95 protein-coding genes and 3 pseudogenes (1 of these 98 cut by a window edge) are annotated in these 115343 nt (G+C 71.6%); 56 read left to right on the top strand and 42 right to left on the bottom strand.

Features of this window, described 5'->3' with window-relative positions; all coding sequences use genetic code 11:
* Window positions 1-1234: the 3' portion of a pyruvate dehydrogenase gene (locus ACZ592_RS16000; RefSeq protein WP_471582148.1), read on the top strand. It extends 509 nt beyond the left edge of the window; 1234 of the gene's 1743 nt are visible here — the last part of the coding sequence; its start codon lies beyond the left edge, outside the window; its stop codon occupies window positions 1232-1234.
* A 36-nt stretch (window positions 1235-1270) separates the two neighbouring features.
* On the opposite strand, the gene ACZ592_RS15995 is transcribed toward ACZ592_RS16000, so the two are convergent.
* Window positions 1271-4318 carry an alpha-mannosidase gene (locus tag ACZ592_RS15995; protein WP_471582147.1) on the bottom strand — a complete coding sequence of 1016 codons (3048 nt, stop codon included), beginning with the start codon at window positions 4316-4318 and terminating at the stop codon, window positions 1271-1273.
* Between the two features lie 212 nt (window positions 4319-4530).
* Here ACZ592_RS15995 and ACZ592_RS15990 point away from each other — a divergent pair, with 212 nt between their 5' ends.
* Window positions 4531-5007 carry an ATP-binding protein gene (locus tag ACZ592_RS15990; RefSeq protein ID WP_471582146.1) on the top strand — a complete coding sequence of 159 codons (477 nt, stop codon included), beginning with the start codon at window positions 4531-4533 and terminating at the stop codon, window positions 5005-5007.
* 42 nt (window positions 5008-5049) lie between these two features.
* Here ACZ592_RS15990 and ACZ592_RS15985 read toward each other — a convergent pair whose 3' ends face one another.
* Window positions 5050-6123: a DUF2637 domain-containing protein gene (locus ACZ592_RS15985; protein ID WP_471582145.1), complete on the bottom strand. Its 1074-nt coding sequence runs from the start codon at window positions 6121-6123 to the stop codon at window positions 5050-5052.
* A gap of 254 nt (window positions 6124-6377) precedes the next feature.
* Window positions 6378-7241 carry a (2Fe-2S)-binding protein gene (locus ACZ592_RS15980; RefSeq protein ID WP_471582144.1) on the bottom strand — a complete coding sequence of 288 codons (864 nt, stop codon included), beginning with the start codon at window positions 7239-7241 and terminating at the stop codon, window positions 6378-6380.
* Window positions 7242-7376: 135 nt separating this feature from the next.
* On the opposite strand from ACZ592_RS15980, the gene ACZ592_RS15975 reads away from it, so the two are divergent.
* Window positions 7377-8102, top strand: a complete 726-nt coding sequence (locus ACZ592_RS15975) for a GntR family transcriptional regulator (protein WP_471582143.1) — start codon at window positions 7377-7379, stop codon at window positions 8100-8102.
* Window positions 8103-8133: 31 nt separating this feature from the next.
* Here ACZ592_RS15975 and ACZ592_RS15970 read toward each other — a convergent pair whose 3' ends face one another.
* On the bottom strand, window positions 8134-8895 hold the full coding sequence (locus ACZ592_RS15970; RefSeq protein ID WP_471582142.1) for a hypothetical protein: 762 nt from the start codon (window positions 8893-8895) through the stop codon (window positions 8134-8136).
* A 186-nt stretch (window positions 8896-9081) separates the two neighbouring features.
* The gene (locus ACZ592_RS15965) at window positions 9082-10758 is read right to left on the bottom strand and encodes a PucR family transcriptional regulator (RefSeq protein WP_471582141.1); all 1677 of its coding nucleotides are present in this window, start codon (window positions 10756-10758) and stop codon (window positions 9082-9084) included.
* 338 nt (window positions 10759-11096) lie between these two features.
* Here ACZ592_RS15965 and ACZ592_RS15960 point away from each other — a divergent pair, with 338 nt between their 5' ends.
* From ACZ592_RS15960 to ACZ592_RS15940, 5 genes are all read left to right on the top strand, one after another.
* Window positions 11097-11987, top strand: a complete 891-nt coding sequence (locus tag ACZ592_RS15960) for an FAD binding domain-containing protein (RefSeq protein WP_471582140.1) — start codon at window positions 11097-11099, stop codon at window positions 11985-11987.
* Entirely contained in the window at window positions 11987-12610 is a 624-nt protein-coding gene (locus ACZ592_RS15955) for a (2Fe-2S)-binding protein (protein ID WP_471582139.1), read from the top strand. Before ACZ592_RS15960 ends, ACZ592_RS15955 begins: the two co-directional genes overlap by 1 nt.
* 2 nt (window positions 12611-12612) lie before the next feature.
* Window positions 12613-15003, top strand: coding sequence for a xanthine dehydrogenase family protein molybdopterin-binding subunit (locus ACZ592_RS15950; protein WP_471582138.1), 2391 nt, complete (start codon window positions 12613-12615; stop codon window positions 15001-15003).
* Window positions 15004-15242: 239 nt separating this feature from the next.
* Window positions 15243-16700: an NCS2 family permease gene (locus tag ACZ592_RS15945; RefSeq protein WP_471582137.1), complete on the top strand. Its 1458-nt coding sequence runs from the start codon at window positions 15243-15245 to the stop codon at window positions 16698-16700.
* A gap of 44 nt (window positions 16701-16744) precedes the next feature.
* Window positions 16745-17905, top strand: a complete 1161-nt coding sequence (locus tag ACZ592_RS15940) for an XdhC family protein (RefSeq protein ID WP_471582136.1) — start codon at window positions 16745-16747, stop codon at window positions 17903-17905.
* A gap of 82 nt (window positions 17906-17987) precedes the next feature.
* Here ACZ592_RS15940 and ACZ592_RS15935 read toward each other — a convergent pair whose 3' ends face one another.
* The 8 genes from ACZ592_RS15935 to ACZ592_RS15900 all read right to left on the bottom strand — a co-directional run bounded on the left by ACZ592_RS15935 (window position 17988) and on the right by ACZ592_RS15900 (window position 25189).
* Window positions 17988-18452 (bottom strand): SRPBCC family protein, encoded by a 465-nt coding sequence (locus ACZ592_RS15935; protein WP_471582135.1) that lies wholly within the window; start codon window positions 18450-18452, stop codon window positions 17988-17990.
* 56 nt (window positions 18453-18508) lie between these two features.
* Window positions 18509-19318 (bottom strand): polysaccharide deacetylase family protein, encoded by an 810-nt coding sequence (locus ACZ592_RS15930; RefSeq protein WP_471582134.1) that lies wholly within the window; start codon window positions 19316-19318, stop codon window positions 18509-18511.
* Window positions 19319-19422: 104 nt separating this feature from the next.
* A complete protein-coding gene (locus tag ACZ592_RS15925; protein ID WP_471582133.1) occupies window positions 19423-19974 on the bottom strand; it encodes a hypothetical protein in 552 nt (183 codons plus the stop codon).
* A gap of 39 nt (window positions 19975-20013) precedes the next feature.
* Complete coding sequence (locus tag ACZ592_RS15920; protein ID WP_471582132.1) at window positions 20014-20442, bottom strand: hypothetical protein; 429 nt, start codon at window positions 20440-20442, stop codon at window positions 20014-20016.
* 25 nt (window positions 20443-20467) lie between these two features.
* A complete protein-coding gene (locus ACZ592_RS15915; RefSeq protein ID WP_471582131.1) occupies window positions 20468-21274 on the bottom strand; it encodes a hypothetical protein in 807 nt (268 codons plus the stop codon).
* 49 nt (window positions 21275-21323) lie between these two features.
* A complete protein-coding gene (locus ACZ592_RS15910) occupies window positions 21324-21989 on the bottom strand; it encodes a hypothetical protein (RefSeq protein ID WP_471582130.1) in 666 nt (221 codons plus the stop codon).
* Between the two features lie 62 nt (window positions 21990-22051).
* Window positions 22052-23629 carry a phenylacetate--CoA ligase family protein gene (locus ACZ592_RS15905; protein WP_471582129.1) on the bottom strand — a complete coding sequence of 526 codons (1578 nt, stop codon included), beginning with the start codon at window positions 23627-23629 and terminating at the stop codon, window positions 22052-22054.
* Window positions 23630-23638: 9 nt separating this feature from the next.
* Window positions 23639-25189 carry a pyridoxal phosphate-dependent decarboxylase family protein gene (locus ACZ592_RS15900; RefSeq protein WP_471582128.1) on the bottom strand — a complete coding sequence of 517 codons (1551 nt, stop codon included), beginning with the start codon at window positions 25187-25189 and terminating at the stop codon, window positions 23639-23641.
* 1169 nt (window positions 25190-26358) lie between these two features.
* Between ACZ592_RS15900 and ACZ592_RS15895 the strand changes: the two genes are divergently transcribed.
* From ACZ592_RS15895 to ACZ592_RS15870, 6 genes are all read left to right on the top strand, one after another.
* Window positions 26359-29895, top strand: a complete 3537-nt coding sequence (locus ACZ592_RS15895) for a hypothetical protein (RefSeq protein ID WP_471582127.1) — start codon at window positions 26359-26361, stop codon at window positions 29893-29895.
* A 101-nt stretch (window positions 29896-29996) separates the two neighbouring features.
* Window positions 29997-31037 (top strand): hydroxyacid dehydrogenase, encoded by a 1041-nt coding sequence (locus ACZ592_RS15890; RefSeq protein WP_471582126.1) that lies wholly within the window; start codon window positions 29997-29999, stop codon window positions 31035-31037.
* A gap of 128 nt (window positions 31038-31165) precedes the next feature.
* Entirely contained in the window at window positions 31166-32026 is an 861-nt protein-coding gene (locus tag ACZ592_RS15885; RefSeq protein ID WP_471582125.1) for an ABC transporter ATP-binding protein, read from the top strand.
* Window positions 32023-33003: an ABC transporter substrate-binding protein gene (locus ACZ592_RS15880; RefSeq protein WP_471582124.1), complete on the top strand. Its 981-nt coding sequence runs from the start codon at window positions 32023-32025 to the stop codon at window positions 33001-33003. Before ACZ592_RS15885 ends, ACZ592_RS15880 begins: the two co-directional genes overlap by 4 nt.
* Window positions 33004-33007: 4 nt before the next feature.
* Complete coding sequence (locus tag ACZ592_RS15875; RefSeq protein ID WP_471582123.1) at window positions 33008-35077, top strand: iron ABC transporter permease; 2070 nt, start codon at window positions 33008-33010, stop codon at window positions 35075-35077.
* A 409-nt stretch (window positions 35078-35486) separates the two neighbouring features.
* Window positions 35487-36989 (top strand): SulP family inorganic anion transporter, encoded by a 1503-nt coding sequence (locus ACZ592_RS15870; protein WP_471582122.1) that lies wholly within the window; start codon window positions 35487-35489, stop codon window positions 36987-36989.
* A 183-nt stretch (window positions 36990-37172) separates the two neighbouring features.
* Here ACZ592_RS15870 and ACZ592_RS15865 read toward each other — a convergent pair.
* The 5 genes and pseudogenes from ACZ592_RS15865 to ACZ592_RS15845 form a co-directional block, all read right to left on the bottom strand.
* Window positions 37173-37271: pseudogene (locus ACZ592_RS15865) on the bottom strand (NAD-dependent epimerase/dehydratase family protein); the annotation flags it as partial.
* 275 nt (window positions 37272-37546) lie between these two features.
* Window positions 37547-38122: a VanZ family protein gene (locus tag ACZ592_RS15860; RefSeq protein WP_471582121.1), complete on the bottom strand. Its 576-nt coding sequence runs from the start codon at window positions 38120-38122 to the stop codon at window positions 37547-37549.
* Between the two features lie 32 nt (window positions 38123-38154).
* Window positions 38155-38547, bottom strand: coding sequence for a DUF2267 domain-containing protein (locus ACZ592_RS15855; protein ID WP_471582120.1), 393 nt, complete (start codon window positions 38545-38547; stop codon window positions 38155-38157).
* A gap of 87 nt (window positions 38548-38634) precedes the next feature.
* A complete protein-coding gene (locus ACZ592_RS15850) occupies window positions 38635-39129 on the bottom strand; it encodes a hemerythrin domain-containing protein (protein WP_471582119.1) in 495 nt (164 codons plus the stop codon).
* A 123-nt stretch (window positions 39130-39252) separates the two neighbouring features.
* Window positions 39253-40191, bottom strand: coding sequence for a YihY/virulence factor BrkB family protein (locus tag ACZ592_RS15845; protein ID WP_471582118.1), 939 nt, complete (start codon window positions 40189-40191; stop codon window positions 39253-39255).
* A gap of 405 nt (window positions 40192-40596) precedes the next feature.
* On the opposite strand from ACZ592_RS15845, the gene ACZ592_RS15840 reads away from it, so the two are divergent.
* The 8 genes from ACZ592_RS15840 to ACZ592_RS15805 all read left to right on the top strand — a co-directional run bounded on the left by ACZ592_RS15840 (window position 40597) and on the right by ACZ592_RS15805 (window position 46952).
* Window positions 40597-41763 (top strand): amidohydrolase family protein, encoded by a 1167-nt coding sequence (locus ACZ592_RS15840; RefSeq protein ID WP_471582117.1) that lies wholly within the window; start codon window positions 40597-40599, stop codon window positions 41761-41763.
* Window positions 41764-41846: 83 nt separating this feature from the next.
* A complete protein-coding gene (locus ACZ592_RS15835) occupies window positions 41847-42281 on the top strand; it encodes an STAS domain-containing protein (RefSeq protein WP_471582116.1) in 435 nt (144 codons plus the stop codon).
* 13 nt (window positions 42282-42294) lie between these two features.
* Entirely contained in the window at window positions 42295-42744 is a 450-nt protein-coding gene (locus ACZ592_RS15830) for an ATP-binding protein (protein WP_471582115.1), read from the top strand.
* Between the two features lie 224 nt (window positions 42745-42968).
* A complete protein-coding gene (locus tag ACZ592_RS15825) occupies window positions 42969-44654 on the top strand; it encodes a PP2C family protein-serine/threonine phosphatase (RefSeq protein ID WP_471582114.1) in 1686 nt (561 codons plus the stop codon).
* The gene (locus ACZ592_RS15820; RefSeq protein ID WP_471582113.1) at window positions 44651-45628 is read left to right on the top strand and encodes a cobalamin B12-binding domain-containing protein; all 978 of its coding nucleotides are present in this window, start codon (window positions 44651-44653) and stop codon (window positions 45626-45628) included. Before ACZ592_RS15825 ends, ACZ592_RS15820 begins: the two co-directional genes overlap by 4 nt.
* The gene (locus tag ACZ592_RS15815; protein WP_471582112.1) at window positions 45625-46029 is read left to right on the top strand and encodes an STAS domain-containing protein; all 405 of its coding nucleotides are present in this window, start codon (window positions 45625-45627) and stop codon (window positions 46027-46029) included. The genes ACZ592_RS15820 and ACZ592_RS15815 overlap by 4 nt, the downstream gene beginning before the upstream one ends.
* Window positions 46030-46119: 90 nt before the next feature.
* On the top strand, window positions 46120-46704 hold the full coding sequence (locus tag ACZ592_RS15810; protein WP_471582111.1) for a DUF2975 domain-containing protein: 585 nt from the start codon (window positions 46120-46122) through the stop codon (window positions 46702-46704).
* Entirely contained in the window at window positions 46704-46952 is a 249-nt protein-coding gene (locus tag ACZ592_RS15805) for a helix-turn-helix domain-containing protein (protein WP_471582110.1), read from the top strand. Before ACZ592_RS15810 ends, ACZ592_RS15805 begins: the two co-directional genes overlap by 1 nt.
* 28 nt (window positions 46953-46980) lie before the next feature.
* Here ACZ592_RS15805 and ACZ592_RS15800 read toward each other — a convergent pair whose 3' ends face one another.
* Together ACZ592_RS15800 and ACZ592_RS15795 are read right to left on the bottom strand one after the other, a co-directional pair.
* Window positions 46981-47523: a GtrA domain-containing protein gene (locus tag ACZ592_RS15800; RefSeq protein WP_471582109.1), complete on the bottom strand. Its 543-nt coding sequence runs from the start codon at window positions 47521-47523 to the stop codon at window positions 46981-46983.
* Between the two features lie 223 nt (window positions 47524-47746).
* Entirely contained in the window at window positions 47747-48037 is a 291-nt protein-coding gene (locus tag ACZ592_RS15795) for a DUF3040 domain-containing protein (RefSeq protein WP_471582108.1), read from the bottom strand.
* A 269-nt stretch (window positions 48038-48306) separates the two neighbouring features.
* Here ACZ592_RS15795 and ACZ592_RS15790 point away from each other — a divergent pair, with 269 nt between their 5' ends.
* Together ACZ592_RS15790 and ACZ592_RS15785 are read left to right on the top strand one after the other, a co-directional pair.
* A complete protein-coding gene (locus tag ACZ592_RS15790) occupies window positions 48307-49344 on the top strand; it encodes a HAMP domain-containing sensor histidine kinase (RefSeq protein WP_471582107.1) in 1038 nt (345 codons plus the stop codon).
* Between the two features lie 2 nt (window positions 49345-49346).
* Window positions 49347-50006, top strand: coding sequence for a response regulator (locus ACZ592_RS15785; protein ID WP_471582106.1), 660 nt, complete (start codon window positions 49347-49349; stop codon window positions 50004-50006).
* 18 nt (window positions 50007-50024) lie between these two features.
* Here the strand turns inward: ACZ592_RS15785 and ACZ592_RS15780 are convergent, their stop codons facing one another.
* Both ACZ592_RS15780 and ACZ592_RS15775 read right to left on the bottom strand, forming a co-directional pair.
* Window positions 50025-51113 carry a PucR family transcriptional regulator gene (locus ACZ592_RS15780; protein WP_471582105.1) on the bottom strand — a complete coding sequence of 363 codons (1089 nt, stop codon included), beginning with the start codon at window positions 51111-51113 and terminating at the stop codon, window positions 50025-50027.
* Window positions 51114-51193: 80 nt separating this feature from the next.
* A complete protein-coding gene (locus tag ACZ592_RS15775; RefSeq protein ID WP_471582104.1) occupies window positions 51194-52423 on the bottom strand; it encodes a cation:proton antiporter in 1230 nt (409 codons plus the stop codon).
* A gap of 775 nt (window positions 52424-53198) precedes the next feature.
* On the opposite strand from ACZ592_RS15775, the gene ACZ592_RS15770 reads away from it, so the two are divergent.
* A complete protein-coding gene (locus tag ACZ592_RS15770; protein ID WP_471582103.1) occupies window positions 53199-53795 on the top strand; it encodes a hypothetical protein in 597 nt (198 codons plus the stop codon).
* Between the two features lie 66 nt (window positions 53796-53861).
* On the opposite strand, the gene ACZ592_RS15765 is transcribed toward ACZ592_RS15770, so the two are convergent.
* From ACZ592_RS15765 to ACZ592_RS15750, 4 genes are all read right to left on the bottom strand, one after another.
* Window positions 53862-54512, bottom strand: a complete 651-nt coding sequence (locus ACZ592_RS15765) for a fasciclin domain-containing protein (protein WP_471582102.1) — start codon at window positions 54510-54512, stop codon at window positions 53862-53864.
* Window positions 54513-54639: 127 nt separating this feature from the next.
* Window positions 54640-55512, bottom strand: a complete 873-nt coding sequence (locus ACZ592_RS15760; RefSeq protein ID WP_471582101.1) for an anti-sigma factor — start codon at window positions 55510-55512, stop codon at window positions 54640-54642.
* Entirely contained in the window at window positions 55509-56093 is a 585-nt protein-coding gene (gene sigK / locus ACZ592_RS15755) for an ECF RNA polymerase sigma factor SigK (RefSeq protein WP_471582100.1), read from the bottom strand. The genes ACZ592_RS15760 and sigK overlap by 4 nt, the downstream gene beginning before the upstream one ends.
* A gap of 246 nt (window positions 56094-56339) precedes the next feature.
* Complete coding sequence (locus tag ACZ592_RS15750; RefSeq protein WP_471582099.1) at window positions 56340-58025, bottom strand: sulfite oxidase; 1686 nt, start codon at window positions 58023-58025, stop codon at window positions 56340-56342.
* Window positions 58026-58821: 796 nt separating this feature from the next.
* On the opposite strand from ACZ592_RS15750, the gene ACZ592_RS15745 reads away from it, so the two are divergent.
* Both ACZ592_RS15745 and ACZ592_RS15740 read left to right on the top strand, forming a co-directional pair.
* Window positions 58822-59631, top strand: a complete 810-nt coding sequence (locus ACZ592_RS15745) for a hypothetical protein (protein WP_471582098.1) — start codon at window positions 58822-58824, stop codon at window positions 59629-59631.
* A gap of 9 nt (window positions 59632-59640) precedes the next feature.
* Window positions 59641-60351, top strand: a complete 711-nt coding sequence (locus ACZ592_RS15740) for a class F sortase (protein WP_471582097.1) — start codon at window positions 59641-59643, stop codon at window positions 60349-60351.
* A 9-nt stretch (window positions 60352-60360) separates the two neighbouring features.
* Here the strand turns inward: ACZ592_RS15740 and ACZ592_RS15735 are convergent, their stop codons facing one another.
* Window positions 60361-60630 carry a hypothetical protein gene (locus ACZ592_RS15735; protein ID WP_471582096.1) on the bottom strand — a complete coding sequence of 90 codons (270 nt, stop codon included), beginning with the start codon at window positions 60628-60630 and terminating at the stop codon, window positions 60361-60363.
* Between the two features lie 148 nt (window positions 60631-60778).
* Between ACZ592_RS15735 and ACZ592_RS15730 the strand changes: the two genes are divergently transcribed.
* Together ACZ592_RS15730 and ACZ592_RS15725 are read left to right on the top strand one after the other, a co-directional pair.
* Entirely contained in the window at window positions 60779-61735 is a 957-nt protein-coding gene (locus ACZ592_RS15730) for an alpha/beta fold hydrolase (RefSeq protein WP_471582095.1), read from the top strand.
* 403 nt (window positions 61736-62138) lie between these two features.
* The gene (locus ACZ592_RS15725) at window positions 62139-62720 is read left to right on the top strand and encodes a dihydrofolate reductase family protein (protein ID WP_471582094.1); all 582 of its coding nucleotides are present in this window, start codon (window positions 62139-62141) and stop codon (window positions 62718-62720) included.
* A gap of 34 nt (window positions 62721-62754) precedes the next feature.
* On the opposite strand, the gene ACZ592_RS15720 is transcribed toward ACZ592_RS15725, so the two are convergent.
* Both ACZ592_RS15720 and ACZ592_RS15715 read right to left on the bottom strand, forming a co-directional pair.
* A complete protein-coding gene (locus ACZ592_RS15720; protein WP_471582093.1) occupies window positions 62755-63456 on the bottom strand; it encodes a DUF2470 domain-containing protein in 702 nt (233 codons plus the stop codon).
* A 134-nt stretch (window positions 63457-63590) separates the two neighbouring features.
* Window positions 63591-64355 carry a polysaccharide deacetylase family protein gene (locus tag ACZ592_RS15715; RefSeq protein WP_471582092.1) on the bottom strand — a complete coding sequence of 255 codons (765 nt, stop codon included), beginning with the start codon at window positions 64353-64355 and terminating at the stop codon, window positions 63591-63593.
* A 286-nt stretch (window positions 64356-64641) separates the two neighbouring features.
* Between ACZ592_RS15715 and ACZ592_RS15710 the strand changes: the two genes are divergently transcribed.
* The 6 genes from ACZ592_RS15710 (at window position 64642) to ACZ592_RS15685 (ending at window position 73136) form a co-directional block, all read left to right on the top strand.
* Window positions 64642-65715: a hypothetical protein gene (locus ACZ592_RS15710; RefSeq protein ID WP_471582091.1), complete on the top strand. Its 1074-nt coding sequence runs from the start codon at window positions 64642-64644 to the stop codon at window positions 65713-65715.
* Window positions 65712-66860, top strand: a complete 1149-nt coding sequence (locus ACZ592_RS15705; protein WP_471582090.1) for a hypothetical protein — start codon at window positions 65712-65714, stop codon at window positions 66858-66860. Before ACZ592_RS15710 ends, ACZ592_RS15705 begins: the two co-directional genes overlap by 4 nt.
* Before the next feature lie 587 nt (window positions 66861-67447).
* Window positions 67448-67834, top strand: a complete 387-nt coding sequence (locus tag ACZ592_RS15700; protein WP_471582089.1) for a hypothetical protein — start codon at window positions 67448-67450, stop codon at window positions 67832-67834.
* Window positions 67831-69987, top strand: a complete 2157-nt coding sequence (locus ACZ592_RS15695; RefSeq protein ID WP_471582088.1) for a bifunctional polysaccharide deacetylase/glycosyltransferase family 2 protein — start codon at window positions 67831-67833, stop codon at window positions 69985-69987. Before ACZ592_RS15700 ends, ACZ592_RS15695 begins: the two co-directional genes overlap by 4 nt.
* Window positions 69984-71228, top strand: coding sequence for an LCP family protein (locus ACZ592_RS15690; RefSeq protein ID WP_471582087.1), 1245 nt, complete (start codon window positions 69984-69986; stop codon window positions 71226-71228). Before ACZ592_RS15695 ends, ACZ592_RS15690 begins: the two co-directional genes overlap by 4 nt.
* Window positions 71229-71510: 282 nt before the next feature.
* On the top strand, window positions 71511-73136 hold the full coding sequence (locus tag ACZ592_RS15685; protein ID WP_471582086.1) for a class I adenylate-forming enzyme family protein: 1626 nt from the start codon (window positions 71511-71513) through the stop codon (window positions 73134-73136).
* A 103-nt stretch (window positions 73137-73239) separates the two neighbouring features.
* Here the strand turns inward: ACZ592_RS15685 and ACZ592_RS15680 are convergent, their stop codons facing one another.
* A complete protein-coding gene (locus ACZ592_RS15680; RefSeq protein ID WP_471582458.1) occupies window positions 73240-76845 on the bottom strand; it encodes a helix-turn-helix transcriptional regulator in 3606 nt (1201 codons plus the stop codon).
* A 708-nt stretch (window positions 76846-77553) separates the two neighbouring features.
* Here ACZ592_RS15680 and ACZ592_RS15675 point away from each other — a divergent pair.
* On the top strand, window positions 77554-79158 hold the full coding sequence (locus tag ACZ592_RS15675) for a S8 family peptidase (protein ID WP_471582085.1): 1605 nt from the start codon (window positions 77554-77556) through the stop codon (window positions 79156-79158).
* A gap of 171 nt (window positions 79159-79329) precedes the next feature.
* Here the strand turns inward: ACZ592_RS15675 and ACZ592_RS15670 are convergent.
* Window positions 79330-79515 (bottom strand): annotated as a pseudogene (locus ACZ592_RS15670) (CorA family divalent cation transporter); the annotation flags it as partial.
* Between the two features lie 542 nt (window positions 79516-80057).
* Window positions 80058-80831 carry an HNH endonuclease gene (locus ACZ592_RS15665; RefSeq protein ID WP_471582084.1) on the bottom strand — a complete coding sequence of 258 codons (774 nt, stop codon included), beginning with the start codon at window positions 80829-80831 and terminating at the stop codon, window positions 80058-80060.
* A gap of 1534 nt (window positions 80832-82365) precedes the next feature.
* Here ACZ592_RS15665 and ACZ592_RS15660 point away from each other — a divergent pair.
* A complete protein-coding gene (locus tag ACZ592_RS15660; RefSeq protein ID WP_471582083.1) occupies window positions 82366-83298 on the top strand; it encodes a hypothetical protein in 933 nt (310 codons plus the stop codon).
* A 105-nt stretch (window positions 83299-83403) separates the two neighbouring features.
* Window positions 83404-84014, top strand: a pseudogene (locus ACZ592_RS15655) (ISKra4 family transposase); the annotation flags it as partial.
* A 174-nt stretch (window positions 84015-84188) separates the two neighbouring features.
* On the opposite strand, the gene ACZ592_RS15650 reads toward ACZ592_RS15655, so the two are convergent.
* Entirely contained in the window at window positions 84189-85349 is a 1161-nt protein-coding gene (locus tag ACZ592_RS15650; RefSeq protein ID WP_471582082.1) for a magnesium and cobalt transport protein CorA, read from the bottom strand.
* Window positions 85350-85616: 267 nt separating this feature from the next.
* Between ACZ592_RS15650 and ACZ592_RS15645 the strand changes: the two genes are divergently transcribed.
* On the top strand, window positions 85617-86804 hold the full coding sequence (locus ACZ592_RS15645; protein WP_471582081.1) for a winged helix DNA-binding domain-containing protein: 1188 nt from the start codon (window positions 85617-85619) through the stop codon (window positions 86802-86804).
* A 214-nt stretch (window positions 86805-87018) separates the two neighbouring features.
* Here the strand turns inward: ACZ592_RS15645 and ACZ592_RS15640 are convergent, their stop codons facing one another.
* Window positions 87019-87855 (bottom strand): helix-turn-helix transcriptional regulator, encoded by an 837-nt coding sequence (locus tag ACZ592_RS15640; RefSeq protein ID WP_471582080.1) that lies wholly within the window; start codon window positions 87853-87855, stop codon window positions 87019-87021.
* Between the two features lie 151 nt (window positions 87856-88006).
* On the opposite strand from ACZ592_RS15640, the gene ACZ592_RS15635 reads away from it, so the two are divergent.
* Together ACZ592_RS15635 and ACZ592_RS15630 are read left to right on the top strand one after the other, a co-directional pair.
* A complete protein-coding gene (locus tag ACZ592_RS15635) occupies window positions 88007-89692 on the top strand; it encodes an AMP-binding protein (protein ID WP_471582079.1) in 1686 nt (561 codons plus the stop codon).
* Window positions 89689-91296, top strand: a complete 1608-nt coding sequence (locus ACZ592_RS15630) for an AMP-binding protein (protein ID WP_471582078.1) — start codon at window positions 89689-89691, stop codon at window positions 91294-91296. Before ACZ592_RS15635 ends, ACZ592_RS15630 begins: the two co-directional genes overlap by 4 nt.
* On the opposite strand, the gene ACZ592_RS15625 is transcribed toward ACZ592_RS15630, so the two are convergent.
* Window positions 91274-91918 carry a GNAT family N-acetyltransferase gene (locus ACZ592_RS15625; protein ID WP_471582457.1) on the bottom strand — a complete coding sequence of 215 codons (645 nt, stop codon included), beginning with the start codon at window positions 91916-91918 and terminating at the stop codon, window positions 91274-91276. The two genes, ACZ592_RS15630 and ACZ592_RS15625, sit on opposite strands and share 23 nt — an antisense overlap.
* 230 nt (window positions 91919-92148) lie before the next feature.
* Here ACZ592_RS15625 and ACZ592_RS15620 point away from each other — a divergent pair, with 230 nt between their 5' ends.
* Entirely contained in the window at window positions 92149-93324 is a 1176-nt protein-coding gene (locus tag ACZ592_RS15620) for an MFS transporter (RefSeq protein WP_471582456.1), read from the top strand.
* A gap of 57 nt (window positions 93325-93381) precedes the next feature.
* On the opposite strand, the gene ACZ592_RS15615 is transcribed toward ACZ592_RS15620, so the two are convergent.
* Window positions 93382-94338: a hypothetical protein gene (locus ACZ592_RS15615; RefSeq protein WP_471582077.1), complete on the bottom strand. Its 957-nt coding sequence runs from the start codon at window positions 94336-94338 to the stop codon at window positions 93382-93384.
* A gap of 346 nt (window positions 94339-94684) precedes the next feature.
* On the opposite strand from ACZ592_RS15615, the gene gcl reads away from it, so the two are divergent.
* Window positions 94685-96472, top strand: coding sequence for a glyoxylate carboligase (gcl, locus tag ACZ592_RS15610; protein WP_471582076.1), 1788 nt, complete (start codon window positions 94685-94687; stop codon window positions 96470-96472).
* A gap of 529 nt (window positions 96473-97001) precedes the next feature.
* Entirely contained in the window at window positions 97002-97139 is a 138-nt protein-coding gene (locus ACZ592_RS15605) for a hypothetical protein (RefSeq protein WP_471582075.1), read from the top strand.
* Between the two features lie 396 nt (window positions 97140-97535).
* Here ACZ592_RS15605 and ACZ592_RS15600 read toward each other — a convergent pair whose 3' ends face one another.
* From ACZ592_RS15600 to ACZ592_RS15590, 3 genes are all read right to left on the bottom strand, one after another.
* The gene (locus ACZ592_RS15600; RefSeq protein ID WP_471582074.1) at window positions 97536-98993 is read right to left on the bottom strand and encodes a catalase; all 1458 of its coding nucleotides are present in this window, start codon (window positions 98991-98993) and stop codon (window positions 97536-97538) included.
* A gap of 236 nt (window positions 98994-99229) precedes the next feature.
* Window positions 99230-100120, bottom strand: coding sequence for a 2-hydroxy-3-oxopropionate reductase (locus tag ACZ592_RS15595; protein WP_471582073.1), 891 nt, complete (start codon window positions 100118-100120; stop codon window positions 99230-99232).
* 44 nt (window positions 100121-100164) lie between these two features.
* Window positions 100165-101004 carry a TIM barrel protein gene (locus tag ACZ592_RS15590; RefSeq protein WP_471582072.1) on the bottom strand — a complete coding sequence of 280 codons (840 nt, stop codon included), beginning with the start codon at window positions 101002-101004 and terminating at the stop codon, window positions 100165-100167.
* Window positions 101005-101130: 126 nt separating this feature from the next.
* On the opposite strand from ACZ592_RS15590, the gene ACZ592_RS15585 reads away from it, so the two are divergent.
* The 8 genes from ACZ592_RS15585 to ACZ592_RS15550 all read left to right on the top strand — a co-directional run bounded on the left by ACZ592_RS15585 (window position 101131) and on the right by ACZ592_RS15550 (window position 108514).
* Complete coding sequence (locus ACZ592_RS15585; protein ID WP_471582071.1) at window positions 101131-101427, top strand: YkoF family thiamine-binding protein; 297 nt, start codon at window positions 101131-101133, stop codon at window positions 101425-101427.
* Window positions 101424-101801 (top strand): helix-turn-helix domain-containing protein, encoded by a 378-nt coding sequence (locus tag ACZ592_RS15580; RefSeq protein WP_471582070.1) that lies wholly within the window; start codon window positions 101424-101426, stop codon window positions 101799-101801. Before ACZ592_RS15585 ends, ACZ592_RS15580 begins: the two co-directional genes overlap by 4 nt.
* Before the next feature lie 194 nt (window positions 101802-101995).
* Window positions 101996-102508, top strand: coding sequence for a 2-oxo-4-hydroxy-4-carboxy-5-ureidoimidazoline decarboxylase (uraD, locus tag ACZ592_RS15575; protein ID WP_471582069.1), 513 nt, complete (start codon window positions 101996-101998; stop codon window positions 102506-102508).
* Complete coding sequence (uraH, locus tag ACZ592_RS15570) at window positions 102505-102921, top strand: hydroxyisourate hydrolase (protein ID WP_471582068.1); 417 nt, start codon at window positions 102505-102507, stop codon at window positions 102919-102921. The genes uraD and uraH overlap by 4 nt, the downstream gene beginning before the upstream one ends.
* 5 nt (window positions 102922-102926) lie before the next feature.
* A complete protein-coding gene (gene pucL / locus ACZ592_RS15565; RefSeq protein ID WP_471582067.1) occupies window positions 102927-103859 on the top strand; it encodes a factor-independent urate hydroxylase in 933 nt (310 codons plus the stop codon).
* A 64-nt stretch (window positions 103860-103923) separates the two neighbouring features.
* Window positions 103924-105336 (top strand): nucleobase:cation symporter-2 family protein, encoded by a 1413-nt coding sequence (locus ACZ592_RS15560; protein WP_471582066.1) that lies wholly within the window; start codon window positions 103924-103926, stop codon window positions 105334-105336.
* 42 nt (window positions 105337-105378) lie between these two features.
* Window positions 105379-106779, top strand: a complete 1401-nt coding sequence (locus tag ACZ592_RS15555) for an 8-oxoguanine deaminase (protein WP_471582065.1) — start codon at window positions 105379-105381, stop codon at window positions 106777-106779.
* A gap of 385 nt (window positions 106780-107164) precedes the next feature.
* Window positions 107165-108514, top strand: coding sequence for a nucleobase:cation symporter-2 family protein (locus tag ACZ592_RS15550; RefSeq protein WP_471582455.1), 1350 nt, complete (start codon window positions 107165-107167; stop codon window positions 108512-108514).
* Window positions 108515-108630: 116 nt separating this feature from the next.
* Here the strand turns inward: ACZ592_RS15550 and ACZ592_RS15545 are convergent, their stop codons facing one another.
* Window positions 108631-109581: a scabin-related ADP-ribosyltransferase gene (locus ACZ592_RS15545; protein WP_471582064.1), complete on the bottom strand. Its 951-nt coding sequence runs from the start codon at window positions 109579-109581 to the stop codon at window positions 108631-108633.
* Between the two features lie 276 nt (window positions 109582-109857).
* Here ACZ592_RS15545 and ACZ592_RS15540 point away from each other — a divergent pair, with 276 nt between their 5' ends.
* The 4 genes from ACZ592_RS15540 to ACZ592_RS15525 all read left to right on the top strand — a co-directional run bounded on the left by ACZ592_RS15540 (window position 109858) and on the right by ACZ592_RS15525 (window position 113720).
* Entirely contained in the window at window positions 109858-111258 is a 1401-nt protein-coding gene (locus tag ACZ592_RS15540; protein ID WP_471582063.1) for a nucleobase:cation symporter-2 family protein, read from the top strand.
* Window positions 111259-111311: 53 nt separating this feature from the next.
* Complete coding sequence (locus ACZ592_RS15535; protein ID WP_471582062.1) at window positions 111312-111761, top strand: RDD family protein; 450 nt, start codon at window positions 111312-111314, stop codon at window positions 111759-111761.
* 163 nt (window positions 111762-111924) lie between these two features.
* Window positions 111925-112353, top strand: a complete 429-nt coding sequence (locus ACZ592_RS15530) for an SgcJ/EcaC family oxidoreductase (protein ID WP_471582061.1) — start codon at window positions 111925-111927, stop codon at window positions 112351-112353.
* A gap of 146 nt (window positions 112354-112499) precedes the next feature.
* Window positions 112500-113720 carry an MFS transporter gene (locus ACZ592_RS15525; RefSeq protein WP_471582060.1) on the top strand — a complete coding sequence of 407 codons (1221 nt, stop codon included), beginning with the start codon at window positions 112500-112502 and terminating at the stop codon, window positions 113718-113720.
* Window positions 113721-113748: 28 nt separating this feature from the next.
* Here ACZ592_RS15525 and ACZ592_RS15520 read toward each other — a convergent pair whose 3' ends face one another.
* The gene (locus tag ACZ592_RS15520; RefSeq protein ID WP_471582059.1) at window positions 113749-114156 is read right to left on the bottom strand and encodes a nuclear transport factor 2 family protein; all 408 of its coding nucleotides are present in this window, start codon (window positions 114154-114156) and stop codon (window positions 113749-113751) included.
* Between the two features lie 86 nt (window positions 114157-114242).
* A complete protein-coding gene (locus tag ACZ592_RS15515; protein ID WP_471582058.1) occupies window positions 114243-115160 on the bottom strand; it encodes a hypothetical protein in 918 nt (305 codons plus the stop codon).
* Between the last annotated feature and the right edge of the window lie 183 nt (window positions 115161-115343).

Raw genomic sequence — 115343 nt, 5'->3', positions numbered from 1 at the left:
GGAGAAGGCCGCCGAGACCGCCCTCGTCACCTCCCGGCCCTCCGTACGGCCGGGCGACGCGGAGATCGAGCAGCTCGCCGCGATGATCGACGAGGCGGACCGGATCACCCTCTTCTGCGGCAGCGGCACGGCGGGCGCGCACGCCGAGGTGATGGAGTTCGCCGAGAAGATCAAGTCCCCGGTGGGCCACGCCCTGCGCGGCAAGGAGTGGATCCAGTACGACAACCCGTACGACGTGGGCATGAGCGGCCTGCTGGGCTACGGCGCGGCGTACGAGGCCACGCACGAGTGCGACCTGCTGATCCTGCTCGGCACGGACTTCCCGTACAACGCCTTCCTGCCCGACGACGTCAAGATCGCGCAGGTCGACGTGCGCCCCGAACACCTCGGCCGGCGCTCGAAGCTGGACCTCGCGGTCTGGGGCGACGTGCGCGAGACCCTGCGCTGTCTGACCCCGCGCGTCTCGCCGAAGTCGAACCGCAAGTTCCTCGACAAGATGCTGAAGAAGCACGCGGACGCCCTGGAGGGCGTCGTCAAGGCGTACACCCGCAAGGTCGAGAAGCACGTCCCGATCCACCCCGAGTACGTCGCCTCGGTGCTCGACGACCTCGCCGCGGACGACGCGGTGTTCACCGTCGACACCGGCATGTGCAACGTGTGGGCGGCCCGCTACCTCACCCCGAACGGCAAGCGCCGCATCATCGGCTCGTTCAGCCACGGCTCGATGGCGAACGCCCTGCCGCAGGCGATCGGCGCCCAGTTCGTCGACCGCGAGCGGCAGGTCGTCTCGATGTCGGGCGACGGCGGCTTCTCGATGCTGATGGGCGACTTCCTCACCCTCGTCCAGCACGACCTGCCGGTGAAGGTCGTGCTGTTCAACAACTCCTCGCTGGGCATGGTGGAGCTGGAGATGCTGGTGGCCGGGCTGCCGAACTACGGCACGGCGAACCACAACCCGGACTTCGCCGCCGTCGCCCGCGCCGCCGGGGCCTACGGCGTGCGCGTGGAGAAGCCCAAGCAGCTCGCGGGCGCCCTCAAGGACGCCTTCGCGCACAAGGGCCCCGCCCTCGTCGACATCGTCACCGACCCGAACGCCCTCTCCATCCCGCCCAAGATCAGCTCGGAGATGGTGACCGGCTTCGCCCTCTCCGCCAGCAAGATCGTCCTGGACGGCGGGGTGGGCCGGATGGTGCAGATGGCCCGGTCGAACCTGCGGAACGTGCCGAGGCCGTGACACCGACCCCGGCACCCGTTCGGTCCCCCGCTCCGGTCAGGCGGGCCGCAGCCGCAGCGTGAGGATCTGGAACGGCCGCAGCGCGAGGGCGAGCCCCGCCTCGCTCGTGCTCGCCTCGTGCAGCGGCCGTTCCAGCAGGTCCGCCACCTCCGCGCGGGCCACAGGGAACGACGTGCCGAGCGTGGCCGCCGCCCGGCCGCCGCGCGATTCGTAGAGTCGTACGACGACGTCACCGCTGTGGTCGTCGGCGAGCTTGACCGACTCCACGGTGACCGCCGGGTGGTCGACGCTCACCAGTGACGGCAGGACGGGCGCGTCGGCGACCCGCAGCGGCAGGTTGAGCGAGAGCCCTTCCGCGACCGCGTCGCCGATCTCCGCCCCCGGCAGCAGGGAGTACGTGAAGCGGTGCGTGCCCTGGTCCGTCTCCGGGTCGGGGCTGTGCGGGGCGCGCAGCAGGGTCAGGCGCACGGTCGTGCCGAGCGTGCCGTCGTGCTCCGTGCGCGTCACGTCGTGGCCGTACGTGGAGTCGTTGAGGAGTGCGACGCCGTACCCCTCCTCGGCCACCCGCAGCCAGCGGTGCGCACAGATCTCGTAACGGGCCGCGTCCCACCCGGTGTTGGCGTGCGTGGGCCGGTGCACATGGCCGAACTGGATCTCGGCGGCGGACCGTTCGGCGTGCACGTCCAGCGGGAAGGCGGCCTTGAGGACCTTCTCCGACTCGCGCCAGTCGACGTCCGTGACGATGTCCAGGCGCCGGCTGCCCGCCGCCAGGCGGATCTCCTGCGTGATCCGGGACTTCCCGAAGGCCCGCACCACCCGCACCGCTACCCGCAGCGGCCCGTCCTCGACGAGCTCGACGGACTCGGCGTCGGTGAGGTCGGTGTGCCGGTGCCGGTAGTGCCGGTCGAGGTCCCAGGCGTCGTAGTGCGTGGGGTGGTCGGGGTGCAGCTGGAGGAGGTTGGCGGGGCCCGCGAGGGCTTCGCGGCCCGCGTCCAGGTCCCGTACGGCGGACAGCAGCCCGGCGCTGTCGACGGTCACGCTCAGGTGCTCGTTGGTGAGCAGGATCGTGTCGCCGGTGGTGTGCGCGACCGCGCCTCCCCCGGCGCCGCCCGGTGAGGCGTCCAGGCTCCGCGTGCCGAGCGCGGGGACGTCCACGCGCGCCAGGGTGCCGTCCTCCTGCTCGACGACCTCGCTGCGGGCGTACGGCGAGGCGTTCAGCACCGCGGGGCCGCCCGCGCCGAGGGAGCGGACCGCGGACGCGGTGACCTCGTCGAGCTCGGCCAGGACCCGCTCGTACGTCTCGCGGGCCTCCCGGTGCACCCAGGCGATCGACGAGCCCGGCAGGATGTCGTGGAACTGGTGCAGCAGGACCGTCTTCCACAGCCGGTCGAGCGTGTCGTAGGGGTAGACGTACGCGGGGTCGCGCACCGCCGCGGCCGTGCACCACAACTCCGCCTCGCGCAAGGCATGTTCACTGCGACGATTGCCACGCTTGGTCGCCGCCTGGGTCGTGTACGTAGCACGGTGGAGCTCCAGGTACAGCTCCCCGGACCAGACAGGTGCCTGCGCGCCGTACTCCTCCTCGGCCGCCGCGAAGAAGGCGGACGGGCGCTCGATCTCGACGCGCGGCGAGCCCTCCAGGGAGCGCAGTCGCCGGGCCCGCTCCATCATCTCGCGGGTGGGCCCGCCCCCGCCGTCGCCCCAGCCGAACGGCACCAGGGAGCGGGAGGCGCGGCCCTTGTCGGCGAAGTTCCGCTCCGCGTGGGCCAGTTCGGCGCCGTGGAACTGCGAGTTGTAGGTGTCCACGGGCGGGAAGTGGGTGAAGACCCGGGTGCCGTCGATGCCCTCCCACCAGAAGGTGTGGTGCGGCATCTTGTTGGTCTGGTTCCAGCTCAGCTTCTGCGTGAGGAACCAGCGGATGCCCGCGAGCTTCGCCAGCTGCGGGAAGGCGGCGGTGTATCCGAAGGAGTCCGGCAGCCAGATCTCCTCCGTCTCGACACCGAGCTCCTCGCGGAAGAACCGCCTGCCGTGCGTGATCTGCCGCGCGAGCGCCTCGCCGCCCGGCATGTTGGCGTCCGACTCGACCCACATCGACCCGACCGGGGCCCACGTGCCGTCCGCCACCGCCTTCTTGATGCGCTCCCAGATGTGCGGCTGGTGCTCCTTGACCCAGGCGTACTGCTGGGCCTGCGAACAGGCGAAGACCAGCTCCGGATACTCCTCGGCCAGCGCCGTCACATTGGCAAAGGTCCGCGAAGCCTTGCGCACCGTCTCGCGCAGGGGCCACAGCCATGCCGAGTCGATGTGCGCGTGACCGGCCGCCGACACGCGGTGGGCGCTCGCGTGCGCGGGCTTGGCCAGCACGTCGGCGAGTTCCGCGCGCGCCGCGGCCGCCGTGCCGGACACGTCGTGCAGATCGAGGGTGTCGAGCATGTCCTCCAGGGCCCGCAGGATCTCGTGGCGACGCGGACGGTCGGCGTCCAGTTCGCGCATCAGCTCGGAGAGGACCTCGATGTCGAGGGTCAGCTGCCACACGTCCTCGTCGAGTACGGCGAGATCGGCAGACACGAATCGGTAGATCGGGCTATTGCCTGCGGTCAGTACGTCGCCGAGGGGGGTCGGCACGAAGTCGTGCAGGACGGCGGGATTGGCCGCCGCCTCCAGGAGCAGGTGCACCGGTTCGCCGCCCGCGGCGGGGGAGGCCACCGGAATATGCCGATTGCGCGGGTGAACTCCCTTGAGGGGAACGCCCGCCGCGTCGTAGACCAGACCCTCCGCCTGGAAGCCGGGACCCTCACCGGTGAACCCCGGATCGATCACCACCTCGACCCGGCTGCCCCGCCACTCCTCGGGCACCTGCCCTTGAATCCGGAACCAGCTGGTCGACCAGGGATTTCCCCACTCCGTGCCGGTCTCGAAGGGCTCGTACGCCGCTTCGAGCGCGGTCCCGACGGGCACCGGCTCGCCCGGCGCGTGCCAGACGGAGAGGGTCAGCGGCGTGCGCCGCGCGTACTGGGCGGGGCGGATGAACTGGCGCAGCGCCCGTTCCAGGCGGCCTTCCACCAGCAGTCTGTCGTCGTGCACTCGGGCTCCTAGGAACGTTCGGCGGTGGGGTCCACCGCTTCACTTCCCCCCATCCCCGCGGCGCACCCCCGTCATTGGTTGACGATTCGACAGGCGTGCCTCCACGGGCCCGGGGCATGCATTCCGTGAAGTTGTTCGAGCAAGGAGGCACAGACATCGCTTTGTGGGCGGGGGTCATGACGAGCCAGTCACGAGGGGGCGGCCCCGGGGGAATGGGGGCCACCTCGCCGAACGTACGGGACGAGAGGACCGGCGCGGCGCCGGACGGGCCCGACACGGGCCGGCTCGCGCGCAAGCTGGGCAGAGCGGATCTGCGGGCGGTGTCCGACGTCAGGAGGGCCCTGCGGGAACTCCTGCGGCACTGGGGGAAGCCGGGACGCGCCGAGACCGCCGAACTCCTCACCAGCGAACTGGTCACCAACGCACTGGTGCACACCGATCACGAGGCCTTCGTCACGGCGGTGGTGGGCCCGCGCGGTCTGCGCGTCGAGGTCAGGGACTTCGTCGCGGGCCGGCCCGAGCCGCGCGTACCGAACGCCGACGACGGTACGAACGGGCGGGGCCTGGTCCTCGTGCAGTCCCTCGCGGACGCGTGGGGCGTACGGGCGCACGGGGTGGGGAAGGCGGTGTGGTTCGAGCTGGACGACGGCGGCACGGCGTGTGCCCTGCCGCCGCCGCCCGACGTGTGACGTCGGGTCACCTCGCAGACGTGTGGCCGGTTCCCGGCGCGGTCAGCCGAACTGCTGTTCCAGGTCCTTGAGCTTCTGCTCCAGCGAGTCGAGCCGGGGCAGTGCCTGGGTGTCGTCCTCGGCCGTCAGGTCGACGGTGACGGGGGCGACCGGCGGGGAGCCGTCAGGGCCGTTCTTCACGGCCTGGAGGGAGGGACGGGAGCGTACCGGCAGCTGCTCCTGCGCCGCTATAGCAGGGTCCGCGCCGACCTGCGCGGACCCGGCGGCCGGTGCGACGGCCTGCATGTCCACCTGGCGGCCGCCACCGCGGCCCTGCCAGTTCCGGTGTCCCCGGCTGAGCGCCTTGAGCTGCGCCCGCTCCAGCTTCTCCTGCTCGCGCCTGCGCAGCCGGGTGCGTTCCTTCTCACGGCGGTCCTCCCTGACCTCCTCGACGGCCTCGTCCAGGGAACGCACGCCTTCGAGAAGCATCAGCGACCAGGCACCGTAGGTCTCCCTGGGCGCCCGCAACCACCGCACGATACGGATCTGCGGCAGCGGCCTGGGCACCAGGCCCTGCTCGCGCAGCGCCGCCCGGCGTGTCTGCTTCAGCGCGCGGTCGAAGAGCACCGCCGCCGAGAGCGACATCCCGGAGAAGAACTGCGGAGCGCCCGCGTGTCCCAGCCCCCGTGGCGCGTGCACCCAGTTGAACCAGGCGGCGGCACCCGCGAACGTCCACACGAGGAGGCGCGAGCCGAGGGCCGCGTCGCCGTGGCTGGCCTCGCGCACGGCGAGGACGGAGCAGAACATCGCCGCACCGTCGAGGCCGAACGGGACCAGGTACTCCCAGCCGCCGGAGAGGCTGAGGTTCTGCCGGCCGAAGCCGACCAGGCCGTGGAAGGAGAGGGCGGCGGCGACCGCCGCGCAGCAGAACAGCAGTACGTAGGAGGCGGTGCCGTAGACGGCTTCCTTGCGTCTGCGGCGCTCCTCGCTGCGCTCCCACGAGTCGTCGCCCGCGGCTCCCTTCGCCTTGTCGTGGCCTCGCTTGCCGCGCGCGAGCACCGCCACCGCCACCAGCATGCCCAGGAGCAGGACGCCGCCGGGGAGCAGCCAGTCCAGCGATATGTCGGTCAGTCTCATCTGGGGTCCCTTGCATCGCGGTAGGGCGTATCGGGCGCCATATTGACCCAATTCCGATGACCCTCAGGGGGTTTCGGGGCAAGAGAACGCCAAGAGGGGTGCAAGGGGGCACGCACGGCGTACTTTTGCTCGAACTCGCGGCGGGACGTTGGTTGTTGAGTTCGATTAAACGTGCGCGAAAGAGTGGTTCGGGCGAACGGGGGCCCGGGGCGGCCCGGTTGAAGGCCCGCACGGCGCGTGCGGGCGTCCGGGACTCAGCTCGCCGCGGCGGTCTCGCTCAGCCGCGCGACGCGCTCCGCGTCGCAGGTGCGCGGGCAGGTGACGCAGGGGTCGTCGGGGCGCAACGTGTAGAACATGCAGCAGCTCGCCCGGTCGCGGGTCGGCAGCTTCTCGCCGCCGGGACCCGTCAGCTCCCGGAAGCCCGCCGTGCCGACGTACGGCTTGGTGGCGCCGGGCAGCAGCCGCTCCAGCTCCGTCATCGCGCGCTGCTCCTCGCCCAGGAGGTGCGCCACGTACCAGAGGCCCTCGACGATCTCGTCGGTGGCGACGCTCCACAGGGCGCGCGAGCGGCGCCGCATCCGGGGCCCGAAGCCGTCCAGGAGCGGCCCGAGGTGCTCGGCGACCGAGGCGCGCACCTCCGCGCGCAGCGCCTCCTCGTCCGGCACGACGCGGGCGCCGGGCAGGGTCGCTGCCGGGTCGCCGGGGAGGCAGGCGAACCCGTCCGGGCGTACCGCCAGACGGCCCAGCGTGCGCTGGAAGGACACGTTGGCGACCGGGAAGCGGGGGACACGGCGGTGCAGGAACCACGGGACCGTGATGAGCAGGGTGGCCGGCCAGGCGTAGCGGTGCAGCCCGAAGCTGGCCACCACGTCGGGGCGTGCCTGGACGGCGTAGTCCTTCAGCACCTGCGCGTTGTCCCAGGCGAGAAACGCTTCGAGGTCGGCCCCGCCCTCCGCGAGCCGGGCGGCGGTGACCCAGCCGCCGCCCTGTGGGGCCTGTTCCTCGGGGCCGAGCTCGGTGACGCGCAGTCCCGTGTACACCTCGTGGAGGCGGGCATAGGAGTCCGCTACGGCACTGGGGGCGCCCTGGGCGGGTGCGGCCAAGGTGGGGACGGACATGCGAGGACCACCGAATCGCGATCGATAGCAGGTTAGCCTTACCTTACCCGACGTGATCGAGGTTTCAACTCGGGTCCTGTCCGCCTATGGTGCCTCTCGTACCTTTCATCGGCAGGCAGCAGCAGGGCGGACGTCGTGGAGCAGACCGGAGCGCGCGCGGGCGACCCCCTCGCCGGGGCGCCGCGCGTCCGGGTGCCGGAGCAGGCGGGGGCGGAGCACCGCACCCCGCACCGCACCGTCCGGCGCAGCTCCGTGCGCGGACAGATACTCGACGCGCTGCGCGCCGCCCTCGTCGGCGGCGAGCTCACGCCCGGCGAGGTGTACTCGGCGCCGGCCCTCGGCGAGCGCTTCGGCGTCTCCGCGACGCCCGTGCGCGAGGCGATGCAGCAGCTGGCCGTCGAGGGCGCCGTGGAGGTCGTCCCCAACCGAGGCTTCCGGGTCACCGAGCGCAGCACCCGCGAGCTGGCCGAGCTGGCCGAGGTGCGGGCCCTGATCGAGGTGCCGGTGATGCTGCGGCTCGCCCGAACGGTGCCCGCGGAGAGCTGGGCCGGGCTGCGGCCGCTGGCCGAGGCGACCGCGACGGCGGCGGCGGGCGGTGACCTCGCCCACTACGCCGAGTCGGACCGGGCCTTCCACGGCGCGCTGCTCGCGCTCTCCGGCAACCGGCAGCTGGTGCAGATCGCCGACGACCTGCACCGCCGCTCGCAGTGGCCCCTGGTGAGCGGCCCCGTCGCGAGCCGCCGGGCCGACCTGCTGGCGGACGCGGCCGAGCACATGACCCTCATCGACGCACTGATCGCCCAGGACCTGGGCGTGGTCGCGTCGCTGGTGGGGGAGCACTTCACGGGCTCCGGGGGCTGAGCGCCCCGGAGCCCGTGGCGTTCGGCACGTCCTAGACCGCGGCGGCCGGCGGCGTCAGGTGCTGGGCCAGCCAGGACGGTACGCCGCCCAGGAGGCGGAAGAGGCGGGTGGCCTCGGCGCGCAGCCGGGTGGCCTCGGGCTCGGGCTCCGCCTCCGCCAGCGCGGCGAGCGCGGGGGCCGTGCCGACCAGGTAGCCGAGCTCCTCGCGGATGCGCAGGGACTCGGTGAAACCGTGCCGGGCCTCGGCTAACTCCCCGTCCCGCAGGGCGAGTCCGGCGAGGTGGCGCCAGGTGAAGGAGAGCAGCAGCGAGTCGGAGTGCGCCGTGGCGCCCGCGTGCGCCCTGCGGTACGCGGCCTTCGCGGACTGCGGCGAGTCCGCGATGTGCTCCGCGATCAGGCCCCTGCGGAAGTCGAGCAGCGGCCGGCCGGGAGCGTTCGGGGCGAGCAGCGCCGCCGCCCTGCCGAGCGCCGTACGCGCCTCGTCGGCCCGGTCCCGTACGTTCAACACCGTAGAGGCGTACGCCAGTTGGCCCCGCTCGCAGGCCGCCGCGCCCCGGTCGTCGTCGTCCTCGGCGAGCGCCTCCGCGGTCCGCAGCCCGTCCTCGGCCTCGCCCCAGCCGTCCCCGGTGAACAGGCACCGCTCGACCAGGAGCGCCGTCCTTTGAAGTGCCGCCGCCGCCCCGGCCCGTGAGGCGAGCAGCGCCGCAGCGTCGGTCCAGCAGCCGCGCGAGCGCAGCCGCCATACCGCGGTCTGGAGTGGATCGTGCTCTGCAGTCGTTCCGGTACCAGACATGGCGGTATGCGCCACGTTGCCCTCCCCGAGCACACCATTGAGCTGTTGAGTCGTGGGCGAATCTCAGCATGGATCGCGGCGCCGGGCCAAGAGGCTGGGTGAAAGAATTCACAAAGGGCGGGCAAGGAAGACGGCGCGAGCCGGCCGGCGGCACCCCGCCCCCGGTCGGCCCCGTGGTGGATTCCCTCAGCTCATGCGCAGCGCGAGGAAGAAATCGAGCTTGTCCTCCAGGCGCGAGAGGTCACGACCCGTCAACTGCTCGATACGGCCCACCCGGTAGCGCAGCGTGTTGACGTGGAGGTGCAGCCGCGAGGCGCAGCGCGTCCAGGAACCGTCGCAGTCGAGGAACGCCTCCAGCGTCGGGATGAGCTCGGCGCGGTGGCGCTGGTCGTACTCCCGCAGCGGGTCCAGGAGCCGCGCGGTGAACGCCCGGCGCACGTCGTCCGGCACGAACGGCAGCAGCAGGACGTGCGAGGCCAGCTCCTGGTGTCCCGCCGCGCAGACCCGGCCGGGGCGGGCGGCGGCGACCCGGCGGGCGTGCCGGGCCTCCTCCAGCGCGCCGCGCAGGCCCTCCGCCGAGTGCACGGAGGCGCTGACGCCGAGGGTGAGCCGCCCGTCGTCCGAGAGGCCCGCCGAGAGCGGGTCGTGGACGGAGGCGAGCAGCGAGTCGGCGAGCAGGCCCGTCTCCGAGCCGTCGTGCTCGCTGGAGACGGCGGGCAGCGGCACGAGCGCGATCGCCTCGTCGCCGGTGTGCGCGACCGCGATCCGGTCGGAGGGCTCGGGGCCCGCCGACAGCGGGTCGACGAGGATCTCCTCCAGGAGCGACTGGGCGACGGGGCCGCCGTCGATGTCCCCGCCCTCCCACTCCACGCGGGCCACCACGACCTGCCAGTGCGGGGCCGCGCCCAGACCGGGCAGCAGCACCGGGGCCGCGACCCGCAGCCTGGCCGCGATCTCCGCGGGGGCCGCGCCGGTCTGCACCAGTTCGAGGACCTCCTGGGCGAGACGGCGGCGCACCGTGCGGGCCGCGTCGCGCCGGTCGCGCTCGACCGCGATCAGCTGGGTCACGCCCTGCAGCAGGTCGAGGCGCTCCTCGGGCCAGTCGCCCGCGTCCGCCTCCACGGCGAGCACCCAGTCGGAGAGCACGGACTCGCGCACGTCGCGCGAGGCGCCGGCCGCTCCGCGCCCACTGGTCCGAACGGGGAACAGCGAGTACGTGACCGCGTCCACCGTCACCCGGTGCGGCCCGCGCCGCCCGGTGCGGACGGCCGCGAGATGCTCCCCGGCCAGCCGCGCGCACAGGGACGCGGGCAGGCTGTTCCCGGCGGCGCTCGACCCGGCGATCACCCGCCCGGCGGGCGAGAGCACCCAGGCCCGCAGGTCCAGGTCGGTGCCGAGGAGGTCGAGGACGACGTCGGGGCCGCCGCCCGCGGGGCCCGACGTCATCAGGCGGCGGTGCCGGTCGACCACGGCCGCCAGGTCCCCTGCGCGCTCGCCGGAGACCTGGCGCACGACGTGCTCGGTGATCGTGGCGAAGGCCACCGACTCGTTGACCGCGAAGAGCGGCAGGCGGTGGCGTGCGCAGGCCTCGACGATGTCGTCGGGAATGTCCCCGAGCTCGGCCTCCCCGGCGGCCAGGGCCGCGACCCCGGCGCTCGCGAGGAGCCGTACGAAGGGTTCCGTGTCCGAGGCGTCGCGGCGCCAGGCGAGACCGGTGAGGACCAGCTCGCCGCCCGCCAGGTAACGGCTGGGGTCCCGCAGGTCCGTGGTCATCACACCGCGCACGGTGCGGTCCAGCTCGTCCTCGCCGCCGAGCAGCCGCAGGCCCAGCGCGTCGGTGTCCAGGAGTGCGCGCAGCCGCATGGGGTCGTCGCCGCCGATCTGTCTCGAATGGTGTGTACAAACATGTGCGCTCTGTAGCGCCGGGGCCCTGTTCCGCCGGGAGTCCGGGGTTTCCGGGGGGAAGCCGCGAGGTTACTGGGGCCCGTTCTTCATACGAATCTACAAGACGCGCGCCTTGGCCAGCCAACTCCTTCATGGTTTCGGTGACTGACCCCATCGGACGAGCGAGCGGTGTACTTGGCCCACTCCGCGTTAACAGCACATGAACGAGCAGTCGAGGGACCAATGGCCCGAGTGGCTTAAACGGAATCCCCTGGTCCCTTGAAGCGAACGACCCTCGATACGAAGAAGAGAGCCTCATGGACTTCCTTCGCCCCGCCAGCTGGGAGGAGGCGCTCGCCGCCAAGGCCGAGCACCCCACGGCTGTGCCGATTGCGGGTGGCACCGACGTGATGGTCGAGATCAACTTCGACCACCGGCGTCCCGAGTACCTGCTTGACCTCAACCGCGTCGTCGAGCTGCGGGAGTGGGAGGTGGGCGAGGAGACGGTCCGGCTCGGTGCCTCGGTCCCGTACACCCAGATCATGGAGGAGCTGCGCACGGAGCTCCCCGGTCTCGCGCTCGCCTCGCACACGGTCGCCTCCCCGCAGATCCGCAACCGCGGCGGCGTCGGCGGCAACCTGGGCACGGCCTCCCCGGCCGGCGACGCCCACCCGGCCCTGCTCGCCGCCGATTGCGAGGTCGAGGTGGAGTCTGTGCGGGGCTCCCGCCTGATCCCGATCGACGCGTTCTACACCGGTGTGAAGCGCAACGCCCTCGCCGAGGACGAGCTGATCAAGTCCGTCCACATCAAGAAGGCGGACGGCCCGCAGCAGTACTCCAAGGTCGGCACCCGCAACGCCATGGTCATCGCGGTGTGCGCCTTCGGTATCGCGCTGCACCCCGAGACCCGCACCGTGCGCACCGGCATCGGCTCCGCCGCCCCGACGCCCATCCGGGCGAAGGCGGCCGAGGAGTTCCTGAACGCGGCGCTCGAAGAGGGCGGCTTCTGGGAGAGCGGGAAGATCATCACCCCCTCGATCGCCAAGCAGTTCGCGGAGCTCGCCTCGGGCGCCGCCAACCCGATCGACGACGTGCGCGGCACCGCGAGCTACCGCCGCCACGCCGTCGGGATCATGGCCCGCCGCACGCTCGGCTGGACCTGGGAGTCGTACCGCGGCAACGGCCGCAGCACTGAGGGAGTCGCATAATGCGCGTGAACTTCACGGTCAACGGCCGTCAGCAGGAAGCGGACGACGTGTGGGAGGGCGAGTCCCTTCTCTACGTGCTGCGCGAGCGCATGGGCCTGCCGGGCTCCAAGAACGCCTGCGAGCAGGGTGAGTGCGGTTCCTGCACCGTCCGCCTCGACGGCGTGCCGGTCTGTTCGTGTCTGGTCGCGGCCGGCCAGGTGGAGGGCCGCGACGTCACCACCGTCGAGGGCCTCGCCGACTACGCCAAGCACCGGGAGGACGCCCACCCCGGCGGCGGCTGCGCCTCCGGCGCGTGCGGCACCTCGCTCCAGGAAGCCCAGCAGTGGCAGGCGCGTCCGGCCGGCGGGGCCACGGACTCACAGACGGGCGAGGGCGGCGAACTCTCCCCGATCCAGCAGGCGTTCATCGACGCGGGCGCCGTCCAGTGCGGCTTCTGCACCCCCGGTCTGCTCGTCGCGGCCGACGAGATGCTGGAGCGCAACCCGCAGCCGTCCGACGCGGACATCCGCGAGGCGCTCTCCGGCAACCTCTGCCGCTGCACCGGCTACGAGAAGATCCTGGACGCGGTGCGGCTTGCGGCGGCCCGCCAGGATCGTCAGGGACTCCAGAAGGGTGCGGTCTGACCATGGGATCCACACGTACGACCGGCGTACCCACCAAGATCACCCAGGGTTCGCAGACCAAGGGCGGCATCGGCGAGTCGACGCTGCGGCCCGACGGCACCCTGAAGGTCACCGGCGAGTTCGCGTACTCCTCGGACATGTGGCACGAGGACATGCTGTGGGGCCAGACGCTGCGCTCCACCGTCGCGCACGCCGAGATCGTCTCCATCGACACCTCGGAGGCGCTCGCGCAGTCCGGCGTCTACGCCGTCCTGACCTACGACGACCTCCCGGCCGAGATGAAGCACTACGGCCTGGAGATCCAGGACACCCCGGTGCTCGCGCACAAGAAGGTCCGCCACCACGGTGAGCCGGTGGCCATCGTCGCCGCCGACCACCCGGAGACCGCGCGCCGCGCCGCCGCCAAGATCAAGATCGAGTACCGGGAACTGCCGGTCATCACCGACGAGGCGTCGGCGACCGCTCCCGACGCCGTCCTGGTCCACGAGGGCCGCGACGACCACCACATCGGCCACGTGCCGCACCCGAACATCGTGCACCGCCAGCCGATCGTGCGCGGCGACGCCGACGAGGCGGCCAAGAAGGCCGACTTCATCGTCAAGGGCGAGTACACCTTCGGCATGCAGGACCAGGCCTTCCTCGGCCCGGAGTCCGGCCTCGCGGTGCCCTCCGAGGACGGCGGCGTCGAGCTGTACGTCGCCACCCAGTGGCTGCACTCGGACCTCGGCCAGATCGCCCCCGTCCTCGGCCTGCCCGAGGACAAGGTGCGCATGACGCTCTCCGGCGTCGGCGGCGCCTTCGGCGGCCGCGAGGACATCTCGATGCAGATCCACGCCTGCCTCCTGGCGCTGCGCACCGGCAAGCCGGTCAAGATCGTCTACAACCGGTTCGAGTCCTTCTTCGGCCACGTGCACCGCCACCCGGCGAAGCTCTACTACGAGCACGGCGCCACCAAGGACGGCAAGCTCACCCACATGAAGTGCAAGATCGTCCTGGACGGCGGCGCGTACGCGTCGGCCTCCCCGGCGGTCGTGGGCAACGCCTCGTCCCTGTCGGTCGGCCCCTACGTGATCGACGACGTCGACATCGAGGCCATCGCCCTCTACTCGAACAACCCGCCCTGCGGCGCCATGCGCGGCTTCGGCGCCGTCCAGGCCTGCTTCGCCTACGAGGCCCAGATGGACAAGCTCGCCGACGAGGTGGGCATGGACCGGGTCGAGTTCCGGCAGCTCAACGCCATGGAGCAGGGCACGATCATGCCGACGGGCCAGCCCGTCGACTCGCCGGCCCCGGTCGCCGAGATCCTGCGGCGCATCAAGGCCCGCCCGCTGCCGCCCGAGCGCCAGTGGGAGTCGAGCGAGGGCGCCGACGTGCGCCAGCTGCCCGGCGGCCTCTCCAACACCACGCACGGCGAGGGCGTCGTCCGCGGTGTGGGCTACGCGGTCGGCATCAAGAACGTCGGCTTCTCCGAGGGCTTCGACGACTACTCCACCGCCAAGGTGCGCATGGAGGTCATCAACGGCGAGCCCGTGGCGACCGTGCACACGGCGATGGCCGAGGTCGGCCAGGGCGGTGTCACGGTGCACGCGCAGATCGCACGCACCGAGCTGGGCGTCACGCAGGTGACCATCCACCCGGCCGACACGCAGGTCGGCAGCGCGGGCTCGACGTCCGCGTCGCGCCAGACGTACGTCACCGGCGGCGCCGTGAAGAACTCCTGCGAGCTGGTCCGGGAGAAGGTCCTGGAGATCGGCCGCCGCAAGTTCGGCACCTACCACCCCGCGTGGGCCACCGCCGAGCTGCTGCTCGAGGGCGGCAAGGTCGTCACCGACGGCGGCGAGGTCCTCGGTGACCTGGTCGACGTCCTGGAGGGCGAGGCCGTGGAGATCGAGGCCGAGTGGCGCCACCGCCCCACCGAGGCCTTCGACCTCCGTACCGGCCAGGGCTTCGGCCACGTCCAGTACTCCTTCGCCGCGCACCGCGCGGTCGTGGAGGTCGACACCGAACTGGGCCTGGTCAAGGTCATCGAACTGGCCTGCGCCCAGGACGTCGGCAAGGCGCTCAACCCGCTGTCCGTGATCGGCCAGATCCAGGGTGGCACCACCCAGGGACTGGGCGTCGCGGTCATGGAGGAGATCATCGTCGACCCGAAGACCGCGAAGGTCAGGAACCCCTCCTTCACGGACTACCTGATCCCCACCATCCTCGACACGCCGACCATCCCGGTCGACGTGCTCGAACTCGCCGACGAGCACGCCCCGTACGGGCTCCGCGGCATCGGCGAGGCCCCGACCTTGTCGTCCACCCCCGCGGTCCTCGCGGCCATCAGGAACGCGACGGGTCTCGCGCTCGACAGGACGCCGGTCCGCCCCGAGCACCTGACCGGTACGTGATCCCTCACTGAGGGACCCGATCCCCCCCGCTCGGGGATCAGCACATGCTCTCCGGGCGGTGCGCGCCCACCAGGAACGTCACACTTCCGCCGCGCACACCGCCCGGAGCCCAGCTCCCCCTCTCCTCGAATGAGGGAGAGGTCGTTCGTCTCGGGCCGTCCCCCGGGTCGTGCAGCCAACGCACCATCCCAAATCCCGCAACTCCGCGGGTGCCCCTGTGAACCTTGGGAGTAGGCACCATGACCCAGTCGTCAGTGGAGCCGAAGACCACCGCAGAGGACGCGGGCCCCGGCTCGCGCGTCCCGGCCGGCAGGTCTTGGCTCGATCGGTACTTCCACATATCCCGGCGAGGATCGACGGTCGCGCGTGAGGTGCGCGGCGGTATCACCACCTTCATGGCGATGGCGTACATCGTCCTGCTCAACCCCCTGATCCTGTCCGGCAAGGACGTGGCGGGGGACATGATGGGCCAGAAGGCCCTGATCACCGCGACGGCGCTCGCCGCGGCGGTCACCACGCTCCTGATGGGCTTCGTCGGCAAGGTGCCGCTGGCCCTGGCCGCCGGACTCTCCGTGTCCGGTGTGATCTCCTCGCAGGTCGCACCCCAGATGACCTGGCCGCAGGCCATGGGCATGTGCGTGATGTACGGCGTGGTGATCATGCTCCTGGTGGTCACCGGGCTGCGCGAGATGATCATGAACGCGATTCCGCTCGCCCTCAAGCACGGCATCACCATGGGCATCGGGCTGTTCATCGCCATCATCGGCCTGGTCAAGGGCGGCTTCGTGCACCCCGGCAAGGCCACCGTGCTCAGTCTCGGCCCCACCGGTGAACTTCAGGGCTGGCCCGTCCTGATCTTCGCCTGCACCCTGCTCCTCATCTTCATGCTCCAGGCGCGCAACACCCCCGGCGCGATCCTGATCGGCATCATCACCGGCACCGTCGTGGCCGTCGTCCTGAACGCCCTCGACGTGATCGACCCCAAGCAGTGGGCGAACGGCGCCCCCGAACTGCATGGCAGCGCGGTCTCCTCACCGGACTTCTCGCTCATCGGCGACGTCGAGTTCGGCGGCTGGGGCGAGGTCGGCGCGATGACGGTCGGCATGATCGTCTTCACCCTCGTGCTGGCCGGCTTCTTCGACGCGATGGCCACCATCATCGGCGTCGGCACCGAGGCCAACCTCGCCGACGAGAAGGGCCGCATGCCCGGCCTGTCCAAGGCCCTCTTCATCGACGGCGCGGGCGGTGCCATCGGCGGCGTGGCGGGCGGCTCCGGCCAGACCGTCTTCGTCGAGTCCGCGACCGGCGTCGGCGAGGGTGCCCGCACGGGTCTCGCCTCGGTCGTCACCGGCCTGTTCTTCGCGGGCTGCCTCTTCTTCACGCCGCTCACCGCGATCGTGCCGCAGGAGGTCGCCTCCGCCGCGCTCGTCGTCATCGGAGCGATGATGATGATGAACGCCCGGCACGTCGACTGGGCCGACCGCGCCACCGCCATCCCGGTCTTCCTGACCGTGGTGCTCATGCCCTTCACGTACACCATCACCACCGGTGTCGCGGCGGGTGTCATCTCCTGGGTCGCCATCAAGATCGCCCAGGGCAAGGCCCGCGAGATCGGGGCCTTCATGTGGGGCCTGACGGTGATCTTCATCGTCTACTTCGCCCTCAACCCCATCGAAGGATGGCTGGGCGTCCACTGACGCCCGGGCCCTCCGCACATCCCGAGACCTTTCAGGAGGCCGACATGCTGGACATCGCCGACGAGCTGCACCGGTGGGTCGAGCAAGGACGTGACTTCGCCGTCGCCACCGTGGTGGCGGTCGGCGGGAGCGCGCCCCGGCAGCCGGGCGCCGCGCTCGCCGTCGACAGCGAGGGCATGGCGATCGGCTCGGTCTCGGGCGGGTGTGTGGAGGGCGCCGTCTACGAACTGTGCCAACAGGCACTCCAGGACGGCGAGACCGTCCTCGAACGCTTCGGCTACAGCGACGACGACGCCTTCGCCGTGGGTCTGACCTGCGGCGGCATCATCGACATCCTCGTCACCCCGGTCCGCGGCGACGCCGCGGCCAGGACGGTGTTCGCCGCCGCCCTGGCCGCCGCCTCACAGGGGGAGGCGGCGGCCGTCGCCCGCGTCACCTCCGGTCCCGCCGAGCTCCTCGGCCGCGCCCTGCTGGTCCGTGCCTCGGACCAGGACGGCGCGTACGAGGGCGGGTTCGGCGGCCACCCCGAGCTGGACCGCACGGTGGCGGGGGAGGCCCGCGCCCTGCTCGACGCGGGCCGCACCGCGACCGTGGAGATCGGTGCGGACGGCTCCCGGTGCGGCCGGCCGCTCGAGGTCCTCGTCGAGTCCAGCGTCCCGCCGCCCCGGATGATCGTGTTCGGCGCGATCGACTTCGCCTCGGCGCTGGTCCGCGTGGGCAAGTTCCTCGGCTACCACGTGACGGTGTGCGACGCCCGCCCCGTCTTCGCCACGCGCGTGCGCTTCCCGGACGCCGACGAGATCGTCGTCGAGTGGCCGCACCGCTACCTGGAGCGCACCGACGTCGACGCCCGCACCGTGCTGTGCGTCCTGACGCACGACGCCAAGTTCGACGTGCCGCTGCTGCACCTGGCGCTGCGGCTGCCCGTCGCCTACGTCGGCGCGATGGGTTCGCGCCGCACCCACAACGACCGCAACGCCCGGCTGCGCGAGGTCGGCGTCACCGATCTCGAACTGGCGCGCCTGCGCTCGCCCATCGGCCTCGACCTCGGCGCGCGCACGCCCGAGGAGACCGCCCTGTCGATCGCCGCGGAGATCGTCGCGGGCCGGCGCGGCGGCAGCGGGGTGTCCCTCACCGGAGCGCACACCCCCATCCACCACGACGGCGCGCGGCAGCCCGCGGGACGCATCGGTTCGGTCGCCTGAGCGGTGCTCGCGTGACACCGGTACGAGCCCGTCCGAGCTCTGCCGCAGCTCTTCCGTACCCCTCCCGCGCCCTTCGCGCGGTTCAGCGCGGAGGGCTCTCGCCCGGTACCGGTCCGGCCGCGACGAGCCGGTCCGCCGCGCGGCCGAACATCCCCCGGGCCACGGCCGACAGGGCCCCGTCGCCCAGTGCGGGCAGCCACCGTACGCGCAGGTCCTCGCGCCAGACGAGGTGACAGCCAAACCGGCCGGGGAACACCTCGATCTCCGCCCAGCCCGTCACGAACGTCCCCCGCTTCTCCAGCCGGCACCGCCCCGGCGCGGAGCCGTCCGGCGGACACCAGTCGACGACCTCCATCACGTCGTCGAAGCCGAGGGGCCCCAGCGCGCTGCGGGCGACGAAGACCGTGCCCGCGTGCGTGGGCGGGGGCGTGCGGACGGTGACACGGGTGAGGGGGACGACCTCGCCGTGCCGCTCCCACGCGGTCAGACGGCGCCACGCCTCGGCGGCGGGCAGGGGGATGTCCCGGGTGAGCTGGAAGATGGCCACACCTCAGAGCCTGCCAGGCGGAACGGATCGCCGCAGGGTGCGCGGGAAGTCAGGGCCTAGCGGTAGACCTTGCCGGGCTCGGCCTTGCCCGGGGCGAGCAGCTGGGGGACCGTCACGAAGACGTAGCCGCGCTTCTTCAGGCCGTCGATGACGCCGGGCACGGCCGGCACGGTGCCCTTGTAGATGTCGTGCAGCAGGATGATCCCGTCCCGCTTCGTCTGGTCCAGGACGCGCTTCTGGATCAGCTTGGAGTCGTTCGTCGTGTAGTCCTTGGCCGTGACGGTCCACAGGACCTCCGAGAGGCCGAGCTCCTTGGAGAGCTTGTTGACGTCGTCGTTGGTGCGGCCCTGCGGCGGGCGCATCAGCGTCGGCTTCTTGCCTATGAGCTTCTCTATCGCCGCGTTGGGGCGCTCCAGCTCCTTGCGCGCCTCGTCGGCGTCGATCTTCGTGAGGATCTTGTGCGACCAGGTGTGGCTGGCCACCTCGTGTCCCTCGTCGTCCATCTGCTTCACGAGCTCGGGGTACTTCTCGATGTGGTTCTTGCCGAGCGTGAAGAAGGTGGCGGGGACTCTCTCCTTCTTGAGGATCTTCAGGAGGCGGGGTGTGTTCTCGCTGGGCCCCGCGTCGAAGGTCAGCGCCACGCACTTGGCCCTGCGGCAGTCGACGGTGCCGAACTTGCCCTGGTGGGCGGCGCTCGCGTTCGCGCCGTCCTTGCGGACGGAGCTCGGCGACGCGGTGTGGAGCTGGGTGCATCCGGTCGTGGCGAGGGCGAGGGCCGCCCCGGCCGCGAGAACGGAGGTGGTGCGACGCAACCTTTTGTTCGAACGCGTCATCTTGCTGGTCGAAGGCATGTTCCAGGCGGGCATGCGACCACTATACATAGGATGTATACACCCCATGCATAGTGGTCCTCATGTGCCGAGTGCCAGGTGGGACCGGGGTCAGCCCGTCAGTGCCGGGCCGGGGACCGTCAGACCGGGATCACCCGGATCGACGGGTGGACCGCCGTGTTCAGGTACAGCTTCTCCTTCTTGTTCTCCTGCTCCAGCTCCATCACGAGCCGGTACCGGTACAGGCCGGGCTTGGCGGTGCTCATGATCGTGCCGGCCCAGTAGTAGTAGACCGGGGTGTACTTGTCGCGCATGCGGTCCGGCATCCCGTAGATCTTCAGCTCGTTGAAGATCCTGCGCTCCGCCACGTCCTCCTCGTCACCCAGTTCGGTGTCGAGGAACACGATGTTGTTGATCTTCGGCATGGGCGGCCAGGTCCCGTCCAGACGCCTCTCCATGTCGATGGGCCGCACGATCCAGTTCAGGACCTGCCCCTGCTTGCACACCGTCTCCAGAGACGACGTGCCCTGCCCCTTGCCGCCGATGCTGTTGTCCATCATGTACATCGCGTCGCTCAGCGAGCCCGTCTCCGTCGCCCGCTCCATGTTGATGAGCGTGACGATGTTGAGCTGGACCGAGTTCAGCTGACCGGGGTTCTGCTTCTCCACGCCACTGCGCGTGCTGGTGCTCACCGTGCCTCCTTCGCGTACGCCGTCATGACTGCCCGGTCCCTAGCCGACGAGGGACGACGACAGGGTGGTGACGATCGGCTCGTCCCTCGTGCCGAGCTTGAACTTGATCTGGTACGTGAAGGGGCCGCCGTCGCTCCGCTTGACGGTGCCGGTCCAGTACGCGACGTCGGTGCCGGGGTAGACCTTCCGCTCCGGCTCGCAGATCGCACTGTCGATCACGATGTCCTCGATGCTGACGAACGCCTCGCACTCCAGCGCCAGACAGTTCCACAGCAGCTGGTCGCCGGGCTTGGCCGTGGTCTGCAGCTCCTCGGTGCCGAACCCCGCGGACCCGCCCGCCTTGTTCGTGTCGTACATGTACAGGTGGCCCTGCATGTTGCCGGCCGCGAGCGCGCCCACGCAGTCCACGACGGCCGTGATGGAGATCGGCCGCTTCACGGCGGCTTCCCGCCTCGGTTTGGTGGTCATGTGTTCCTCCTCGTGCGGGGGTGGCTCAGGCGCCGGGGCGCGCGGCCGTGGGGATGGGCAGCTGGCCGACGCCCGCCTTGGTGAAGGCGTTGCGCCGCGGCTCCGAGGTGATCTTCAGGGCCGACGCGCAGGTCAGGTTCACCGGATCCCAGCGGAGTTCGCCGTTCGTCTGCACCAGCTTGTGCAGCTGGATGCGCATCATGTACGAGTACGTGCCGGGCCTTGACGTGTCGACCGTGGCCGACCAGTACCAGCCGTCGGTCACCATGTCCGGGGAGCCGTACTCCGCCGGGTACATGATCTTCGCGTCCACCGCCTCGCCGTAGATGTCGGTGATCAGCGGGGCCGGATAGCTGGCCGCGGCCGTGGCGTCGTCGGTGACGATCTGACCCGTGACGTCCACGATCTTCTGGCCGGACATCCGGCCGCGGGTGCGCCGCGTGGTCTTGACCCGGGTGCCGACGCTGCGCCGGATGCGGTTGAGCTCGGCCGCCGCGTCCGCGCTCGGCACCGTGGACTTGGCCGCCAGCTCCTGCAGTTCGGAGAGGGCCTGCTCGTCGGACTGCCGCGCCCGCTCGGCCTCGTAGCCGCGCGGAACGGTCGGCGGGATGGAACCGAGGCTGTACGGCAGCCAGTTGAGCACCTGCTCGCTGGCCTGCGAGCCGTCGCGCCAGTACGAGCCGTGGATCGAGGTGACCAGCTCGCCGGTCCCCTGGTTCTCGGAGCCGTGCAGCTTCATGTTGTCGAACAGATAGGTGTTGCCTTCGAGCGTGCTGGACGCCAGCGCGTTCCCGACGTCCACGAGCACGATGATCGCCAACTGTTGGGGCATGTCTCCGCCTTCGTCGTCGTTCCAGGCCTTGCCGTCGTCGTGCCGGCCGTCACTGACACATCAGCGCGGGTGAATCAACGGTCATGATGCTGTTGTCGCCCTCGTACATCTGGAGTTCGATGCGGTACTGGTAGGGCACGCCCGGCGTCATCCAGTGCGGCACCACGCCGCTCCACACGTCGAGGTCGAGCTTCGCGCTGTCCTTCTCCTCCTCCTGGCCGTGGGAAGAGGCGGTCTGGCCGTGCCCGCCTTCTCCGTACCCGCCCTGGCCGTAGCCGCCCTGTCCGTACCCGCCTTGTCCGTAGCCGCTCTGGGCCGTCGCGCCCTGCTGGAGGTGGGTGGCCGTGCCCGTCTGCTGCTTCCCGCTCGTCTGCTGCGTCCCGCTCGTCTGGTGCGATCCGGACGTCTGCTGCGATCCGGACGGGGACGCGCCCGACCGGGGAGCCCCGTTGCCCCGCGCGCCTGAGCCGTTGTGCTCGCCCGCAGGTTCGAACGAGATGTTCCTGATCTCCACCGGCGTCTGCAGGTCCACGGCGAGCGCGGTCCAGGACACGACCTGGCCCGGCTTGACGACCGTGACGAGGTTCGCCGTGCCCTGGTGGGCGCTGCCGTACGAGCCGTCGTCGACCATGCAGAGGTTGCCTTCGTGCAGTGACTTGATCGACAGCGCGCCGATGACGTCCACGACGGCGATGATGTTCACCTGGGATTTCATGCTGCTCCTGTTCATTCCGCTCCCTGTTCTCGCACTGGGTGGTTGCGCGCGGTGCCCCTCACCTAGCCGCGGTCCCTGACCAGCGGGACCTTTCCGACGGCGGTCCGCTCGATCTCCGCGGACAGCCTGGGCACGAACTTGAGCTGGAGGGTGTAGCCGGTCCGCTCGATCGACGCGGCGTTGGCCTCTCCGTGGTTGAACAGCGAAAGGGCGCGCGGCAGGGCGTTCACGAACACCTGCTGCAGGCCGTAGGGGCCGAGCATCGAGTCGGCGCGGTACGTCAGGCCGAGCACGTCGTCGACGGCCGCGTACAGCGTGATGGTCCGCCCCTCGCGGTGGTTGACGAACTGGACGTCGTGCGCCACCGCGTCCAGGTCCACCACCTCGGCCGCCTTCAGCTCCTCGCGCAGCGCGTCGTAGGCCCGCGCCGCCGAGTACTGACTGTCGTTGAGGTGGAGCACGTCCCCGGTGCGGCCCGCGAACTCGAACTGCCGGGTCTTCAGGCCGGGTCCGTCCGTGCGCGGCCGGTGGATCATCCGGTCGCCCAGCTTCAGGCGCAGCAGCGGCGTCTCGTGGGCGTGCAGCCGGGTGACGACGAGCTCGCCCTCCTCGCCCTCGGGGACCTGCCTGCCCTCCTCGTCGACGATCTCGATGAAGTGCAGGCCGGGCACCGCGGACAGGTACGGCGACGCGGCGTCCAGCTGCAGCCCGAGCGTCTCCGCCTGGGTGGCGGCGAAGTAGCTGAGGATCGCGAGGTTGGGGAACAGCGCCTGAAGCTCCACCCGCTTGCGCTGCGGCAGCACACCGCTGCCGTACAGGGCGACCCGGAAGCTGTCGCGGTACTCCTGGCGCATGCCCGCGGCGAGGTCGGCGAGGATCGCGATGCCCGCCGAGATCCCCATCAGCGCCTTGGGGCCCCGATAGGAGAACATGTGCTCGAGGACCGGGGCGGTGACGGGCCCCGCGCCGACGTAGTTGACGCCCGGCACGTGCTGCAGGACGCCGCCGACCATGGTGCCGCTGCTCCACATCTGGTAGTCGGCCAGCGTGGTGAACAGCCACTTGGGGTCCGCGCCCGCGAGGTGCCCGGCGAGCTGGTACGCCCCCATGAAGCGGCCCGCGATCTCGTACGTGTCCTTCAACTCCCGCAAGGAGTACACGACTTCCAGCGGTCGGCCGCCACTCGTGCCGCCGCTCGCCACGATCTCGAACTCGCCGCGGGTGAGGGGTACGACCATGCCGGGCCGTGAGTCCATGAAGAAGTCGCGCTGGACGTCCTTGTCCGACAGCGGAATGTGCTGCCACTCCTCGTACGTCCGCGGGGCGTGCGTGATGCCGGCGCCGCGCAGCCGCTCCCGCCACAGCGGGTTGAGCAGCGTGGTGTTCACCATCTGCTGGAGGCGGCGCAGTACGACCGCGTCCTGGACCTCGTGCGTGATCTCGCTGTACAGGGTCTGGCAGACCCGCTCGCACTCGCGCAGCTTGCTCGCGAACGAGGGGAGTACGGTGACGGCTTCGACGGACTCCGGCTGCCACTCCCACTCCGGGATGAGCCAGTGGGCGAGCTCGCGGGCGCCGCCGGGAGCCGGCGCGGGCGGTGGAACATGCGTTGCCTGTGGAGCGTGAGATGTACTCAACATCCGTCCCCTCTACGCTTTTTCTGTTCCCTCATCGCTGTGGAGCAGGTCCTGCGCTGTCCTTCTGATTTCGGAGAGCAGCATCCTGAAGTGCTCGCCGGTGATCTGATGGTTCATCATGACCACTCGCAGTGCGGCCACACCGTCGATGTTCACCTTCGAGATGAAGAAGTTTCCCTCGAATTTGATTCGATTTCTGATGGCGATCTGCAGATGGTGCACGTCCTTCTTCCCGACTTTCCTCCCGAGTTTCTTCTCGAGGTCGGCGGGGTGGTACCGGAAGCACAGAATGTTCGCTTCCGGCCGGTGCAGGGTCTCGAATTCAGGATCGGCCCGCACGGCGTCATGGGCTTCCTGCGTCAGCTGGCAGAGATACTCGATCTTCTCCGCGAAAAGCGCCTTGCCATAAATGGCCCACAGCGCCCACAACGTCATGATCATCGGGCGCTTCGTGCACTCGAAGTTCTTTCCTCCGCTGTCCAGTGCGGTGTAGATGTCCGGCTCCTCGTCGAACACGTAGCTGGCCTTCTGCCGGAATGCCGAGAGGGCTGAATCCTTGTTCCGGTAGAAGAGCATCGTGCAGGGCGACGGGACGAACATCATCTTGTGCGCGTCCCAGGTCAGGGAGTCCGCCTTCTCGATGCCCCGCAGCCGGTCGCGGAGCGCGTCCGACACCAGCAGGCTCGCGCCGTGCGCGCCGTCGACGTGCAGCCAGAGGTCCTTCTCCCTGGCCACTTCGGCGAGTTCGTCGATCGGGTCGAAGGCGCCCACCGATGTACTGCCCGCCGAGGCGACGATGCAGAACACCTTCAGGTTCTGCCGCTCGGCCGCCTCCAGGGTGGCGCGCACCTCGCCCGCGCAGATCTGCTGCTGCCGGTTCAGCGGCAGCCGGACGAGCTGGGCGTCGCCGATGCCGAGCACGCCGGCCGCGCGCGCCACGCTGTAGTGGACGTCCGCGCCCACGGCGATGGCGGGCCTGGGCTGGCCGCGCACCGCGGAACCCCCCTGCGACCAGTACCCCGGCAGCTTCTCGTTCCTGGCCGCGAGCAGGGCGGTCAGGTTGGCGAGCGAGCCGCCCGAGGTAGTGATCATGGTGAAGCGTCCGGGGTCCCAGCCGATGAAGCGGTTCAGCTCGTCGGCCATGATCCGCTCCACGACGCTGGGCAGCTGGCCCGCCTCGTAGAACGACGCCGGCTGGTTGACGACGGAGCTCACGAAGTCGATGACACCCGCGAGCGGCACGACGCCGGAGAACTGCCGCCCCATGTAGCCGGGGGAGTGCACCTGGATGCCGGTCCTGATGTACAGGTCGATGATGCCCGCGAGCCGCTCCTCGTCGAAGGCGGTGACGCTCTCGCGCTCCGTCGTCATCAGCGCCTTCGCGGCCTGCGACAACTTCGCGGGGTCGATCAGTTCGAGACCTCTGATCGAGATGTCCGACAGGTGCTTCTCCAGCTTCGCGAGGGCTGTTTCCGAGTTCTCCCGGAACTGCTGCGGATCAAATGCTTCGAGCAGTAAGGCACTCCGTTCCGATCCAGGATCACTCGCTTGAGATTCCGTCACTAGGGTCCCCCCTTGGAAAGCCCCCGTGTAACCCGACATGGATGTTCCGGCGCGCGCAGGAACGGACAGAGGCAGGTTTTCTTTGAGCGCCGAAGCAGGCCTGCCGTCCGGCCGGTCAAACGGGACGGCAATGCCCTACCGGCGGCGCGCGATCGGCGCCGGCCGCACGGATTTCCCCTCGAATACTTCTACGCAGCAGTCATCTCCCCGGCATGGTCAGTGCCTTCCCCCACAGCGACAACCGTAGGCGGTGGTCTTTCAGCGAGAAATCGAAACTCCGGGGTCTGTCCGAAAGAAGGCGCGGGCCATCTGAGGGTGCGTCACTCACCATGAGTAACATCCGCAACTGGAGATGTCGGGTGCTCCAGAATCACGCCTCCCTTTTCAGACACCATGCCGACGGCATGTGCACGGAGGAAAGGGGGACGGGGCAGGACCGGCGGCGGACTCCGCGCGGCGCAAGGGGTTTCCTGCCATTCTCGGGCCCGCCGGCGCGGTGCCGTTGCCCGGCCCGGCAAGGCGCCCGGATCGGGGCGGAGATTCCCCGTTCTCTCACGGCGTTCCGGCCATCGGGGCCGGTCACGGTGGCCCGGGGACGGTCGCACATATCGAACGGACATCGTGCGCGACCCGTCGTGTTCGCCGGGACGGCCACCGTTCCTCCGGTGGCCGGTGGCCCGGCTGCCGATCGAGCAAGGGCGCCCGATCCCTCAGTGGGTGCGGGCCCACCATCCGACGAGTACGAGCAGGAGGGGCCCCGTCGTGTCGGCCGCGCTGAACGCCGTACGGCGCCCCACCTCTCTCCACAGCGAAGGCTCACCCTGCGCGGAGTGCTCCCTTCGCGGGGAGGGCCTCCGTGCCTCCGGGCGCTCCTCACCGCACCAGCCGTTCTCGCCGTCACAACCCATCGCGAACCTCCACGACTCCAGGGCGCCGTGCCCTTGACCGCACCCCGTGTGCGATCGGTGGCATCACCTTGAGGCCACCCGGCACCAGCGCCCCGCACTCCCGGGCGAACCGGGCGCACGGCGAACTATCCTGCTGGTCAACGCCCTCGCGGACCGCCGCCCGGAACGCCCGCTCCGGGCGGAACGGGCAGTGCGGGCAGCGCGGGCAGCGGCGGCAGCGGTGGCCGGGGACGCGGGCGACGCGGGGGAGGGCAAGGGCCGATGGGGGCGGTACGGCGGGAGCTCTGGCGCCATCTGCACGGTCTGCGCACCCGTGCCGGGGCCGCCCGGCGGGCGAAGGGTCTGCCCGCCTCGCAGGCGACGGTGGAGCGGGAGCTCAGGAACACCGGGTGGCCGGGCACCGGGGACTTCTCCCGGAAGCGGATCAGCGAGTGGGTTCCCAAGGAGCCTTCGAGCCTGCCGACTTTCCAGACGCGCAGCGACGATCAGGTGGTCGCGCTCGCCCGTCTCTGGGCCGCATGGGCAGGAGAACCCGCACCCGGTCGCGTACTGCGCGACATGCTGGACGCACTGCGCGACGAGTCCGCACGCGAGCGCGCGGGGCAGGCCACCGGGCGGGCGCCCGCGTGGCGTCCGACGATCCGCGACTTCACGCCCTGGCAACTGGAGGTGGGCGAGGCGCTGTTGCCGGAGCGGACAGGATTCGCCGAGGCGCCCCACCTCGCCCCCTCCCTCACTCCCTATCTCGTCCGCGCCCACGACCGGGCGCTGCGCGAGTACCTCAAGGGCGCGGCGGCCGGGGGACCTTCGGTCCTCGGTGTGCTGACGGGTGACTCGTCGACGGGAAAGACGCGGGCCCTGTACGAAGCGGTCCTGGACGTGGCGCCGGATCACAGGTTCCTGCGCCCGTCGACCGCCCGCGCCCTGCGCACCCTGCTCACCGACGGCGAGGTGGACGAGGGATGCGTGCTGTGGCTGAACGAACTCCAGCGGATCCTCCACGACAGTGAAGGCGACGACGTCGCACAGGAGTTGACGACCGTTCTGCGGGAGCGACCCGGCATCGTCGCCGTCGCCGCGCTCTGGAGAGACCCCTACTGGGCTGAGTTCACCACTTCCGGACTCCCCGGCGACCCGACACGGCACACGCGGCCCCTGCTCGTCGGCGCCCACGCCCGGCAGTTCGGCGTGCCGCGTCGGCTGACGCCCGAGGAGAGCGGTCGATGGCGGCGGCTCGCCGACGAGCACGGTGATGTGCGCCTCTCCTCCGCCGGGCACGCGGGCGCGGCCGACGGCGAGATCGTCCAGCACCTGACCGGCGGCCCCGAACTCCTGTCCGCCTGGCTGGGCGGCCCGGGCGGCCACTTCACCCCGCGCGAGCACGCCCTGATCACCGTGGCCCTCGACGCCCGCCGCCTCGGCCACCAGGCACCGCTGCCCGGCCCCCTCCTCGCGGCGGCGGCCGACGGCGCCCTCGCACCGCACGACCGGGCACCCCGTGCCGACTGGGCGGGGGCCGAACTGGAGGCGCTGACGGGAGGCGCGCGCGGGGACGGTTCCCGTACGGACATCCGCCGCACCCTCACACCGCTGCGGGCGGTGCGGGAAGCCGCCGGGGCCCCGGCGCGTCACGAGCCGTCCCACTACCTGCTCCAGCACACCACCCCGAACCATGCGGAGGGGACGGCCGCCGCGGCCCTGTGGGAAGCACTCGTCCGGCACACGGAAAGCGCCGAGGACCGCTATCGGCTTCAGGACGCCGCCTGGAAGCGGGCCCTGTTCAGGTACGCCCTCCGTCTCGACCGGCGTGCCGCACTCGCCGGCAGCGCCGCCGCGTACATACGTATCGTCAGGCGCATGGCCCGGCATCCCGAGGCCGGGCCGGCCGCCGAGTGGGCCGCGCGACACGTGGATCCGTCCGAAGACGCCGCCGTGGCCGAGATCTTCGCCGCGCTGCGCGCGTCGGGAGCCCAGGAATCCGTGGACGCGCTCGCCCGGCGTCTCGTGGCGGCCGTCGACCCCACGGACGTGCGGGCCGTCGGCGAACTCGCGGGCCGTCTCGCACGGGAGGGCGCGTCGGAGGAGGCCGTCGCGGCCCTCGGCGACCTGCTGACGGCACACGTGGACCGGATCGATCCCGTGCACATCGTCCGGGCGCTGCCCGGCCTCGCCACGACGGCCGCGCACCGGGCCCTCCCACCCCTGGCCCACAGGGCGGCCGTCCACGCCGATCCCACGGACGGATGGTGCGTCCAACGCCTCCTCCCCGTCCTGCACGCGGTCGGCGGACCCGAAGCCGCGGCCGCCTTCGCGTCCCGCGTCGTGGCCGGGGCCCGTGACCTGGGCCCCGCCGAACTGCCCCGGCTGATCGGCGCGCTGCGACAGACCGGGCACGAGCAGGCCGCCCGCGCCCTGCTCGGCCTCGACCCCGCCGCCCGGACGGAACTGACCGACGCCCATGTGGTGCTGCGGCTGCTCGACGCACTCAGGGAAGCCGGAGATCACGACGGCGTGCGCACGCTGCTCGGCCGTTCGCCCGCCCGGCACGTCGACATGTTCGGCCACCCGGACGTCCACGACTACGGCTCCGCCCTCTGCCTGCTCCTGACCGCACTCCGCGACCTGGGGGCGGACGGGGAGTTCTCCGTGCTGGCCGGCCGGGTGGCGGCGGAGGCGGACGTGGCGGACCCGGAGGCGCTGGCCCGTTTCCTCGACCTCTTCCACGCCTCGGGCCTGCCGGAGCACGCGCGACGCATGCTGGACCGGACCCCGATGTCCGAGGTCCGGTACGAGGACCCGGAGGAACTGCGGTCGCTGCTCGTCGTACTCAGGGCGCACGAGGTGGCCGAGTACGACGCGTTGGCGGCGGAGGTCGCCGCCGACGTGGACCTCGCCAACCCGGACTTCGTCGGTGAGGTCGTCCGGGTGCTGGACGAGACGGGCGGGGAGCGGGGCATCGCCCCGCTGGTCGAGCGGGCGCTGGCCCATCGGTCGTACACGGTCACGGCCTTCGTGGTCCATGAGCTGGCCAGGGCCGGCGCGCGCGAGGCCGCGTCGCGGTTGGCCCTGCACGTCGCCGAGCGCATCGAGAGCATGGACGTGGGCATCGTCGGCCACGTGCTCTGGGTCTTCGCGGCGGCGGACGCGGCGGGCGCGGTGCGCGTCCTTCTCGGCCGGGGCCTTCTGGACCGGCTCGACGTGACGGTCTACGAGGACTCGTACTCGCTCGACGCGTGGCTCCCCGCACTCGTGGACGCCCTGTGCACGTTCGGGGAGACGGACGCGGCCCACGCGTTCGCGGGCCGGGCGGCCCTCGCTATCGACCTCGGCCACACGCAGGCCGTCGCGTCGCTCGTGAGCGCCATGACCGCTCACGGCCTGCTCGAAGCACGCGAGACCCTCGTCCGGCGGGCCGCCGCGGGTGCACACCTGACCCACATGAACGGCGTCGCCCGGCTGATCGAGGCGTTCCTCGCGGCCGAGGCCTTCGACGCCGTCGCCGAGGTCCTGCGCCGCGACCCGCTCGCGCAGGTCGACCGGGGGCAGGCCACCGACACCTGTCACGCGGCGCTGGTCGCCGCTCTGCGGAAGGCCGGGGAGCCGCAGGCCGACGCGTTCGCCCGGCATGCCCGGTTCGCGGGGCGGCTGCCCGTCGAGTCCTGCCTGCCGTACGGGGTGGAGGCCGACGGCAGCCCCGCCGCGCCCTGGACCTGGGACGGCGAGGTCGCGCGCGGGGAACAGGAAGAGGAACAGGCGGCGGAGCAGGGATACGGGACGGGAGGCGGCGTCCGCATCTAGCCGGCCGCGGCACCGCCCCGCCGGCCCGAACGGTTTGCCGGCCCGAACGGCCGGCAGGTCACGCCCCGCCCCGCCGCCCCGCCCGCCCCAGGAGGAGGAACATGTCACCGCTCCGCGAGGAGAAGACGTCACCGACCCGCCCGCCCCGTACCGCGCTCGCCATGTCGCCGGAGGCCGCCGCCGCGGTCCTGGAGCCGCGGACCCTCGCGGACCTGGACCGGATCACCACGCTCCGACCGCCGCCCGCGCTGGACGACTTCGGCACCGAACGGGCGAAGGCCGCACTGGCCGACACCGAACTCCTGGTCACCGGCTGGGGCTGCCCACCGCTCACCGCCGAGGTGCTCGCGGGCGCCCCCGGCCTGCGCGCCGTGGTCCACACGGCGGGCTCCGTGCGGGGCCACGTCACCGAGGCGTGCTGGGAGCGCGGCATCGAGGTGTCGTCGGCCGCGGCCGCCAACGCGCTGCCCGTCGCCGAGTACACCGTCGCGATGATCCTGCTCACCGGCAAGCGCGTCCTGGAGAGCGCCCGCGACTTCCGGACCGGCCGCGCGGGGGTGGACTGGGCGCGCACGCCCCGCACCACCGGCAACTACCGCCGCACGGTGGGCATTCTGTCCGCCTCGATGATCGGGCGCCGTGTCGTCGAACTGCTGCGCCCCTACGACCTGCGGGTCCTGCTGCACGACCCGTACGTGTCGCGGGAGGAGGCCGTCGAGCTGGGCGTGGAACTCGTCCCGCTCGCCGAGCTCTTCGCGCGCGCCGACACCGTGAGCGTCCACGCTCCGCTGCTGCCCGCCACCCGTGGCCTGGTCGGCCGCGACCTGCTCGCGGCGATGCGCCCGGACGCCGTGCTCATCAACACCGCACGGGGCGCGGTCGTCGACCAGGCGGCGCTCACCGAGGCGGTGACCGAGGGCCGGATCCGTGCGGTGCTCGACGTCACGGACCCGGAAGTCCTGCCGCCCGGCCACCCGTTGTGGGACACCGGGAACGCCCTGCTCACCCCGCACCTGGCGGGGTCCCAGGGCAATGAGTGGGCACGCCTCGCGGACTGCGCCGTGGACGAGGTGCGGCGCTGGGCGGCCGGTCAGGGCTTCGCCCATCCCGTCCTGCGCGACAGGCTGCCGTACCTGGCGTGAACGAACGGGCCCGGCACGGAGGGACCTGGTATGGACGGCCCTGGCATGAACCTGGCCGAATTCCCCCTTGCGTCCGGTACCTGGGGGCCTGTTTCGCCCTTAGCTAAGGTTAGGCTAACCTCTGCGACGTGCATGTAGGTGAAGAGACCGCCGAGGCCACGCGCCCCCAGGGTCATGAACTGTCGGCCACGGGCGTCACCGTGGCGTACGAAGGCGTCGACGTCGTCCACGACGCCTCGATGACCCTGAAGCCGGGCGAGGTGACCGTCCTCGTCGGCCCCAACGGCAGCGGGAAGTCGACGCTGCTGCGCACGCTCGCGCGCCTGCAGCGCCCCCGGACCGCCACGCTCGTCATCGACGGCGACACCGACGGCCTGGCCCTGAGCCCCCGCGAGTTCTCCCGGCACGTCGCCCTGCTCACGCAGGGGCGCCCCACGCCCAGCGGGCTCACCGTGCGGGACGTGGTCGAGTTCGGCCGCTACCCGCACCGTGGCCGCTGGGGGAAGGCCGACCCGGGCGGGCGGGCCGCGGTGGACCGCGCGCTCGCCATGACGGGCGTGGCGGACCTCGCCGAACGCGGGGCCGAGCACCTGTCCGGCGGCCAGCTCCAGCGCGTGTGGCTCGCCGGCTGCCTCGCCCAGGAGACGGGCGTGCTCCTGCTCGACGAGCCCACGAACCACCTCGACCTCCGCTACCAGGTCGAACTCCTCGACCTCATGCGGGACCTGGCCGACGACCACGGCATCGCCGTCGGAGCCGTCCTGCACGACCTCGACCAGGCCGCGGCCATCGCCGACCGGATCCTCCTGCTCGACGAGGGACGGGTCGTCGCGGACGGCGACCCCCACGACGTACTCACCCCGCGGCGGCTCACCGACACGTACGGCATCCGTATCGAAGTCGACGCCGACCCCCTCACCGGCCGCCTGCGCACCCGCGCCGTCGGCCGCCACCACGCGCGAAGCGAAAGGCTCAGCACCACCTCATGAGACGCCTCCTGTTCACCGCGGCGACCGTCACCGCCGCGGCCCTCGCCCTGTCCTCCTGCGGCACCACCGAGCCCGCCGCCGACGACGCCAAGAAGTCCGCCGGGGCCATGACCCTGACCGACGGCACCGGCACGAAGGTGAAGCTGAACGGCCCCGCCAAGAAGGTCGTCGGCACCGAGTGGAACGCCGTCGAGAGCCTGATATCCCTCGGCGTCGAGCCGACCGGCGTCGCCGACGTCAAGGGCTACAAGACCTGGGACACCGCCGCCCCGCTGAAGAACGACCCCAAGGACGTCGGCACGCGCGGCGAGCCGAGCATGGACGCCATCGCGTCCCTCAAGCCCGACCTCATCATCGCCACGACCGACCTGCCGGCCGCCGCCGTGAAGCAGCTGCGCGACATCGCCCCGGTCCTCAACCTGCGTCCCGCCGATGCCGGTGACCCGATCGGCCAGATGACGGAGAACCTCGACCTCCTCGCCAAGGCCACCGGTACCACCGAGCGGTCCACGGAGCTCAAGAAGGACTTCGAGGCGAAGCTCGCCGCGGGCAAGAAGCAGCTCGCCGCCGCCGGTCACGCCGGCGCGAAGTTCGCCTTCGCCGACGGCTACGTCACCGGCAACCAGACCTCGATCCGGCCGTACACCGGCGGTTCGCTGCTCGGCGCCGTCAACGAGAAGCTCGGCCTGAAGAACGACTGGTCCGTCAAGGGCGACAAGGCCTACGGCCTCGGCGCCACCGACGTCGAGGGCCTCACCAAGCTCGACGAGGACGTGCAGTTCGCCTATATCGGCAACGACGGCGACAAGGGGAGCAACCCGTTCTCCGGCGTCCTGAAGAAGGACAAGGTCTGGACGTCGCTGCCGTTCGTCAAGAAGGGCAACGTGCACCGGCTGTCCGACGGCATCTGGATGTTCGGCGGCACCGCGTCGATGAACCAGTACGTCGACGCCGTCGTCGAGGCGCTGAAGAAGTAACACCATGGCCGTCACCGCAACCACCCCCGCCACCCGTCCGTCGACAGCCGCCTCCCGTACGGGCGCGGCCGCGGTGACGGCCGCACTGGTCCTCCTCGTCACGGCCCTCGCGGTCGTGGACATCACCCAGGGCACGGCCGCCGTCGGCCCGCCCGAGGTGTGGAAGGCGCTCACCGGCCGCGCCGACCCGGCCGACGGATCCGTCGTCATCGCCTCCCGGCTGCCGAGGATGACCGCGGGACTGCTCGTCGGCGCCGTGCTCGGCATGGCGGGCGCCGCCCTGCAGGCGGTCAGCCGCAACGTCCTCGCCTCGCCCGACACCCTCGCCGTCAACGCCGGCTCCTACCTGGCGCTCGGCGTGGCGGCCGCCACCGGCATCTCGCTGCCGCTCCTCGCCTCCTCCGGCGTCGCCTTCGTCGGCGGGCTCGCGGCGGCGGCCGTCGTCCTTGGACTCTCGGGCCTCGGCGCGGGCACGGTCCGGCTCGTCCTCGCCGGCAGCGCCCTCACCTTCGGCCTCACCGCCGTCACGGAGGGCCTGCTCCTGCTGTTCCCCCAGCAGACGGAGGGCCTCTACAAGTGGAACCAGGGCAGCATCGCGCAGAACGGCTTCGACGGCGTGCTGCACATGCTGCCCATCGCCGTCGTCGGCCTCGTCGGCCTGATCCTGCTCGCCCGCCGGGTCGACGCCCTGGCCCTCGGCGACGACGCCGCGCACGGCGTCGGCGTGCCCGTGCGCTCCACCCGCGTCATCGCCGTCACCCTGTCCGCGCTGCTCTCCACCGCCGCCGTCACCCTGGCAGGGCCCGTCGGCTTCGTCGGTCTGTGCGCGCCCGCCCTGGTGCGCCCGCTCGCCCGCAGGTTCCGCGCGTTCACCCGCTCGCGGGCGCGGCTGCCCTTCGCGGGCCTCGCCGGAGCGGCGCTCGTGCTCGGCTCCGACGTGCTGCTGCGCGCCGTCGTGCCCTCGGACACCGCCGTCGCCGTGCCGACCGGCGTCGTCACCAGCCTGGTCGGCGCCGTCTTCCTGATCGTCATGGCGGCGCGGGCCAAGGACACGGCGGGCGCCGCCCCGACCGACCGGCTGCGGATCCGCGGCAGGGCCGTCTTCATCACCACGACGATCGCCCTGGTGGCGGTCCTGGCCGGCCTCGCGATCGCCGCCGTGCTCATCGGCGACAGCAAGCTGCTTCTCGGCGACGTCGTCAACTGGGCGCAGGGCAGGGCCGGTCAGACCGTCTCCTTCGTCCTGGACACCCGGGTGCCGCGCGTTCTCGCCGCCCTGCTCGCGGGCGCGGCCCTCGCGCTGGCGGGGACACTCATCCAGGCCGTGACGCGCAACCCCCTCGCCGAACCCGGCGTCCTCGGGGTGACCAACGCCGCCGCGGTGGGTGCCGTACTCCTCGTGACGACGGTGCCCACGGCCGGTTCGTGGAGCATCGCGGCGGGGGCGTTCGCGGGCGCCGCGGTCGGTTCGGTCCTCGTCTTCGGCCTCGCGGCGCGCGGCGGGTTCCAGCAGAACCGCCTCGTCCTCGTCGGATTCGGCGTGGCCACCGGTTCCGCGGCCGTCATCAGCATGCTGATCATCCTGACCGATCCGTTCAACGCGACGAAGGCGCTCACCTGGCTCGCGGGCTCCACCTACGGGCGGACCCTGCCCGACGTGGTGCCCCTCGCGATCGTCCTCGCCGTCGGCCTCGCCGTCGCCGTCACCCGGCGCACCGAACTCGACCTCGTCTCGCTCGACGAGGACACCCCGAGGCTCCTCGGCCTCGACCTGGGCCGCGGACGCCTGGCGTTCCTCCTCCTCAGCGTCCTGCTGAGCGCCACCGCCGTGGCCGCCGCCGGCACGATCGGCTTCGTCGGACTCGTCGCGCCGCACGCCGCGCGGGCCCTCGTGGGCCGCCAGCACGTACGGGTGGTGCCGGTCGCCGTTCTCCTCGGCGCCATCCTGGTGTGCGCCGCCGACCTGGTCGGCCGTACCGCGATCGCGCCGGCCCAGCTCGGCGCGGGACTCATGACGGCCGTGATCGGCACGCCGTACTTCCTGTACCTGCTCGTACGCAGCCGCCGCGGGTAGCGGGGCCGGACGGACGTCGGACGAGAACCGGACGGTGCGCGGCGGAAGCGCCCGTCCGCCTGTCCGCCCGTCCGGCGGGCGTGCCGCGCTGCCGTAGAGTGAACGCTCGTCCGGAGCGTACGGCCGCGAGCCGCCGCCCCGACAGCCGCGTCGGGGCCGACGGAGCCCCCGGCGAAGAACGAAGTCCGCGGGAGAGAAGCGTGCGCATGCCCCTGACCGGCCGCGCCGCCGCCTGCCCGCCGTGACCCTTCGCCCCTGAGCGGCGCCGGTCCTCGCAGGGACCGGGCCGCCGCCCCGTGCCTTCCGGTCCGCGCCCGCGGGCCCCGCGGACGCCGTCCGGTTCTCCGCGCTCCTCCGCACGCCCCCTGGTGACGCCGGGCGTGCCCGAGTACGACAGGTTCCGCTTCCCTTGTCATCCTCCGCACCGTCCGCGGCCGAACGGCTGCGCGGCCTCCGCCCTCCGCGCCCGTCCTGGCTCTCCCCGAAGGTCTTCCGCACCGAGGTCCTCGGCGGCCTCGTGGTCGCCCTCGCGCTGATCCCCGAGGCGATCTCGTTCTCGATCATCGCCGGGGTCGACCCGGCGATCGGCTTGTTCGCCTCGTTCACGATGGCCGTCACCATCGCCCTCGTCGGCGGGCGCCCCGCGATGATCTCCGCGGCCACCGGCGCCGTCGCCCTGGTCACCGCCCCGCTCAACCGCGAGCACGGCCTCGGCCACCTGATCGCCGGCGTCATCCTCGCCGGTGTGTTCCAGATCGTGCTGGGCGCGCTCGGCGTCGCCAAGCTCATGCGGTTCCTGCCACGCAGCGTGATGGTCGGCTTCGTCAACTCCCTGGCGATCCTCGTCTTCATGGCCCAGGTCCCGGAGATGCACGACGTGCCGTGGGCCGTCTACCCACTGATCATCGGCGGCCTGGCCCTGATGGTGCTCTTCCCGAAGATCACCAAAGCGGTCCCCGCGCCGCTCGTCTCCATCGTCATCCTCACCGTGATCACCGTCGCCGCCGGGATCGCGGTGCCGACCGTCGGCGACAAGGGCGAGCTGCCCTCCTCGCTGCCGGTGCCCGGCCTGCCCGACGTGCCGTTCACCCTGGACACCCTCACCACCATCGCGCCCTACGCCCTCGCGATGGCGCTGGTCGGCCTCATGGAGTCCCTGATGACGGCCAAGCTCGTCGACGAGATCACCGACACCCACTCCTCCAAGACCCGCGAGTCCATCGGGCAGGGCATCGCCAACATCGTCACCGGCTTCTTCGGCGGCATGGGCGGCTGCGCCATGATCGGCCAGACGATGATCAACGTACGGGTGTCGGGTGCCCGCACCCGCCTCTCCACGTTCCTGGCGGGCGCCTTCCTGATGGTGCTCTGCATCGTCTTCGGCCCCGTCGTCTCCGACATCCCGATGGCCGCCCTGGTCGCCGTCATGGTCATGGTCTCGGCGGCCACCTTCGACTGGCACTCCATCGCCCCGAAGACCCTGAGGCGGATGCCCGCGGGGGAGATCACCGTCATGGTGGTCACCGTCGCGGTCGTGGTCGCCACGCACAACCTCGCCATCGGCGTGGTCGTCGGCACCATCACGGCGATGGTCATCTTCGCCAAGCGCGTCGCCCGCCTCGCCGACGTCACGGCCGTCGTCGACCCCGACGGCACCCAGGTCGTCTACGCGGTCACCGGCGAGCTCTTCTTCGCCTCCTCCAACGACCTGGTCACGCGCTTCGCCTACGCCACCGACCCCGACAAGGTCGTCATCGACCTCTCCGCCGCGCACATCTGGGACGCCTCGTCCGTGGCGGCCCTCGACGCGGTCACCGCCAAGTACGCGCAGCGCGGCAAGAGCGTCGAGATCACCGGCCTGAACGAGGACAGTGCCAGGATGCACGGCAGCCTCAGCGGAGAGCTCGCCTGACGGGAGCGGTCCGTCACCAGCCCGTCTGGAGCGGGTGGTTGACGAGCAGGGCCACGGCGGCCGGATGCGTTCCGTCTCCGCCTTGCTCGTCCCGGACAGGTCGGCCGCGAGCAGGGCGAGCAGCGCGGCGAGGGCGAGCAGCGCCAGGCGCGGCCCCCGGGCCGCCCCCGCCGTCGTCCGGCCGCGCACGTCGAACACGACGGGCTCGTGCCCGCGCGCCGCGAGCGCCTCGACGACACGGGATCCGATGGACCCGGCCCCGCCGGTGACCCGTACACGCATGCCTCGCACGCCAGGTCCCGCGCCCCGCGCCCCGCGCGCGACAGCCGCGCCGGGCAGGCACGTCACCGCTCCGCAGGACCTCGGCCGGAGGCCCCTGACGAAGGCCTCGGCGAAGAGCCCTCCTCCGTGGTGCCGGGGGCACGCGGCCCTTCGAGGTCATCGGGCGCGCGGTGGTGGCCGCCGGGCTCGCGCGCGGCGGCCGGTGCGGCGCGGCCGGCTGTCTGCTGTTCGAGGCCGCCGGCGTCCCGCCCGCGCGCCCAGCGCCCCGAAAGGCGTCATACGCCGGGGCGTGCGTCCCGCCGGGTGAAGCGGTGCCACCAGTGGTGCCGCCGCGGATGAACGGCCCGCCCCAGGCGGCGCCCCAGCAGCAGGTAACCCAGCAGGGCGCCCGTCGTGTTGAGGATGACGTCGTCGATGTCGAAGGTGCGGCCGGTCACGAACGCGCCCTGCGCCAGCTCGACCAGCACCATCGTCACCGCCGTGGCCAGCCCGACCCGGATGAGCCCGCGCGTGCGGGGCAGCACCACGGGCAGCAGCATCCCGAACGGCACGCCGAGCAGGATGTTCCCGCCGAGCTGCTTGACGGTGTCACGGAAGGCGGGCTGCCCGAGGTAGTCGCCGATGGAGTCGCCCGGGGTGAAGTTGCTGTGCGTCAGGGCCTCGGACGACGCGGACGGCTCCAGGGTCAGCCGGGCGAGCACCACCGCGAACCCGACCATGGCGGCGAACGCCACCAGCATCGTCACCACCCGCACCAGCGGTGACGCCGGGGCCGTACGCCGGGGTATCGCCTCGTCGGCGTAGGCGCCCGGGTCCTTCGGCCGACCTGCTGAACGACGTGCTCGTGCCATCAGTTCCTCCACGAATTCAGTGCCCCAGTCGCTCAGGTCGGGTCGGTACGGCCGAACAGCCCCGCGTGTCCCGGCGGGAGCTGGGTGAGGATGCGACGCAGCAGCGCGTCGTCCGCCTCTTCCGCGAGCGTGCCGAGCACGGCGGTGACGGCGCGCCGCGCACCGGGCGCGTCACCGTCGGTCCGCGAGGCCACCGCGTCGACGAACTCCACGGGCGTCAGCGGTTCGCCGGCCGGTTCCGTCTCCTCCAGGAGGGGCCCGCACTGGGCGGGCAGCAGCCGGGCCAGGTCCGTGCGGTCGTCGCCCACCAAGTGGGCGCCCAGGATGACCAGTACGTTCTCCACGGCTCCCGCCGCCTGCTGCCGGCTGGTGAAGTCACCTCGCTCTTGCACCTGGTCCAGCAGTGCTTCCAAGGTTGTGCTCATGCTGAGTCCCCACTCGTGGCCTCGACCGACCCCGGCGGCGACCGGGCCCCGGCCACGGCCTCGGCCCCGATCGCGGTTGCCGTGCGGTCAGGCGCGAACGATGCTGCGTACGTTGTCGATGTCGCCGCAGCGCGCCCTCAACTGCCGGCCGCGCTCCTCGGCGTAGGCCGCGCCCAGCTGGACCCGGCACGCGCGTGTGACGCTCTCGCGGGTGTCCACGAGGAGCGTCGTCTCCGTCTCCCGCGTGTATTCGGTCACCGCCATGACGAGCTCGTCGACCCTGGCGTCCCAGGCGTGCGGGGACGCCGCATGCGCCTCGAACAGGTCGAGCAGCGCCTCGGCACCCTCCTCGTGCGCGACGACACCGCGTTCGATGACGCGGCCGTCGATGCCTTCGTGCTCCGTGAGCACGGGATAGACCTCGGCCTCCTCGGCCCGCACATGGGCGACGTACAGCCCCGCGAACTCGTGCAGCGCGTGCCCGCGGACGGTCTCCATGCCGTCGCGCAGCTGACGCAGCAGATCTCCCGCGATCAGGTGGTCCTTGAGGATCAGCTCGACCACGTCCTGTGACGGGTGCATCGGATGCCTGCCTCTCTGGTCCGTTCTGCCTCCGATACCCGGCCTCGGCGGGCTGATGCCTGCCGTACGCCCCTCGCGTAGAGACTTCGCCCGGACGGCGGAAGCGGGCACCCCGCCCGCATGTCAGCCCGCGGCGGCCCGCGCGCGCTCCATCTCCACCGTGAACTGGGCCCCCGCCAGCAGCGCCAGGTTGGACACCCACAGCCACACCAGGAAGACGACGACGCCCGCGAGCGAGCCGTACAGCTTGCCGTACGTGCCGAACCCCGACGCGTACACCGTGAACAGGCCCGAGGAGAGCAGCCAGAGCAGCGCGGCGAGGAGCCCGCCGGGCAGGATGTGGCGCCAGCCGCGGGCCGCGGGCGGCGCGTTGCGGAAGAGGACGAGGACGAGGAGCGCCACCAGGCAGAGCAGGGCCGGCCACCGCAGGACGGCCCACGCGGTCTGGCCCGCGCCGCCGAGCCCGACGCTGCGGCCCACGCTCTCGGCGAGCGAGCCGCTGAGCACGAGCAGCAGCGCGCTGGCGACCAGCAGGGCGAGCAGACTGACCGCGGTCATCAAGACGCGGTGCGCCTTGCGCAGCGCGGGCCGGGTGTCCTCGACCCCGTGCATCGCGTGCAGCGCCCGCCGGAACACGGCCGAGTAGCTGGAGGCGGACCAAATCGCGCTGACGCCTCCGGCGATCACCACCGTGAGCGCCGCCGAGCGCGCGTCCGCCATCTCGCTGAGCGCCGAGTGAAGGGAGCGGCCCGACTCCGCGGGCGCCCAGTCGGTGACCTCGGCGATGAGCGCCTGGGTCGTGGAGGGACTGACGAGACTGATGAGGCTGACGGAGACGAGCATCGCGGGGAGCAGGGAGAGGATCGCGTAGTACGTCAGCGCCGCCGCCCAGTCCGACACGTCGTCGTCCCACATCGACACGGGGGTGCGGCGCAGGGCGGTGCGCCGCAGCGCCCATGCCGAGGAGGCGCCGTCGGCCGGGGCCGTGGGGGAGGAGTCCGCCCCGCGACCGTGCGGGAGCCGGGCGGGTACGCCGTGCACGGTGGGTGGTGAACTCTCCATGGGGCTGCTCCTTCTTGCCTGCGGCGGCGCGGCAGCCACCTTCTTGTTCCCGTGTTCCCCTGCTCGGGTTGTTCCCCCACTCGGGCCCGCGACTGCTTGGACACGCCGCGCGAGGTCGTGTGACGGTGAGGGCGGGGGCGGTTTTCCTCAGGCACCCGAGGCCGCACGGGCCCGGGGACGACAGAAGCCCCGGACGTCCGCGTACGGAGTCCAGGGCTTGTCCGGAGCGCTGGGCAGGCCTTGCACCTGCATTTCCCCGCAGGAAGCGGGGCGTCTTTCCTTGGACGACCAACGCGTGTCCCCGGCCGGAAGTCCGGCGTGAGGAAGCAGTATTGATCTTAGCCCATGACGGGCACTGCCCCGTACACCCGGCCCGTCGCCCCGGCGGCGGGGGAGAATGGTCCGATGCTGATCACCGCGGACCGGGTGCTGACGGACGAAGGCACCTACCTGGAGAACGGCGCCGTCCTCGTCGAGGGCGACGCGATCACCGCAGTCGGCGCCGCCGACGAGCTCGACCGCCTCGCCGGCCCCGGTGTGCCGCGCCTCGACCGCTCCGGCACGTTGCTGCCCGGCCTCATCGACTCCCACGTACACCTGATCTTCGACGGCGGCACCGACCCCGTCGCGGGCCTGCGGCAGAGCGACGAGGTCCTCTACGGACAGATGTGCGAGCGCGCCGGCCAGTTGCTGCGCGCCGGAGTCACGACGGCGCGCGACCTCGGGGACCGGGGTCATCTCGCCCTCCGCGTCGCCGCCGAGATCGACGCGGGCCACCTGGCAGGGCCGCGTGTCCTCGCGGCCGGCACCCCCGCGACCCCGCCCGGCGGGCACTGCCACTTCCTGGGCGGCGAGGTCTCCGGCGAGCGGCAGGTGCGCGACCTGGTCCGGCGCAACGCCGACGCGGGCGCCGCCGTCATCAAGGTCATGACCAGCGGAGGAGGGCTGACCAAGGACGGGCCGCGCAGCTGGCAGAGCCAGTTCTCCCGCGCGGAACTGCACGCCCTGGTCGACGAGGCGCACTCCGCGGGGCTGCCGGTCGCCGCGCACGCCCACGGCGCGGACGCGATCGCCACGGCGGTCGACGCCGGAGTCGACACCCTGGAGCACTGCACCTGGATGACCGAGAGCGGCTTCGACCTCAGGCCCGACGTCCTGGACCGCATCATCGACGCGGGCATCGCGGTCAGCCTGACCGTCAGCCCGCACTGGCGCATGCTCCCCCAGGTGTTCGGCGAGGCACGCGCGGCCACGATGTTCGACCAGGTCCGGCAGATGGCCGAGGCCGGGGCGAGGATCATCCTCGGCACGGACGCCGGGGTCCAGCGGACGGGCTTCGACGGACTGCCCGGCGCGCTCTCCTTCTACGCCCACCTCGGCGTGCCGAACAGCCGGATCCTCACCATGGCCACCCGGTACACCGCCGAGGCCCTCGGGCTCGGCGAGGTGACCGGGCGCATCGCCCCCGGCTTCCGGGCCGACCTGCTTCTCGTCGACGGCGACCCGCTGGCCGACCTGGACGCGCTGCTGCGGATCGGCACCGTGGTGTCGGCGGGACGGGTGAGGGCGTAGGGCGGCGGGCACGGGGTACATAGAATCGCTCGGGTACCACGGTCCACATCGGGTGTTCCTGAGCCCGGCCAAGGGGGGTGCCCATGACGGACGGCTCGAAGAGCGGTGTGAAGATGCAGCATGAGGCGGCGGAGCTCACGGTGGCGCGGCACGGCGAGGTCTCTGTGGTGGCCGCCGCCGGATATCTGGACGCCGACAACGTGGGCGCTCTGGAGGGCGCCCTGCTCCGGGCGTCCGAGGCCGGGGCAGGTGTACCCCGGCCGGCGGGTTCCCGCGGAGACGAAGGCGGACAACTGGCCCTCCGTACCGTGCTCGACCTCTCGGGCCTGGACTTCGCGGACTCCTCGGTGCTGCACGTACTGCTGGAGTCGCAGCGCCAACACCGCGCTGTGGACGGCAAGTTGGTGGTGTGCGGCCCTTTCCTGCCGGTCGTGCGCCGACTGTTCGACGTGACGGGCACCGCCGAGTTCTTCGATCTCTCCGAGGACCTCGAGTCGGCCCTGTCGGCGGCCCGGTGAGGGGAGCCTGCGAGTGAGTCCCCACGCACCGTCCGACTGGCCGAGCGAGAGCACGGTCCCGGCATCGTGCCCCGGCACCCCGCCGCTCCCGGCGACGGCGGGCGAAGCGCGCGGACAGGTGGTGAGTGTCCTGCGGGAGCGGGCCGACCGCCACGGGTCCGTGATCGACGAACGCGCCCTCGCCGACATCCTGCTCGTCGTCTCCGAACTGTTCACCAACGCCCTGCGGCACGGCGGCGGAGTCACCCGGTTCGAGGTCAGCGCACGGGCCCGGGACATCCGGGTGACCGTGGGCGACCGCTCGGCCGACCTTCCCCAGCCGCGGAACGCCGACGCGCGGCATGCGCGGGCGGGCGTCGAGGGCGGGTACGGCTGGCCCCTCGTCCGTCAGCTGGCCGGCGAGATCACCCTCGTCCTCGGCCGGAACGGCAAGCTCATCACCGTATCCCTGCCGCTGAATTGACCGGCTCCCCGCCGCTGGACCGATCGGCGCGCGGAGAGACCTCCCCCTCGGTTCGAACGGGTGCCTGATGCTCGCGCGCTTGCCGGTCTCCGCATCACAGACGCTCACCAATGGGGTGAAATCCCCCTGATGGTTTGGCGCTTCCGGTGAAGAAGCGAGACGGTCGTCCTGCGCCCGCTGACGCTCCGGAAGGGGGTGAGGGCTCGCGCCGCGTGCCCTTCGACATGAACGCACCGAAACAGGCCGGCACGACGACACGCACCGTGCCGCCGGACCTCACCGACGCCTGGGCCACCGCGCCGCACCCCGTGCTCGTCGCCGACGAGGCGGGCCGGATCGCGGCCACGAACGAGACCGGACGGCTCCTCCTGCCGGGCGCGCGGTCCGGCACCGCCCTGGACGGGGCCGCACCGCGGTGGCTCGCCGACGCGCACGCGCGGCTGGTCGGCCAGGACACGCGGCCCGGACTGCCCGCCCAGACGAGGCGGGAGCCGGACGTCGCGCGCGGCGGGATCGGCGAGCGGAGCTTCGAGGCCAGGCCGGCCCGTCTCGACGACCGGCACTGGGCGTGGTGGCTGGCGGAGGACACGCGCCGGCGCAGGGCGGAGGACGAACTCCGCGCGGAGCGCAGACGCACGGCGCTGCTCGCCGACGTCTCCCAGCAACTACTGGTGTCGCTCAACGTCGAGCGGTGCATGGAAGTGACGGCCGCCGTGGCGGCAGGACATCTGTGCGACGCCGCCCTGGTGATCGCGCCGGGACGCGGCAACGTGTACCCCGTGACGTACACCGGACCGTCCGGGGAGGTCACGCACACCACCCTCCCGGTCGACCTGGCCGAGGTGCCCGGCCTCAGCGAGGCGATGCAGGGCTTCCCGCCGGTGCCCTCGCGGTGGATCGACCCCACCTCGCTGCCGGAGTGGGCGGTGCCCGCGCACTTCACGGGACCCGTCTGCTCGGTGGTGATCACGCCCCTGCCCGGCCACGGGGTGCCTGCGGGCGTCCTGATGCTGCTGCGGTCCACGGACCGCGGTGCGTTCACCGAGGCCGAGGAGCTCTTCGCCCGGATCTTCGCCGCCCGCGCGGGCGCGGCGGTCTCCGCGGCGCGGCTCTACGCGGAGCAGAGCGCCATCTCCCGCACGCTCATGAGCGATCTGCTGCCGCCCGACCTGCACGCGGTGCACGCAGTGGAGTACGCGGGCGGCTACCTCGCCGCGGGCGCGAGCGAGGACGTCGGCGGCGACTTCTACGACGTGCACGCGGGCCGGACCGAGGACGACGAGACGCTGGCCGTCCTCGGCGACGTCTGCGGCAAGGGCCTCGAAGCGGCCGCCCTCACCGGCAAGATCCGCAACACGGTGCAGGCGCTGCGGCCGATGGGACACGACCACCAGCAACTGCTCGGCCTGCTCAACGAATCGCTGCTGCAGACCGAACACACCCGGTTCGCCACGCTGGCGCTGGCCTCCGTGGTCCGCCGCGGCAACGGCGCCGACCTGCGCGTCACCAGCGCCGGCCACCCGGCGCCGCTGATCGCCCGGGCGGACGGCACCGTGGCCGAGGCCGACACCAAGGGCACGCTGATCGGCGCCCTGCCGGAGGTCACGTCCAGCACGGCGCACGTACGCCTCAAGCCGGGCGAGGTGTGCCTGCTCTTCAGCGACGGCATCGTCGAAGCCAGGGGCGGGCCGCTCGGCACGGAGATGTTCGGGCGGGAACGGCTGTCGTGGGCGCTGTCGGAGTGCTTCGGCATGATGGCCGAGGCCGTCGTCGAGCGGGTGCAGATGCTGGCGTCGCAGTGGGTGGGCCGGGGGCCGCACGACGACATGGCCGTGGTCGCCATGGCCGTGCCGCGCCACCAGCACCTCAGCGCCGTCGACGGACACACCCGAGGCAGGTACACCGGATGACCGCCCCCACCCGGGACCCGCTCGAACGGGCCCGCGCCCAGCTGTGGCACGACGTGCGCGACGGGAACGAGGCCGGGGCCGCCCGTATCGTGCGGGCCGCGGTCGAGGCGGGCACCCCGTACGAGAGCGTCCTGCTCGACCTCATCGCCCCCGTGCAGGAGCGGGTGGGCGTCGCATGGGCGGCGAACCGCATCAGCGTCGCCCAGGAGCACGCGGCGACGGCCATCGACGAACGCGTCATCACCCTCACGGGAGGGGCCGGTGCGGTGCCCGTCGGCACCCCGCGGCGCGGCAGACGCATCACCATCGCCTGCGTGGACGGGGAGTGGCACGCGCTGCCCGCGCGACTGCTCGCCGAGGTGCTGCGCCCGCGCGGCTGGCAGGTCGACTTCCTCGGCGCGCACACCCCCACCCCGCACCTGGTCAGGCACCTGCACCAGGACGTGCCGGACGCGGTCGCGCTGGCCTCGTCGATCCCGACGAACCTCCCCGCCGCCCATGCGGCGCTCACCGCCTGCCGGGCGATCGGGGTGCCGGTGCTCGTCGGCGGCGCGGCCTTCGGCCCGGGCGGCAGGTACGCGGAGGTCCTCGGCGCCGACGCGTGGGCGGCCGACGCGCGCGATGCCGCCGTCCTGCTCGAACAAGGCCTGGAGCGACCAAAGATGACGCTCCATCAGGCCGTCGACGATCTGCCGCACCTCATCGACCAGGAATACTCGATGGTGGCCCGCGCCCGCGGCGAGCTCTTCAGCAGGTTCCTCGACTGGACGGCGGACATCCTCACCGCACGGCACGTGCCCGCCCGCAGTCTGCTCCTCGCCCCGGACGTCCTGGGCCGCCGACTGTCCGACTTCCCGCGCGCCACGCGCGTACTGGAAAGCACGCGACGCGCCCTCGGCGTTCGGCAGGGGAGCCTCAGCACCGGCCCCAGTACCGGCCCGAGCGCCGGCCCCGACACCGGAGAGAACGCATGACCCGCCCCGTCTCCCCTCTCACCCTGCACGCCCGGTTCCACCAGGGCGTCGTGACCGTCCACGTGGGCGGCAGCCTGGAATACGGCGTGACCGAGGACCTCGTGGCCACCGTCCGCGACCGCCTCGACCGAGCCCGCGCCGGCGGGCACGCGGTCGACCAAGTGCGGCTTGACGTCGAAGGGTTGACGTTCATCGACTCGATGGGCCTGGCCGCCCTGTTGATGGTCCGTCGCGTCGCCGACGCGCACGGCGTCCTCCTGCGCATCGAGCACCGCCCGCTCTGCCTGGAACGCCTGCTCCAGCTCACGGGCACCCTCGACCACCTCACGGCGGGCGGGGGGCCGCGCCGGAGCGCGGGGGCGGGCCGGGCGGCCGGGGAGTCGCCGGGGGCGCCGGGCTAGGCGCGCCACGGACTTGTCGATTATCGATATGCCCCCTAGGGTTGGCATATCGAAAAACGATGGGTTGGGGACATGGTGGACAGGGGAACGATGAACACGCGACTGACGAGGATTCTGGCCTCGGTGACCCTCGCGCTGGCGGTGATCTGCGGGCTCGCCTTCGTCGGCAAGGGGATCACACACCTGCTCGACGACGGCGCGGTCTGCGCGGAGACGGGCATGTGGGCCAACGCCTCGCTGGCGGACGAACTGTCGCTCGGCGACGGCGTGGAGGCGTCCGGCAGCGTGACGCGCCTGTGTCAGGACCACCCCTCGGCGGCGCAGCGCGCCGCCGACCTCGGTGGGGCGCTGCCCTGGCTGCTGTTCGGCTGCCTCGCGCTGCTGCTCTTCTCCCGTTTGCTGGACGCCGTCCTGCTGCGGGGTCCGTTCACCGACGACGTCGCCCGGCGCCTCTCCGTCCTTGGTTGGGTCGTCGCCGCGGGCACGCCGGTGGCCGGCCTCGTCGTCGGCTGGTCGCAGTCCTGGCTCGTCGGGAGCATGGCGCCGATGGTGGGGTCCGAGGTGACGTTCTCCGGCCCGATGGTCCTGATCGTCGCCGGCCTGGCCGCGGTGATCCTGGGCAAGATCATGCGGGAGGGCGTGCGCATGAGAGAGGACCTTGAAGGGACCATCTGATGCCCGACGAGGAACTCCACGGAATCCGCATCCATCTCGACCGGGTGCTCGCCGAACGCGGTATGACGCTGACCGAGTTGTCCGCGCAGGTGGGCATCACGGTCGTCAACCTCTCCGTGCTCAAGAACGGGCGGGCCAAGGCCATCCGCTTCTCGACCCTGTCGAGGATCTGCGACGTACTCCGTTGCCAGCCGGGCGACTTGATCACGCACGACCCGGACGGGGTGGACCGGGGTGGCGCGGGCTGAGGCTCCCCCGCGTCGAGGTGTGTCGGGGTTACGCGGCCGGGCAGAGGGTCGCGGGATCCGCCGGGGCCGAGGCGCGGGCCACGGCCGCGCGCACCGGACGGGTGGCGCGGACCGGGGCCGGAGCCGTGGTCCGGGTGCGGCCGCGTGCGAAGACGACGAGTCGCAGCACCGCGAACCGGGCGACACCGGTGAGCGCGGAGGCGGACAGGTAGACGACCTGTTCGAGTGCCGCGCCGGGTGCCGCCGTCAGCTGCTGAAGGGCGAGCATCGCTGCGCACGTCACCGCGTACGCGGCTGCCGCGGAACCGGCCGACTGCGTGTGCTGGCGCCAGGTCGCGCGCCCTCCCGCACCGAAGGTGAAGCGGGCGTGCAGCTCGGTGGAGAGCACCGTGGAGACCACGGTGATCAGGGCGTTGGCCAGGATCCACGGGGTCCAGGAGGCGAGCGCCGTCACGGCGAAGCTGGCGGCGACCCCCACCCCGCCGCCGCAGAGCGCGAAGCGGGCGAAGGCGGTGAAGGCGCCGGGCGACGCCGGTGTGTGTCCGTGTTCGTGTCTCTGTGCAGTCCCCATGATCCGCCCCCGTTGATGGTCACTCCGTGAAACGCGCACCCCCGGGCGGTGAGGCCGAGAGGTGCGCTGTTCGTGGCGCCATCATGGCACACGAGTGGCGCCATGTGGAGTTATTTATGGTGCCGCGCATGGCATCCCTGGCGTCACGGTGGCTCCAGGGATGGCTCCTCGGGTATGAAGGTGCAGCTCAGGGGCTCGGGCGGGCCTGGTGCCATCCCGCGGGTCACAGGTCGACGGGTGGTGCCTCACCGCCCGGGCGGCGCCGGTGCGGGTCGAAGAAGGAGGCCGAGGCCCCGGCGATGACCAGTCCGGTCGCGAGGAGCAGGCCGTGGCCGAGGGCGACCCCGAGGCCCAGGCAGCCCGCGCCGACGGCGAGGGAGAGCCAGGCGCGCCGGTGCCGGTACTCGCGCGGCCGGCACGGGCGGCCGTCCTGCAGGGCACGGGCGAAGTCGGGGTCCTCGCGTTCCAGGCCCGCCTCGATGTCGCCGAGCCTGCTGTCGTCGTCGTGCGTCATGGCCCTCCTCCCGGACCGGTCCGCCGGGCCGCGCGGGGGCCGGGGCGGACTCTGGGGCTCTACGGTCCGCCGCGGCACCCGGCGGTCACCATCGGTGCGGACACCCATATCGGGCAGGGGCGAACCTGTAGACGACCTGCGGCGACCGGGGGCGAACGCCGGCGGTGACCCGGCGTGAATGGGTGTCGGCACCGATGGACAGCGCGGCGCGCGGACACACATCCTGGCCGGTACAAGCCCCGCGCCGATCACGAGGAGCCCCGACGTCCGTGTCCCTGTACTGGCGGATCTTCCTGCTCAACGCCTTCGTGCTGTTCGCGGCCGCCATCCTGCTCCTGCTGGGGCCGGTCACCGTCTCCACGCCGGTGCTGTTCACCGAGGCGGTGATCCTCGGTGCCGGGCTCGCCGTGATGCTGATCGCCAACGCCGCGCTGCTGCGGATCGGTCTCGCGCCGCTGCAGCGGCTGACCCGGGCGATGACCACCACCGACCTGCTGCGTCCCGGGCAGCGTCCCGCGGTGGCCGGGCACGGCGAGGTCGCCGGTCTCATCAGGACGTTCAACGCGATGCTGGACCGCCTGGAGACCGAACGCGCCGCCAGCAGCGGCCTCGCCCTGTCCGCGCAGGAGGCCGAGCGCCGCAGGATCGCCCAGGAACTCCACGACGAGATCGGGCAGACGCTCACCGTGGTCCTGCTCGAACTCAAGCGGGTCGCCGACCGGGCTCCCGCCGGACTGCGGACCGAACTGCACCAGGTGCAGGAGACCACCCGGTCCAGCCTGGACGAGATCCGGCGCATTGCCCGCAGACTGCGCCCGGGCGTCCTGGAGGAACTGGGCCTGACCAGCGCGCTCAGGGCCCTGGCCAACGAGACCACCACCCCTGGGCACCTGTCCGTCAAGTGTCACGTCGACGGCGCGCTGCCCCGCCTCGCCTCGGACGTCGAGCTCGTTCTCTACCGTGTCGCCCAGGAGGGCCTGACCAACATCGTCCGCCACTCCGGCGCCCGCCGTGCCCAGCTCGCCCTGCGCCGCGGCCCGCACGCGCTGACCCTGCTCCTCCAGGACGACGGCCGCGGCATCGGGGCGGCGCCGGAAGGGGCGGGCCTGCGCGGCATGCGGGAACGCGCCCTGCTCATCGGCGCCGACCTCACTCTCGCGGCACGGGTCGAGGGCGGCACGGAGGTCCGCCTCGAAGTACCGGACCGGGAGCCCGAAGCGCCGAACGGGAAGCCCGAAGCGCCGGGCCAGGAGCCCGAAGTGCCGAACGGGAAGCCCGCGGCACCGGACCGGAAGCGGGGTGAGTGACCATGACCGCACCCGTCACGACCAGGATCCTGCTCGCGGACGACCACGCGCTCGTCCGGCGCGGAGTCAGGCTCATCCTCGACGGTGAACCGGACCTGAGCGTCGTCGCGGAAGCGGGCGACGGCGCCGAAGCCATCGAGAAGGCTCGCGCCGAACAGCCGGACCTGGCGATCCTCGATGTCGCCATGCCCCGCCTCACCGGCCTGCAGGCGGCCCGCGAACTCGCCGGTCTGCGGCCGGAGATGCGCATCCTCATCCTGACCATGTACGACAACGAGCAGTACTTCTTCGAAGCGCTGCGGGCCGGTGCCTGCGGCTACGTCCTCAAGTCCGCCGCCGACCGCGACCTGGTCGAAGCGTGCCGGGGAGCCATGCGCGACGAGCCGTTCATCTACCCGGGTGCCGTCAACGCCCTCATCCGCAACTACCTCGACCGGGCCGAGGAGGGAGCCGCGCTCCCCGCCAAGGCCATCACCGACCGCGAGGAGGAAATCCTCAAGCTCGTCGCCGAGGGGCGGACGTCGCAGGAGATCGCGGCCCTGCTGTTCATCAGCCCGAAGACCGTCGAACGCCACCGCGCCAACCTGCTGCAGAAACTCGGCATGCGCGACCGCCTCCAACTCACCCGCTACGCCATCCGCTCCGGCCTGATCGAGCCCTAGCACCCCAGAGCCGTGACGTCAGCGGGAGCCGGCCCCGGGAGACGAACATTCCCACAGCTCGGTGCCCGGCCAGCCGAGCAGGCGCGCCCCGATGACGGCCGTCTGCAGCGTGTAGCGGTCCCTGGGGTCGGCGGGATCGGCGCCGGTGAGGGTGCGGACGCGGTCGAGACGGTACGTCAGGGCCCGTACGCTCAGGGACAGTCGGCGGGCAGCCTGCGCCGACACGCAGCCCGAGTCGAAGTAGGCGGTCAGGGTGTCGAGCAGGGGAGCGGCCCCGCCCCTGGCCGTCTCCAGCGGGCCGAGGGTGGTCAGGACGAGGTCGACGAGGGCCTGCCGGTCCCGGGCCAGCACGGGGAAGACCAGCAGCTCGGCCGCGCGCAGCACCGGCTCGTCGAAGCCCATGCGCAGGGACAGCTCCAGCGTGTTGAGGGCCTCTTCGTAGCTGTGGCCGACGCCGGTGGGTCCGGGCCTGGACCGGCCGACGGCGACCCGCCCGCCGTCGGTGGCGCAGTGGGCCAGCTTGGCGAAGAAGTCGAGCACCTCGCCCTGATGGGCGGAGGCGACGCAGACCAGCCGGCCGTCCTGCGTGGTGAGCAGGACCTGCCGGTCGCCGAAGCGGCCGACGAGTTCGCTCTCGACGGTGCGGACCACGGGATCGGTCTCCTCGTACGGGGTCGCCCCCTCGGCGACGGCCACCGCGTGGGCGTGCGAGAGCAGCAGACCGAACCGCTCGGCCCGCGCGGCGAGATGGCCGAGGTCGCCGCGTCCGTGCAGCAGGTCGTCGATGAAGTCGCGCCGGGCGGACTCCTGTTGGCGCACGGCCATGCGCTGTGCCTGCTCGTAGCCTTCGGCGAGCGCGTCGATGGCCTGCTCCGCGGCGGCGAGGAAATGACCCACGTCTCCCGTGCCGGGGCAGTGGGCGCGGGTGGTGGCCAGGTAATCGCGCACGAGGACACGCCACGCGCAGCCGGCGGTGGCGGCCCGTACGCCGAGCGCGCGGCGGGACGCCAGCTCGTCGCGGGTCAGGCGGCGGCCGGTCGCGGCGGCCCGGACGAGGATCTCGGCGTAGCCGTCGAGCAGGTTTCCGGGGATCGACTGGATGGTCATCTGGTCTCCTTCGTCGATGCGATGGCCTCGGTAACGGCGGTTCGTGGTCCGGCCGCGCGCCGTCGCGCACGGCGGCGGGGTCAGGCGGTGGGCACGCTCTCCGCCGCCTCGGTGCCGGTCCGCTCGGCCTCGACGGTGCGCAGGTGCACCGGAGGCGTCGCCGGGCGGGTGAGGCGGCGGGCCAGGGGCTCGGTCCAGCGGGCGGCGAGCGGGCCGACGACGACGAGGACGAGGACGTACGCGGTGGCCAGCGGGCCGATGCGGGGCTCGGTCCCGACGGCGAGCCCGGCGATCACGATGGAGAACTCCCCGCGGGCCACGAGCGCGCCCGCGGTCCGCCAGCGTCCCGCCGTGCTCATGGCCGCGCGCCGGGCCGCGTACCAGCCGGTGGCGATCTTCGTGCAGGTGGTGACGGCGGCCAGGAGGAGGGCGGGCACGAGCACCGGTGGGATCGCGGCGGGGTCGGTCGACAGGCCGAAGAAGACGAAGAAGACCGCGGCGAACAGGTCGCGCAGCGGGCTCATCAGGGTTCCCGCGCCCTCGGCCGCCTTGCCGGACAGGGCGATGCCGACGAGGAACGCGCCGACGGCTGCGGAGACGTGGAGCTGCTGGGCGAAGCCCGCGACCAGCAGGGTCAGGCCGAGGACGACCAAGAGCAGCAGCTCGGGGTTGTTCGAGGAGACGGCCCGGCTGAGCAGTCGGCCGTGCCGCAGGGCGACGTAGAGCACGGCGCCGACGGTGCCCAGCGAGATGAGCAGGGTCAGACCGACGCCGGACAGGCTCGCGCCGGCGAGCAGGGCGGTGAGGATCGGCAGGTAGAGCGCCATGGCGAGGTCTTCGATGACCAGGACGCCGAGGATGACGGGGGTTTCGCGGTTGCCGAGCCGCCCCAGGTCGCCGAGGACCTTCGCGATGACTCCGGACGACGAGATCCACGTGACGCCCGCCATGGCGAAGGCCGCGACGGGACCCCAGCCGAGGAGCAGTGCGGCGGCCGCGCCGGGCAGCGCGTTGAGCACGAAGTCCACGGCGCCGGAGGGGTATTGGGTCTTGAGGTTGGAGACCAGTTCGCCCGCGCTGTACTCGAGGCCCAACAGCAGGAGCAGCAGGATGACGCCTATCTCGGCGCCGGTGGCGATGAATTCCTCACTCGCCCCGAGCGGCAGCAGGCCGCCGTTCCCGAAGGCCAGCCCGACCAGCAGGTACAGGGGGATGGGCGAGAGCCCCGCCCGCCCGGCGAGGCGGCCGAGCAGGCCCAGGGCGAGGATGATGGCCCCGAGCTCGATGAGCAGGGCGGTGGTGTGGTGCACGGGCGTCTCCTCCGGAGTGACTCGGCGATGGCGTCAGTGCCCCGTCGCGCTCCGGCCGTGGCCGGGCGCGGACAGCGCGTGGCGCGTGTACGGGAACGTGCGGCACCCGGGGCGCCGTGCAGGCCGGACACGCGCGGGTGCCTCGCCCGCGGGAGGCGGGCGCGGCGGCGCGAGGGCAGGTGAGGTGAGGGACCGTCGGGCGGCCGGGAACGACAGCGCCGCGACGGCGGGACGGGAGCGCGGCTCCCGGACGTCAGTGGCGCGGGGCGCCCGTCATGGTGCGGCGACTATCAGGAACGCTGTCGCGTGCCGAGTTGTCGACACGTACTGCCCTGAACGGGCACACGGCCCGGCGGTCGCGGAAGAAGTCGGCCGTGCACAGGCGGGGGGCGTGGACGGTGCGGTCCATGTGCTGCCTCCCCGTGATGTCGACCATCAAAAAATGAGCGGGAACACGCTCAACGGAGCGTCCCGACTGATCGTTAGTTTACCGTACGACATAGAGCCCTATTCGGCCCTAACTCGCATACGTGGCATAACTATTGGCCGGTGACCGGCCGGACAGTCGGTGAGACAGGTGCCGGGGGCGTCTGGTGCCCGGCGCTCGACGTCAACAGCGCGTAAAGACTGCCGGAATGCGGCAGTGAACTCCGGCGGCCTCCCGGGCCAGGATGGGTGAGGCAGGAACGGGGGCTGGTCCCGGTGCCGGGTCTCGGAAGCGGAATCCGGCACCGGGACCGGAGTCGACGTGTACGGAGAGGGCGAGGGGGAGCGGATGTCGGAGTTTCTTGACGCCGCAGCCGGATTTCCGGCCGTCCTGTTCACCTCCGCCCTGGTGGTCGTCCTCGGGTTCTGGCTGCTCGTCCTGGTGGGCGGCCTCGAAGCGGAACACTTCGACGCCGACGTCGACCTCGACGCGGCAGGACTCGGCGGCGTGCCGGTCACCGCGGCGGTCTCCGTGACGGTCGTGGTGGCGTGGTGCGGCACCCTCACCGGATCCGTGCTCATCGGCCGGTCGGGGCTGACCGGACTCGCACGCGCCGCGGCCGAGATCGCCCTGCTGGCCGTCTCCGTCCCGCTCGCCTGGTGGGCGGCACGCGCTCTCGTGCGACCGCTCGCGAGACTCTTCCCCGGCGAACGGGGCGCTTCCCGGCAGGACTTCATCGGGTCGGTCTGCACGATCCGCACCGGCCGGGTGGACGCGGCCTTCGGCCGGGCGGAGGTCGCCGCCGGGGACGGTGCCGTCTCCCTCGTCCAGGTCAGGCAGGACCCGCAGGCGCGCGAGGGCACGCTGACCGCGGGCAGCAGCGCGCTGCTGTACGCCTACGACGACGCCGGCGAGTTCTTCTGGGTCGCGCCCCGCGGACTCTGACACCGGACTCGGAGGCGCCCCTCCCCGGAGCAGGGGAGGGGCGCCTCCGAGTCCGTGCCGCCCGGGTCACTTCTTGGGCATGAGGACCGTGTCGATGATGTGCACGTCGGCATTGGCGGTCTTGACGTTGCCGCAGACGACGTTGGCGCTGTCGTTGACCTTGTAGGACTCGCCGGAGCCCGAGGTCGTGAGCTTGGACTTCTCCAGAGTCTCGTAGGAGCCGTTCTCCAGGTCCTTGGGAGCGAGCTTCTGGCCCACGACGTGGTACGTGAGGATCTTGGTGAGCTGGGCCTTGTCGGCGAGGACCTTGTCGAGGTCGGCCTTCGGGATCTTCGAGAAGGCGTCGTTGGTCGGCGCGAACACGGTGATGTTCTTGGCGCTGTTGAGCGTGTCGACGAGGCCGGCCTTCTTGACCGCGGTGACCAGGGTGGACAGGTCGGGGTTGTTGGAGGCGGCGGTGGCGACGGGGTCCTTGGCCATGCCGTCGAAGCTGCCCTTGCCGTCCTTGGGCACGGAGGCACAGCCGGGGCCGAACGGCTTGCTCATGCCGGCCATGTCGTCCGACGGATCGGCGGTGTCCGACTTCTTGGGCGACGCTGCCGACGCGCTGTCGGAGGACTTGTCCTTGGAGTCGCTGTCGGAGCAGGCGGTCAGCGCCAGCGGCAGCATGGCGGCGGCAGCGACGGCAACGGCAACACGGCGGACTCGAGTCTGCATGGAAATCCCTCAACGATCAGATCCGTGAAGGCAATCTGCCCTCATCGCCTGGAATCCGGAGCAGGTACGTCGACGGATTGGTCCGTTCCCCGAACGAGTGACCGCGTGTTCTGGCGTCCGGCCCCGATCAGGCAGGCAGCTTCAGCAGAGCCACCGGCTTCGAGGTGGGCTGCTTCGATCCGCCGGCCGGCTCCACCGTCACGCCCATGCCGGATGCCTCGCCCACGGAGCCGCTCATGAGGACGCTCTGATCGGCGCGGGAGGGGTTCATCAGGCCGGCCGCCCGCATGTGGGTGCCGTCGGCGAACCAGAGCTGGTACACCTTGCCCTCGGGCGGCGCCGCCATCCCCGAGGCCACGAACACGGCCCTGTCACGCTCGTGGGAGGTGACGACGGAGCCGCGCGCGCCTCCCGTGAGGGCCGCCGAGTTGACCTTGGCGTCCGGAGCCGAGAGCACCTGGGCGACCTGCTCCGCCTGCCGCTGTGCGGTCCGGGCCTCCTGGCGCGCCTCGTCCGCCCGGTCGTGCTGCCACAGCGTCGTGCCGCCGAGCGCCGCGGCCGCGACGAGGCAGGCGGCCAGGGCCCAGTGCAGGGGGCGGGAGCGGCGGGCGGAGGGCGGCTGCACGGGGACCGTCGGCGGAGCCGCTGCCGGCGGCGCTACCGAGTCCGCCGGCGGGTCTGCCGGCGGGTCCGCCGGCGGGTCCGCCACCGGTCGCGCCACCGGGTCCGCCGCTGAGGACGTCGCCGCCGATGACGCCTCGGTCGGTGGCGGCTCCTGCCGGACCGTACCGATCCGCCGCATCACCTGGTCCTTGAGCCCCTGTGGAGGTGTCGTCGTCAGGGCGATCGCCAGCCTGCCCGCCGTGGCCGACAGTTCAAGGACTTCCTGGGCGCACTCCGCGCACATGTCGAGGTGACGCTCGAAGGCGGCTCGCTCGTCGTCGTCCAGGGCGTCGAGGGCGTAGGCCCCGGTCAGCGCGTGCGGACCGATGTCGGTCATGCGGTCACCCCCAGGCAGTCGCGCAGGCGGATCAGGCCGTCGCGCAGCCGCGTCTTGATCGTGCCGAGGGGCACCGACAGGGCCTCGGCCACCTCCTTGTAGGTCAGCCCGCGGTAATAGGCCAGGCCCACCGACTGGCGCTGGACGTCGGTGAGGGCGCGCAGGCAGCGCCGTACCTGTTCCCGTTCGATGCGGGCCTCGACCTCCTCCGTCACCTCGTCGAACTCCGGGGTGTGGTCCAGGAGGGCGGCGCGTCGGTCGCGGGCCGTCGCCGCCTCGGCGGAACGGACGCGGTCGACGGCACGCCGGTGGGCGAGCGTGAGGACCCAGTTGACGACCGAGCCGCGCTCGGCCCGGTAGCGCCCCGCGGTGCGCCAGACCTCCACCAGTACCTCCTGGGCGACCTCCTCGGACTGCGCGTGGTCGCGCAGCACGGTCTGGACGGTGCCGAGGACGGCTCCCGCGACCGCGTCGTACAGCGCGGCGAACGCGTCGTGGTCGCCCGTGGCGACCCGGGCGAGCAGAGCCTGGAGGTCGGGCCGGGCCGACGGGCCGGCCCCGGTGCGGGCGGCTTCTGTCATGGGGTGAGGCCTCCGGACGCGGCGAAGGTGCGGCATGGCGCCCGTGTCGAGCCGGCCGGACCTGACCGACGGTCCCGACGACGCCGGCGCCGTCGGCACCGCTGACAGTGCCGGTGACCCTGACGACTCCGACGACTCCGACGACTCTGACGACACGGACGGCACCAGTAACTCACGACCGGGTGCGTACGCCGAGTGCCGGACACGGTTTTGTCGCGGCAGGGCCCATCCGCTGACCGGTTTGGTTCAGTCGACGGTGACGACGACGGAGTGCCATCCGGAGGCACCGTCGGGGATGGGCGCGGCCCGCTTCTCGGTCTGTGTCTCCCCGGTCCGGTCGGTGGCCCGCACGAACAGCGTGTGGCCGCCCTTGGTGGCCCGCCACTCGTAGGACCATTGCCGCCAGGTGTCCCGGGTGTCCTCGGCGGCCAGGCGGGCCTCCTCCCACGGGCCGTCGTCGACCCGGACCTCGACCTTGTCGATCCCTCGATGCTGCGCCCAGGCGACCCCGGCGACCATGACCGTGCCGGCCTTCGGGCGGCCGAAGGGCCTGGGGGTGTCGATGCGGGATTCCGTCTTGATGGGGGCGCGTCTGGCCCAGTTCCGTTCGACCCAGTAGGAGTCGTAGGCGTCGAACGTGGTCAGCTCGATGTCCTGGATCCACTTGCACGCCGATACGTAGCCGTAGAGGCCCGGCACCAGCATGCGGACGGGGAAGCCGTGTTCGAAGGGGAGGGGCCGGCCGTTCATGCCGAGGGCGAGCATCGCGTCGCGGCCGTCCATGACGTCGTCCACCGGAGTGCCGATGGTCATGCCGTCCACGGAACGGGCCACCAACTGGTCCGCCGGGCCGCCCCGGGAGGGCGGCCGGACGCCGCACCGCTTGAGCAGGTCGGCCAGGCGGACGCCGATCCAGCGGGCGTTGCCGACGTAGGGGCCGCCGACTTCGTTGGACACACAGGTGAGGGTGATGTCACGTTCGATGAGCGGCATCTTCAGCAAGTCGGCGTAGGAGACGGTCAGTTCGTGCCTGACCCCCTTGCCGTGGATGCGGAGTTTCCACGTAGTGGCGTCGACCTTGGGGACGACCAGGGCGGTGTCGACGCGGTAGAAGTCGTCGTCGGGAGTCATGAACGGGCTGATCCCGTCGATGCGCAGAGCGGCGCCGCGCGGGACGGGGGAGGCCGTGGACGATGGCGCGGGGAGGACCACGTCGTTGCGGGAGGCGACGGCGTTCTTGCCCTGTGAGCCGCTCAGTGCCCGGCCCGCGAGGCCGGCGCCGGTCGAGGCGGCGGCCGCGGCGGTGGCGGCGAGGATGAATCCGCGCCGGTCCCATCCCGGTCCACTGGGGGAGGCCTTCGCGGGTGATCCCGCCGGGGCGGGCGCAGGCTCCGATTCCCTCGGGCCGTCCTCCGCGTCGCCCGTCGGCCGGTCCGTGCCGTTCTCCCGGGCCGATGCTCCGTCGCAGGGAGCGAGGCGCCCGGTCATCCAGTACAGCAGGCCCGCGCCCGCCACGGCCCCGACGACGGAGGGCAGTGCGTCGGTGAGGCTCGTCGAGTCCGCCCGGCCGGTGGCGGCGAGCGCGCCCACCGCGCCGAAGGCCAGTACGCCGAGCGAGCCCGTCAGCCGCCTTCGGGTGGCCAGCATGCCCAGCGCGAGGGCCAGCACCGTCAGGACGGCGAGGATGCCGAGCTGGAGCACCAGCTTGTCGTTCGTGCCGAACTCCCGGATCGCCCAGTCCTTGACCCCGGGCGGGGTGCGGTCGATCGCCGCGCCGCCCACGGCGATGACCGGCCCCGACTCGGGCCGCACCGCGGCCGAGACCAGTTCGGCGACCGCGATCGCCGCGTATCCGGCCAGCAGGCCGCTCAGCGCACCCAGGGACAGCCCTTCGATGCCGCGGAGCGGCGGCTTGCGTGTTGCGTGGTCCATGGTCAGGAATCCGTCCCGGAAGCGTGCTCGGATTGGTCGTTCACACCTACGAGTCATCTACGAGTCATCTACGGGTCGTCTGCGGGTCGTCTGCGGGTCGTCCACGAGTCGCCGTCGACGGGCTTCCCTCCCCTCCATTCCCCTCCGTCGACCGCGCCGGACGGGCGACGGCTGACGGCGAACGAGTGAGGGAACGCGGGGCGACCAAGCCGCCGGACGCGGGGCGCCGAATTACGGGCGTTGTCACTGGGCGCGTCCTGCCCCAGTGCCCGGAGGTGTGGTGTTCGCGTGCGGGGGATCAGACATGGAACGACATGCGTGGAGGACGGGAGCGGGGAGTGGCGACCCGGCGCCGGACCGCGGCGAAACACGGCCGACCGGCCACCCGGGGGCGGAAGCCCGACGTGACGCGGAAGCCACCGACCGCGCGGCGCAGAGGATGCGTGACGCCGTCCTGGAGGCGATTCGGCACGTGGCACAGGAACGGCGGACCTGACGCGTACACACGCACACGTACCACCTGCGCACCAGCACATCAGCCCCCACGTACCACCCGCGCACCAACGCATCCGCCCCCACGTACCACCCGCGCACCCACTCACACGCGCACCGGTGGACCGCCGATGTGCGCCCGTTGCCCACGTCGGCCGTGCGCATCGGTCATGCGCCTCGAAGAGATTCCGTGCGACAGACACCAATCCGCACCGGGGGCGGCTCCGGATCAGAGGCGTCAGAAGTACGTGAGATCCGAGGCCGTCCGGCGCCACCGCCGAACGGCACAGGAAAGGGGCTCGCTGTGACAGCCCATCACATCGCGCGACTGACCGCCCTCGCCGCCGTCCCCGCCGCGCTGGCCCTCGCCGCCGTGCCGGCCGCCGCGCACCCGGGTCACGACGACGCCGGGTCGGGGCAGAGCTACCAGGTGAACCTGGAGCAGCTGAACGACTCCGGCGCCCGGGGAACCGCGCTCCTGACCATCGACGGCACCCGCCTGAACGTGAAGATAGAGGCGTCGGGCCTGGTGCCGGGACAGCCGCACGCACAGCACATTCACGGCTCCACCGACGGGCACGACTTCCACTGCCCCGACGCGAGCGCGGACAAGGACAAGGACGGCATCGTCACCACGGCCGAGGGTCTCCCGGCCTACGGAGACATCAACATCTCCCTGACCACCAAGGGCGACACGGCCAAGAAGAGCGGTCTGGCCGTCGACCGGATGCCCGCGGCGGGCAAGGACGGCAAGCTCTCCTACGAGCGGACCATCACCGTCTCGCAGAAGGTCGCCGACCACATCAAGGACCTGCACGTCGTCCAGCACGGCATCGACCCGAACGGCAACGGCAAGTACGACTTCGGCAAGGGCAAGAGCGAGCTGGACCCGAAGCTGCCCCAGGAGGCGACCGCGCCCGCGGACTGCGGCATGGTCAAGGGCGCGGCGGTCGGTTCGATGCCCTCGGGCGGGGTGGAGACCGGATCGGGCGGCACCGGTGGTGTCGAGTCGCCGGGGCTCATCGCCGGTGGTGGCGCGGCCGTCGCGGCGGCGGCGGGAATCCTCGTGGTGCGGCGCCGCAGGGCGGCACACACCGGCGGAAGCGCGAGCTGACATACCGTCATGATTCTTCGCTCCGCAGCGAATCGGCTGCGCGGTGACCGACGCGGCCGACGGCGTCGGCTGTCGGTCACCGTGGCCGCCGTCCTCCTGATCGTCGGCACAGGGGCCCTCGTGGTGGCGCTCTCCCGCCAGGAGCCGGCTCCGCCCGGCGTGCCGTCCGCGCACCGTTCGGGTTCCGCGGACACGGAGGGACCGCGTCGACGGCCCTCGTCGTCGCCGGAGGACGGATCGGGGCGCCCGGAGTCGGGGGCGGCGGTGATGGCTTCCTCCGCCCCGACTCGCCTGTCGATTCCGGACATTGACGTCGATACGTCACTGGAACGGCTGGGGCTCGGCCGGGCGCGGGCGATGGAGACGCCGAAGGACCCCTCCCGGGCGGGCTGGTTCACGCCCGGACCCACTCCCGGGGCGCAAGGCCCCGCGGTGATCGCCGGTCACGTCACCTGGAACAAGAGCAAGGCCGTCTTCTTCCAACTGGCCCGCCTGGACAAGGGAGATCGCGTCTACGTACACCGCGAGGACGGGTCGACGGCACGCTTCACGGTCACCCGGACCGAGCAGTACGCCAAGGACCGCTTCCCCTCCGTCGACGTCTACCGCAACCTCGACCACGCCGGACTGCGCCTGATCACCTGTGCGGGCACCTACACGGGCAGCCGCTACAGCGACAACGTCGTGGTCTACGCGCGCCTCGACCGGCCCGGCCGCTGACAGCGGGTGTTACGAGCGGGGGCCGACCACGACGCCGTGGCCGACGAGTTCGGCGCGGTAGTGCTGGGGGCCGAGCCGGTAGATCTTGGCCGCGCTGCCGTCCTGCTGGGGCCGGCCGCGGTCGGGGGACGCGGTCTCGGCCGCCACGGGGGATGTGGTGACGGTGATGGTCGGCTGCCTCTCGTCGTCCTGCCGGCCGGTCAGCGAGAGCACCGCGGCGGTGCCGAGGGCCACCAGGCCGACGGTACGGACGGTACGACGAGTGCGGTACGTGGCCATCGAGGCGATCCCCCCACGGGATATCAGGGTCTGCTGTTGCACTCCGTCAGATGACGGCCGACCGGGAATTGTTCACCGCGTTCTGTCCGCGTTCGGTAACAAGAGAATTCGGTGGCACCGCCCGGGCGGACCGTGAAACGGTCCCGGCATGCCGAGCACGATCAAGTCGTCCGAGTCGTCAGAGTCGCCGGAACCCGTAGGACTGTCCGGGTCCGCCACGTCGTTGTCCTCCGGGCCGTTGTCCCTCACGTCGTACGAGTCCTTCGACGGGACCACGATCGGTTCCGGGCGCCTCGGCTCGGGCCCGCCGGTCGTCATGCTCCACGGCTCCGGCGGCGGCACGCACTCCTGGCGGCCGGTGGCCGAACGGCTCGACGACCGGTTCGACCTGTGGCTGCCCGCCCGGCGGGGGTACGCCCCGAGCGGTCCGGGCCGCTCGCCGAAGCGGGTCGCCGACGAGGTGGCGGACCTCGGCGTCCTGATCGAGCGGATCGGCCGCCCGGTGCACCTGGTGGGCATGTCCTACGGAGCCACCATCGCCCTGCACGCGGCGGCGGCCGGGCTGCCGGTCCGCTCGCTGGTGCTGTGGGAGCCCCCGCTGTACGCGGCGGGCGAGGAACTGGGGCCTGTGCTGGCCGAGTTCGAGGTGCTGACAGCCGCCGGCGACCGGCGGCGGGCCGACCGGCTGCTGGCGGAGAAGGTGGCCCGGGTCCCGGCCGCGCTCCTGGACCTCATGGAGCAGAGCGGCCCCGCCGACGAGCGGCCGGCCCAGGACGAAGCTCCGCACGGCGAACCGCCCCACGACGCACCGTCCGACGCCGGGCCCTCCGACCCCGAGCACTCCGACGCCCCCGGCTGGACCCGTGACCTCGAAGCCATGGCTGCCGACACGACGGACGTGGAACGCTGGTCCGCCGTGACGGCCCCGACGCTCCTGATGCGGGGCGCCGACACCTGGCAGCCGATGCCGGAGACCCTCGACCGGCTCGCGGCCGCACTGCCCCACGTCACGTACACGGCGCTCCCCGGCCAGATGCACTTCGCGCCGTCGGTGATCCCCGAGGTCGTGGCGGCGGAGATCGCCCGCTTCCTGCCGCACGACTGAAGCCGGCGGTCAGCGCTCCACCTGGTGCCGGAGGCCGGTCATCTCGGGCCGGACCCCCGTGGCGTTGTCGTGGTCGACGGCCCGGACCAGCTCGGTGACACCGCCGTTCCTCTCCATGAGGAGGCGGCTCCTGTCGGTCAGGCCCTCGGTGTCACTGGTCTCCGGGCAGCGTTTCGGCGTGCAGTTGATGGCGAGGGCACGGAAGCCGTCGGGCGGCACGCGGCGCCGGACGCGGCGGCCTTCTCGGCCGGATCGGCCGGGAACCGCGTCGCGTTCGCCTGCGCGCTCGCCGTCCGGCGGGATACCGCCGAGACGGCGATGAGTCCTGCCGTGTCCGCCGGTCTGTATCCGTGAGAGGGGCCACCATCTCCAAGCGGGATGAACCGGACACGAGGAGAGCGCCATGACCGCCACGTACACGTTCGACGTCTTTTCCAGCCTCGACGGCTTCGGGACCGCCGAGGGCGGGGGCTGGACCGGCTACTGGGGCAAGCAGGGGCCCGAGCTCCTCGACCACCGGCTCGCCCAGTACGGCGCGGAGCAGCGGATGGTCTTCGGGGCCACCACCTACCGGGCGTTCACGCGGATGCTGGCGTCGGGCTCGGCGGAGTCCGAGGTGCGTGACCCGTGGGTCACACGCATGACGAGTCTGCCGGCGACGGTGGTGTCGACCACGCTGGAGGGGCCTCTCGACTGGGCGGACGCGGATCTCGCGCACGGGGACGCCGTCGACGTGGTCGCCAGACTCAAGAAGGAGTCGCCGGTGCCGTTGCGCTCGCACGGCAGCCTGTCGATGAACAGGGCGCTGATGGCGGCCGGTCTGGTCGACCGCGTCCAGGTGACGCTCTTCCCCGTGATCACCGGTCGGACCGGGCGTGACCCGATCTTCCGGGGCGCGGCCGACTTCGACCTCGAACTGATCGAGCACCGGACGCTCGACGGCCGCATCCAGGAACTCATCTACCGGCCCACCCTGCACGTCTGACTCCGCGGAAGCCCCTGAGGGAGCGCCAGGGAGCTCAGGCCGGCAGGCGGTTGCGGTGCGAGGCGCGCCGGGCGGCGGCCAGAAGCCCACGGATCTGGGGCCCCGCCTGGTCGATGTCGCTGACGGGTGTGGCGAACGGCAGCCGGACGTCGAGATGCTCCGCGGGGTACTCCAGGCGCAGCGTCATCCCGTACCGGTCGAGCGCGAGAGGGACCGCGCGGAGCATGCCCTTGGCCGGGCGCGGCTGCACCAGGCGGACCAGGAGCGGCACGAGTTCCGCGTGGCCGTCCACGAGATGGGTGAGCATGTCGGCCTCGCTCCCGGCCAGCGGGTCCGGCGTGGCATCGCAGAGTTCGTCCAGGCTGACGGCACGGCGGCCCTGCCCGTCCTCGTAGAACGCGGCACCGAACTCCATGCACGTGCTCTGCGAGGCCTCTTCGCTGTACGGGGCCGTGAGCAGCCCGGTGACGGTGACGCGGGCGCGCAGCCGGTCGCGTGCCGCGGTGGGGGCGATGTCGGTGAGTTCGAGGCGGGCCGGGAGGCGCGGGTGCGGCGATGTCACCCGCTCTTCGGGGGCGTGCAGATGGATGTGGCCCATCGCCTCCGTGCCGTCGATCCGGTGGACCTCGAAGTGGTGTCCGTCGCAGATCACCGTCATCGACTGCGCGGTGTGCAGGATCGAGTGCACGCGTTCGGCGGGGGTCGGCTGCGTGGTCCGGGCGCTGAGCAGGCGCATGCGGGTGCTCCAGAGCGGTTGAAGAGACCCAAGCAGGGAACTTAGGTATGCCTAACCTAACCTATCTGGAGTTGGGTGTGGAAGACCTCCTCGACCCGGCACGCCGGGCGCCGGTACCGGTCGGGTGCCGAGTCTCAGCGCACCGGGAAGCCGAAGGTGTGGCCCTGCTCCTTGAGTCGGGGCAGGATCCGGCGCAGGGCCTCGACGGTCTGGGTGCGGTCGCCGCCCGCGTCGTGGAAGAGGAGCGTCGGCCCGTTGGGCAGTTCGCGCTCGACGGTGGCGACGATGGCATCCGTACCCGGGCGCTCGAAGTCCTTGGTGTCCACGTTCCAGCCGAGCGGGCGCATACCGCGGGAGGCGGCGAGCTTGCGGCTGTACGGGGTGAAGGCGCCGCCGGGTGCCCGGTAGTACATCGGGCGCACGCCCCCGGACGCCTTGGTGATCATGCGCTCGGCGTCGAGTATCTGCCGCGACTGGTAGCTCTGCGCGTCCTTGTCCATGCCGGTGTTGTGCGACACCGAGTGGTCGCACAGCCGGTGCCCGGCCGCGACGACCTTCTTGACGACGTCCGGGTGGGCCTGCGCCTGTGTCCCCACCATGCAGAACGTGGCCTTCGCCCCGTACTCCCGCAGCAGGTCCAGCATGCGGGGAGTCCACTTGGGGTCGGGGCCGTCGTCGATGGTGATGTTGACGCCGCGCTGCCCCGCGTCCGAGGCGTGCGCGATCGTCGCGGAGACCGGCTTGACGGCCTTGGCCGGCGCCTTCGCCGAGGGTGACGCGTCGTCAGTGGTGCCGGCCTGCGCACTCCACACCGAGGCGCCGGTCGCGAGCATCGTCACCCCGAGCGCAGCCCCGATCACCTTGCCGTACCAGCCCCGCCCGCCGCTGTGCCGTGCCATGTCCGCCCCTTTGCGAAGTCCTTCACCATCCCGGCCGCCCTGCGACCACCTGGCATGACGGTGCACTGCGGCCGGAGGATCCCGCTGTTACGGATCGCGGACAATTCCGGGAGGGTTCGCGGACAACTCGTCGCGATCGGCGGGCGGGAGAGGGTGGTTCGTCGCGGTCGGCGAGATCTGCGAGATCTGCGAGATCTGCGAGATCCGCGCGATCGGCCGGATGTTGACTGTCCGCGGACATGTCCACGCCCGTATGCTCTGCGGCCTTCGCGCCCTGGGGGGTCTCGTGAACGGTCTCCGTGCGGTCCTCGTCTGCCTTGTTCTCGCGTGCGCCGCGGTCGTGTCGCCGACTGAGGCCACGGCCACGGCCACGCCCGTGCAGCCGAGTTGGTCGGCGCTGCCGGTTCCGGCGGCCGCCGCGCCGGTCACCGTGCTGGACCTCGCCGCCCGGGGACCGCGCGACGTCTGGGCGACCGGGTACGAGAACACCGCCGACGGGCTGCGGCCGATGCTGTACCGGTGGGACGGCACGGCGTGGCGCCGCGACACGGCCTTCCCCGGCGCGGGTGAGCAAGGCTGGCTCGGCAAGGTGCAGTTCGTCGGCAAGGAGGTGTGGATCCTCCACAACCGCGCGGGGGAGGGCGAGATCCTGCGCAGGTCGGCGACCGGCTGGAGCTCCGTTCCGCTGCCGCAGACCCTGTGGACCTACCAGGACTTCACCGCCGTGCCGGGGGCCGCGTGGGTGGTCGGCGAGGACGACACCGGTCTGAAGGTGCTGCGCCACGACGGTTCGGGCTGGACCGCGCAGTCCACCCCGGACGGGGTGCAGTACCTGATGGGGATCACCGCGCGGAGCGCCGACGACGCCTGGGCCTGGGCGGACACCAGCACCGGACCCGCCGTTCTGCGCTGGGACGGCACGGCGTGGCGGGACGCGAAGGTGACGCTGCCGCCGGACAGCAACGTGCACACGATCCTGCTCGAACCCTCGGGCCGGGCCACGCTCGGCGGCAGCCGGTACACCGACGGCGTCGCCCGCACCTACCTGATGACCTTCGACGGGCGTACCTGGAAGACCGGTTACCCGCCGCTCGGCGACACGTACACCGAGGCCATGGTGCGCGGGCCGGACGGCGCCCTGTGGCTGCCGGTGCGCAGCGACCGCGCGTTCCAGTCGAAGTACGCACGGGTGGACGGCCGCCGCACGACCTTCTCGTACGGCCCGGAGCGCACCGACGCGATCGACGTCAGCCCTCGCGCGCTGGCGACCGCGGGGTCCGCCCTGTTGTCCTTCGGGACCGTCGAGATCTACGGATCGAAACCGCATCTGATGAGCGAGCGGCTCGGAGGCCGACCATGACCCGCAGACATCTCGCCGCGGCCCTCGCCGCCGCCGTGGCGCTCACGACCGTCATGACATCGGCCGCGGCGGACACCGGGTCCTCACAGGGGTCCGCGCAGCGGTCTCCGCGGCAGTCCTGGCAGCACGTGCCCGTCCCGCCCCAAGTGCGCCCGCAGGCCGGGCTCAACGAGGCCGTGGCCTTCGGGCCGCACCGGGCCTTGGCCGTGGGCGCCGACGCCGTCGGCCGTCAGGCGCCGGGTTTCCCGCTGGTGCTGCGCTGGAACGGGACGGCCTGGCAGCGACAAGAGCTGCCCGGCATCCGCTGGCAGGGCGAACTGCTGTCCGTCGCCGCGACCTCGCCCACCGCGGTGTGGGCGGTCGGCCGCGACGCGGCGGGCGCCGCCCACCTGCTCCGGTACGACGGCACCTCGTGGGAGGAGAGCCGGGCGCCGAGCGGTGTCGTCCTGGCCAAGGCCGTCGCCGGGGGCGGCGAGACCTGGCTGACCGGTTCGCGCGACGGTGTGCAGGTGCTGCTGCGCAGGGACGGGCACGGCTGGCAGGACGTGCCGTCGCCGCCCGGATCCGTGAACGGCCTGCACGTCCTTGCCGCAGACGACGTCTGGGCCGCGGGCGCCTCCGCGTCGGGCGCGACCGTGTCGCACTGGGACGGGCAGGCGTGGCAGCAGACGATCGTGGACGGGTTCCCCCGGTCGGCCGTGGGCAGCGTGCTCGCGGTTTCGCCGACCGAGGTGTGGGCGGGTGGCACGGCCGGGTTCGTCGGCGGCCCGCCGGGCAAGCCGATTCCGCCGTTGCTGGTCCGCTGGGACGGGGAGAAGTGGAGCCAGGTGACGGTGCCCACCGGCTTCGGCGCGATCAGCTCGCTGGCGCCCGCCCCGTCCGGCGGGCTCGGCTGGGTCTCGGTGGCCCGTTCGCAGAAGCTGGGCCCGCCGGGCGGGCCGCCGATCGTCCCCGGGCCGGACTTCCTCGCCTGGAACGGGCAGTCGCAGTCGTTCACCGAGTACAGCGAGCCGGCGGTGGCCGGGGAGGGCGAGTCCCAGGTGCCGAGGCTCGCGCCGGTGCCGGGCACGGCGACGGTGTGGTCGGTCGGCCGCGCCGACGGCCCCGAGGGCACGTTCGCGCCGCGCATCCTGCGGTTCGGCTGAGACGGCGGGCGTGGTCGCCCCCCCGGCTCGAACGGCGCTCGGCCGCTCCCGGACGGGGCTCAGTCCCTCCCGGACCGCTCGCTTCGGACGGTTCCGTTCCGCCGCCGAACGGGCGGAGGCGTTTCTCACATCCGGGCAAGAGGCCCACTCGGGCGTGGGTTTGCCCGACTTTGGTCCCCGGGTGACCTGTTGCCCTGCCACCCGGTTGCCCGAGTAGGGTCGGGGCCTGCGTGACGACCGACCGCCGCACCCCGGCCTCCCGGCCCCTGCGAAGGCGTATGCGTACGTGGCCCTCCCGGCCCCACCCGGGAACGGCCCCTGGCGCGCGCCGGTATGGAATCCCTCCGTACGCACCGGGCACCGGGACGCGGCCGAGACGTCTCACGGGCAGTACCCGCGGGCCCCCGGGCCCGTACCCCCCACACAAAGAGTCGCGCGTGCGCGACCGCAGATCAGGAGCACCAGTGCAGGGCACCCCCCACATAGCCAGCACACCGCACGACGGGCGATGGTCGTCGTCGATACCCGCTGCCCGCAGGGAGCAGCACACGGCGCGGTACACGGGACCGCGGGACACGGAACGGCACATGCCGCAAGGCGTGCCCCACCGCGCGACCCCCGCGCCCCGGCGCCCCCGGGAAGGCGAACCCCAACTCCCCGTCTTCATCGACCGGTCGGGCTGGCGCAGGCGCGCGCTGCAAGGCATGGCGCTGGTCGTCGGCTGCGCCTGCCTCGGCTATCTGCTGTTCGTCGGCACGCTGGTCAGCGGCCTCTGGCAGCCGGTCGGCACGCACCCGCCGAGCACGAAGAGCCCGTCGGTAGCCGACCGGGACGCCGACCGGACACGGCAGGGCGCCGGCGCACAGGTCCGGGACGAGGCCCACCGGCAGCAGACCAAGGCCCGTGCGGACCGCGACGAACACCGCCCGCCCGCCGACAGATCCGCACCGTCGGCCGGAGACCCCGGGCAGTGACCCCGCGAACCGCTGTCCGCCGCCCGCCGCGCGGACACTGGCTCGTCCTCCTGCTGGTCCTCCTGGTGGTCGCCGTCGCCCTCGTCTTCGAGGGCTGGACGACCCATCAGGTCGACGCCGCGCGCACCAAACCGCTGTGCACCCGGCCGATCCCGCGCGAGGCCGACGACGGAAAGCCACTGCTGCGCTTCGGCCGTAAGAAAGTCGCCACCGCCGCGATGCCGCCGGGCACCGTCGCGCTCACCTTCGACGGCGGGCCCGACCCGGTGTGGACGCCCCGCCTGCTCGACCTGCTGCGCAGGCACCACGCGCAGGCGACCTTCTTCGTCTACGGGAAGGACGCGGCCAAGCACCCGAAGCTGATGCGGCGGATCCTGTACGAGGGCCACGAGATCGGCTCGTACACCTACAGCGGCGGTGACCTCGGGGTCGCCTCGCCGCTGCGCGCACGCCTCGAACTGTCGCTCACCCAGAGCGCCTTCGCCGGTTCCGCCGGCATCAACACCACCCTGCTGCGGCTGCCGCACACCACGGCCGCCGACACGCTCTGCGGCCCCCAGTGGCCGGCGGCGCGGCGCGCGGCGGAGCAGGGGTACCTCGTGGTCGCGTCGGACCACAAGGACCGCAAGCCGTGGCGGGGTCTGGTGAGCCAGCACAGCCAGACCGACCTCGGCTACCACGAGGCCCAGGACCTGCTGCGGGACCGCAGGGTGGAACGGTTCACCACCGTCAGCGGCGGTCTCGGCCGGCCCTCCTTCATCGAACAGGCCCCCCTGGCCCAGGAGATCAAGGGCCAGGGCCTGATCTGGTCGCAGCGGCTCGGGCACGCGTTCCTCACCGTGATGGTGTGGACGCTGACCCTCACGGGTGTGCTCGGCGTCCTGCGGATGCTCCTGTTCGCGGTGTTCGCGCGGCTCCACGTGCGCAGGCTGCACCGGTACCGGCCCGGTGCGCCGAGGCTGCGCGAGGTCCGGGACCCGGTGACGGTCCTCGTGCCCGCGTACAACGAGGAGGCCGGTGTCGCCTCCACCGTGTACTCGCTGCTCGCCTCCACCTACCCGCACCTCCAGATCATCGTGATCGACGACGGCTCGACCGACGCGACCGCCGACATCGCCGAGGGCATCGACGACCCGAGGGTGACGGTGATCCGGCAGGCCAACGGAGGCAAGCCGAGCGCCCTCAACACCGGCCTGGCGCACGCCCGGCACGACATCGTCGTGATGGTCGACGCGGACACCATCTTCGAACCGGAGGCGCTCGCCCGCCTCGTCCAGCCGCTCGCCCACCCGGCGGTCGGCGCGGTCAGCGGCAACACCAAGGTCGGCAACAGGCGCCGTCTGCTCGGCAAGTGGCAGCACCTGGAGTACGTGCTCGGCTTCAACCTCGACCGCCGGATGTTCGAGGTCCTGGAGTGCATGCCGACGGTGCCCGGAGCGATCGGCGCGTTCCGCAGGGACGCCCTGATGGGCGTCGGCGGCGTCAGCGACGAGACCCTGGCCGAGGACACCGACCTCACGATGGCGCTCTGGCGGGCCGGCTGGCGCGTCGTCTACCAGGAGTCGGCGGTCGCCTGGACCGAAGTGCCCGTCACCGTGCGGCAGTTGTGGCGTCAGCGCTACCGCTGGTGCTACGGCACCCTCCAGTCGATGTGGAAGCACCGGCACGCGGTCACCGAGGTCGGCCCTGCCGGACGCTTCGGCCGTCGCGTGCTGCTCTACGTCACGCTGTTCCAGATCGTGCTGCCGCTGTGCGCACCGGTCGTCGACCTGTTCGCCCTGTTCGGGGCGCTGTTCCGGGACCCGGTGGAGGCCGCCCTCGTCTGGTTCGGCTTCCTCTCCGTCCAACTGGTCACCGCCGCGTACGCGCTGCGGCTCGACCGCGAACGGCTGCGCGTGCTCTGGGTGCTGCCGCTCCAGCAGTTCGTCTACCGGCAGTTGATGTACCTGGTGGTCATCCACTCCGTGACCACGGCGCTGCTCGGCACCCGCCTGAAGTGGCACAGCATGAAGCGCACCGGCACCGCCGATCCGTATCTGCTGGATGCCCCGTCCGGCGGGACGGCACCGGCCGGGCAGCCGGGCGGGGAGCCGCTCGACGGGCCGCACCCGCGCGAGTTGGACCTCGCACCCGACCAAGGGAGCCGACGATGACAGACCCGCTCGACCGGCGGGCCGCACGCGCCACACCCACGGGGGAGCACCAGGGGAACGGCGGGCGGCCGGTACGGGTGACGGGCGAGCTGTGGCGCCCGGAGCCGTACACGGATGCCGCCCCCGACACTGACGGGCGCCCGGAAGCGGCCTCGGCACCGCCCCCGGCCCCGGACGGCGCCACCGCCCGCGACCGCTTCGCCGACCGCCCCAGCTCCCGCTACGGCCCCCGGCGCGCCCACGCCCGGCAGCCGAAGAGGCACAGGAGGCTGCGGCGCGCGGTGCTCGTCGTCCTGGGCGTCGTGGTCCTCGCGGCGGGCGGTACGTACGGCTGGGCCGAGACCCGGCTCAACCGTGACGTCGACCTCGGCGCGTACGGGGACCGTCCGCCGCCGGGCAAGGGCACCAACTACCTGATCGTGGGTTCGGACAGCCGCGACGGGCTCTCCGAGGGCGCCGTGAAGGACCTGCACGCGGGCGGGGGCGGCGGACGGCGCACCGACTCGATGATGCTGCTGCACACCGGCGCCCACGGCAGCAGCATGGTCAGCCTGCCCCGCGACTCCTTGGTGACCTTGCCCGGCCGCCTCGACACCACGACGGGCAAGACGAAGCGACCCGAGGGGGACAAGCTGAACGCCGCCTTCTCCTACGGCGGCCCCGAATTGCTCGCGCACACCGTAGAGAAGAACACCGGGCTGCGCATCGACCACTACGCGGAGATCGGCTTCGCCGGGTTCGTGAACATCGTCGATGCCATCGGCGGCGTCCGGATGTGCCTGGACCGGGACATCAAGGACAAGAAGTCGGGCGCCGACCTGCGCGAGGGCTGCCACGTCCTGAGCGGCAAGCAGGCGCTCGCCTTCGTCCGCCAGCGGCACCAGGAGAAGGAGGGCGACCTGGGCAGGTCGAGGAACCAGCAGAAGTTCCTTTCGACCCTCGCCCATCAGGCCGCCCGCCCCGGCACCCTCTTCGACCCGACGGAGATCGGTCCCGCCGTGCAGGCCGGCCTCGACACGCTCATCGTCGACAAGGACATGAACCTGCGCGACCTCAGCGGCATGTTCCGCGCCGTGCAGGGCGTCGCGGGCGGTGACGGCAAGCAGATCAACATGCCCGTGTCCGGCTTCGGCGTCCCCACGCCCAAGGGCAACGTACTGAAGTGGGACCGCGAGCGGTCGGCCCGGCTCTTCGACGACCTGCGGCACGACCGGCCGGTGACGGAGAGGGGCGGCCGGTGACGGAGCGGCTCCGGCGCGGACGGGCGCCGGGACCGGTTGCCGGGGGTCTGCGCGAGGCGGTTCGACGAGCGGGTGCCGGCGGCGGCCCGACGGCCGGACGAGGCGCCGGGGGCGGGAGGAACGGACGGGCACCATTCCTTGCCCCGGAGTACCCGCGCTCGTGGACAAGTACCACAGAGAGCCGATCAGCTGCCCCAAAGCGGGGCATAGTACCCGTCGCCCGATGGCCGAAGGTGCCCCCTCGCGAGCCGCGCCCCAAGCGTCGCATGTTTGCATGTGCCCATGATCATCAACCCTCAGCAAACACCCGGGGCGCGGACGTACGTGGACCGCGTCCTGGAGCACTGGCACGAGGACGAGGACGCCGAGGCGCTCGTGCAGGGAGCGCGACGGCTGACCCGGGGAGAGGCCCGCCGGCAGCTGTTCCGCCTCGGACACGCGCTGCGCGGGCAGGGGCTCGGACCCGGCGACGGAGTGGGGCTGTTCCTGGCCAATCGTGTGGACTCCGTGCTGGTGCAGCTCGCGGTCCACCTCATCGGCTGCCGCGTCGTGTTCCTGCCGCCCGAGCCGGGACCCGGCGAACTCGCAGCCCTGGTCGAGCAGTCCCGGGCGCGCGCCGTGGTCACCGACCCGCTCTTCGCCGCCCGGGCCGCCGACGCGGCGGGCCGGAGCGTCCACGCGCCCGCGCTCCTCAGTCTCGGACCCTGCGAGCAGCAGTGCGCGGACCTGCTCGCCCTGGCGGCGGAGTGCCCCGAGGAACGCCCCGCCGGCGTACCCGCCCCGGCGGCCGACGAGGCCGTCACCGTCCTCTACACCGGCGGCACCCTCGGCCGCCCCAAGCTCGCCGCGCACAGCCACCGGCTGTACGACACGCTGGTGGGCCTGGTGGACGAGTCCTCCGAGGACTCCCGGCCCGCGGTCTTCCCGAGCATGGACACGGGCACGGACCGGGTGCTCGCCGCCACGCTCCTCACGCACGGCAGCGGCCATCTCACCTCGGTCCAGGCGCTGGTGACCGGGTCCGTCCTCGTCGTGCTGCCCGAGTTCGAGGCGGGCGCGGCACTTCAGGTGCTGCGCGAGGAGCGGATCACCGCCACCATGTTCGTACCGCCCATGATGTACGCGCTCCTCGACCACCCGGAGTGCGAGCCGGGCGCCCTGCCCGCGCTGCGACGGGTCGTCGTCGGCGGCGCGGCCACCTCCCCGAGCCGGCTGCGGCAGGCGGTCGAGGTCTTCGGCCCCGTGCTCAGCCAGGGGTACGGGCAGTCGGAGGCGCTCGGCATCGCCGCGTTCGGCGCGGAGGAGCTCGCCACGGAGGGAGCCCTGCGGCCCGAGCTCTGGCGCAGCTGCGGCCGCGCGATATCCGACACCGAGATCGAGATCCGCGGCGAGGACAGCACGGCCGCGCTGCCGGTCAGGCAGGTCGGCGAGGTGTGCGTCCGGGGCGAGACGGTGATGCTTGGCTACTACGAGGACCCGGAGCGTACCGCCGAGGCCCTGCGGGACGGCTGGCTGCGCACCGGGGACATGGGCTACCTCGACCCCGAGGGGTACCTGTACCTCGTCGACCGGGCCAAGGACATCATCGTCACCGGAAGCACCAGCGACAACGTCTACTCCCGGGTCCTCGAGGACTTCCTGCTCACCCTGCCCGGTGTGCGCAACGCGGCGGCGCTGGGCGTGCCGGACGAGAACTACGGCGAGGCCGTGCAGGTCTTCCTGGCCACGGCCGAGGGCGCGGACGTCGACCCGGACGAGGTCGGCCGTGCGGTGACCGCGGAGCTGGGCGACCTGTACACGCCCCGCAGGACGGTCCTGCTCGACCGGCTGCCCACGACCAAGGTCGGCAAGGTGGACAAGAAGGCGCTGCGCGCGGAGTGGACGAGCGGGGCGCTGAGCGCGACGTAGGCGCGACCGTCGCCGCCACAACCGGCCGTCGCCGCTTGTCGCGGGCGGCGGGTCGTCGCGGGCCGGCGCGCCGGCTCCCGCCGGAGTGCCGGCCCGCCGTCGCCTATCCCTGCCGGCCCGCCCGCGACTCGTCGTCCGTCAGGCCCGCCTGGGCGATGCCGGTCCTCGACGTGACGTTCAACTTCCGCATGACACGCGCCACATGGTGCTCGACCGTGCGGGTCGACAGGACCAGGCTCTCGGCGATCTCACGGTTCGCCCGGCCCTGGACGACCAGCTGCGCCACCTCCCGCTCGCGGGGCGAGAGCTGGTCGCCGTAGCCGAGACGGCCGCGGCGGTGGGTGGTGACGATGTCGTGGCGGCGCAGAAGCCGTTGGCAACGGGCCACGTCCCAGCGCGCGCCGAGCTCCCGGTAGGCCTCGACCACGTCCTGGATGACGTCGGCGGCCGCTTCACCGTGCAGGCCGAGCAGGCAGCGACCACGGGCCTCCGCCGCCCGTGCGGCATCGAAGGGCCGGCCGAGCCCGCGCCACCGCGCCTCCGCGTCACCCAGCAGGCCGACGGCCTCCTCCGGCCGGCCTTCGGCCTCCGCGAGCAGGGCCCGGCACACGGTGAGCGCGGCACGGGCGGCGGGCGCGTCCTGCCACCCGGTCCCCGCGGCGAAGTCCGCGACGAGCCGCCGGGCTCGCGCGCTCTGCCCGCTGCCGTGCAGGGCCTCCACGGCCATGGGAGCCACCTCACCGGCCCATACCCAGCCTCCTGTGCGTTCGAGGCGGTGCAAGGTCTCCTCCACCGCCTCGCACGCCTGGCCCGGGCGCCCGGCCTCCAGGTGGATGCGGGCGGTGGCGGCGGCCGACGCGGTGAGGATGACGCCGGTGTCGTACCGGGTGATCCGGGCGGCCTCCGCGAGATCGCGGCGGGCCCGCGGCACGTCGCCGAGCAGGTGCAGCGCGGTCAGCCCGCGCACCAGCATGGCCTCCGATGTCAGATCCGGTATCTCCGCGTAGAGGCGGGTGGTGCGGTCGGCGGCGTCGTGCAGCCCCTGCCAGCGCCCCTCGTGCCAGGCGAGCACCAACTGGGCGGTCTGCGTGAGCCCTTCGAGGTACGGGCTCCTGCTGTCGGCGAGGCAGTGCGCGGCCCGTTCGAGGAACTCGCGGGCCCGCACGTCGTATCCGAGGGCGGTCGCGGCGTGCGCCAGGTTGGTCCAGCCCCGGGCGTGGTGCGCCGCCTCCATGGCGGTGTCGGCCGGGCCGTGCAGCTCCTCGGTGGCCGCCCAGGCCCGCGGATCGCCGAGCAGCATCAGCGCGGTGGCGCGGTTGGCGGCGATGGCGGCCCGCGCGCCCGGGTCCGTGACCTGCCCGGTGAGCGTCTCGCCGCGGTCGAGCCAGTGCAGGTGACGTTCGACGGGCCAGCCCTTGATGGAGGGGATGGCGGCCACCGCCATGGCGCGGGCGGCGGTCTGCGGGTCGGTGAGCTCCAGGTCGGGGATGGCGCGGGCGACCTCGTTCAGACTGTCAAGCGCCCCGCCGCTCTGATTGCGGAGCACGACGCTCAGGTGCAGCCTGATCTCGCCGCGCAGCCGGGGCGGCGGCGCGTCCTCGTCCAGGACGCGCCGTACCGCGGCGACCACATGCTCGTCGGCGCGGGCGAGTTGAGCGGTGCGGGCCAGCTTCGCGGCCGTGCGGACGCGGCCTTCGGGGCGCGGGTCCTCGGCGATGGCCCGCGTGTAGAGGCTGGTGGCGGTGGAGTAGTCGCCGGCCCGGGCCGCCCGGTCGGCCGCCACGACGAGACAGCGAAGACCTTCGCGTACGCGTCCGGCCGCGGTGTACAGCCGGGCCAGGTCGATCAGCGGGACCGGGCCGTCGGACGGACCGTCACCTGTGCCGTGGCCCGTGCTGTGCCCTGCGCTGTGCTGTGTGCCGCGACCCGTGTCGCGAGCCGTGAGGTCACCGCCTCGGTGCAGAGCCCGCGCGGCGCGAAGGCTGAGCCGGGCCAGCCGCGTCCCCGGCAGCCGGGCCAGCGCGGCCCGGCGGTCCAGCGGGTACCGGAACACGGGGCGCGGCCCGTCGCCCCGCAGCACGGCCTGCCGTACGCAGGCGTCCACGGCCGCCTCGGTGCGCTCGGCGGTGACTCCGGCCACCTCGGCGAGCACGGCTACCGGCACCGCCCGGTCGAGTACCGCCGCCGCTTCCACGACGCGCACGGCGTCCTCGCCGAGCCCCGCGTACCGCTGGGCGAAATCGCGCCGGAGCGCGGGCGGTACGTCGATGTCGCGGAGGGCTGTGAGCATGGTGCCGACCGCGGTCCTGGCGCGGTCTCCCGCGGAGGGCCACTCCTCACGGATCGTTCCCTCGCCGACCCCTTCCGCTCCGACCCTTTTCGCACTGGCCCTTTCCGCTCCGACCGTTTCCGCGCCGGTCCTCGCTGGGCCGGTCCTCTCTGCGCGGGGCCTTTCCTCGCGGATGTCCCGGACGACCGGTGGGGCGACCTGTGGCCGTTCGGCCGCCGCGAATGCGGCCCGTGTCCCGCCCCGCTCGCGCGTGCGCGACAACTCCCCGGCGGACCGCAGCAACGCTTCGGCCACTTCCGGCAGCCCGCCGGTCAGTTCGTGCACCAGGACGACCATGTCGTGCAGATCCTCGGCGGGCTGCGGCCGGTGGGCCTGCAGCCATCGGCGTACGAACTCCTCCGTCTGAGCACACGTCCACGCCCGGACGTCGATCTCCTCGACCGGGACCCGCGCGGGCAGCCGCACGCCGAAAACCGGCAGCCCCGGCGCGGCGTCCTCGGTGACGACCAGCCGCAGCCGGGGCGGCATCGCGGCGACCAGGTGCTGGAGCAGGGCGAGGGTGGCGGGGTCGGCACGGTGGACGTCCTCCACCACCAGGACGACGTCCCCGAGCGAGGCCAGCAGCGCCGCGACGGCTCGCGGCAGCACTCCTCGCCACACCTCCGGGTCGGTGACGGCCGCGGGCGGCCGGGGCAGACGGTCGGCCAACTCGGGTACGAGGAGTGCCAGAGCCCCCGTCAGGGCGGGGAGGGGGCGGCCGGAGGCACCGGGCCCGTACGGCAGGCCGGCCAGCGCGTCGGTGATGGGGGAGAGGGGAGTGAGAGGAGTGAGGGGAGTGAGGGAGGTGAGGGTCGAGGAGGGCGTGGGGGCTGCAGGGTTTGAGGTGCCTGAGGTGCTTGTGTGGTCTGTGGGTGCTGAGGAGGCTGAGGCTGTGTAGTCGGTGGGGTCAGTGAGCTTGGTGGGGTCTGCGGGATCAGAGGGTGCTGCGGAGGCTTGGGGATCTGCAGGGGTAGAGGAGGTAGAGGGGGCTGCGGGGTCGGCGGCGGGCGCGGACGGCGCGGCAGCGACGGGCCTCAGCGGGGTGTCGCCGACGGGCGTGAGTGCCGTAGGGGCCGACGCCCGGACGTCGGCTCCGGCAGCCACGCCCACCGTGGCCCGGCAAACCCCGCGCAACTGCGTCCACCCCGCGAACTCCGCCTCGCCGAGCACGTCGTCCACCAGACGGGAGACACCGGTCCCGGTCTCGCCCCGTACCACCGCGACGACCGGCCCCTCGCGCAGTGCCTCCCGCAGGCGCCGCGCCTCCTCGGCCCGCCCGACGGAACCGCTACCGCTCCCGCCGGCCGGCTCCACTTTCACTTCCACGTCTGCGTCTGCGGCTACGTCTGCGTCTGTGCCCGCGTCCACGTTCCGGATCATGTCGAAGGAACGTCTGTTCACGGCTCCGCCTCTCGCCTGCCGTCGTCTCCGGAGGCCCCGGTGGGCCGCCGCGTGTCGCGGGGCTCATGGGCTCTTCTCGCCGGAGCACGGCGTTCGTTGAACGGTGGTCTACTCGTCCCCCGGGCGAAGTCGCAATAGGGGCTCACCACCTACGGAATGCCGAAGCCCGGCGTCAGGGCGACGTCAGGGCGATGTCGGGCCGACGTCAGGGCCGACGTCAGGGGTTTTCAGGGCGGCGTCGGGGCCGCACGCCGACCCGGCACCCGACCTGCCGCCGGGATCCGGCACCCGACCCGGCACCCGACCTGGCACCCGACCCGGCACCCGCGCCGGACCCGCACCCTCCCCCCCCCAACCCCTGCCCGCCACTTTTTGGGTAGCGCTACGGATTGCTGGGCCCCGGCGGACTGGCCGATGCTCTGGCCCGTCCGACGACGTCACCTTCGTACGCCTCGGTCCCCGGCCGGCAGGACCGGACACAGGAAGAGCGGCTGTCCCCAACAGCCGTGCGACGTCACCGGACGGGTGCCGCACGGAGCCCCACTCCGTGCGGCACACACCCCACCCACCCCGTGTGGCCCCCACATCAAGCCTGGCCCACCCGACACGCCTGACCCATCACACATCGCATGTCATGGACACGGCACATGTACCACGTGTGACGTGTCGGACTCCGAGGGAGAACCCATGAAGATCGACGCTCGCGCCGTCCGGCGCGTACTGGCCGTCGGCGCAAGTACCGCCCTGCTCGCGGGAGTTGCCGCGACCTCCGGCGCCGTCGCCGCCCCCGTGCCGCCCGGCGGCGGTGAAGGGCGCATCGTCGGCGCCGACCGACCCGGCGCGGTCGACGGCTCGTACATCGTCACCTTCAAGAGCTCGGTGGCCCGCGCCGACGTCCCCGCCTCGGCGAAGGCGCTGGCCAAGGAGCACGCGGGCAGCCTGCGCTACACGTACACCGCCGCACTGCGCGGCTTCGCCGTGCGGATGACGGAGGCCGAGGCCAAGGAGCTGGCCGGCGACCCGTCGGTGGCACGCGTGGAGGCGGACGCCGTCGCGTACGCGGTCGACACACAGACCAATCCGCCCTCCTGGGGCCTGGACCGGGTCGACCAGCGCGATCTGCCGGTGGACAAGCGCTACACGTACGACACGACCGCCGCGAACGTGAACGCGTACATCGTCGACACCGGCATCCGCATGAGCCACCGCGACTTCGGCGGGCGTGCGGTCAGCGGGTACGACTTCATCGACAACGACTCCAACGCCTCTGACTGTCAGGGGCACGGCACCCACGTCGCCGGCACCGTCGGCGGCAGTTCGTACGGGGTCGCCAAGGGCGCGAAGCTGATCGGCGTGCGCGTGCTGAACTGTCAGGGCACCTCGGGCGACACCTGGGCGCCGGTCCTCGCGGGCATCGACTGGGTGACCAAGAACGCGGTCAAGCCGGCGGTGGCCAACATGAGCATCGGGGGCGGCAAGACCCAGTCCGTGAACGACGCGGTCGCGACCTCCATATCGTCCGGCGTGACCTGGGTCGTGGCGGCCGGCAACAACAACGCCGACTCCTGCTCGTACTCCCCGTCCTCCACGCCCTCGGCCATCACCGTCGGCGCCACCAACAGCCGGGACGCCCGCGCCACCGGCTGGTCCAACGGCCAGGGCTCCAACTACGGCACCTGCCTGGACATCTTCGCGCCGGGCGACAGCATCGTCTCCACGTCCAACTCCGGTGACAGCGCGTCCCAGTCGATGAGCGGTACGTCCATGGCCTCCCCGCACGTCGCGGGCGCGGCCGCCCTGCTGCTCGCCGCGAACCCGACGTGGTCCCCGGCCCAGGTCCGCGACAAGCTGGTCGCCGACGCCACGTCCGGCAAGGTCACCGACCCCCGCACGGGCTCCCCGAACAAGCTGCTGCACACGGGTGCTGACGGCAGCACCCCGCCCACCGGCAAGAAGTTCGAGAACGCGGACGACTACCAGATCCGTGACAACGCCACCGTCGAGTCCCCGCTCCCGGTCACCGGCGTCACCGGCAGGGCCCCCGCCAACCTGTCCGTGGCGGTGGACATCCGCCACACGTTCCGCGGCGACCTGAAGGTCGAACTCGTCGCCCCCGACGGCACGGCCTACCTCCTGAAGGACTACAACAGCAACGACGGCGCGGACAACGTCCAGGCCACGTACAGCGTCGACGCCTCGTCCGAGACGGCGGACGGCACGTGGAAGCTCCGCGTCACCGACAACTGGACGAACGACACCGGCACGGTCAACGCCTGGTCCCTGCAGTTCTGACGTGACACGTAGGGGGCGGGACCTCGTCAGGAGGCCCGCCCCCTACCGCGGGCCCCGGCGCACGGGAACTCCACGGGAGAGCCGGCGTCACCGTGACACCGATGGCCAACAGCGGCCCGAGACATCGTCTACGCATGGAGTCGTTCCGACCGCGAGTGACGAGGGATGCCCCTACAACCAATCCCGCCGCTTGAACACGAAGTACAGGCTGACGCACACCACGGCCATCAGCAGGATCGCGAGCGGATACCCCGCAGCCCACTGCAGCTCCGGCATGGTCTCGAAGTTCATCCCGTAGATCGTGCCGACCAGCGTCGGCGCGAACAGGATCGCCGCCCAAGAAGAGATCTTCTTGAAGTCGTCACCTTCGGGGCGCTGACCTGCGGAGATTGACCGAACCCCTGCTCTGGCCTGGGGCGATGGGTATTTCCAGCTCTTTCGCCGTGTTGCCCGCTTGCGCAGTCGATTCTCCCCGGGCGCACCCCAACTGGGCTTGGTACTCCCCGGATTCTCCCCAGCGAGGGCCAGGAGGTCACGAGGGAGGACTAAATCTGAGGGGCTGTTCGGACATGGCTTGGCCGTTACCCAGAGTACTGGGCAGGCCGTCGCAGTCGCTGGGGACAGGGGTTGGACGCTTGGCTCAAGCGAGTTGGGTTCCCAGCGTCGATAGTCCTGGGGCGCACGCTTCGGCCTTCTCGATTCGCTCCTGCTTTCCTGTCTGCATCGCCTTGTCCGTATGTGTATGCGCTCTCTGGCGTACGCCAGAACCTCAGCCGGACCAGGAACTGGCTGGCTAGCGCTGCGCCGCTCGCCCCGCAGCGCTACGTACTGAGCGTCGGCTGTCGAGTCGGAGCGATTCCCGTAGGAGGGTGTGCTGCTCAGTGCGCGGAAGGAGTGCGTCACCGCGCAGCGAGGCCGGTCTCGATGGTCTGTTGCGTGCTGGTCGGCAGGCGAGCCGCGCCTTGGTGGTCGGGCCTTGTGAGGTAGCGAGGGGACTTCTTCCTGAGGCGCCACTCCATGACGGTCCGGTCGCCTTTCGACAGGTTGCAGTCGGGGCAGGCCGGGACCAGGTTTCCGATGCCGTCGACGCCGCCCCGGGAGATCGGGACGACGTGCTCCTGATGCAGGGAGGGGGTTCTCTCGCCGCAATAGGCACAACTGTCCTCGTAATGGTTCCACAGCCGTGAGAGATCTCGTTCGGTCACGCTGTACCGCTTGGCACGGGCGAGCATCGCCCGGCGCTGGTGGTTCCCGCGGCGCTTTGCGGCTCGCACCCTTTCCGGGTTTGCCTCGAAGTAGGCACGGCGGGAGCACCGGCCCGAGCAGTAGACACGGTGCGCGGAGCTGAGCGGCATCCTTTGTCCGCAGTAGCTGCAGGGACGTGAACGAAGAGCGGAACCGACCTGGCGTTTGTACTGGGCCTTCGAATGGCATGACTGCCCGCAGAACTTGGCGTCACCCCGGCGGTGGGCCATGGAGCCACCGCACCACGCGCAGGCATCAGCTTTCGATCTGGGCACGTAGTTGGCGCGATACCAGCAGCCATGACCGCAGTACTTGCGAAGCCCGTGCTCCCGCATCTCGATCGGCTGACCGCAGACCGCGCACTCCCGCTCTCGCTTCGCTTCCGCACGCTCGACCTTGCGCCGCTTCGCCTGTGCCCGGTTGTTCATGGTGACCTGGCAGTCGACGGAGCAGTAGAGAGCGAGAACGCCTCGCTCGGCCGGAACGGCCAGACCACAGCCTTTGCAGGCATGGGGTCCTGGGCGCACCTGCGGCTTGTCGAGATCCCGGCATGGCTGGCAGCGCCGAGGCTTGCGCCCCGGCTTGTCGCCGGGTACTTCGAAGGGGAACCCACAGCTCTCACACTGGAGAGTGATCGATACCGGCCGCGCGGAGGCCCTCCGCCCGCGGCGTCTGAGAAGTAGCTCCTCGCGTGACACGGCCGGTTGACGCGGAACATGCCCTTGGTCGTTATAGCGGCACTGCCAGCCGCAGTACCTCGCGCGGGGATGGCGGCTATTGATGTCAGCCCCACAGACCATGCACGTTCTGTTCCCCCGCAGTAAGCGAATCAGTTCCATGCGGGCCTCGTGATGGGCCCGGGCCTTGCGGGCCGCCGCGGTGGCCCGGTGCTCCTCGGAGCAGTAGCGGGGAGGCGCACCAGGACGGTTCGGCCGAACGAACGAGGCCGCGCACTCCTCGCAGATGAGCATGGTGGGGCGGCGTGCTTCTAGGGCACATGTGTCGGAGCAGTACTTCGCAAGTCCATGCCGGTGACTGATGTCCGCCATACATACAGCGCATCTCCTCACGGGGCGTACCTCGTTCCACGTGCATGGCCTGTACGGCACCTGATCCTGACTGGACCGCAAGGTAGACCACGGCACTGACAGTTGTTGTGGGACCAGCGAGTTCTCGGCCTGCCATGTTCATGTGAGCTGTCTTCCGACTTTGATCTCTTGCGGCGGGAGTATGCGGACCAAGACGGTGGGTCGGTGACCCCAGGTGCTTCGCGTGTCATGGGGCCAACGGGAAGGGGTGTGTGGTGACATGGGCAACCTTGGCTTTGCGGATCCTCGCGCTCTTGGATCTCTTGGGGCTTCTGCTGTCCCAAGTCCGTGTCGTGCTGACGAACCTGATCGCTGTCGTGCGCGCATGGCACGAGTTGCGGTCGGTGCTGCGCGAGCGAGCATCGGGGATGAGCCAGGAAGCCGATCCGCCGAGCGGACCAGGTCCTTGATCTGGGCTGCTGCAACACGCGGTGCCTGATCTTCCGCACAGTGGCGTGGCCCGTCCTGTCCACATCCTGATCGGTCAATACCGTCGGTGACGGTTCGGCACAGCCGGGGAGGGCCGGGGTGAGCCACGCAGGAAACGGCGAAGGGTGTAGCTCTCTTCCGGGGACGGCCCCGATGGTTTGAGCTGGGAGATTGTGTTTGTGGGTGATGGCGGCGAGGTCGGGTCTCTACCGGGTGGGTGGAAGAGGCGACGCTGATGGGGTCGTTGATCGGGGAGTTGGAGGCGCGGGAGGTGGCGGCCCGGGTGCGGTCGCCGCCGTCGTCGACGAGTGACGGAACCGCCGGGGCCGCACCGTGCCGGGGGTCGAGCGGGGCGGGCCGCCCACCCCACCGACTAGCATCGCCGAGTTCGTGCCACTCACCGGCCCGGGCATCGCGGCACGGCGTACAGGGGAGCTGACACGGCATGAGAACGAAGAGCGCAGCGGCGTGGGCGGTAGCGGTGCTGATGCTCGGCGCAGCCGTCGGCGGCTGCGCCGAGCAATCGGACAAGGGACCGTCCGGCAGCAGCGCGCAGCACACGAAGTCCCCCCGCGAACCGGAGGACAAGCCTGATTCACGGGTCGTCGAGGACGACGACGACCACACCGTCCTCGAACTGTCCGACGGCCGGCAGGTGTCCCTCCGCTTCACTCGCCGCGGCCTGGAGGCACAGCATCGCCACGCCTCTGACGACGCCTGGTCCGCCCGGAAGACGGTCTATGAGACCGGCACCAAACCGTGCCACGGCATCAGGGCAAAGGCGTACCGGGACACCGTGTGGCTCGCGGCCGGCTTCGGCGCGTATTGCAGGGACGGCGAAGAACCGCAAGAGGTGATCGCGGCCGTCGCCACCGGGGACCTCTCCTCCTGGACCACCGACCCGACCAAAAGCACCATCGCCTGGCCGAAGGCCCGCATCCGCGACGGTGGCGCCCGAGTGGACTTCGTCGATCCCAGCATGCTGGAAACCACCACGCTGACCTGGCGCAAAGGCTCCGGATTCGCCGAGGTGGCCACGAAGTACAAGCCCATCCACCCCTGGTTCGTGGGCCGGTGGCGAGCCAGGGACGGCAGCCAGCAGCTGACCATCCACCAGGTCGAGCCGGGCAGACGCGCACGCGTGGTCATCGAGTCCCGCACCGGCCCGCGATGCAAGGGCAGCGCCACTGTCTCCGGCATCGACCAGCACGACCTGTCCATGAGCAACTTCAAGCTCGATCAGGGCACCAGGACCGTCAACTGCCCGCCGGAGGAGTTGGAGTACGACTTCGACGTGAAGTCCTCGGACGGCCCGCTGCGCCTACGCAAGATCGGCAACCACCCGAAGACCGTCCTTACCTATGAGCGGGCGGGCTGACGTACGACTGCGCATGAGGGGCGGCGGCGTGGTCGGGTCTCTACCGTGTGGGTGGAGGAGGCGATGCTGATGGGGCCGTTGATCGGGGAGTTGGAGGCGCGGGAGGCGGCGGCCCAGGCCCGCGACCGCGACCATGTGCGGACCTGGGTCGTCCTGGTCGACGGCGCCCGCCACCAACTCGACCCGACCGCGCCGAAGCCGACCGGCGCGGGATCACCGTGCAGGTCCTGCTCGACATCGTGCACGTCAGCGAGTACGTCTGGGCTGCCGCGCACAGCTTGCACCGGCCCGGCACCCCGGCAGCCGAAGCCTGGGTCGCCGGGCATCTGACCACGATCCTCCACGGCTGGGCCAGCCGCGCCGCCGCGGAGATCACCGCGCAGGCGGAGCGGGCCGGCCTGCGCGGAGCGAAACGCGAAGCCGCAGACACCTGCGTCCGCTACCTGGCCGGCCACCTTGACCAACTCTGCTACGACACCGCGTTGGCCGAGGGCTGGCCGATCGCCACCGGCCCGATCGAGGGCGCATGCAGGCATCTCATCGGCGATCGTCTGGAAATCACCGGGGCAAGGTGGGGGCTGAGCGGCGCCGAGGCCGTACTCAAACTCCGGGCGGTGAAGGACAACGGTGACCTCGACGCCTACTTCGCCTTCCATTTCGCCCACGAGCACGAACGGCTCTGTTCCACCTCTGACCAGCACGACTACGACCTCACGGTCCGAACCGCAGGCGTCCCCCGGGGAGAGCTACACCCAACGGCGAATGAGGTGCGGCGGGTGATGGCCCGCTCCCCAGTGCTGCGCATTCTCCCCAGATTCTCCCCAGGGGGCCGGAAGAGTCCTTCTGAACCCTTCGCGTACGCGAAGTCGATCAAGTCTACTGGCTCCCCGCTACAGCCAATCCCTCCGCTTGAAGATGAAGTACAGGCTCACGCACACCGCCGCCATCAGCAGGATCGCGAACGGATACCCCGCCGCCCACTGCAGCTCCGGCATCGTCTCGAAGTTCATGCCGTAGATCGTGCCGACCAGCGTCGGCGCGAACAGGATCGCCGCCCACGAGGAGATCTTCTTGATCTCCTCGTTCTGTTCGAAGCCCGCCTCCGCCAGTGCCCGCATCTCCGCGTTCTGCTGTTGGGTCACCAAGGTTGCGTTGACCGTGAGGATGTCGGCCAGGGCCTGGCGGAAGCCGTCTACGCGTTCGCTGGTGTGGGTGACGTGGTCGGCCACGTCGCGTAGGTAGCGCTGGAGTTCCTCGTCCGTGCCGTACTTCGCGAAGCCCGCCATCAGGGCGTGCAGCATGCCGACCAAGGGGCGGGTCGCCCGTTGGAACTCGACCATTTCCCGGGAGAGTTCGTAGATGCGGCGGGAGACCGCGGGGTCGCCGCCGAAGACCTCCGTCTCGATTTCGTCGATGTCGTTCTGGACGCCGGCGACGACCGGTGCGTAGCCGTCGACCACCGCGTCGAGGATCGCGTACAGCACCGCCTCGGGGCCCAGTTTCAGGAGGTCGGGGCTCTCCTCCAGGCGGCGGCGGACGCCGGACAGGTCGGGGGCCGCGCCGTGGCGGACCGTGATGACGAAGTCGGGGCCGACGAAGACGTGCAGCTCACCGAAGTCGACCTCCTCGGAGGCGTCGAGGTAGCGGGCGGCCCGCAGGACGACGAACAGCGTCTCGCCGTAGCGCTCCAGTTTCGGGCGCTGATGCGCCTCCATCGCGTCCTCGACCGCCAGCTCGTGGAGGTCGAACTCCGCCGCCAGGGAGAGGAGTTCCGCCTCCGTCGGGCGGGCCAGGCCGATCCACGCCATGCCGTCCCGCTGCTCGCGCAGGTCGCGGAAGGTCTCCGCGAGGGAGGCGGGCGTCGCGACCCGGACGCCGTCGCGGTACAGCGCGGCCTCCACGACGCTGTCCGTGTCATCCCGCGCGTCGTCCTCGGGCGCGGTGGGCGCGGCGTGCGGGCCGTCGGCGGGTGGGCCGGACGGGGGCCGTGCCGTGCGCCGCCACGCGTGCTTCTTCGTGGCTGGTGCCGGACGGGCTCGGCGCTCCGCCATGGTTCGTGGCCGCCCTCCGTGTCGAGCGTGTCGAACGCTTGTCTAACGTGCCTCGGAGCAGGATATACGGCCCAAAAGGCGCGGGCGGGGAGATCGTGGCGGAGGGAGGGGGCGGGCCGCGCGTCGCGAGTGGCCGGCGCGTGGACCGGGGAGGTGGGTCGGCGGGGCAGAGGGCGTCGGGGAAGAGGGCGCGGGGCGGCGGGACTCGCGCCGGGCGGCGGGAATCGCGGACCGGACGTGTCCGCGAGTCCCGCTAGCGTGACCGCCATGAACAAGACGCCGCACCGGGCCCCCGCTGGAACTGCTCCTGCCGGAACTGCTCCCGCCGTGCCCGTCCTGGGAGCGCGCGCCCTCAACCGGGCCACGCTCGACCGGCAGTTCCTCCTGCGCCGTTGCCGCGACCTGTCCGTCAAGGACGCCGTGGGCCACCTCGTCGGTCTCCAGGCGCAGAACGTCAAACCGCCGTACTACGCCCTCGCCGCCCGCCTGGAGAACTTCGACCCCGGCGAACTCTCCGCCCTCCTGGAGTCGCGCGAGCTGGTGCGGATGGTCACCATGCGGTCCACCATCCACCTGCACACCGCCGCCGACGCCCGTACGCTGCGGCCGCTCGTGCAGGGCGCACTCGAAAGAGAGCTCTCGGCGTTCAGGAAGGGGCTGGCCGGCGTCGACCTCGGCGAGCTCGCGGGAATCGCGCGCGAGGCCGTCGAGGCGGCGCCCCGCACGATGAAGCAGCTCCGCGAGCTGCTGCTCGTCACGTGGCCCGATGCCGACCCGCAGTCGCTCGGCATCGCCGCCCGGTGTGCGCTGCCGCTCGTCCAGGTCACCCCGCGAGGGCTGTGGCGGCGCGGCGGGCAGGTCGCGCTCACCACGACCGGGAAGTGGCTGGGCGGCGACGAGGGGGCGGCGCCCGCGCCGGACGAGACCGTCTTGCGCTATCTCGCCGCCTTCGGGCCCGCCTCCGTCAAGGACATGCAGACCTGGGCCGGGCTCACACGGATGAGGGAAGTCTTCGAGCGGCTGCGGCCCCGGCTGCGTACGTTCCGCGACGAGAACGGCGTCGAGCTGTTCGACCTGCCCGACGCGCCCCTGCCCGACCCGGACACCCCGGCCCCGCCCCGCTTCCTGCCCGAGTACGACAACCTCCTCCTCTCGCACGCCGACCGGTCCCGCGTCGTCCCCGCCGCGTACAAGGGGCGCACCTGGAAGGGGAACGTCTCCTACTGCGTCTTCCTCCTCGACGGGTTCCTCGCCGGCGTGTGGCGGCTGACGGAGGACGCCAAGAGCGGAACCGCCGTTCTCACCATCGAGCCGTTCGAGCCGTTCACGGCGCGGGGGCGGCTCGGCCGTGTGCGGCGCGAGGAGCTGACGCGGGAGGCCGAGCGGATGCTGACGCGGATCGCCGAGACCTCGTCCTCGTACGACATCCGCTTCGGGGACGTCGTCGACGCCTGACCCGGGTTCTGGCCCCAGGCACTGAGGGCCGGTCCATGTGCCCGCACAGGCTGCCCGCTGGGGCGTGGCGGGACAGCCGGCCGCCGACGAGTGGCGCCCCGCCCGTCACTAACCGCCCCGCCCGTCACTGAACGGCCAGTTCGTCACTAAACGCCCCGCCCGCCACTGAACGCCCAGCCCGCCACTAAGGGGGAGGGCCACGACACCGGGCGGGCTACGGAAGCAGTCCCGCCCGCCGCGCCGCCACCACCGCCTCCAGACGCGTGTGCGCGCCCAGCTTCCGCATCGCCGAACGCAGGTAGCCCTTCACCGTCTCGGGGCGCAGGCCGAGCCGTTCGGCGGCCGCCGCGTTCGTCACGCCGCCGGCCACGCAGGACAGCACGTCGACCTCGCGGGGGGCGAGGGAGACGGCACGGTCGCGGGCGCGCTCGGGAACCGTCGTCGCCGACTCCAACCGGCCGCAGACCGCCATGAGTTCCGCCCGAAGGGCCGGGTCGGCGACCCGCGGGGCCAACGCGCGCAGCGCGCCGTGCGCCTCGCGTACCTGCTCCCACGCCCCCGGGCCGGCCACCGGCTCCCTGGCCGCCGCGAGCAGCGAGCCCACCTCGTCGCGTACGACCAGGGCCTGCTCCACGTCGCGGGCCGCCGCCACCGCGGCCGCCAGCGTCCGGTCGCCGAGCGGCTGGGCCGTGCGCAGCGCGCCGTACAGCACCCCGCGCACCCGGCGGCGCACCACCACGGGGACCGCGAGCACCGAGCGCAGGCCCTCGGCGGCGACCGCCGCGTCGTATTCGTGGCTGATGTGCCGCGACACGTGGTAGTCGGTGACCGCGCACGGCCGGGACAGGGCGACCGCCTTGCCGCCGAGGCCGTTGCCGGAGGAGATGGCGAGGCCGCTGAGCGCGCGCGTCCCCGTGCCGCTCAGCTCGCCGATGCGCATCTGGAGCGGGCCGTCGAGCAGTCCGCCGAAGGCCACCGGGAGTCCCGTCCCGCGGCGCAGCCGCAGCAGGGCGGCCCGCACCTCCACCGTCTCGCCGCCATCAGCCGACACGTGCGTCCGCCCTTTCGCTTCGCGACACCCCCGTCCGGGGGTGGTGGATCCGCACCACGAATTACACGATGTTACGCAGCGTCCGGCAATGCGTACGGCAGGACGGGCGCCACGTGATCCACCGTGAGCGCGGGACCGACTAGGGGTGCACATGACGACGAACGGGACGAGCGCCACGGAGCAGTTCCGTACCGCACGGGACTTCCTCCTGCGACATCGAGAGGACTACGCCACGGCGTACGAAGGGTTCGCCTGGCCGCGGCCCGAGCGGTTCAACTGGGCGCTGGACTGGTTCGACGTCATCGCCGACGGCAACGAGCGCACCGCGCTGCACATCGTCGAGGAGGACGGGTCCGAGGCCCGCTTTTCCTTCGTGCACCTGTCCGCCCGCTCGGACCGCGTCGCCAATTGGCTGCGTGCGCAGGGCGTACGGGCCGGGGAGCGCATCGTCGTGATGCTCGCCAACCAGGTCGAGCTGTGGGAGATCGCCCTCGCCGCGATGAAGCTGCGCGCCGTCGTCATCCCGGCGACACCGCTCCTCGGCCCCGTCGACCTGCGTGACCGCATCGACCGGGGCCGCGCCCGGCACGTGATCGTGCGCCCCGAGGACGCCGCGAAGTTCGACGACGTGCCCGGCGACTACACGCGGATCGTCGTCGGTGGGGACGCGGGCGGGGGCTGGCTCTCCTACGGTGACGCCGATGACGCACCGCAGGCCTTCGAGCCCGACGGAATCACCCTCGCCGACGACCCGCTGATGCTCTACTTCACCTCCGGCACCACCGCCCGCCCGAAGCTCGTCGAGCACACTCATGTGTCCTACCCGGTGGGGCACTTGGCGACGATGTACTGGATCGGGCTCAGGCCCGGCGACGTCCATCTGAACATCTCCTCGCCCGGCTGGGCCAAGCACGCCTGGTCGAACCTCTTCGCCCCGTGGAACGCCGAGGCCACCGTCTTCATCCACAACTACTCCCGCTTCGACGCGGGGCGCCTCATGGCGGAGATGGACCGGGCGGGCGTGACGTCGTTCTGCGCGCCGCCCACCGTGTGGCGCATGCTCATCCAGGCCGACCTCACTCAGCTGCGGACCCCGCCGCGCGAGGTCGTCGCCGCCGGCGAGCCGCTCAACCCCGAGGTCATCGAGCAGGTACGGCGCGACTGGCACGTCACCATCCGCGACGGCTTCGGGCAGACCGAGACCGCCGTGCAGGTCGCCAACTCACCCGGCCAGGAGCTGAAGGTCGGCTCCATGGGCCGCCCCACCCCCGGCTACACCGTCGTGCTCCTCGACCCGGTGACGGGGGCGCCGGGCGCGCCGGAGGGCGAGATCTCCCTCGACCTGGGCACGGACCCCGTCGGCCTGATGGCCGGCTACCACGGCGACCTGGACCGCACCGCGGAGGCCATGGCGGGCGGCTTCTACCGCACCGGGGACATCGGCGCCCGCGACGCCGACGGCTACATCACCTACGTCGGCCGCGCCGACGACGTCTTCAAGGCCTCCGACTACAAGATCTCCCCGTTCGAGCTGGAGAGCGCGCTCCTGGAGCACGAGGCGGTGGCCGAGGCGGCCGTCGTGCCCGCGCCCGACCCGGTGCGGCTCGCCGTCCCCAAGGCGTACGTCGTCCTCGCCGAGGGCTTCGAACCGGGCCCGGACACCGCGAAGCTGCTCTTCGAGCACTCCCGCGCGGTCCTCGCCCCCTACAAGCGACTGCGCCGCCTGGAGTTCGGCGCACTCCCCAAGACCGTGTCGGGCAAGATCCGCCGCATCGAGCTGCGCGAGGCGACGGCCGCGGGCTCGGACGCGGAATACCGTGAGGAGGACTTCCGGTGAGTGGACTCTCCTACGCGCACGGGACGAGCGGCACGCCCCTGCTCGGCGACACCATCGGGCAGAACCTCGACCGGGCCGTGGCCGCCTGGCCGGAGCGCGACGCGCTCGTCGACGTCGCCGCCGGGACCCGCTGGACGTACGCCGAATTCGGTGCGGCCGTCGGACAGTTGGCGCGCGGCTTCCTCGGGGCGGGTGTCGGAAAGGGCGACCGGGTCGGGATCTGGGCGGTGAACTGCGCCGAGTGGGTGCTCGTGCAGTACGCCACCGCCCGCGTCGGCGCCATCATGGTGAACATCAACCCGGCCTACCGTGCGGGCGAGTTGGAGTTCGTGCTCGGTCAGGCAGGCATATCCGTCCTCGTCGCCTCGCAGTCCCACAAGAGCAGCAACTACCGCGAGCTCGTCGAAGAGGTCAGGGCCCGCTGCCCCGAGCTGCGCGCCGTCCACTACATAGGCGACGGGTCGTGGGACGAGCTCCTGGACGCCGCGGCATTCGTCGGCCCGGAGCAACTTGCCGCGCGCGAAGCGGAGTTGAGCTGCGACGACCCGGTGAACATCCAGTACACCTCGGGCACCACGGGCTTCCCCAAGGGTGCCACCCTCTCCCACCACAACATCCTCAACAACGGCTACTGGGTGGGCCGCACGGTCGGCTACACCGAACAGGACCGGGTCTGTCTGCCCGTGCCCTTCTACCACTGCTTCGGCATGGTGATGGGCAACCTCGGCGCCACCTCGCACGGCGCGTGCATCGTCATACCGGCGCCGTCCTTCGATCCCGTCGCCACCCTGCACGCCGTCGAGCGCGAGCGCTGCACCTCGCTGTACGGGGTGCCGACGATGTTCATCGCGGAGCTGGACCTCGCCGACTTCGCGACGTACGACCTGAGTTCGCTGCGCACCGGCATCATGGCGGGCTCGCCCTGCCCGGTCGAGGTGATGAAGCGGGTGGTCGCCGAGATGCACATGGAGGAGGTGTCCATCTGCTACGGCATGACCGAGACGTCACCCGTCTCCACCCAGACGCGCCGCGACGACGACCTGGACCGCCGCACGGGCACCGTCGGCCGGGTCCTGCCGCACATCGAGGTGAAGGTCGTCGACCCCACGACCGGCGTGACGCTGCCGCGCGGCACCTCCGGCGAGCTGCGCACCCGCGGGTACAGCGTGATGCTCGGCTACTGGGAGGAGCCCGAGCGGACCGCGGAGGTCATCGACGCGGGACGCTGGATGCACACCGGCGACCTCGCGGTCATGCGCGAGGACGGTTACGTCCAGATCGTCGGCCGCATCAAGGACATGATCATCAGAGGTGGCGAGAACATCTACCCCCGCGAGATAGAGGAGTTCCTGTACCGCCACCCGAAAGTCGCCGACGTACAGGTGGTGGGCGTGCCCGACGAACGGTACGGCGAGGTCCCGCTGGCCTGCGTGATCCCCCGCGACCCCGGCGGCGCACTGACGCTGGAGGAGCTGCAGGCGTACTGCAAGGGGCAGTTGGCCCACTACAAGATCCCGGCCGCACTGCGGATCCTCGACTCCTTCCCGATGACGGTCTCCGGGAAGGTGCGCAAGATCGAGCTCAGGGAGCGGTACGGGGAGTGACGGCGCGCCCGGACCCCGCGAGGTCGCGGCGCATGCAGAGGCGGGGCCACCGGTCGAGGCCGAGCTCCGCCTCGTGCGCGCGGATCCGGCGGAGCGCCGGGGTGAGTTCGGCGTCGTCGAGCGGGCGGAAGCCGATGCGGGCGTAGTACGGGGCGTTCCAGGGGACGTCGGCGAACGTGGTCAGGGTCAGCGCGGTACCGCCCGCCGCGCGGGCGCGGTCCGCGGCGTACTCGATCAGGGCGCGTCCGACGCCCCGGCGGGCGGCGCGGGGGTGCACGGAGACCTGTTCGATGTGGAAGACGGTGCTGTCGGGGCCTTCGTCGGGACCCTGGGCGAGGGGTTCGCCGATGAGGTACGCGAGCGGGCCGTCCACCTCGTCACCGCCGAACCCGTCGCCGCGGGACCCGTCGCCGCGGGACCCGTCACCTGCACGGTGCGCGTCCTCGTCGTACACGGCCACCCACGCCCGGCCCGCCCGGCGGAAACGGTCCAACTCCGCCACGGAGGGCGGTTCGTCGTCCGCGATCGCCGCCATGCCGAGTGCGCGGAAGGGTGCGCCGGCGGCCCGCTCGATGTCCTGGAGAGCGGGCAGTTCGGCGGCGGTCGCCGGGCGGACGAGCACGGGAGGGATGCGCATGCGGCGAGTATGCCTCGGCCAAAACCCCTTGTGCGGGCGGGGGCCGACCGGCGATCGTGAGCCGGTCCGTCGGCCGATCCCGTGAGGTGAGCGTGCACCTGTCCAAACCCGGTGACCCCGAGAGGGAGGGCACCGAGGAGGAGGGCGGGGCCGAGGCGCCGCACGAAACCGCCGCGGCGGCCGGTGCCGCGGGGCCGCCGGGCCTGAGCCGCGGCATGGTGCTGCTGCTCGCCGTCACCTGCGGTGTGGCCGTCGGCAACGTCTACTTCCCGCAGGCCGTCAGTCCGCTGGTCGCCGACGGACTCGGTGTGCCGGCCGATACGGCGGCGCTCGTCGTCACGGCCACCCAGTTCGGCTACGCGGGCGGCATCTTCCTCCTCGTACCGCTCGGCGACCGCATCCCCTACCGGACGCTCATCCTCACGCTCCTCGCGCTCACCGGACTCGGCCTGCTCGGTGCGGGCGCCGCGCCGGGGCTCTCACCACTGATCGCCGGGAGCGTCCTGATCGGCGTCACCACCGTGGTGGCCCAGGTCATCGCGCCGACGGCCGCCGGCCTCGTCCCCGAGGAACGCCGCGGCGCCGTGGCAGGCACGCTGCTGAGCGGGTCGATCGGCGGGATGCTCCTGTCCCGCGTGTTCGGCGGCGCCGTGGGGGAGTGGCTGGGGTGGCGCGCCCCCTACCTGATGACGTCGGCCGTCACCCTGCTCATCGCCTGCGTCCTGGCCCGCGCGCTGCCGAGGTCGACCGCGCCGTCCCGCCAGCGCTACCCCGCGCTGCTCGCCGAGTCGCTGCGGCTGCTGCGCACCGAACCGGAACTGCGCCGCTCGGGCTTCTACCAGGCGATGCTCTTCGGCGGGTTCTCCGCTCTGTGGACCGGCGTGGCACTGCTGCTGACCGGTCCCGAGTACGGTCTCGGGGCCTCGGCGGTCGGCGTGCTCGCCCTGGTCAACGCGGCGACCATGATCTGTACGCCGGTGGCCGGACGGCAGGTGGACCGGCGGGGATCCGACACGGTCAACCTCGTCTGCATCGTCGCCGTGCTCGTGGCGTCCGCGGTGCTTCTCGCCGGGGGACTCGGCGGGGTGGCGGGGCTCGCCGCCCTCGCGGTGGGGTCGCTGCTGCTCGACGTCGCGATGCAGTCGGGCACGGTCGCCAACCAGGTACGGATCTTCGGCCTGAGCGACCGGGCGCGGGCCCGGCTCAACACGGCCTACATGACCTGCGCCTACCTGGGCGGCAGCATCGGGTCCTGGCTGGCGGTGCGGGCCTACGGCGTCTTCGGCTGGCCGGGGGTGTGCGGGCTCGTCGCGCTGATGGCCTCGCTGGCGCTTTCGCGGCACCTGGCGCATCTGCGCGGCGCGGGCCGGACCGCACTCCCGCGCCCGTAGTCCCTGGCCCGTCCGCAGCCCAGTGGCCCTTGCCCTTGGCGGTACGGGGCCGTCGGCTCACGCCCCCGTCGCGACCAGCTCGTCCGCAGCGGTGTTGACCGGCTGGGGCGTGCCGGTCAGATCCATCGTGAACAGCGGCACGCCCAAGGAGTCCGCCCGGGTGCGGGCCCCGGCGGTGTACCCGGCGAGGGAGAAGAACGCACAGGTCACGGGGGTCTCGCCGGCCTCCGTCATGGCGGTGAGCCACAGACACTCGATGTCGCGCAGGGTGGTCGGCCGCAGCTCGGGCTCGACCTGCGCCAGCATGCCGCGCGCGGCGATCCGGGCTCCGGAGGGCGGACGCCGGGCGGCGCTGCGCGTGTTCAGGTAGCCGAGCCACCGCAGATACAGCGCGGTGACGGTCACGGCGTCGCGGGCGTCACGGATCGTGACCGGGCGGAAGGCGGGGCGGGGGCGCGGGGCCGTGACCGGCAGCGGGATGTGGGAGGGGAGGGCGAGGTCCTCGGGGCGCGGGTCTTCGGCGCCGGGCTCCGCCGGGCCGGACGCCTCCGTGCCGGGGCCTGCTGGGCCGGACGCCTCCGTGCCGGGGGCTGCTGGGCCGGGCGCTTTCGTGCCGGGCTCCGCCGGGCCGGACGCCTCCGCGCCGGGGTCCGCCGGGCCGGGCGCTCGTGTGCCGGACGGTTCCGTTCCGGGCGTTCCGGCGCACGAACCGAGCGCCCCGTCGTCCCCATGGGTCTCCTTCTCCCACAGTCGCGCGGGACCAAGACCCGGAGCGACCGGTACGCGCAGTACCGCCCCGCAGCCGCAGTCCAGCTCGGGCTGCGGCCACTGCCCCTGCCGTCCGCAGGCCCCGCACCGCACCGTGACCCACTCGTCCGCCCAGGCCCGGTCCGTGACCCGCACCACCGCCGCGCCCCGCGCGAGGGGCGGGACCACGGGGGCGCCGCACACGCAGGGGTAGGCCGGGGGAGCGTACAGATGCTCGCGCCGGCAGCCCGGGCACCGTATCGGCACGCCACTGTCCGTCACCGTCTCCACCGCCTGCCGCACGGCGTGCCGTCGTCGCGCCCCGCTCGCCGGGGTGCTGTCCCGTCCCTTGCGCCGTCTCCTTCCCATCCTCCACCCAAGGGGTGCCCGTCGGCTGCGAGTTGAGTGAACGGGTGAACCGGGCCGAAGAGAGACGTTCCCCCGGTCTCTCTTGACGGTCTCCGGGAAGCCCGCATACATTGCTTCCATATAGCAGAACAAAATTTCCACAATGCGGAAACAGAAGCTCACCGCGGGGCGCGACGGGAGCCGGATCCGCCAGCCGTATCCGGCAGCCGAAGAGCTGTCGTAGCTGTCGAAGCAGGAGAACCCCATGGCTCGTATGACCGCTGCCCGCGCGGCAGTTGAGATCCTCAAGCGCGAAGGCGTCGTCAACGCGTTCGGTGTTCCGGGCGCCGCGATCAACCCCTTCTACAAGGCGCTCAAGGAGGGCGGTGGCATCGACCACACCCTCGCCCGCCACGTCGAGGGCGCCTCGCACATGGCCGAGGGCTACACCCGGGCCAACCCGGGCAACATCGGTGTCTGCATCGGTACGTCAGGACCGGCCGGCACCGACATGATCACCGGCCTGTACTCCGCGATCGGCGACTCGATCCCGATCCTGTGCATCACCGGCCAGGCGCCGACGCACCTCCTGCACAAGGAGGACTTCCAGGCCGTCGACATCGCGACCATCGCCAAGCCGGTCACGAAGATGGCCGTCACGGTCCTGGAGGCCGCGCAGGTCCCCGGCGTCTTCCAGCAGGCCTTCCACCTGATGCGCTCGGGCCGTCCGGGCCCGGTCCTCATCGACCTGCCCATCGACGTCCAGCAGACCGAGATCGAGTTCGACCCGGAGACGTACGAGCCGCTGCCGGTCTACAAGCCGTCCGCGACCCGCGCCCAGATCGAGAAGGCGATCCGCTTCCTGGTGGAGTCCGAGCGCCCGCTGATCGTCGCGGGCGGCGGCATCATCAACGCCGACGCCTCCGACCTCCTGGTCGAGTTCGCCGAGATCACCAACACCCCGGTCGTGCCCACCCTGATGGGCTGGGGCACCATCCCCGACGACCACGACCTGAACGCGGGCATGGTCGGCCAGCAGACCGGCCACCGCTACGGCAACGCCACGTTCCTGGAGTCGGACTTCGTCCTCGGCATCGGCAACCGCTGGGCCAACCGTCACACCGGCTACAAGCTGGACGTGTACACCCAGGGCCGCAAGTTCGTGCACGTCGACATCGAGCCCACCCAGATCGGCAAGATCTTCGCGCCGGACTACGGGATCGCCTCGGACGCCAAGGTCGCCCTGGAGCTGTTCGTCGAGGTCGCCAAGGAGCTCAAGGCCGCGGGCAAGCTGCCGGACCGCTCGGAGTGGGTCGCCTCCCACCTGGGGCGCAAGGAGAGCCTGCAGCGCCGCACGCACTTCGACAACGTCCCGATGAAGCCGCAGCGGGTCTACGAGGAGATGAACAAGGCCTTCGGCCCGGAGACGCGCTACGTCACCACCATCGGCCTCTCGCAGATCGCGGGCGCGCAGATGCTGCACGTCTACAAGCCGCGGCACTGGATCAACTGCGGCCAGGCGGGCCCGCTCGGCTGGACCATCCCGGCCGCCCTCGGCGTCTCCAAGGCCGACCCGGAGACCCCGGTCGTCGCGCTGTCGGGCGACTACGACTTCCAGTTCATGATCGAGGAGCTGGCGGTCGGCGCGCAGCACCGCATCCCCTACGTCCACGTCCTGGTGAACAACGCCTACCTGGGCCTGATCCGGCAGGCGCAGATCGGTCTGGACATCAACTTCCAGGTCAACCTGGAGTTCGAGAACCAGAACAGCCCCGAGCTGGGCGTCTACGGCGTCGACCACGTCAAGGTGGCCGAGGGCCTGGGCTGCAAGGCGATCCGCGTCACCGAGCCCGACGAGCTCCTGCCGGCCTTCGAGCTGGCCAAGAAGCTGGCCGTGGAGCACCGTGTGCCGGTCGTCGTCGAGGCGATCCTGGAGCGCATCACGAACATCTCGATGAGCCCCACGGCGGACATCAGCGACGTCAAGGAGTTCGAGGAGATCGCGACGGAGCCGGGCCACGCGCCGACGGCGATCCGTCCGCTGAAGGTCTGACGGACGTCGGCCTGAGCCACTGACAGGGGCGGTCCACCCGGCGGGGTGGACCGCCCCTTCGGCGTGTGCGGGAGATTGTCGGTGCCGAGGGCTTGGCCCCGGGCGAGGGCACCAGGTTCATGGAGGCTCCCGACGGCCGCCCGGGGCGTCACGTCATCCCGCGCGGCAGGGCGGGGCCGGCGCTCTGGCTTGAGCGCGTCCCGCGTGACGGCCGCATTGACGTCGAGGACCCCGCATTGACGTCGAGGACCCCGAAGCGTCCGAGCACGGCCTGCAGAGGGCCCTCCGCGGTCAGCCCTGGATCTTCGGTGGCTGTGAGCCGGCGAAGCCGCCCAAGCCGCCCAACGACGGCTGGTGCCCGGTGACGAGGTGGACATCCCGTCAACTGCCTCGTGGGGCTGGACGAGCACCGTGACCGCATCCGTGAGGAGTTCGGTCTCTGGACGCGCCGAGCCGGTGCCGTCGTCCTGATCGGCCATCCAGGCCTTCAGGCATCCAGGCCTTCAGGCCTTCAGGCCTTCAGGCCGACGTGCCGGAGGACGAGATCGATGAGGCGCCGGGCACGTTCATCACCCGTGTGACCCGCGTCGAGGTCCTCACCTGCGAAGAGCTCCTGGACACCGCCCACCGCTCCCTCACCGACCCCGAGCACCCCATCGCCCCATGAAGAGAGCCGAGCGCGGGACCGTCCGTGCTCGGCTCTCTGGCCTTGGGATGTGAAGTTGTGACCGCCCGACGGCGCGCGACTGGCGGAACATGCATGCGCGCTGCCGGGCGGAGCAGGTGGGGCCCTCCGGGGCGACGGAGGGCGGAAGAGGGGGCCGCGGCGGCCTGCGATGGACCGTGGATTCCCCTCCCTCAGGTCGAGAAGGAAGCCGTCGGACCTTGACCACCGCACTGGCTCGCAGAGCCACCGCGGACCCGTTCCTGTCCGCCGGGGCGGACGTGCCCGCGGTGTCCACGGGACCACCCCTCATCCGGGTCCGTGGCGGTGCGGGCTCAGCACCGGTGAGTCGACCTCCCGTCAACCCACCGGCGCAGCCTGGGAGTTACCCTCGCTCGCTCAGTCCTCGCGCAGGGCGCGGACGGCCTTCTCGACGCGCTTGCCGTAGTCGGCGTCGGCGGCGTGGAAGTGGGCGAGGTTCTTCTCGATGACGTCGTCGCGGGAGACCTGGGACAGGCCGCCGGCGATGTTCGCCACCAGACGGGACTTCTCGTCCTCGGACATCAGGCGGAAGAGCTCGCCCGCCTGGAAGAAGTCGTCGTCCTTGGTGTGGGCCGGGGCCTCGTGCGTGCCGGTGTGGCCGTTGACGGCGAGCGGCGCGGAGAGGGCCTGGCCGGTCTCGGCGGGACCGTCGTACGAGTTGGGCTCGTAGTTCTTGCGGTCGCGGCCGTACGCGTTGGACGCCATCAGGCCGTCGCGGCCGTAGTTGTCGGCCTTCGTCGCCTTGGGGGCGTTCACCGCGAGCTGGGTGTGGTTGACGCCCAGACGGTAGCGGTGCGCGTCCGCGTAGGCGAACAGGCGGCCCTGGAGCATCTTGTCGGGGGAGGGGCCGATGCCCGGAACGAAGTTGTTCGGGGAGAAGGCGGCCTGCTCGACCTCGGCGAAGACGTTGTCCGGGTTGCGGTCCAGGACCAGGCGGCCCACGCGCTGCAGCGGGTAGTCCTTGTGCGGCCACACCTTGGTGAGGTCGAACGGGTTGAAGCGGTACTCGGCCGCGTCCGCCGCCGGCATGATCTGCACGTGCAGGGTCCAGGACGGGTTCACGCCGCGCTCGATGGCCTGCAGGAGGTCCGTCTGGTGCGAGTTCGGGTCCTGGCCCGCGAGCTCGGCGCCCTGTTCGGCGGAGAGGCTGCGGACGCCCTGGTTCGTCTTGAAGTGGTACTTGACGAAGAAGGCCTCGCCCTGCGCGTTCGTCCACTGGTAGGTGTGCGAGCCGTAGCCGTTCATGTGGCGGTACGAGGCGGGGATGCCGCGGTCGCCCATCAGCCAGGTGATCTGGTGCGTGGCCTCGGGGGCGTGCGCCCAGAAGTCCCAGACGTTGTCCGGCTCCTGCTTGCCCGTGAAGGGGTCGCGCTTCTGCGAGTGGATGAAGTCGGGGAACTTCAGCGGGTCCTTGATGAAGAACACCGGCGTGTTGTTGCCGACGAGGTCGTAGTTGCCGTCCTCGGTGTAGAACTTCAGCGCGAAGCCGCGCGGGTCACGGACCGCGTCCGCGCCACCGAGGTTGTCCGCCACGGTCGAGAAGCGCAGGAAGACCTCGGTGCGCTTGCCGATCTCGCTGAGGAAGTCGGCGTGGGTGAAGCCGGTGACGTCGTCGGTCACCTCGAAGTGGCCGTACGCGCCGGAGCCGCGGGCGTGCACGACGCGCTCCGGGATGCGCTCACGGTTGAAGCGGGCCAGCTTCTCCAGGAGGTGCTGGTCCTGGAGGAGGATCGGGCCACCAATGCCGGCGGTGGCGGAGTTCTGGTTGTCGGCGACGGGGGCGCCGGACTCGGTCGTGAGCACACGCTTCGACATGGTGGCGAGGTTGACCTTCCGTACGGAACTGCTTCGACTGCTGACGGTGTTCGGGAGCGTATGGACCCCTGAGCAGCCACGTCAACAGTTTGTTGAAGTTTTTGGGTGGGCCTTGGTGCGGCGGGTGGAGCAGTGGGTGTTCCGGGCCGCGGCGGCGCCTGGGCGCGACAGGACAGGTGTCAGCGACGCCACGGCCCGGAAGTCTGGGGGCCCCGGAAGGGGGGCCGGGGGAGGTCTTAGACCTCGGAGCCCGAGAGGCGCTCGACGGAGCGCAGCAGGGCGGAGTGGTCGAGGCCGCCGTCGCCCTGGGCGCGCAGCGAGGCGACGAGCTGGGCGACGACGCCGCCGACCGGAAGGGCCGCGCCCACGTTGCGGGCGGCGTCGGTGACGATGCCCATGTCCTTGTGGTGCAGGTCGATCCGGAAGCCGGGCTTGAAGTCGCGGTTCAGGAAGTTGTCCTTCTTGCGCGTCAGGACGGTCGAGCCCGCGAGGCCGCCGTTCAGGACGTCGAGCGCGGCCTTCAGGTCCACGCCGGACTTCTCCAGGAAGACCACGGCCTCGGCGCACGCCTGGATGTTCACGGCGACGATGAGCTGGTTGGCGGCCTTGACCGTCTGACCCGAGCCGTGCGGACCGCACAGCACGATGGTCTTGCCCAGCGCGTCCAGGAGCGGCTTGGCCTCGTCGAAGTCGGCCTGCTCACCGCCGACCATGATGGAGAGCACGGCCTCGATGGCACCGGCCTCGCCGCCCGAGACGGGGGCGTCCAGGACGCGCAGGCCCTTCTCCTTGGCGGCCTTGGCCAGGTCCACCGAGGTCTGCGGGGTGATCGAGGACATGTCGACGATCAGCGCGCCGGACTTCGCGTTCTCCAGGATGCCGTCGGCACCGTACGCGATGGCCTCGACCTGCGGGGAGGCCGGCACCATCGTCACGACGACGTCGGCGTCCTTGACGGCCTCGGCGATGGACTTGACGGCGGTGCCGCCGGCCGCGGCCAGCCGGTCCAGCTTGTCCTGCTCCAGGGTGAAGCCGGTGACGGAGTAACCCGCCTTGATCAGGTTCTCGGCCATGGGGGAGCCCATGATGCCGAGGCCGATCCACGCGATCTTGGGAAGGTTGCTCATGAGGGTGCCTCTCTAACTGCTGTCGTACGTCGGGGAGTTGGCGCTCAGCGCGCGGCGCGGGCCTCGGCGGGCAGCCAGTCGAAGGACTCGGCGCTCGGGCGGTCGCCGGCCTTGTACTCCAGGCCGACCCAGCCCTCGTAACCGACCTTCTTGAGCTGGTCGAGAAGGCCTTCGAGGGGGAGCGAGCCGGTGCCGGGGGCGCCGCGGCCGGGGTTGTCCGCGATCTGCACGTGGCCGGTCTTGCCGGCGTACTGCTCGATGACCGACGGCAGGTCCTCGCCGTTCATGGACAGGTGGTACAGGTCCATGAGGAACTTGGCGTTGCCGAGGCCGGTGGCCGCGTTCACCTTGTCCACGATCTCGATCGCCTTGGGCGCGCTCACGATCGGGCAGAGCGGCGACTCGGGCTTGTTCAGCGCCTCGATCAGCAGGATCGCGCCGACGCGGTCGGCCTCGCGGGCCGCGAGCACCAGGTTCTCCAGGGCGAGCTCGTCCTGGACGGCCGGGTCCACGCCGTCGACGCGGTTTCCGTACAGCGCGTTGAGCGCCGTGCAGCCGAGCGACTTGGCGAAGTCCGCCGCCACCGCGAGGTTCGCGCGGAACTTCGCGCTCTCCTCGCCGGGGATCGACAGGGCGCCGCGGTCGGGTCCCGGCAGCTGTCCGGCGTAGAAGTTCAGGCCCACGAGCCGGACGCCCGCGTCCTCGATCGCCTTCTTCAGGGCGTCGAGCTCGGACTGCTCGGGGGTGGGGGCGTCGACCCAGGGCCACCACAGCTCGACCGCGGTGAAGCCGGCCTTCGCGGCGGCCGCGGGGCGCTCCAGGAGCGGGAGCTCGGTGAAGAGGATCGACAGGTTCACATTGAAGCGCTGGTCGGAGTATCCCATGGGGCTTCCGCGCTCCTTCCGTATTGCGGAAGTTCATTTCTGCTTGATGGAAGACTGCCCCCGATCCGCGGAAGCTGTCAAGAGGGGACTGCCGAAAAATCGAGCGGCGGCATTAGGTTGTGCACCGTGCGATTGAGAGTGGAGTTCACGACCGAACCCTTCGATCTCGACGAGGCCCCGCAGCACGCGGTGGTGGCCCGTGAGGTCATCCAGGGGGCCCCGCTGGACACCGTGGACGTAGGTCCCTTCGGCAATACGGCCGAGGGCGACGTCGACGCGGTGCTGACTGCCGTCGACGCGATGCTGCGCCGGTCCCTGGGGGCGGGCGCCACGCGCGTCTCCCTCCAGGTCAACGTGATCGGCGAACCGGTGGACCCGGGGGATCCGGTGGATCCGGTGGATCCGGGGGAGGCGGATAAGTGACCAGCTTCGGGGACGACCCCTTCGTCACCGCGGTCAAGCCGCTGGTGGACGCGATGGGCGGCGAGATGATGCCGCCGGACCAGGCCGGGGTCGACGACGTCGTCCTGGCCTGGGAGGGTGAGGACGTGGTGGCCGTGCGGCTGCCGCAGCTCGCCGACTCCCTGGACCACATCCTGCTCGCCCTGGAGCGCAAGCAGGGCCGGCCGCTGTCCGAGCTGGACCGCAAGGCCAAGCAGGAGGTCGTACGGATACTGGAGGCACGCGGCGCCTTCTCCGTCCGGCACGGGGTCGAGACGGTGGCGGGCGCGCTCGGCGTCAGCCGTTTCACCGTGTACAACTACCTGAACAGGGAGAACGCGGCCAAGGGCGAGTGATCCCGGCGCGGTCCGCGCGTCATTCCCTCAGCTGTCACCACAGTCACTTTGGTCACTCTGTGCCGCCGAGCCGTCACCCGTATTGCGGGTGGCGGCTTCTTTGTTCAAGTTATTTCAACAAACTGTTGACGCGGTGTTGTTGAAGGTCTTAGCTGTTCCGCAGCCCGTCCAGCACAAGGCCACGGAGGCTCCCCGTGACTTCGAGTACGACACCGGGTCTCACCCGGTTCAACGCCTTGGAGGAGGCCGCGGCCACCGCCGCGCTCCACGAGGCCTGCGCCTCTACGGCCTGGGGAAGCACACTGCTCTCCCAGCGCCCCTACGCCACCGCCGAAGACCTCTTCGCCGCGAGCGACGCCGCCATGGCGCAGCTCACGGCCGACGACCTCGCCGAGGCGATGGCGGGGCACCCGCCGATCGGCCGCCCGAAGCCCGGGGACCCGACCTCGTCCCGCGAACAGCGGGGCATGGCCGGCGCCTCCGAGGAACTCAAGGCCGAGATGCTCGAACTGAACCTGGCCTACCAGGACAAGTTCGGCCACGTCTTCCTGATCTGCGCAACCGGTCGCACCGGCGAGCAGATGAGGGACGCGGTCAAGGAACGGATCGGCAACTCGCCCGAACAGGAGCGGGAGACCGTCCGCTCCGAACTGGGCAAGATCAACCGCATCCGCCTGACCCGCCTCCTGGAGGAGCAAGCCGCATGAGCACGGAAACCGCTGCCAACACCGCCTCGGTGTCCACGCACATCCTGGACACCAGCGTCGGACGCCCCGCCGAGGGTGTCGCCATCGCCCTGTCGGCCCGCAGCGGCTCCGGCGCGCAGTGGACGGCGCTCGGCGGCAGCAAGACCGACGCGGACGGGCGTTGCAAGGACCTGCCGGCCCTGCCGGAGGGGACCACCCACGTACGGCTCGACTTCGAGACCGAGTCGTACTTCCTGACCAAGCAGAACAAGCAAGCCGAGGCGCAGCAGGACGCCCCCGCGAATCGGGACAGCGATGCGACCGGAGCGTTCTTCCCGGAGGTGGCGATCACGTTCGCCGTCAAGCCGGGCGAGCACTACCACGTACCGCTGCTGCTCAACCCGTTCGGCTACTCCGTTTACCGAGGGAGCTAGCAGACATGCCCACCATTCTGGGACAGAACCAGTACGGCAAGGCTGAGAACCGGGTCGTTAAGATCACGCGGGACGGCGACACCCATCACATCAAGGACCTGAACGTCTCCGTCGCCCTCTCCGGCGACCTGGACGACGTCCACTACAACGGCTCGAACGCCAACTGCCTGCCGACGGACACGACGAAGAACACCTGCTTCGCGTTCGCCAAGGAATACGGCATCGAGTCCGCCGAGCAGTACGGCATCCACCTCGCCCGGCACTTCGTGGACAGCCAGCCCTCGATCCACCGCGCCCGCATCCGCATCGAGGAGTACAGCTGGGAGCGCATCGGCGGCTCCGACAGCAACTCCAAGTTCATCGGCGCCGACGAGGTCAAGCACTCCTTCGTCCGCAAGGGCCAGGAGACGCGGCTCGCCCAGATCACCTACGACGGCCAGAACTTCGAGGTCCTCTCCGGTCTGAAGGACCTGACCGTGATGAACTCCACGAACTCCGAGTTCTGGGGCTACATCAAGGACAAGTACACGACCCTGCAAGAGGACTACGACCGCATCCTCGCCACCTCGCTCTCCACCTGGTGGCGGCACAACTGGACCAACGACGAGCAGCGCATGCCGAGTTGGGAGCGCTCGTACGAGCAGTCCAAGAAGCACATCCTGCACGCCTTCGTGGAGACCTACTCGCTCTCCCTCCAGCAGACGCTGTACCAGATGGGCTCGCGGGTCATCAACAACCGCAGCGAGATCGACGAGATCCGCTTCTCCGCGCCCAACAAGCACCACTTCCGCCAGGACCTCTCGCCCTTCGGCCTCGACAACGCGGCCAAGGACGGAGCGGTCTACTACGCCGCCGACCGCCCCTACGGCCTCATCGAGGCCACCATCCTGCGGGACGGCGTCGAGCCGAAGATCCCGGTCGACATGACCAACCTCTGACGCGGGACGCGCGCCCCCGCTCCGCCGCAGTGGGCGGGGGCGCGCCACACCGGAGGGAACAGCAATGGCACAGCCTGCAACGGGGCCGGCAGAAGGCCCATGTTCCACCCCATCGGATGCGGCTGTCGGTGAGTCAACTCCCGACTGTCACCCGGTGGATGAGAAGCTTCACCCCTCGCGGCTCGTCCCCGCCGCGCTCCAGCACATCGCCGCCATGTACGCGGGTGTCGTCACCCCTCCGCTCATCATCGGCCAGGCCTGCGGGCTGGACACCGTGGCCCAGACCCGGCTGATCGCGGCGGGGCTGCTGATCGCCGGTCTCGCCACCATCCTGCAGACCCTCGGCGTCAAGGGATTCGTCGGCAACCGGCTGCCGTTCGTGAACGCCGCCTCCTCGGCGGGCATCGCGCCCATCCTCGCCATCGCAGAGACCAACGCCAAGGGCGACCAACTCCCCGCGATCTACGGTGCGGTGATGGTCGCGGGCGTCTTCTGCCTCGCTGTCGGACCCTTCTTCGGCAGGCTCCTGCGCTTCTTCCCGCCGCTGGTCACCGGCGTCGTCATCACCCTCATCGGCGTCACGCTGATGCCCGTGCCCGTGAAGTGGGCGCAGGGCGGGGACGACACGGACCCGACGTTCGGCGACATGAAGTACCTGGCGCTTGCCGCCTTCACGCTCGTCGTGATCCTCTTCTTCCAGCGCTTCGGACGCGGTTTCCTCAAGCAAGTCGCCCTGCTGGCGGGCATGTTCATCGGAACGCTCGCCGCGATCCCGTTCGGACTCGCCGACTTCACCTCCGTACAGACCGCTCCGCTGGCCGCCCTGCCCACCCCGTTCGCCGCCGGCGCGCCCGTCTTCCAGCCCGCCGCGATCCTCTCGCTCTGCATCGTGATGCTGGTCCTGATGACCGAGTCCGCGGCCGGCATGCTGGCCCTCGGTGAGATCTGCGAGCGTAAGACCGACGGGAGGACCATCACCCGCGGTCTGCGCACCGACGGCATCGCCACCCTGGTGGGACCCGTCTTCGGCGGCTTCCCGACCTCCGCCTTCGCCCAGAACGTCGGCGTCGTCTCGCTCACCCGGGTCCGCAGCCGCTACGTCGTGGCGGTCGCGGGCGGCGCGCTCATCGTGCTCGGTGCCTTCCCGGTGCTCGGCGCCGTGGTGAACGTGGTCCCCATGCCGGTCCTCGGCGGCGCGGGCATCGTCCTCTTCGGCTCCATCGCGGTCAGCGGCATCCGTACGCTCTCCGAAGCGGGCCTGGACGACAGCTCCAACATCATCCTGGTGGCCGTGTCGCTCGGGGCGGGCATCATCCCGCTCGCCGCGCCCACCTTCTACGCGGAGTTCCCCGCGTGGGCCCAGACCGTGCTCGGCTCCGGCATCAGCGCAGGCGCGCTCGTCGCGGTCACCCTCAATCTGTTCTTCCACCATCTCGGCACCCGTGGCTCCACCGCCGCGGCACTCAAATCTTCCTAGGGTCATGCCGTGCCCACTCGCCACACACCTTAAGGAAGCACCATGGCAGCATCGGCAAACCCGCAAGGCGCCGTAGAGCGCATCGTCATCGAGAACTGTGCCATCGCCACCGTCGATGCCAACGACACCGAGTACGCCTCCGGCTACGTCGTCGTCGCGGGCAACAAGATCGAGTCGATCGGCGCGGGCCAGGCCCCGCAGGGCCTTCAGAACGTCGTGCGCCGCGTCGACGGCACCGGCCACCTGGTCACCCCCGGCCTGGTCAACACGCACCACCACTTCTACCAGTGGATCACCCGGGGCCTCGCCACCGACCACAACCTGTTCAACTGGCTGGTGGCGCTGTACCCGACGTGGGCGCGCATCGACGAGCAGATGACGTACGCGGCGGCGCAGGGCTCCCTCGGGATGATGGCCCGCGGCGGTGTCACCACCGCCATGGACCACCACTACGTCTTCCCGCAGGGCTCCGGCGACCTGTCGGGCTCGATCATCCGTGCCGCCTCCGAGATGGGCGTGCGCTTCACCCTGGCCCGCGGTTCCATGGACCGCAGCGAGAAGGACGGCGGCCTGCCGCCGGACTTCGCCGTCGAGACCCTCGAGGGCGCGCTCGCCGCGACCGAGGAGACCGTCAAGAAGCACCACGACGCGTCCTTCGACGCGATGACGCAGGTGGCCGTCGCCCCCTGCTCGCCGTTCTCCGTATCCACCGAACTCATGAAGCAGGGCGCTGAGTTGGCCCGCCGCCTGGGTGTACGTCTGCACACCCACGGCAGCGAGACGGTCGAGGAGGAGAAGTTCTGCCACGAGCTCTTCGGCATGGGCCCCACCGACTACTTCGAGTCCACGGGCTGGCTCGGTGACGACGTGTGGATGGCGCACTGCGTCCACATGAACGACTCCGACATCGCCGCCTTCGCCCGTACGGGCACCGGTGTCGCCCACTGCCCGTCCTCCAACGCGCGCCTCGCGGCCGGCATCGCCCGCGTGCCCGACATGCTCAAGGCGGGTGTCCCCGTCGGCCTCGGCGTCGACGGCACCGCGTCCAACGAGTCCGGCGAGCTCCACACCGAGCTGCGCAACGCCCTGCTGATCAACCGTCTCGGCGCCCACCGCGAAGCCGCCCTGAACGCCCGTCAGGCACTGCGTCTTGGCACCTACGGCGGTGCGCAGGTCCTCGGCCGTGCCCCGCAGATCGGCTCGCTGGAGGCAGGCAAGCTCGCCGACCTGGTGCTCTGGAAGATCGACGGCATCGGACACGCCTCGATCGCCGACCCGGTGACCGCCATCGTCTTCGGCGCCGCGGCCCCGGTCTCGCTCTCCCTCGTCAACGGCAAGCCGGTCGTCGAGAACGGCCGCCTGCTGAACGCCGACGAGGACGCCATCGCCCGTTCCACGCGGGACGAGGCGCAGCGCCTCGCGCGGATCGCCGCCGAGAGCTGAACCCAAGAACTCCGGTCAGGGGGGACGGCCCTTGACCGGACTTGAGCAGCCGAGCGGGCTGCTCAAGTGCCGCCCCGGAACGCGGCCCAAAGCTTCGCGTTCCCGGGGCGGTCAGTACTACCTGGGCGCATTCCCACCGGCCACGCCGGTACTTCGCGGTACCACCCACAACTTCACATCGAGCAAGTCCTTGCACGACGCACCACCTCCCAGAAGCGAAAAGTGCCGGCGGCCCAGCCGGTACTGGAAAACAACCGGAGGAGCCACAGTGGCCACTCAGCCCAGGTTCACCAAGCAAGGCAACACCCCGGACCCGGAGACCGACGACGGGTCCATACCCGACGGGGCGATACATCCCGTCGACGAGAAGCTCCCCGCACTGAAGATGGCGACCACCGGCCTCCAGCACGTGGCCGCCATGTACGCGGGTGTCGTCGCCCCGCCGCTCATCGTGGGCGCGGCGATCGGCCTCTCCGCCAAGGAACTCACGTTCCTCACCGGCGCCTGTCTGTTCACCGCCGGTCTCGCGACCTTCCTGCAGACGCTCGGCATCTGGAAGATCGGCGCCCGGCTGCCCTTCGTCAACGGCGTCACCTTCGCCGGTGTCGCGCCGATGATCGCGGTCGTCGACTCGACCGACAACAAGGACGACGCGCTGCCGATCATCTTCGGCGCGGTGATCGTGGCGGGCGTGCTCGGCTTCATCGCCGCCCCGTTCTTCTCCAAGATGATCCGCTTCTTCCCGCCCGTGGTCACCGGCACGGTCATCACCCTCATCGGCATCTCGCTGATGCCGGTCGCCTTCGGCTGGGCGCAGGGACCCGTCCCGGGAGCCGACGACTACGGCTCGATGAAGAACCTCGGCCTCGCCGGGATCACGCTCGTCATCGTCCTGCTGCTGCGCCGCTTCACCACCGGCTTCGTCAAGCAGATCGCGGTCCTGCTCGGCCTCGTCATCGGTACCGTCGTCGCGATCCCCTTCGGCGTCACGGACTTCGGCCCGGTCGGCGACGCGGACATCGTGGGCTTCCCGACGCCGTTCCACTTCGGCGCACCGCAGTTCGCCGCCGCCGCGATCGTCTCCCTCTGCGTCGTCATGGTCGTCTCGATGACCGAGTCCACCGCCGACATGCTGGCCCTCGGTGAGATCGTCGGGCGCCCCGCCGACGAGAAGACCATCGCCGCTGGCCTGCGCGCCGACACCCTCGGCTCCGCGGTCAGCCCGCTGTTCAACGGCTTCATGTGCAGCGCCTTCGCGCAGAACATCGGCCTGGTCGCGATGACGAAGATCCGCAGCCGTTACGTGGTCGCCGCGGGCGGCGGCTTCCTGGTCCTGATGGGCCTGTGCCCGATGGCCGCCTCGCTGATCGCGGTCGTGCCGCGCCCGGTGCTGGGCGGCGCGGGCGTCGTCCTCTTCGGCTCGGTCGCGGCCAGCGGTATCCAGACGCTGGTCAAGGCCAACCTGGAGAAGGACAACAACGTCCTGATCGTGGCCGTGTCGCTGGCCGTCGGCCTCATCCCGATCGCGGCGCCGGAGTTCTACCACGCGTTCCCGGAGACCGCGAAGATCATCCTGGACTCGGGCATCTCGACGGGCTGTGTGGCCGCCGTGCTCCTGAACCTGGTCTTCAACCACATCGGCAACGGCAGTGGCGACGACGACGTCACGGCGCCGATGGAGCCGGGCGGGGAGATCGCCGAGTCGCGCGTGCCGGGACAGGCGGTCGCGCACTGACCCGGCGGAAAGAGCTCAGGCGGCCCCTCGCGCGGTCAGGTGCGAGGGGCCGCCTGTGTGGCGTGCCGGGGTCGGGCGCGAGAGCCGCCTGGGCGGCCTGCTCGGGGCCGGGTACCTCAGCCGTCGACATCCATGGCGTTGGGGTCCGCCGAGGCGGCGCCCCCGCTGGGGATGACCTTGATGACCTTGCCGTCCTTGTCGCACAGTTCCGCACGCAGGATGTGGCCGGCCTGGATGCCCTTCCAGAAGATGACTTCCTGCTGCTGGACGAAGGACGTGGTGCCCAGCGTGTCCACCAGGTCGATGCCGCCCGGGGCGCTGATCACGTAGCGGTAGCCGCTGCCGTCGGCCTGGCGCGCCCAGTCCGGCACGTACCCGCCGGGGGAGCGGGTGGTGCTGACGAAACCGGTCTTCTGCAGCAGCTTCTGATAGTGCCGCAGGCTCGCGGGGAGCTTCTCGTTCCAGGGTTTGAACCCCTTGCCGAGGATCTGGTCCGGCGTCCTGCCGTCCCAGCGGTACAGCAGCTCGTTGTCCTTGCGGTAGCGCAGCGGCGGGGCGTCACGCCCCTGCTTCCTGTCCTCGCGCATCGACTTCACCTTGCCCGGGTCGACGCCGTACGTGCTCTCGCCGAACCCGGCCGCCTCCTGGGGCGTCGGCGTGGTCTCCCGAGGGTGGGTGTCCCGCTCGGCCATGAACGACGCGTAGTCGTACTCGCCGGCCTCCGAGTCGGTGCCCCCGTCCGAGAGCTCCTCGGCGTCGGAGAAGTCCAGCTTGTCGATGTCCATGGCCATCGGGTCCTTGCCGGGGGCGCGCTGCACCGTGGCCTGTTCGGCCTGTTGGTGGCCGCAGCCCGCGCCGTGCTGGTGGCGGTCTTGGTCCGGCGACCGCTCGGCCCGCAGCATCTGGACGACGGCGGCGTTGCCCGCGGACCCCTGCAGGGCGAGGAGCCGTTGCAGCGGGGTGTCGGACTCGGGGCCTGCCGAGGCTCTGCGGGCGGCGGCTCGCGACGTCGCGGGGTCGGTCGTCTTGGCGTGCTCGTGTTCGCGCAACGGGGGCTCCTCTGTCACAGAGGGATCCATTCTTCCCGGTGGGTGTCGCTCGGGGCCAGAAGCCGAAGGGCAGCCTCCGGTGGCCGAACGGGCAGGTGGGTGCGGACGGGACGGTCGATGTCGGTGGTCGCGGGGTCTTCCGCGGCCGGGGTGCGCTGACGTAACGTCGTGCCGCCGTCGATCGCATGGCGGAAGTTACTTTCCAGTCGGCTTGGGTCGGCCCCGTCCCGCGTCTCATGAACTCCCACGGAACGGGGCCGCCTTCCGGCGTCACGCAACGGAAGAAGCGCACCCATGAGTTCTGAAGTGAAGTCCGCCGACCCCGCGGCGGGTGCCCCCGAGGTCCACCCGGTCGACGAGATCCTGCCGCCGGGCCGCATGCTCGTCGCGAGCCTCCAGCACGTCGCCTCCATGTACGCGGGCGCGGTCTCCGTCCCGCTCGTCGTCGCCGTCGCCGCGAAGATGTCGCCGGGCGACACGGCCGTACTGATGGGCGGCAGCCTCCTGATGGCGGGCATCGCGACCCTGCTGCAGACCCTCGGCATCGGCAACTTCATCGGCTCACGGCTGCCGTTCGTCAACGGCGTCTCGTTCGCCGGCGTCGGCGTGATGCTGACGATCATCTCGACCCAGGGCGGCGTCGAGGCGGGCATGCCGGTCGTCTTCGGCGCGATCATCGTCTCGAGTCTCTTCGGCTTCCTGGTCAGTTCGTACTTCTCCCGGCTCGTCCGGTTCTTCCCGCCGGTGGTGACGGGCTCGGTCATCACCCTCATCGGTGTCTCGCTGATCCCCGTCGCATACGACTGGATCGTCGACGACTCGGCGACGGGCACGCCGGAACCGAAGAGCATCGGCCTCGCGGGCGCCACCGTCCTGGTCATGCTCCTGCTCCAGCGCTTCACGCGCGGCTTCCTCAAGCAGATCAGCATGCTCATCGCGATGATCTTCGGCACGCTGCTCGCGATACCCATGGGCCTCGCCGACTTCTCCAAGCTGGACGGGGCCGACCCGGTCGGCATCCCCTCCCCGCTGCACTTCGGCGCCCCCGAGTTCAACATCCCCGCGATCATCTCCATGTGCGTCGTGATGCTGGTGATCCTCACCGAGTCGACCGCCGACATGATCGCCCTCGGGAAGATCGTCGAGCGGGACGTCGACGAGAGGACCATCGCCCGCGGACTGCGCGCGGACGCCCTCGGCTCGGCGCTCAGCCCCCTCTTCAACGCCTTCCACGCCAGTGCGTTCGCCCAGAACATCGGGCTGGTCGTGATCTCCAAGGTGCGCAGCCGCTTCGTGGTCGCGCTCAGCGGCGCGATCCTCGTCCTGATCGGCCTCAGCCCGGCCGCGGCGGCACTGATCTCGGTGGTCCCCATGCCGGTCCTGGCCGCCGTCAGCCTCTTCCTCTTCGGCTCCATCGCCGTCAGCGGCATCCAGACGCTGCTCCAGGCGGACCTGCACCGCGGCGACAACGCCCTCATCGTCGTCGTCACCCTCGGCGCGGGCCTCGCCCCCGCGCTCTCCGACGGCTTCTACGACGCGTTCCCCGACTGGGCGCAGATCGTCCTCGGCTCCGGTATCTCCACGGGCTGCATCCTCGCGGTGGCGCTGAACCTCGTCTTCAACCACCTCGGTACGAAGGAGACCCCGGCCGCCTCCGCGACCACCACGGAGCCGGAGCCGGCGACGACGCACTGACTGACCCGGCCCCGCCCCCGGCGGGGCCGGGGCCCTGACTACGCTGAGGCGCCGTGATCACCCAGCGACGAGACCCCGCCCGCACGCCGTTCCCCGCCCTCGCCCCGTCCCGCAGGCTCGCCGCGGCGACCGTCGACGCGCTCGTCGCCCTGCTGTGCGGCCTGGCAGCCGCGGCGGCGGTCGGCGTCACGGTCTCTGACGGAGTGGTCGAACTCCGGGTGAACTCCCCGGCGATGTGGGGCGCGGGGTTCGGTGCGGCACTCGGAGTCTCGTTCCTGAACCAGGTCCTGCTCACCCGTCCGGCCAGGGCGAGTCTCGGCAAACTCCTGGCGGGCCTCCGCATGGTCCGGGCCTCGGACGGCACCCGCCCCCGCCTCCTCCCGCTGACCGCCCGCTGGCTGTTCGGCTTCTACTGGATGCTGGTCCTCGTCCCCCTGCACCTCGCGACGGACAGCGATGTGGAGCAGCAGGACGCGGCGGGGCTGCGGGTGGCACGGCGGTGAGCCCCGCGGCTGCCGGTGCTTGACCTCAAGCGGGCCTTGCTTGACCTCAAGTGGTCCTTGCTTGACCTCAAGCGGACTTGATGTCTCAGGATCCTGGCGACGGAGCGGTTCGGCTCCGTCCCACTCGCTGAGTCACCGTCACATCCGTACTGGGGGAACCGTCATGAGCACCGAAGCGACCGTCGAGACCGTTCGAGCCGTCGAGATCGCCGCCATCCGTCAACTCGTCGGGGATGCCGTGGAGTTCCAGATGGACGTGGACCGGTTCATCCCGCTGCACACCGCCGTCGTGAACTTCGGCGGGCGTCGTGTGGCGGGGCGGGACACGCTGGCCGGGGCGATGCGCGAGGCGCTCGCGTCGCCGCTGGCCGACGTGGTCACCACCGTCGAGGTCGAGGACATCCGGTTCCTCCGTGAGGACGTCGCGATCGTGGCGAGCGTCAAGCACGTCTCCGACCGGCGGAGGCCCGGCGCCGACGGCGAGCCGGTGACCCCGCTGCACGCCACCTCGGGACGGCTCACCTACGTCATGGTGAAGGAGGACGGCGTCTGGAGGATCAGCTCCTCCCAGACCACGCCGATCCTGAGCTGAGCCAAGGGGGGCGAAGCGCGAGGGGCGTGCGGCGCGGGCCGGTGGGTTCGCTCCCGGCACCTCGCGGCAACTCCCCACGCCCGCCCCGACGTCGACGTCGAATTCGTGCCAGACCCGGACCCGGCCGCTCTGCTGGACTCGGCACCATGCCCGCACCGACGACCACGTCACCCCCGTCCCGCCCCGCCGACCGCACGGCGGCCGCCACCCGATCGCCCCTGATCGGGTGGCTCGCCGTCCTCTCCCTCGCCATGGGGATCTTCGCGATCGTCACCACCGAGATCCTCCCCATCGGTCTCCTCACCCCGATAGGCGACACCTTCGGGACATCGGACGGCACGTCCGGTCTGATGATGGTGCTGCCGGGATTCCTCGCCGCCGTCGCCGCCCCGGCGGTGACGGTCGCCACCTCGCGCGTCGACCGGCGCCGCATGCTCTGTCTGCTCCTGCTGGTGCTCGCCCTCGCGAACTTCCTCGCGGCCGGGGCCCCCGGCTACCGGCTCATGATGGTCTCGCGCGTCCTCGTCGGCTTCGTCATCGGGGCGTTCTGGTCCATCGGCGTGGGGCTCGCCTCCCGCCTGGTGCCCGAGGCGCGGGTGGGCCGGGCGACCGCTGTCATCTTCTCGGCCGTCCCCCTCGGCTCCGTCCTCGGCGTGCCCGCGGGGACCCTCCTGGCCCAACTCGCGGGCTGGCGTGCGGTGTTCGCAGCGATGGGTGGCTTCACGCTGGCCGCTCTCGCCGCGCTGACGCTGACCCTGCCCCCGCTGCCGCCCCGGCACGTCACCCGGCTCACCGTGCTGCGCGACCTGCTCGGCACGGGCCGCGTCCGGGTGGGCCTCGCCGTGACGTTCCTGATCGTGACGGCCCACTTCGGCACGTATACGTACGTCACCCCGTTCCTCACGGAGGTGACGCACGCGGGCCCGCGCCTCATCACCGTGTTCCTGCTCGCGTACGGGCTCGCAGGCGTCGTCGGCACCTTCCTCGCGGGTGCGTGGGCGGGGCGCGCGCTCCGGTCCGTCTTCGCCGGGGCGGCCGGCCTGCTCGCCGCGGCGACGCTGTCGTTGCCGTCGGCGGGGGAGGGGAAGGCCGGTGCGCTCGCGCTGCTCCTGGTGTGGGGGCTCGCGTACGGCGCCGTGCCGGTCTGCTCGCAGACGTGGTTCGCGGGCGCCGCGCCGCACGCTCCCGAGGCGGCGTCCGTCCTGTTCACGTCGTCGTTCCAGGCGACGATCTCGCTGGGCGCGCTGGCGGGCGGGGTCGTCGTGGACGCCCGGTCCGTGGAGGTGGTGATGGCGCTGGGAGGGGGCGCGGCGGTCCTCGCGGCGCTGGTGCTCACGCCCTTCCGGCGTCGGGCCTCACCGGGGTGAATCGCCGTTCACCCCGGTGGGCGGCGCCTCACGGCCGGTCGTACCAGGAGAACGCCGCGATCCGCCAGCCCTCGGGGGTGCGGACGAACTGGAACGTCGTCGTGCCGACGCCCTCGAAGGGCTCGCCGTCCAGGAACCCCGCCTTGCCGTACTCGCCGAACCGCGACGCGATGTCCCCGCCGATCTCGGTCCGTTCGGAGATCTCCCACTCGGAGAACTCCGTCACCCGCCCCGCGCCCCCCTCGGCCAGCAGCTGCTCGCGGGGCTCGATGAACTCGTCCACCGTGTAGGCCGCGTACTCCGGCCCGGTCTTGACGATCACGCCGCCCGGCACCATCAGGTGACGGATCCGGGCGACGTCGGCGGACTTCGCGCCCCGGTTGTCGAGGGAGCCGAAGAACTCGGCGGTCAGTGCGTCGATCTCAGCCTTGGACATGCGGGGACGGTAGCAGGGCCGCGTCCGGCGCGACGGACGGACTCCCGCCGTCCTGGCCGCTGACGCCGGGTCAACAAAGGGATGGCTCAACTGCCGCACAGAGAAGCCGAGTTGACATACCCGCCCGCGTTCTCGTCGTCCGTGCCGAGCAGCGCCGTCCGCGTGCCCGGTACGCACTCCACCGCCTCGATCTTGTGGCCCTTGAACTTGCGCAGGACGTCTAGGGACTTGGCGAGGGTGAGCCGGACGGTGCCGTGGCGGCTGACGGTCACCCCGCCCGCGTCGCTGACCGCGGAGTCGAAGGGGCCGTCGTCCCCCGTGTCCGACGCCGAGCCGACGAGCAGGCGGCCCGAGCCGGTGACGGTGAGGTCGGAGGCGTGGCGGACCGCGCCGGTGGGGTAGGCGGCGCGGAAGCGCGCCGTGGTGAGCGGGCCGAAGTCCGCCTCGCCGTACTCGTTGAAGGAGAAGGGCGCCGCGTGCACCGTCGCGGGGCGGTCCTTGCCGGCGCCCCGGTCGGCCCAGACCGCCGCCGTCTTCCCGTACCGGGAGGTCAGCGCGAAGCTCTCGTAGTCGTCGCCGTCGGCGATGCCGGGCAGCGGGGAGGTGTCCAGGACGTGGACCTCGGACCCCTTCACCTTCAGGTGGTGGACGAGGCCGCGGCTGGCGAGTGCCACGTACTCGTCCGAGGTGCCGGGCACCGCCTCAATCGCCTCCAGGTCGACCGGCTCCGCACCGCCCGACCAGGCGAGCGGTTCGACGGTCGCGGAGCGGCCCTCGCGGTAGGTGAGTTCGGCGACGCGGTTCTGGCCGGGCTTCTTGTTGTCGCGTACGACGAGGGCGTGCGCCGCGCCGTCCGTGCGGCCGGACAGGGCCAGGCCGCTGATGCCGGAGGTGATGTCGGTGCCGGCCCGCTGCCAGCCGTCGTCCGCCGTGGGGGCGACGGCGGCCCCCGCGGCGACCAGGGCGGCGGTGGCGGTGGCGAGCACGGTCGTACGGAGGAGCATGGGTTTCCCACCTCGGTGCTGGATGACGCGCGTAGATCAGGAGCTGGCCGGGACGGTACCCATGTGTACAGGGGCGGGGCAAGGGGTGTGCGCAGGCGCGGGGGGGGGGAGGGGGGGGGGGGGGGGGGGGGGGGGGGGGGGGGGGGGGGAGAACTCCCGCTCACCCCTCCCGCCCAGAGAAGG

The sequence above is a fragment of the Streptomyces sp. NPDC040622 genome (assembly GCF_055593965.1).
The sequence above is the reverse complement of the archived record's forward strand: the minus strand, read 5'-3'. Positions and strand labels throughout refer to the sequence as shown.

What these genes read in the sequence shown, in the direction of transcription:
- ACZ592_RS15990 (WP_471582146.1), top strand. Translation starts at nt 4,531, where the DNA reads ATGGGGGCCACCTCGCCGAACGTACGGGACGAGAGGACCGGCGCGGCG.
- ACZ592_RS15985 (WP_471582145.1), bottom strand. Translation starts at nt 6,123, where the DNA reads ATGAGACTGACCGACATATCGCTGGACTGGCTGCTCCCCGGCGGCGTC.
- ACZ592_RS15980 (WP_471582144.1), bottom strand. Translation starts at nt 7,241, where the DNA reads ATGTCCGTCCCCACCTTGGCCGCACCCGCCCAGGGCGCCCCCAGTGCC.
- ACZ592_RS15970 (WP_471582142.1), bottom strand. Translation starts at nt 8,895, where the DNA reads ATGTCTGGTACCGGAACGACTGCAGAGCACGATCCACTCCAGACCGCG.
- ACZ592_RS15965 (WP_471582141.1), bottom strand. Translation starts at nt 10,758, where the DNA reads ATGCGGCTGCGCGCACTCCTGGACACCGACGCGCTGGGCCTGCGGCTG.
- ACZ592_RS15960 (WP_471582140.1), top strand. Translation starts at nt 11,097, where the DNA reads ATGGACTTCCTTCGCCCCGCCAGCTGGGAGGAGGCGCTCGCCGCCAAG.
- ACZ592_RS15955 (WP_471582139.1), top strand. Translation starts at nt 11,987, where the DNA reads ATGCGCGTGAACTTCACGGTCAACGGCCGTCAGCAGGAAGCGGACGAC.
- ACZ592_RS15950 (WP_471582138.1), top strand. Translation starts at nt 12,613, where the DNA reads ATGGGATCCACACGTACGACCGGCGTACCCACCAAGATCACCCAGGGT.
- ACZ592_RS15945 (WP_471582137.1), top strand. Translation starts at nt 15,243, where the DNA reads ATGACCCAGTCGTCAGTGGAGCCGAAGACCACCGCAGAGGACGCGGGC.
- ACZ592_RS15940 (WP_471582136.1), top strand. Translation starts at nt 16,745, where the DNA reads ATGCTGGACATCGCCGACGAGCTGCACCGGTGGGTCGAGCAAGGACGT.
- ACZ592_RS15930 (WP_471582134.1), bottom strand. Translation starts at nt 19,318, where the DNA reads ATGCCCGCCTGGAACATGCCTTCGACCAGCAAGATGACGCGTTCGAAC.
- ACZ592_RS15920 (WP_471582132.1), bottom strand. Translation starts at nt 20,442, where the DNA reads ATGACCACCAAACCGAGGCGGGAAGCCGCCGTGAAGCGGCCGATCTCC.
- ACZ592_RS15915 (WP_471582131.1), bottom strand. Translation starts at nt 21,274, where the DNA reads ATGCCCCAACAGTTGGCGATCATCGTGCTCGTGGACGTCGGGAACGCG.
- ACZ592_RS15910 (WP_471582130.1), bottom strand. Translation starts at nt 21,989, where the DNA reads ATGAAATCCCAGGTGAACATCATCGCCGTCGTGGACGTCATCGGCGCG.
- ACZ592_RS15905 (WP_471582129.1), bottom strand. Translation starts at nt 23,629, where the DNA reads ATGTTGAGTACATCTCACGCTCCACAGGCAACGCATGTTCCACCGCCC.
- ACZ592_RS15895 (WP_471582127.1), top strand. Translation starts at nt 26,359, where the DNA reads ATGGGGGCGGTACGGCGGGAGCTCTGGCGCCATCTGCACGGTCTGCGC.
- ACZ592_RS15890 (WP_471582126.1), top strand. Translation starts at nt 29,997, where the DNA reads ATGTCACCGCTCCGCGAGGAGAAGACGTCACCGACCCGCCCGCCCCGT.
- ACZ592_RS15880 (WP_471582124.1), top strand. Translation starts at nt 32,023, where the DNA reads ATGAGACGCCTCCTGTTCACCGCGGCGACCGTCACCGCCGCGGCCCTC.
- ACZ592_RS15875 (WP_471582123.1), top strand. Translation starts at nt 33,008, where the DNA reads ATGGCCGTCACCGCAACCACCCCCGCCACCCGTCCGTCGACAGCCGCC.
- ACZ592_RS15860 (WP_471582121.1), bottom strand. Translation starts at nt 38,122, where the DNA reads ATGGCACGAGCACGTCGTTCAGCAGGTCGGCCGAAGGACCCGGGCGCC.
- ACZ592_RS15855 (WP_471582120.1), bottom strand. Translation starts at nt 38,547, where the DNA reads ATGAGCACAACCTTGGAAGCACTGCTGGACCAGGTGCAAGAGCGAGGT.
- ACZ592_RS15850 (WP_471582119.1), bottom strand. Translation starts at nt 39,129, where the DNA reads ATGCACCCGTCACAGGACGTGGTCGAGCTGATCCTCAAGGACCACCTG.
- ACZ592_RS15845 (WP_471582118.1), bottom strand. Translation starts at nt 40,191, where the DNA reads ATGGAGAGTTCACCACCCACCGTGCACGGCGTACCCGCCCGGCTCCCG.
- ACZ592_RS15840 (WP_471582117.1), top strand. Translation starts at nt 40,597, where the DNA reads ATGCTGATCACCGCGGACCGGGTGCTGACGGACGAAGGCACCTACCTG.
- ACZ592_RS15835 (WP_471582116.1), top strand. Translation starts at nt 41,847, where the DNA reads ATGACGGACGGCTCGAAGAGCGGTGTGAAGATGCAGCATGAGGCGGCG.
- ACZ592_RS15825 (WP_471582114.1), top strand. Translation starts at nt 42,969, where the DNA reads ATGAACGCACCGAAACAGGCCGGCACGACGACACGCACCGTGCCGCCG.
- ACZ592_RS15820 (WP_471582113.1), top strand. Translation starts at nt 44,651, where the DNA reads ATGACCGCCCCCACCCGGGACCCGCTCGAACGGGCCCGCGCCCAGCTG.
- ACZ592_RS15815 (WP_471582112.1), top strand. Translation starts at nt 45,625, where the DNA reads ATGACCCGCCCCGTCTCCCCTCTCACCCTGCACGCCCGGTTCCACCAG.
- ACZ592_RS15810 (WP_471582111.1), top strand. Translation starts at nt 46,120, where the DNA reads ATGAACACGCGACTGACGAGGATTCTGGCCTCGGTGACCCTCGCGCTG.
- ACZ592_RS15805 (WP_471582110.1), top strand. Translation starts at nt 46,704, where the DNA reads ATGCCCGACGAGGAACTCCACGGAATCCGCATCCATCTCGACCGGGTG.
- ACZ592_RS15800 (WP_471582109.1), bottom strand. Translation starts at nt 47,523, where the DNA reads ATGGGGACTGCACAGAGACACGAACACGGACACACACCGGCGTCGCCC.
- ACZ592_RS15795 (WP_471582108.1), bottom strand. Translation starts at nt 48,037, where the DNA reads ATGACGCACGACGACGACAGCAGGCTCGGCGACATCGAGGCGGGCCTG.
- ACZ592_RS15785 (WP_471582106.1), top strand. Translation starts at nt 49,347, where the DNA reads ATGACCGCACCCGTCACGACCAGGATCCTGCTCGCGGACGACCACGCG.
- ACZ592_RS15780 (WP_471582105.1), bottom strand. Translation starts at nt 51,113, where the DNA reads ATGACCATCCAGTCGATCCCCGGAAACCTGCTCGACGGCTACGCCGAG.
- ACZ592_RS15770 (WP_471582103.1), top strand. Translation starts at nt 53,199, where the DNA reads ATGTCGGAGTTTCTTGACGCCGCAGCCGGATTTCCGGCCGTCCTGTTC.
- ACZ592_RS15765 (WP_471582102.1), bottom strand. Translation starts at nt 54,512, where the DNA reads ATGCAGACTCGAGTCCGCCGTGTTGCCGTTGCCGTCGCTGCCGCCGCC.
- ACZ592_RS15760 (WP_471582101.1), bottom strand. Translation starts at nt 55,512, where the DNA reads ATGACCGACATCGGTCCGCACGCGCTGACCGGGGCCTACGCCCTCGAC.
- sigK (WP_471582100.1), bottom strand. Translation starts at nt 56,093, where the DNA reads ATGACAGAAGCCGCCCGCACCGGGGCCGGCCCGTCGGCCCGGCCCGAC.
- ACZ592_RS15750 (WP_471582099.1), bottom strand. Translation starts at nt 58,025, where the DNA reads ATGGACCACGCAACACGCAAGCCGCCGCTCCGCGGCATCGAAGGGCTG.
- ACZ592_RS15740 (WP_471582097.1), top strand. Translation starts at nt 59,641, where the DNA reads ATGATTCTTCGCTCCGCAGCGAATCGGCTGCGCGGTGACCGACGCGGC.
- ACZ592_RS15735 (WP_471582096.1), bottom strand. Translation starts at nt 60,630, where the DNA reads ATGGCCACGTACCGCACTCGTCGTACCGTCCGTACCGTCGGCCTGGTG.
- ACZ592_RS15730 (WP_471582095.1), top strand. Translation starts at nt 60,779, where the DNA reads ATGCCGAGCACGATCAAGTCGTCCGAGTCGTCAGAGTCGCCGGAACCC.
- ACZ592_RS15725 (WP_471582094.1), top strand. Translation starts at nt 62,139, where the DNA reads ATGACCGCCACGTACACGTTCGACGTCTTTTCCAGCCTCGACGGCTTC.
- ACZ592_RS15720 (WP_471582093.1), bottom strand. Translation starts at nt 63,456, where the DNA reads ATGCGCCTGCTCAGCGCCCGGACCACGCAGCCGACCCCCGCCGAACGC.
- ACZ592_RS15715 (WP_471582092.1), bottom strand. Translation starts at nt 64,355, where the DNA reads ATGGCACGGCACAGCGGCGGGCGGGGCTGGTACGGCAAGGTGATCGGG.
- ACZ592_RS15705 (WP_471582090.1), top strand. Translation starts at nt 65,712, where the DNA reads ATGACCCGCAGACATCTCGCCGCGGCCCTCGCCGCCGCCGTGGCGCTC.
- ACZ592_RS15700 (WP_471582089.1), top strand. Translation starts at nt 67,448, where the DNA reads ATGCCGCAAGGCGTGCCCCACCGCGCGACCCCCGCGCCCCGGCGCCCC.
- ACZ592_RS15690 (WP_471582087.1), top strand. Translation starts at nt 69,984, where the DNA reads ATGACAGACCCGCTCGACCGGCGGGCCGCACGCGCCACACCCACGGGG.
- ACZ592_RS15685 (WP_471582086.1), top strand. Translation starts at nt 71,511, where the DNA reads ATGATCATCAACCCTCAGCAAACACCCGGGGCGCGGACGTACGTGGAC.
- ACZ592_RS15680 (WP_471582458.1), bottom strand. Translation starts at nt 76,845, where the DNA reads ATGATCCGGAACGTGGACGCGGGCACAGACGCAGACGTAGCCGCAGAC.
- ACZ592_RS15675 (WP_471582085.1), top strand. Translation starts at nt 77,554, where the DNA reads ATGAAGATCGACGCTCGCGCCGTCCGGCGCGTACTGGCCGTCGGCGCA.
- ACZ592_RS15665 (WP_471582084.1), bottom strand. Translation starts at nt 80,831, where the DNA reads ATGAACAACCGGGCACAGGCGAAGCGGCGCAAGGTCGAGCGTGCGGAA.
- ACZ592_RS15660 (WP_471582083.1), top strand. Translation starts at nt 82,366, where the DNA reads ATGAGAACGAAGAGCGCAGCGGCGTGGGCGGTAGCGGTGCTGATGCTC.
- ACZ592_RS15650 (WP_471582082.1), bottom strand. Translation starts at nt 85,349, where the DNA reads ATGGCGGAGCGCCGAGCCCGTCCGGCACCAGCCACGAAGAAGCACGCG.
- ACZ592_RS15645 (WP_471582081.1), top strand. Translation starts at nt 85,617, where the DNA reads ATGAACAAGACGCCGCACCGGGCCCCCGCTGGAACTGCTCCTGCCGGA.
- ACZ592_RS15635 (WP_471582079.1), top strand. Translation starts at nt 88,007, where the DNA reads ATGACGACGAACGGGACGAGCGCCACGGAGCAGTTCCGTACCGCACGG.
- ACZ592_RS15620 (WP_471582456.1), top strand. Translation starts at nt 92,149, where the DNA reads ATGGTGCTGCTGCTCGCCGTCACCTGCGGTGTGGCCGTCGGCAACGTC.
- gcl (WP_471582076.1), top strand. Translation starts at nt 94,685, where the DNA reads ATGGCTCGTATGACCGCTGCCCGCGCGGCAGTTGAGATCCTCAAGCGC.
- ACZ592_RS15600 (WP_471582074.1), bottom strand. Translation starts at nt 98,993, where the DNA reads ATGTCGAAGCGTGTGCTCACGACCGAGTCCGGCGCCCCCGTCGCCGAC.
- ACZ592_RS15595 (WP_471582073.1), bottom strand. Translation starts at nt 100,120, where the DNA reads ATGAGCAACCTTCCCAAGATCGCGTGGATCGGCCTCGGCATCATGGGC.
- ACZ592_RS15590 (WP_471582072.1), bottom strand. Translation starts at nt 101,004, where the DNA reads ATGGGATACTCCGACCAGCGCTTCAATGTGAACCTGTCGATCCTCTTC.
- uraH (WP_471582068.1), top strand. Translation starts at nt 102,505, where the DNA reads ATGAGCACGGAAACCGCTGCCAACACCGCCTCGGTGTCCACGCACATC.
- pucL (WP_471582067.1), top strand. Translation starts at nt 102,927, where the DNA reads ATGCCCACCATTCTGGGACAGAACCAGTACGGCAAGGCTGAGAACCGG.
- ACZ592_RS15560 (WP_471582066.1), top strand. Translation starts at nt 103,924, where the DNA reads ATGGCACAGCCTGCAACGGGGCCGGCAGAAGGCCCATGTTCCACCCCA.
- ACZ592_RS15555 (WP_471582065.1), top strand. Translation starts at nt 105,379, where the DNA reads ATGGCAGCATCGGCAAACCCGCAAGGCGCCGTAGAGCGCATCGTCATC.
- ACZ592_RS15550 (WP_471582455.1), top strand. Translation starts at nt 107,165, where the DNA reads ATGGCGACCACCGGCCTCCAGCACGTGGCCGCCATGTACGCGGGTGTC.
- ACZ592_RS15540 (WP_471582063.1), top strand. Translation starts at nt 109,858, where the DNA reads ATGAGTTCTGAAGTGAAGTCCGCCGACCCCGCGGCGGGTGCCCCCGAG.
- ACZ592_RS15530 (WP_471582061.1), top strand. Translation starts at nt 111,925, where the DNA reads ATGAGCACCGAAGCGACCGTCGAGACCGTTCGAGCCGTCGAGATCGCC.
- ACZ592_RS15525 (WP_471582060.1), top strand. Translation starts at nt 112,500, where the DNA reads ATGCCCGCACCGACGACCACGTCACCCCCGTCCCGCCCCGCCGACCGC.
- ACZ592_RS15520 (WP_471582059.1), bottom strand. Translation starts at nt 114,156, where the DNA reads ATGTCCAAGGCTGAGATCGACGCACTGACCGCCGAGTTCTTCGGCTCC.
- ACZ592_RS15515 (WP_471582058.1), bottom strand. Translation starts at nt 115,160, where the DNA reads ATGCTCCTCCGTACGACCGTGCTCGCCACCGCCACCGCCGCCCTGGTC.